The organism is Plasticicumulans acidivorans, assembly GCF_003182095.1.
Classification (GTDB): Bacteria; Pseudomonadota; Gammaproteobacteria; order Competibacterales; family Competibacteraceae; genus Plasticicumulans; species Plasticicumulans acidivorans.
Map to the genome: position 1 here is coordinate 1 of NZ_QGTJ01000014.1, position 91,042 is coordinate 91,042.

Here is a 91,042-nt window from a genome sequence, read left to right on the forward strand (position 1 = left end):
CATTATCCCGATTCCTTCGACAGTTGCAAGCCCTATCTTTCCAGACTCGCTATCGACCTCAACATCAAGACCTTTAACACCCCGCTCAATCAGCCTTTCAGCAGGACCAACCAAGCAAGAGCCGCGCATCATACCCACCGCAAAAGATTAGTCAAGACATTTTCTCGGCAAGACCGGGGTTACTCAAAGCAGCGAGACACGGGCAATCCGACGTTTGCCCACCTGGACGACAAGAGTCCGATCACCTACCAGCAACAACCCCTTATCATCCACACGCTCGCCATCAATCCGCACCGCCCCTTGTTGCATCAGCCGCAATGCCTCTGATGTCGTTGTGGTCAACCCCGCTTCTTTTAAGACATTGGCGATAGCCATCCCCGTCCCGACCGCAACAGTCACCGCAGGTAAATCATCGGGCAACTGCCGTTTCTGGAAACGATCGATAAATGAAGCGACAGCCCGCTCCCCTGCCCCTGCTCCATGAAAGCGATCTACCAACTCCGCCCCCAACCGAAACTTCACGTCGCGGGGATTCAGGCCATTCCGCTCCACATCCCGCCGCCACCCCTCAACCTCAACCTCTGATCGAAAAGACAGCAGTTCGAAATAACGCCACATCAATGTGTCCGAAATGGACATGATTTTGCCAAACATTTCATCCGCACCGTCGCGGATACTGATGTAATTCCCGAGAGACTTCGACATTTTTTGGACGCCGTCAGTACCCTCTAGAATTGGCATGGTCAACACAACCTGCGGCATTTGGCCATAGCTTTTTTGCAACTCACGACCAACCAGCAAATTAAACCGCTGATCCGTCCCGCCTAGCTCAACATCAGCTCGCATCGCAACTGAGTCATACCCCTGCACCAAAGGATAAAGAAACTCATGTATAGCTATTGGTTGCCCATTAGCATAGCGTTTAGAAAAATCATCTCTCTCCAGCATCCTTGCGACCGTATGCTTAGCGGCCAGCTGAATAAACTCAGCCGGCCTCATAGAATCAAACCATTCCGAATTAAACACAACGTTCGTTCGATCAGGATCAAGTATTTTAAACACCTGCTCACGATAGGTTTGAGCATTAGCGAGAACGTCATCACGAGACAATGGTTTTCGAGTAATGTTTTTTCCCGTGGGATCACCGATCATTCCAGTAAAATCCCCGATTAAAAACAGCACATCATGTCCCAACTCCTGAAACTGTCGGAGTTTGTTAATAAGCACTGTATGACCAAGGTGTAAATCAGGAGCAGTCGGGTCAAATCCAGCTTTGATTCTTAATGGCCGTCCAGTCTGCAGACGATCAACCAGCTCAGTCTCCAGCAGCAGGTCCTCGGCCCCTCGCTTGATGAGCGCCACCGCCTCCGCAATCGTAGCCATCACATTTTTACCCTATATGATCCAGCAAAGGGGCGGTAAGATAGCGGAACTACCTCTCACACTAAAGCACCATATCTGGCGCCCCACCGCCGCTACGACAGCACCGACATGCATGAACAGCTCTACATTGGTCTGATGTCTGGCACCAGCATGGACGGCGTCGATGCCGTTTTAGTGCATTTTGGCGACGACGGTCGCGCACCACAAACCATCGCTTCTCTCTGTCTCCCTATAGAGGCAGAAATGAGAAACTGTTTGCTAGCATTATCCACTGCGGGCGACAATGAAATCGAACGCGCAATGATCCTTGATAACAAAATCGCACAGATTTTTGCCACAGCCGTCAAAAAGCTTCTAGATAAGTCATGCATCAAAAAATCTAATGTACGCGCAATTGGCTCACATGGGCAAACTATCCGCCATGCTCCACAAGCCGCAACCCCCTATACGCTGCAAATAGGAAATCCCGCCCTTCTTGCCGAACTATGCGGCATTACCGTCGTAGCTGATTTTCGCCGCAGGGATATCGCAGCCGGCGGCCAAGGAGCCCCCCTTGCTCCTGCGTTTCACAATGCCTTTTTCCGCCGTGATGGCCTTGATGTTATCATCATCAACATCGGAGGCATTGCAAATTTAACGGCACTTCCTGCAGCCCCAGAAGCCAACATCATTGGTTTTGATAGCGGACCAGGAAATGCTTTGTTAGACACTTGGGCACAACGCCAAATTGAGCAGCCGTTCGATCGTGACGGAAAATGGGCTGCTAGCGGTTGCATCAACACAAAGCTTTTAACACATTTTTTATCAGAACCATATTTCCATATTCCCGCCCCAAAAAGCACAGGCCGTGAATTATTCAATAGCGCTTGGCTCGAAGCACATCTCGCCGCCGTATCAAACCAACGAATCCCCCCACAAGATGTTGCAGCAACCCTTGTTGAGTTAACTGCCTACAGCATTAAGGCCGCTTGCACAGAAACCTTACCAAAGGCACGATCATGGATCGTTTGCGGCGGCGGCATACATAACAAGATGCTAATGTCCCGTTTATGCGAGCTAGCCCAAGGAATTGAAATAAAATCATGCGCAGATTATGGGATTAATCCAGACGATCTAGAAGCAATAGGCTTCGCATGGCTTGCAAGACGCGCATTACTCGCAGAGCCGGGTAATATTCCATCAGTCACCGGCGCGTCTGCCGCTCGCATTTTAGGTGGAATATATCAAGCCTAAAATCACCATTACAAAAAAGTTACTTCTCTTGCATACTTCTCAATAGCCGAAAAATCCAAGCCCCATCAAACTAGTTGTCTGCCTGGCTTTGAGAGAGGGCTTCTCTTAGGAGAAGCTCCTCAGCACCGGAGAGGACATATCCACTAAACTTACACAGCATGAATTATCAATCTCCGCTGTTTATTACACACAAAAAAGCAGAACCAAAAAGCTAGACAGAGAAAGAGGAACCACAGCCACAAGTTGTCGTCGCATTTGGATTACGGATCACGAACTGCGCACCTTCAAGCCCCTCAGTGTAATCAATCTCGGCCCCAACCAAGTATTGATAACTCATTGGATCAATCAAAAGTTTTACGCCACCGTTCTCAATCATCGTATCTCCATCTTGCAACTCCTCATCAAACGTAAATCCATACTGAAAACCGGAACACCCCCCCCCACTGACAAAAACACGCAGCATCAATGCTGGATTGTTTTCTTCTTCAATTAATACTTTAACCTTAGCGGCCGCAGCATCAGAAAAAATCAGCGGACCCTGAGTCTCAATCGATACAGACATCGCTACCAACTCCTGCATCTACCAATGAATGTCAATGAACCGTTTGATTTACAAGTATGCTTTTCCTGAGCTTTTTTATCAACAATTCTCCCGCCCCCCCTCTACCAGGCAAGCGCAACCCACATCCGTTACTATTTTCTAGATGAATCAAACAGATAGAAAGCAAACGCCTTATACACAGGGACACGACAAACCAAAGCTGAGCATGCCCTAGCCAACAGACACGCAGCGATCACCGGTAAAACCAGCGCGTGTCCATCCGTCAGCTCAAGAGATATCACAATGGCAGTCAGAGGCGCCTGTGTAACCCCCGCTAAGTAGGCGCTCATTCCAAGCAAGGCAACACTCGCAAAAGAAGCGCCAGGAATCAACGGAGCAATCCACTGCCCAATCCCTGCACCGACAGCCAGCGAAGGAGAAAAAAACCCTCCCGGAATACCCGCGATGTAAGACAAAATATTCGCTAAAAGTTTCCACAAACCGAATAACCCATCACCATCCGGCACTCCCTGCAAGATGCTACGTGCCTGTTCGTAACCTGTACCGAAGACTTGATTACCAGACGCGGCACCTACAGCCGCGAGCAACACCCCACACGCAAAAGCAAACATTACCGGATGATTACGTCGCCAGTTGCCAAAAGGCTTTGGCATACCCGTCACAGTAAGCAGAATAACACGGCTATAAATCCCTCCAGCCAAACCGCCACCAAGCCCACAGGCCAAAACAGCCAACCATGCGGGACCAAAATCGAGTTGCGCATAAACGCTGCCGAAGTAGGTATAGTTTCCAATTATCCCTAAAGAGACTACGCCGCCGAACATTACCGCGCTTAGCACCAAACCACTAAACCGTTGTTCAAAAGTATGACTTAACTCTTCAATCGCAAACATAACTCCAGCCAATGGCGTATTGAATGCAGCTGCAATACCAGCAGCACCACCAGCAAGAATCAATCCATTGACCGTACGACGCCCGAAAAGCTCAAATCGACTGCCTATGTTATACATCAGCGCAGCACCAACATGCACTGTAGGCCCCTCGCGCCCGACAGAAGCACCTCCAAGCAGAGCAAACAAAGTCAAAGCCATTTTTCCGACAGCGACTGGCAGTGACAGCATGCGCTCACGGAACTCGCGCTCTGGACGACCAATTGCCCCAATTACTTGGGGAATGCCGCTCCCACGCGTTGCGCGTAAAACCCCTTCAGTTGACCAGATAAGCAACGCAAATGTTAACGGCGTCACCAACCATGGCCAGTAGGGATACCGATCCAGCATCTGATTGAACACTTCAAATGCAAAATCACTCCCTTGAGCAAACAGAACGGCGGCCAACCCAACACATCCAGCACCGATAAAAAATGCGAGCCGTTGGCGCCACATGAAAGCTGATCGCCTGGCACGTCGGCGCAATCGGTGCAAAGTGCGCCGAGCATCTATTGATGAGCTCAAAAGACTATCTGTACCGCCATCATCTGGCTTAGGCGTCCTCGAAGATTCGTTTATCATTTATCCAGTATCCCGCACACATTTCTTAGCCCCGACCCACCGACAAAGCCAAGATCATTGGCGCCACTTGATCATGCGGCTCACACCCAATTAATTAGAAACACAAAACGTGATACCAGTTTGATGGCAGTGGTATCCGCCACAATACGAGTTGCGCACTGTACGTTAACGAGCAGCCTACTGCGACCTGACAGTCAAAACACAGTTGCTCATGCTTGATGAATGATATTCTGGCAGCATCAGGTCATCCTCCCGTTTGAGGAACTTTGAACATACAATAAGGTCGATCTCCACATACGCTACAATGACAGCCCGCATCGCATACAACAATATGAAATCAAAAGATAAAATCATAATTGGTCTTGCCGCCATGCTGATTGGCGTGCTTGCTGCTTTTTGGCTCGCTCCAGCGGGACTCAGTGCTGCACCGGTTGTCAGTTTTCAGACGATCGACGGCCGCCATATCAGCTCTGACACTTTACGTGGGAAGCCAGTGCTGATTACGTTCTGGGCAACAAGCTGTCCAGGATGTATGCAAGAGATGCCCCATTTGATCGAGCTTTATCGTGATCTGCACCCGCATGGGCTGGAGATTGTAGGTGTCGCCATGAGCTATGACCCACCCAGCAACGTTGCCGAGCTCGTTCGTCAACGCCAAGTGCCGTATCCCATAGCGCTGGATACGAATGAAGCAATTGCTAAAGCTTTTGGCGACATTAGACTCACACCGACCAGCTTCTTAATTTCTCCAGACGGGCGTATTTTGCGCCAACAAGTAGGTGAGTTCGATATGGAACAGCTACGGACACAAATCAAAGAATTGCTAGGCGCATAGACCAAAACACTTCACTTATAGCGCTCACTGAACAACAAATTTCATATAAGACTCCAACTGAGACTTCATCATGTCGTATCTTGCCATCAAAGCTTGGCACCTGATCTGGATGGTTTGTTGGTTTGCCGGACTGTTTTACCTACCCCGTCTTTATGTATACCACGCGATGTGCGAACCAGCCGACGAACGTGGACGTCAGCGCTTTAAAATAATGGAAAGCAAACTATATTGGGGCATCACGACGCCAGCCGCTATTTTGACGTTATTTTTTGGATTTTGGCTACTTTATTCAGGTGCATGGAGCGCATATTCATCAATGGGCTGGCTGCACACAAAACTGGCATTAATAGCCTTATTAGTCGGCTACCATATCTGGTGTGGAAAAATACTATTCGATTTTAAATCAGAAAAAAATACAAAACATCACGTATGGTTCAGATGGTTCAACGAAGCACCTGTTATTGTTTTAGTTTCTGTAATACTTTTAGCCAGTCTAAAGCCGTTTTAAATTAAAAACCCAAGATATGCTGATCTTCTGCCTACCACCAAAAACCATCAAATAAAGTACGAATGCACGCTCCACCACCAAGGAAAGTGACTGAACTGCCCGCGCAAGTGACGTTCTCAGCTTCGTCCGCCATAGGCACGCCACGACTGCTCTCCCTGCCCCTCAACCGTTGCCAGTATAATTCAAGAGCTGCACATCCAAGCACACATCAAGCGTAAGACAAGCACCTGCAACCACCGCTTGCAGGCGGCGCTACATAGCAATCAGCATAGCGTCTGCCAGCGCAGTTTCAGCATAGCGCTTGCAACCCGATGCAATTCAGCTCTCAGTGCATACAGAAAAAGGGCATAGGTTCGCACCTATGCCCTTGATTTTTGGTGGCTACGCTCAGAATCGAACTGAGGACCCCAGCATTATGAGTGCTGTGCTCTAACCAGCTGAGCTACGTAGCCTTAATTCTATAAGGCGCGGCAACAATCTAAATTAGCCCGCCACCACAACAGAGCGAGCATCCTACAGAATCTTTCGACTCATGTCAATCAGACATTAAATCTAAAATGCATCACATCGCCATCCTTGACGACATATTCCTTGCCTTCAAGTCGCCACTTGCCCGCCTTCTTAGCGCCATCTTCTCCGCCAGCGGAAATGAAGTCGTCATAGGAAATCACTTCGGCTCGAATAAATCCGCGTTCGAAATCCGTGTGAATGACACCAGCAGCCTGAGGTGCCGTTGCCCCCAAAGGAATCGTCCAAGCACGAACCTCTTTAACCCCTGCCGTAAAATACGTCTGCAGGCCAAGCAGCTTATATCCCGCACGAATGACGCGATTCAGTCCAGGTTCGTCCAAACCAAGATCTGCGAGAAACTCTATCTTGTCCGCATCATCGAGCTGCGCAATCTCCGCTTCGATAGCCGCACAAACCGGCACGACCTCCGCAGCTTCGATCATTGCGTAGTCCCGAACTCGATCTAGCAGAGGATTATTATCAAAGCCATCGTCATGCACATTGGCAATATACATCGTCGGCTTTAAAGTGAGTAAATGCAGCTCATAGAGAGCAGACCGCTCATCAGCATCCAGCCCCATAGCACGCACGGGCTTTGCTTCATTAAGATGGACTTGCACGCGCGCAAGCAACGCCTTACGCATCAAGGCGTCTTTACCCCCGGCCTTGGCAGCTTTCTCCGCACGCTGATAAGCCTTTTCGACCGTAGCCAGATCCGCAAGTGCGAGTTCTGTATTGATCACCTCAATGTCCGATAAGGGATCCACCTTGCCAGAAACGTGAATCACATCATCATTTTCGAAACAACGCACGACATGGGCGATAGCATCAGTTTCACGAATGTTGGCGAGAAACTGATTCCCTAACCCCTCTCCCTTGGAGGCACCCGCCACCAAGCCGGCAATGTCAACGAACTCCATGGTCGTCGGGAGAATCCGTTCCGGCTTAACGATGGCGGCCAATGCGTCAAGGCGCGCATCCGGCATCGGCACGACACCGACATTAGGATCTATCGTGCAAAATGGATAATTCTCGGCCTGAATACCCGCCTTAGTCAGGGCATTAAACAGAGTGGACTTGCCAACATTAGGCAAACCAACGATGCCACACTTAAAGCCCATGAAATACCTCAGGACCGATAAAAATTTCTAAACAGGCCGTGTATGCAATGCCTGCATCACTTTATCGAATTCACCACGTACGATACGTGGGAACTCGCGTAAACCATTAGCAATCGCTTGGTCAACGAGCTGCTGCTCCGACAATGGAGGTTTGCGCAGCACGAAATCTACGACTTCGGATGCCGCACCCGGATGACCGATGCCCAGCCGTAAACGAGAAAAATCATTGCCACCCAGCTGAGCGATCAAGTCACGCAAGCCGTTATGACCTCCGTGCCCCCCGCCACGCTTGAGACGAACCACGCCCGGAGGCAGATCAAGATCATCATGAACGACCAGAATCTGTGGTCGCTCGATTTTATAGAAACCGGCCAAGCGTGCTGTCGGCGAACCTGAGCGATTCATGAAGCCCATGGGCTTGAGTAACCAGAGCGAGCATCCATCAACACTGATCTGGCAAACATCACCACCGAACTTCGAATCGGTGCGGAAACTGGCTTTGTAGATATGCGCAAGCTCGTCCACAAACCAGAAACCCGCATTGTGCCGAGTGCGCTCATACGCAGGACCAGGATTCCCCAATCCTACGATGAGTTTCGGACATTCGATGCTCACAACTCGCCGACCGCTTGCTGCGCGCTTTATTCAGCGCTCGCAGCGCCCTCACTGCTGCCTTCCACGTCACTTTCACCTTCAGCGGCGCCGCGCACAGCATGGATACTCACCACAGCCTGATCCTGATGAGTTCCATGGCTCAACGCATAGACCGAGCAACCAGCCGGCAGCACCAGCTCCGACAGGTGCAGAGCCTGCCCCAGTCCGAGAGCACCGATGTCGACTTCGATGAAATCAGGAATGGCATCCGGCAGACAGGAAATCTCGATCTCAACCATGTGGTGGTTAACCACACCGCCCTGATCCTTGACGCCCGGCGCATTTTCCTGATTGATGAAATGCAGCGGTACGTGAACATTGATGGTGCTGCCCGCTTCGACGCGCTGCAGATCAAGATGGACGATGGTCGGCTTGAACGGATGCCGCTGCAGGTCACGCAACACAGCGTTTTCGGCACGCTCGCCGATCTTGACGGTCAGCATATGCGAATAGAATGCGTCGTTCGTCAAAAGCTTCAGCAATTCACGCTGCTCGACGGACAACAGCTCGGGCTCGCGGCCGGCCCCATAAATCACAGCGGGGACACGACCCGTGCGGCGCAGGCGGCGGCTCGCACCCTTACCCTGCTCGCTACGGGGTTCTGCATTAATGATGAAGTCGACGGACATGTCGTTCTCCGGATAAGTGATGAAAAAATCCGGCTCCCCCGCGACCAGGAGACCGGAACGCTTGAAAACAACCTTACTCGACGAACAGCGAGCTCACCGATTCTTCGATGTGGATGCGGCGAATGGTTTCCGCCAGCAGCCCCGACACACTCAACTGACGAATACGACCGCAAGCCACAGCCTCGGGGCGTAGCGGGATCGTGTCGGTGACAACCAATTCATCGAGTGATGAAACACTCAGATTGTCGATGGCCTTACCCGAAAGCACAGCGTGCGTGCAGTAAGCACGAACCGATGCCGCACCATTGTCCTTGAGCGCTTTGGCTGCGTGGCACAAAGTGCCAGCGGTATCGACCATATCGTCAACCAGCACACAATCGCGCCCGCTGACATCACCGATGATGTGCATGACCTGCGACACATTGGCTTTCGGGCGACGCTTGTCGATGATCGCCAGCTCGGTATCGTTGAGGCGCTTGGCCAGTGCACGCGCACGCACGACGCCGCCAACGTCCGGGGAGACAACCATCAACTGCGGCAAATCCAGATTGAGGATGTCCTGCAGAATGATGGGAGTCGCATAAATATTGTCGACCGGCAGATCGAAGAAGCCCTGGATCTGGTCAGCGTGCAGATCGACGGTAAGTACGCGGTCAATACCGACCGAGGTCATCATGTTGGCGACGACCTTCGCCGAAATGGGCACACGCGCGGAGCGCGGACGGCGATCCTGACGGGAATAGCCAAAATACGGAACGACGGCGGTGATGCGGATAGCCGATGACCGGCGCAGCGCATCGACCATCACCAACAGCTCCATCAGGTTGTCATTGGTCGGAGCACAGGTCGGCTGCACGATGAACACATCGCGACCGCGGACATTCTCCATCAACTCGACCATGCATTCGCCGTCGCTGAAACTGCCCACGACCGCCTTACCCATCGGCAGACCGAGGTGATCAACGATCAGCTGAGCGAGCTGCGGATGAGCACGCCCGGAAAAGACCATCATTCTGGCGTCGGACACGATGGATCCCGTCGTCGAAACTGAAAAGAACTGGCTGGGCCGCCTGGATTCGAACCAGGGAATGCCGGAATCAAAATCCGGTGCCTTACCGCTTGGCTACGGCCCAATTTGATGCAACCGATTATAAAAGGTGGCCGCCACGACAGTCAGCCTCGGATCAAGCGCTCCAGCAACGGCGAACGATTCAGTCCGCGCGCTACAAAGGCTCTCCAGCCTGCAGGCAGGCTTGCCAAGGCCACATTGGCCGCTGCCGAACTGGGAAAGCCGCCGAACACGCAAGCCCCAGTACCACTGAGATGCGGCTGCGTGAACTGCGCCAGCCATTCGGCCGCAACAGCCACCTCGGGAAAGCGCCGATACACGACAGCAGCACAGTCGTTACGACCTCCTCCCGCGAGAAAGTCGCGCATTCTGATCGGGGCGGAATCCCTTGTCAATTCAGGGTCCTTGAACACGGCAACCGTTGGTACCGCACACGCGGGGGCAACAACGAGAAACCAAAGCTCATCAATATCGACCGGCGTCAGACGCTCACCGACCCCCTCAGCCCAGGCCGCACGCCCACGCACGAACACCGGCACATCAGCCCCCAACCGCAGACCAAGCATGGCCAGCGCATCCTCATCGAGCCCGCAGTGCCACAAGTGATTGAGCGCCACCAGCGTCGTCGCCGCATCGGATGAGCCGCCGCCAATGCCGCCCCCCATCGGCAGATGCTTGTCGACCCGGATCGTTACACCGGGCGAACTGCACGGCACCTGCGCCTGCAGAAACCGCGCGGCACGTACCACCAGATCATCATCCACAGCCACACCTGGCAGTTCGCTGGCACGCACAACCCGACCGTCATCGCGCAGCTCGAAATGCAGCCAATCGCCATATTCGACGAACTGGAACAAAGTCTGCAGCAGATGGTAGCCATCCTCCCGGCGCCCGACGATGTGTAGGAAGCGGTTGAGCTTGGCCGGGGCCGGCCAGGCCTCGGCGGCAAACGGAGCCGAGAAACGCGAGGCGTTCATGTATCCCAGCGCTCGATCGACAAACGCACCTGCACATCACCATGCTCGGCTCGCAGCTTGAGCGGCAACTCAGGCGCCTGCGCCTGCCAGGCGCCGTACTCAACGACCCAACCAGCCTGCTCGATACGCGTCAGGCGCCCCCGCACGTCCGCCTGCAGGCGAGCAGGCACGCCCGCCTGCGGACGTCCGAGCACCCAGTCGCGCAGCGCCGCGACGGGCACCGCGACGCCGGTCGCACGCTCAATGAGCTCATCCGCATCGGCTGCACTCAGTTGCTGGCCGTCGCCGGTGAACAACGTCACGCCATTCGCATCGCCTTCGACATGCACCCGTCCGGCACCGAACGGACCGAGCAGATCGATTGCATACTGCGTCCCATCCTGACGCCAAGCCAGCGAAGCCGACCACGCCTCACGCCCGCGCACGACACCGATGCGCCCCTGCACCTGCCAGCGATCGATCTTTGCCAGCTGGGCGCTGCGCACCCGCCATGCCGGGTTGTCATTCGCATCTCCGACTGGCGGGGCTACTGCGCAAGCCGCCAGGAGGGCACTCGCCAGCACGAGTGCCGTCGCACGCTTAGCCGTCATTACCACCCCAGCCGCCCCTTCAGCTGCAACAGATAGCGATCGTCCGGTGTTCGCGCACTGGCATCGGTCCACAGCTGTCGAGCCTCGTCGTGGCGATCGAGTGTCCACAGCACCTCGATCAGATGCGCCGTAATCTCCGGCTCGTCGCTCAGACCGTGAGCACGCTGCAGATACGGTAGTCCTTCGCCTGCCCGGCCCAGCCGAAACAACACCCACCCCATGCTGTCGAGCACCGCGGCGTCACCCGGCAGCTTTTCGAGCGCCCGGCGGATCAGCGGCTCCGCTTCGCTCAATCGATCCGTACGGTCAGCGAGGGTGTAACCCAACGCATTCAGCGCCTGGGCATGTTCGGGGTCGATTGCGAGCACGCGGCGCAAGTCGGATTCCGTCACATCCAGCTTGTCGAGTCGCTCGGCCACCAGGGCTCGCGCATAAAGCAGGTCTACGCTCTCGGGATTGGCCGCCAAACCGGAGGTAAGAACCGCGTAGGCGGGTTCATACAAATCCTTGTGGCGCAGCACCTCGGCCTCGCCGAGATAGAGCGTGACCGCATCGTCCGGATGCGCGATACGCTGCTGGGCAAACCAGGCATGCATACCTTCCCGGTCACCTGACGCAAGCCGCAGCGCTCCCAGGCGAACCAGCGCCGGCAGCAGTCGATCCCCTTCAGTGATTTTGCGATACCAGGACTCTGCGACAGCCCAGTTGCCACGCGCCTCTTCGACACGACCGAGCTCGAACCAGGCATCCGGCAGGGATTCACCGCTCTGCAGAACCTCCTGCAGGTAACCAAGTGCGCGATCGTACTGTTTGGCTTCACTGGCCAGGGCGGCCAATGCCAGGCGCGCGCTCATGTCCTTCGGGTTGTCATGAGCGATGCGATCGAACTGCTTATCCGCTTCATCCAGCCGATTGGCGGCAATCAGCGCCCGCGCATAAACGTTGCGCAACTGAGCGTCACCCGGCAACCGTTCGAGCGCTGCCTGCAAGCCACTGACTGCAGCTTCCAGCTCGCCACGCTCCAGCTGAATCCGCGCACGCAGCAGATAAGCAGGCGCCCAATCCGCAGCGAGCTCGATGACATGCTGCAGCGCATCCGCAGCGGCCTGGGGTTCGCCCGCCGCCAGGGCGCCTGCCGCGTCGTAATACCAGGCAAAGCGCGAATCCTGATGACGGTCGCGCAGACCGCGGAGCACCTGCCAGGCGACACCGCGGTCCTGCAACTGCGACAACATGCCGGCGATGGCAGCGAAACCATCTTGGCGATCCTGTGCCGCCAGCTGCCCCCGGATCAGATCGAGCGTGGGAATCGCCTGCTCGATGCGCCCGCCCCCGATCTGTGCGAGCGCCAACGCCTGACGCGCCTGCAGCGCGGCTGGCGCAAGCTCCAGCCAGCGCGAGGCAGCCTGCTCGGCCTCAGCAAAATGGTGCTCGTGCATGGCAAAGGCAAAAGCGCGCGCCGCTACCCGGGGATCATCCGTACGGGTCGCTGCCACCATGTACTGCTGTAACGCCACACCGAAGTTGCCACGCCGGGCGGCAATCTCTCCCAGCATGATGCGGTAGTAGAGATCAGCGGTAACGGCCGGATCGGTGGGGGCATCAGAGACGTCCGCCGAGTGCACCGGCATGGCAACGAGGGCTAGCGCGAGAAAAACGACGGGAACCTTCATGGAAGGTGGTCTCCAGAGGTTCGAGGGAAAACACTGGCGCGCGGAACGCGACTTGCAAGCTTGGCGAAGCATCCCGCAGAATCCCGCGGTTTTCGATTTGTGGTTCATTCAATCATGCCGCTGCTGGCCATAGGCATCAATCACAAGACGGCTCCGGTCAGCGTGCGCGAGCGTCTGGCTTTTGCGCCGGAGCGCCTGCAGCAAGCTCTGCGCGAGCTGGTGACGGCCGGTATTGCGCGTGCCGCCGCCATCCTCTCGACCTGTAACCGCACCGAAGTTTACTGTGGCGTGGACCAATCCGACGCCGCCCGCATCTGCGACTGGCTGTCGCACTATCACGCCATTCCGAGCACCGAACTCTCGCCATTCCTGTACGTCCACCCCGACCACGAAGCCGTGCGCCACATGCTGCGTGTCGCCTCCGGCCTTGATTCGCTGGTCCTGGGCGAACCGCAGATCCTGGGACAGGTCAAGGACGCCTACCAGGTCGCCGCCAGTGCCGGGACTCTGGACAGCGAACTCGAACGTCTGTTCCAACACACCTTCGCCGTCGCCAAACAGGTGCGCACCGACACCAGCATCGGTGCCAGCCCGGTATCCGTCGCCTTCGCCGCCGTCGTGCTGGCCCGGCAGATATTCGGCGAGCTTTCCGGCCAGACCGCGCTGTTGCTCGGCGCCGGGGAAACCATCGAACTGGTCGCCCGCCACCTGCGCGAACAGAAGGTCAAACGCCTGATCATTGCCAACCGCACGCTTGAGCGCGCCCACGCCCTGGCCGCTGAAATGGGCGGCTACGCAATCGGGCTCGATGAAGTCGATGCCCACGTGGCGGAAGCCGATGTCATCATCGCCTCGACGGCCAGCCCGACGCCACTGCTGCAGCGTCCTGTCGTCGAGCAGGCACTGAAGCGCCGCAAGCACCGCCCCATGCTGATGGTCGACATCGCCGTACCGCGCGACATCGATCCGGCGATCAGCGAGCTGGAAGACGTTTATCTCTACACGGTCGATGATCTGCAGGAAATCATTCAGGAAAACCTGCGCTCCCGACAGGCCGCCGCGGCGGAGGCCGAGGAGATCATCGACGCCGAGGTAGCTCACTTCTTCGCCTGGCAACGCGCGCAGCAGGGCAGCCACCTGATCCGGGAACTGCGCACCCAGGCAGCCAGCGCGCGAGACGACTGCATCAGCCGCGCACGTCAACAACTGGCGCAGGGGCGTGATCCGGAGCAGGTCATCAACCAGCTGGCCAATACCCTGACCAACAAACTGATCCACGCGCCCAGCGCCGCACTGCGCGAAGCCTGCGCGCGTGGCGACATCGACAGCGTCGAGCTGTTGCGCGACATCTATTCCCTGCCTCCCCTGCCGCCGACCGAATCCGCATGAAGCCCAGCATTCGCGCCAAACTTGAAAGCCTCGCCGAGCGCCACGAGGAAGTTTCCGCGCTGCTGTCGGCGCCGGAAGTGCTCGCGGATGCGGATCGCTTTCGTCAGCTGTCACAGGAATACGCCCAGCTCGAACCGGTCGCCATGGCCTGGCGCGACTGGCAGACGCTGCAGGAGGCGCTTGCCGAAGCGCAGGAAATGGCGCGTGACGCCGACCCGGAACTGCGCGAGCTGGCAGCCGCGGAAATCGCCCAGCTCGACGCGCAACTCGCCGACGGGGAGCGGGCACTGCAGCTGCTGCTGCTGCCGAATGATCCGCGCGACGCCGCCAACATCTTCCTCGAAGTGCGTGCCGGCACCGGCGGCGACGAGGCGGCCATCTTCGCCGGTGACCTGTTCCGCATGTACGCCCGCTACGCGGAAACCCGCGGCTGGCAGGTCGAACTGCTCACCGAATCGCCTGGCGAGCATGGCGGCTACAAGGAAATCGTCGCCCGCGTCAGCGGCCGTGGCGTCTATTCACGGCTGAAGTTCGAATCCGGTACCCATCGCGTGCAGCGCGTGCCGGAAACCGAGTCGCAGGGACGGATTCACACCTCGGCGGCCACCGTCGCGATCCTGCCGGAGCTCGATGAAGTCAATGTGCAGATCGACCCGAAAGATCTGCGCATCGATACCTTCCGCGCCTCCGGCGCCGGCGGGCAGCACATCAACAAGACCGATTCGGCGATCCGCATCACCCACCTGCCGAGCGGCCTGGTGGTCGAATGCCAGGACGAGCGCTCGCAGCACAAGAACCGCGCCCGGGCCCTGAGCCTGCTCGCTGCACGCCTGCAGGATGCCGCGGAGGCCCAGCAAACCGCCGCGCAGGCGCAGAGCCGGCGTCTGCAGGTTGGCTCCGGCGATCGCTCCGAACGCATCCGCACATACAACTTTCCGCAGGGCCGCGTGACCGACCACCGCATCAACCTCACGCTCTACAAACTCGGCGAGGTCATGAACGGTGCACTCGATGAGGTCCTCGAACCGCTCATCCAGGAAGAGCAGGCCGATCGCCTGGCCGCCCTCGCCGAATGAATCCGACGCTGACCGAGCTGCTGACAGCAGCGACCGCTGCCTTGCAGGCGGCCGGCAGCGATTCAGCGCGCGGCGACGCCGAAGTGCTGCTGGCCCACGCACTCGGACAGTCACGCACTTTCCTGCGCACCTGGCCTGAACATGCCCCTGCGCCAGCGGCACTGGCTGCTTTCCATGAACTGCTGCAGCGCCGTCTGACCGGCGAGCCTGTCGCCTATCTCACCGGCCACCGCGAATTCTGGTCGCTCGATCTCGCCGTGAGTCCGGCCACACTGATTCCACGCCCGGAAACCGAGCTTCTGGTCGAACTGGCACTGGAACGTCTTGCCAACACCCGCGGCGTGCAGGCGGCGGATCTGGGTACCGGCAGCGGCGCCATCGCGCTGGCCCTGGCCAGCGAACGACCACTGGCGCGCATCGTCGCCACCGACCGCAGCGCAGCCGCGCTCGATATCGCCCGTACCAATGCCGCGCACCTGCGACTCGGCAACGTAGAGTTTCGCCTCGGTGACTGGTGTGCAGCGCTTGGCGATAAACACTTCGACCTGATTGCCGCCAATCCGCCGTACATCGCCAGCAACGACCCGCACCTCGGATGCGGCGATCTGCGCTTCGAACCACACGCCGCTCTGGTCGCCGCAGAACAAGGCCTGGCCGACATCCAGTGCATCGCCGACAACGCACTGCAACACCTCAAGCCCGGTGGCTGGCTGCTGCTCGAACACGGTTGGGATCAGGGCGAATGCGTTCCGGCGCTACTGCGGGTCGCTGGATATACCGAGGTACACTGCGTCAGGGACATCGCCGAGCAACCACGCGTCAGTCTCGGGCGCAAAACGCCATGAACGATCTCACCGACGGCGAACTGCTGCGCTACGCCCGCCAGATCATGCTGCCGAGCATCGATTACGCCGGCCAACAGCGCCTGCGCGCGGCCCATGCACTGGTGATCGGCCTTGGCGGGCTCGGCTCGCCGGTTGCGCTCTATCTCGCGGCGGCCGGCGTCGGCCGACTGACACTGATCGACGATGACCGTGTCGATCTGAGCAATCTGCAGCGCCAGATCGCCCACGCCACACCGGACATCGGCTCGGCCAAAGCCCTCTCGGCGGCTCACCGTTGCACAAGTATCAATCCGCACACGACGGTCGAAACGCTCACGCACCGGCTGAGTCCGCAGGAGCTGCGCAGCCGTATCGCGAGCGTCGATGCAGTCCTCGACTGTTGCGACAACTTTGCCACCCGTTTTGCGATCAATGAGGCGTGCCTCGCTGCGCGCCGCCCGCTGATCAGCGGAGCGGCCATCCGCTGGGAGGGCCAGGTCGCCGTGTTCGATGCGCGCGTAGCCGGCAGCGCCTGCTACCGCTGCCTGTACCCGGACATCGACGACGTGGCCGAAACCTGCACGCAGTCCGGCGTCATCGCACCGCTCACCGGGGTCATCGGCAGCCTGCAGGCTACGGAAACGCTAAAGCTGCTCGCCGCCACCGGCACGACACTGGCGGGCCGCCTGCTGCGCTATGACGCGCTGCGCGGGCAACTGCGCGTCAGCCAGCTGCCCCGCGACCCTGATTGCCCGAGCTGCAACGCCCTCACCTGATGGCACTCAGCGGCTCGGCCGCACGCTCATCCAGCAACTCCCGCACCTCCCGCAAACCTGCGCGGCGCATCGGCTTGCCGTCGACCGGGCTGCGCGGCGCTTCACGCTCGGCCGTCGGCGGAAACACCGTGACATCGACGTTGACGTCCCCGGCGCCGAAGGCAAAGGTCGGAAAACTGACCGGTTCGCCGGCGCCGCTGCGCAAACGCCGCGCACCTGTCTCGAACGGCACGTGCCGCTCCATCAGAAACATCTGCACGTCCTCCACGGTATCGGCGAAAACGTGCAGCTGAATATCGGCATCGGGCCCAGCGGTACCGTTGAGCACCGATCCCACCAGGCGCGGGCGAAACCGCTCGAAAAAGCGCATCGCCTCAAAAGCGGCTGCGCGCAGATGCTGGACATGATCGTTGTGCGTCTCTGCCAGGAACAGGCGTTGATACTCACTGAGTGCCGCCTCGATCTCCTGATTCGACGGCATCAAGGCGCGCGCAGTGACCCCCAGCCGCTGTGCGGCCTTGCGCTTTGCCACGAGAAAGTCGCGCACGCCTTCCTCCGCCATGATGCGCGCACTGGCCTGCGCCAGCAGACTGCGGAGCCTCGCTTCCTCCCGCAACCGTCCAGCCATGTTCGCCTCCCCCTCTGATTGCTCGGACGCAGGCGTCATCTCGCCCCGCTCGACAACGCGCTATGCTCGCTCAGGTCTGTTGCGTCCACTGGCACGCAAAAATCGATGTACGTTATTCTCCCGGCGGCGTGCCGGTCGGAAGGGACTAGAACTTGGCCTTATTCAATAAGAAATCACGCTATCTGGGAATCGACATCAGTGCCACGGCAGTAAAAGTGGTCGAACTGAGCCGTTCTGGCGAACGCTTCCAAGTGGAAGGTTGCGCTGTCGAGCCTCTTCCCGATGGCGCCATGAACAACCGCAACCCCAGCGATATCAACGCTGTCGGTACAGCTATCCGTAAAGCGGTCAAGGACATGAAGTCCCCCTTGCGCGAAGCCGTCGTTGCGGTCCCCAGCACCAGCGTCATTACACGCACGGTGACCTTACCGATCGATCTGGATGAAGCAAGCATCCAGAGCACGCTGGAAATCGAAGCGTCGCAATACATTCCGTTTGCGATCGAAGAGGTTTATTTCGATTTCGACGTCGTCGGGCCCGCTCCCAACGATGCGGCCATGCAGGAGGTCCAGCTCGTTGCATCCCGCCGGGAGAACGTCGACCTGCGCGTGGATGCCCTGCGTGAAGCGGGCATTAAAGCCAGCGTCGTCGACGTCGAAACCTATGCGCTCGAAAACACGTTTCAGCTTCTGTCCGCCACGCTGCCCCAATATGGCAGCGAAGCCCGTTTTGCCATCGTCGACATCGGTGCCTGGCACACCACTTTGTACGTAGTGCGGGAAGGCCGCACGATCTATTCACGCGAACATACGTTCGGTGGCGACATGCTGACGACAGCAATTGCCGATGGGCTCGGCATCAGCCGCGCCGACGCCGAACTCGCCAAACGCAGCGGTTCTCAGGATGAGGAGTTCGCTTCCAGCATGCTGGCGCACTACCGCAATACCGTGGCTGAGCAGATTGGCCAGACCCTCCAGTTCTTCTTTTCCTCAAGCCACTACAGCTCGGTCGAGCACGTCATTCTCACCGGCGGCGGCTCGCTGGTGCAGGGATTGACCCGGGCTGTGGGTGCGACACTCCAGGTACCGACCGTGCTCGGCAATCCCTTCGAGTCGATGTCGATCGCCTCGAAGGTCCGCCAGCGCGAACTGCAGGCCCAAGCACCTCTTTTTGCAACCGCCTGCGGGCTTGCACTGCGGAGCTTCGACTGATGACCCGCATCAACCTGTTGCCCTGGCGCGAAGAGCGCCGACTGAGACTCCAGCGCGACTTCGTCATGCTGATGGCCGCATCGGCCCTGATCGGTGCAGCCGCCGTACTCGGAACGCATCTCTACGTCGGCGGAGAAATCGAAGATCAGCAAACCCGCAACCAATACTTGGTCAGTGAAATCAATCGCCTCAAAGCCGCCGCCGAGGAGATGAAGAAACTCGATCAGGCCAAGGCACGACTGCTGGCACGCCTGGAAATCATCCAGAACCTGCAGGCCAGTCGACCGCTGATGGTCCGTGTATTCGATTCCCTCGCCAGACTGACACCGGACACGGTTTATCTGTCCAGCCTCAAAGCGGGCGGCAATGAACTCGTTCTCAATGGCACGGCGCTATCGAATCAGGTGGTTTCGGACTTCATGCGCCGATTGAGTGCCAATACCCTGTTTGCCGAGCCGGCTCTCAAGCAAATCGAAAACCGGGACATCGCCGGCGTACGAGTCAGCACGTTCGAAATGTCGGTACCACGCCGGCAACAGCCCAAGGATGCCGCGCAATGACATTGGATGAACTGCGCAATCTCGATCTCGACATCAATCGCGGCGGCGAGTGGCCTGCTCCAGTAAAAGCATTAGTAATGCTGGCGATCTTCGCCGCTGCCTGCGGACTCGGCTGGTATCTGGACACCAGCGACCTGCTCGACGGGCTCGCGCAGGAACAACAGAAGGAACAGCAGTTACGCGACGAATTCCGTTCACGCCAGCGTGTCGTCGCCAATCTCGACGCCTATCGCGCGCAGATCGGAGAGCTGGAGACCATGCTCGGTGACATGCTGCGCCAGCTGCCGACACGAACTGAGATGCCGAATCTGCTCGAAGACATCTCCAATCAGGGACGCGCCAACGGACTGGTGTTTACGCTGTTCAAACCTCTCGACGAATTACCGCGTGAGTTCTACGCAGCCAAGCCGATTCAGATCAAAGCACAAGCCACTTATCACCAGTTCGGCGCCTTCGTCAGCAGCATTGCTGCGTTACCACGTATCGTGACGTTGGAAGCGGTTTCGCTGTCTGCCCAGCCGATGAAGGATTTCAATCGGGACTCTCCAGAGCCCCTGAACATCGAAGCCACGCTGCAGACCTATCGCTACCTCGATGAAGATACCGAGGCCGCACCAAAGCCGGCGGGGAAACGCAAATGAGGCGGCATATTCCCTTCCTGCTCATCGGCGCCACGCTGGCATATGGCTGTGACACGGCCGACAAGACCGCCGATTTACGCGACTTTGTCGCGATGACCAAGGCATCTTCTCCCGGCCGCCCGCTTGAGCCGATTCCCCGCCCAGCCCCGTATCGCCCGGCGGCTTATGAGGCTGCTGAGCTACGTTCACCATTCTCAATCGCGGCGATTCTGCGGGCGCAAGCAGCGCCGCCACGCGTCGACAACGGCATTCGCCCGAATCTCGACCGTCCACGCGAAGAACTCGAAAAATATGCACTCAGCAGTCTGCGCATGGTCGGCACCATTGAACGAGATACGCGACTGGCTCTGATCAAAGTTCCCGATGGCTCCGTGCAAACGATCCAGGCGGGGAACTACATCGGTACGGATTACGGCAAGGTGCTGAAAATCGACGAGGACCGTATCGAGCTGCTCGAAATCGTGCAGGATGGCAACGGTGGCTGGGTCGAGCGTCGCAACACGCTGGCGCTGTCCGAATGAACGAGCCTGGGGGAGTAGAGATGTCACAACAGAATTCCGCAAGCCGTGGGCCGCTCCCGCGCCTTCGCGGCTGGCGAGTATGGATACTCGCGCTGGCCACCGTCTGCGGTGCGATGGGGATCGGAGCGCCGGATGCACGCGCTGAAGCCGTCCTGTCGGCAGTGGATGTAGGCACTCTTCCGGGCAACAGTCTGCAGCTGCGATTCCATCTGTCGGAGGATGGCGTCAACCCGACGCACTTTTCGGTCAACGAGCCCGCCCGCATCGTGCTGGATCTCCCAGGAACCCGAAACGGCATGGGCATGCGCCGCCAGGATATTGGCGGGGGGATCGCCGAGCGCATCAGTGTCATCGAAGCCAGCGACCGCACCCGCATACTGGTCAACCTGTCGCACAGCGTTCCGTACACCGTTCGCACCGAGGGCAAGACCGTTCTGCTGACACTCAACCCATCGGGCACCGGCAGCCAGTCAGCAATTGCTCAAGCCAATGGCAATATCCCGCCTGAACCGACTCATCCGCGTGCACGTGCAGCCGCGGGCACACGCCGTGAACTGTCCAAGGTCGATTTCCGCCGCGGCCCGGAAGGCCAGGCCCGCATCGTCGTCTCACTGAGTGATCCAACGACCTCGGTCGACGTACACGAAGAAGGCAAACGCATCGTGGCCGATTTCGTCGGTGCCACCCTGCCACCGGCCCAGCAGCGCCGCCTGGATGTCACGGACTTCGGTACACCAGTATCGATGATCGAAGCCAGTAACAAAGGACGTAATGGTCATCTCGCCATCGATACCGAAGGCGATTACGAGCTCATCGCGTTTCAAAGTGACGGCGAATACACGATCGAGGTGCGTCCGGTCGCGAGCGGCGGTAATCGCGGCACCACCGCTGGCGGTCCACAAGAACGCGCCTATAAGGGCGAATTGCTTTCATTGAACTTCCAGGACATCGAAGTCCGTGCCGTCCTGCAGATTATCGCCGACTTCACCGGCCTCAACGTCGTCGTCAGCGACACCGTCACCGGCCGCATCACCTTGCGTCTGCGCAATGTTCCCTGGGATCAGGCGCTCGATATCATCCTGCAGACCAAAGGACTGACTCAGCGCCAGCAGGGCACGGTGATCTACATCGCGCCCACCGCCGAAGTGACTCAGCGTGAAAAGCTGGAAATCGAGTCACGAAAGCAGGCCGTTGAACTCGCGACGCTGCACACTGAAATCATTCAGATCAACTATGCGAAAGCGGGCGAAATAGCCAAGCTCATCAAAGGCAAAGGTACGGGTACCGACAACTCGGGCCGCTCATCAGTCACTGCGACGAGCGAAATCTCGATCCTTTCCGACCGCGGTCAACTCGCCGTCGACGAACGCACGAACTCGCTGGTCATCATGGATCTGCCGGAACGTATCGCCGATGCCCGCGCGCTGATCACCAAGATCGATATTCCGGTGCGCCAGGTGATGATCGACTCACGCATCGTTATTGCCAATGACGACTTCTCCAGAGAGATCGGTGCGCAGTTTGGTGGCATTGGCCTCGTTGGCGGCCCCAATACGGGCGTGGTCATCGGTGGCAATACCACGGGCATCAACAACGCGCTCGCCAATGGCGAAACGACCTTGTCCGATCGGTTGGGCTTTACCACATCGGGAGCCCAGGCCCTCAGCGGCAACAGTTCAATTGCATTGTCATTGCTGAGCTCGAAGTTCCAGCTCGATCTGGAGCTGTCCGCGTTGCAGGCGGAAGGTCGCGGTGAAATCCTCTCCAACCCGAGGGTACTGACTGCCGACCGCAAGGAAGCCTCAATCAAGCAAGGTCGCGAAATTCCCTATTCGACCTCGTCGAGCAACAACGGCACCAACGTCCAGTTCAAAGACGCCCTGCTTGAACTCACCGTGACACCGCAGATCACGCCGGACAAGAACATCATCATGGACCTCAAGGTCACGAAAAATGAGACCACCGGCGAGGTCGTGGAGAACCAACCTGTTCTGGCAAAGCGCGAACTCAGCACGCAGGTCCTGGTGCGCAACGGTGAAACCGTCGTACTCGGTGGCGTATTCGAGCAGATCACGTCGAACAATGTCAGCAAGATACCGCTCCTCGGAGACATTCCCTTCGTTGGCGCTTTCTTCCGCTACAAGTCGAACAGCAATAAGAAACTTGAGCTGCTCATCTTCGTCACCCCGCAGATCGTCGATGGCAATGTCGTAATCCGTTGATTGACGGCAGCCGCGCGATCCGCTCAACGGCGGACACCCTGTATCATTGATGGGTGTTCGCCGTTTCAGTTGATACCGACCCATGCAACGCAACATCTTTCTCGTTGGCCCGATGGGCGCAGGCAAGTCCACGATCGGCCGGCAGCTGGGCCAACTGCTGCAACGCCCATTCATCGACAGCGACCGGGAAATCGAGCAGCAAACGGGCGCCACGATTCCGCTGATCTTTGAAATGGAAGGAGAAGCGGGGTTTCGCACTCGCGAGAAACAGGTCATCGAAGAGCTGTGTCGACATGAAGGCATCGTGCTTGCGACAGGTGGTGGAGCCATCCTGGACCCCGATAATCGTCGCGCACTGGCCGATAATGGCTTTGTCGTCTACCTGCTGACATCCGTCGACGAACAGCTCAGGCGCACCGCGCGTGATGGCAATCGCCCGTTGCTACAGACACCAAATCCACGTGCGAAGCTGACCGAGCTTTTGCAAATCCGCGATCCGCTTTACCGTGAAGTGGCGGATCTGGTCATCCAGACCGATGCACGGCAATCGCGCAAAGTCGTCTCTCAAATCATCGAACATCTTGCGCGCGCTTAAAATGACGGATGAGGGTATGACCTTGCGTCGTTGCAGACATTTCGCCACGCTTCTGTGCTTTGTGCGAATACGATTCCGGAATGCGTGACATGCAGACTCTCACCGTCGAACTGGCTGACCGCAGTTATCCCATTTTGATCGGCGCAGGGCTGCTCGATCAGGGGGAATACTGGCGTCGATACATTCCCGGACGTCAGGTACTCGTCGTCAGCAACGACACGATTGCCCCCCTTTATCTGCAACGCACGCTCGCGGCCCTCGATGGCTTGCAGACGGCGCACGTCATCCTTCCGGACGGGGAGCAGTACAAAACGCTGGAAGTGCTCAACCGCATTTTCGATGCCCTGCTCGATGCGCGCTTTGACCGCGGCTGCACAGTGCTCGCGCTCGGTGGCGGCGTCATCGGTGACATGAGCGGCTTTGCAGCGGCCTGCTATCAACGCGGTGTCCACTTCCTGCAGGTACCGACGACTCTTCTCGCCCAGGTGGACTCGTCCGTAGGCGGCAAGACGGGCGTCAATCACGCAGCGGGCAAAAACATGATTGGTGCGTTCTATCAGCCACGCGCAGTCATCGCTGATACCGACACACTGAACACACTACCCGACCGCGAACTGGCTGCTGGTCTGGCGGAAGTCATCAAATACGGTTTGATTCGCGACCTGCCCTTCCTCGACTGGATCGAAGAGAACCTGCCTGCACTGCAGGCGCGCGACCCGGCGGCACTCACCCATGCCATTTATCGATCCTGCCTCAACAAAGCAGAAATCGTTGGCCGCGACGAGCGGGAAAGTGGCGAGCGGGCACTGCTGAATCTGGGCCACACCTTTGGCCATGCCATCGAAACCGGGACCGGCTACGGCCAGTGGCTGCATGGCGAAGCCGTAGCCGCAGGTACGGTCATGGCACTTGATCTTTCGCGACGCCGTAACTGGCTGGAGCCGCAGGATGTCGAGCGTGTAGTGAAACTGTTCCAACGCGCCGGGCTGCCGGTCACAGCGCCGCGAGAACTCGCCACGGATGATTTTCTGCGCTTGATGGCCATCGATAAGAAAGCCAAGGATGGACGTATCAACCTCGTCCTGCTGAAGGAGCTCGGCCACGCCGTGATCTGTGATGACACGCCGACTGAACTGCTGCGGGCAACACTCGACGCTTTTTGCTGCTGAACGGATGCTGCACCATGTCTGACAAGGATGTCTGCGCGGATACCCCAGGGTTCTACTACACGCCACGCTTACGGCAGATCGTGGATACGCTGGTGCGTGTCACCAATCTCAGCGCGTTTCTGGGCGTGGTCAAAGGCGCCCCCGGTTCCGGCAAAACGGCGCTGCTCGACCAGCTAAATGCCAGCCTGTCAGCACAAGGCTGGCTCAAAGTGGTGAGACTCAGCTCGGATGCGCCACTTCTGCCTACGCTGGCGGCAGGCTTTGGCCTCACCGACGGCGATCAGCGCGACCTGCGCCGGGCACTGATCCAGCACCTGATCAGCCTGCATGTCGCCGGCACTCATCCGGTCGTACTGGTCGACGATGCGCACCGATACGATGACCAGGATCTCGCGTTGTTGCTGCGCCTGGCACTGTCTGCAGATCGCGGCAAATCAGGCTTGCTCAGTGCAGTCATTGCGGGGATCCCCGACATCGAGCATCGACTGACAGCCGTCAGCGCCAACCTGTCGCCACAGCGGTTGTACGTCATTGATCTCCCCGCTTTCGATAGCGAACAGCGCATCGACTTTCTATTGCACTGCGGTTATATCCGTGAAGATATCGAGCATCCGGCCACACTGCGCCGCCTCATGCACTGTGATGGCACGCCCGGCGCATTGCTCGAATCGATGCACCTCCGTTCGACTGCCCACTCCGCCACACGGAGGATCACGGCGATCGCAGCAATCGTCCTGCTGGCCGCCGGCGGCAGCTATTTCCTGTTGAGCCGCGATCAGGAACAACCATCCACGGCCCGCCCATCCACGACCACCGCACCTGCCATCGCGCAGAGCAGCCCGCCTGCGCTCCCCCTTGAAAGCCAGCAGGCGCCGGCGATGACAGAGAAGACCCCGACGCTCAACGCGCCAACGACGCCTGAAGACGCCGAGCAGTCACCCGAAGAGCAATCACAGCCTGCGGCGCAAACGACACCGGAGGCAGCTGCCACGGCAGCGGGCGAACAGGGGCAAGAAGTAACGCAGCAGGAGGCGGACGGCTCCCATCAATCGACGGAACCGCAGCCTGCCCCTCAACAGCCCGACACCACTGCAGTAGTAACCGGTGATGTGACGGCGCCCACACTGCAGAAGCCCGACAGTACCCCCGTACAGGAAACGCAGGCCGCAGCGCCCAGCGTGCAAGACACATCAGCACAGCCACTGCTCCCCCAGTCCGCAGACACACCGGAAGCAGTGACTCAAGCTCCAGCGACTGAAGAGCCGACGCAGAACGCGAACACGTCAGATCACGACACGACGCCAATTCCTACGCCCCCTGCCGCAACCGCAGAGGCAACGCAGACTGGAACGACCTCCGCGGTGGCACCGCCGCAGCCTGCATCCATTTCGCCAACCCCCAACGACACAATGCCTGCGCCAGAAGCAGCCATGCTGCCTGATACATCACCGGCCAGCGCTGCTCCGAAGGCGGGTAGCACTCAGGACAACAGCGATACCCCCCCCAGCACCCCGCCGGCTGCCGGAAACACCTCAGCCACTGCAAGCACTGCATCCCCGGAAGTGAAACCGTCTGGTGAAGTTCCGCCGCCCGGCGCGCCCCTCCCGAATGCGTCCGCATCCGCAGCCTCGCCGGCGAAATCTGAAACCAGCAATGTGCAGGCGGGCGATGACGAAACCGAGCCATTCGAGCAGGTTTACCCTCTGCCCCTGGTCAAACTGTCACCTCCTCCCGAAGACAAGACTCCACCTGCCAAAAAACCAGCTCGCCCAGCCAAGCCGGTGGCTCAACCCGCCACGATGCAGCCTCCGTCACCGCCTCATAACGAACACCAGACTCGCAGTAGCACGACACCGACCGAAACTGCACCAGCCCATCCCACCCCTCCGCTGCCTGCAAAAACCACTGCGACCAACACGCCGACCAGTGCAAACACGCTGCCCGACTGGCTCAGTGAGGCTGCAGCCAATGCCTGGGTGGTCCAGATCGCTGCGACTGAAAATTCAACCCGATTGCTGACCTTTGCGCAGAGTCAGCAGTTGAGTGGCGCCCACCTCGCCCCGATCATCCGCAATGGCAAGTCTTGGTATGCCTTGGTGACCGGCCCATATTCCGACATGAAAAGCGCCCAGGCCGCGCTGGCCGCATTGCCGCCGGGGCTGCGCAGTGCAGGCCCGTGGGTCCGCAGCGTTAAATCCTTACGCGCAGCAGGCGAAAAGCGCAAAGCGCCCTGAAAGTCAAGTCCACGCGGCAGATTGCGTTTACTCATGCGGCAGTGCAGCGTTATAGTTAACGGCCCGCATGTCGGTTCTGTGTCGGGATATTCCCAGCGAATGTCCCCCAACGGTGCCTTTGCGCCTGTCAGTCCGTAAGCAGCGGCCCAGCCCCGTCATGGGCCGCATCACTGTGGCTCTCTCCGAGGGCGGAGCGACGATGCAAGCAATGATCCCCCAAGGCCTGTACCGGCCCGAATTCGAGCGCGACAACTGCGGTTTCGGCCTGATCGCCCAGATGGACGACAAAGCCAGCCACTGGCTGGTCAAGACTTCGATCAATGCACTCGCCCGACTCACTCATCGCGGAGCCGTAGCCGCCGACGGCAAGTCCGGTGATGGCTGTGGCCTGCTGATGAAGAAGCCCGATGGCTTCCTGCGCGCCGTCGCCGCCGAAGCCGGCCTCGAACTGGCGCCGCTGTATGCCGTCGGCCTGGTGTTCCTCAGCACCGACGAGACACTGGCCGCACAGGCCCGTACCCTGCTGGAAGCTGAACTGTCAAAGGAAGGCGTGAGCGTCGCCGGCTGGCGCGTGGTGCCGACTAACCCGGGCTGCTGCGGCGAAGAAGCCCTGAAGACACTGCCGCGGTTCGAGCAGATCTTCATCAATGCACCGGACGGCATGGATGAAGCGCAGTTCGAACGCCACCTGATCGTGGCCCGCCGCCGCACCGCCTATGGCCTGATGGAGCACGACCCGGCCTACTACGTGGTCACGTTATCCTCGCAGGTGCTCGGCTACAAAGGGCTGGTGATGCCGGCCGCACTGCCGACGTTCTACAAGGATCTCGAAGATCCGCGGCTGGAGTCGTCGATCTGCGTGTTCCACCAGCGCTTTTCGACCAACACGATGCCGCAGTGGAAGCTGGCTCAGCCATTCCGCTTCCTCGCCCACAACGGCGAGATCAATACCGTCCAGGGCAACCGCAACTGGGCGCTGGCGCGCGGCTACACCTTCTCCTCGCCCCTGCTGCCGATGCAGGATCTGCGGCCGATGGTCAACATGACCGGCTCGGACTCCAGCTCCCTCGACAATATGCTCGAAGTGCTGCTCGCCGGAGGCATGGACATCTTCCGCGCGATGCGTCTGCTGGTGCCGCCGGCCTGGCAGAACGTCGAGCACATGGACCCGGACCTGCGCGCCTTCTACGAATACAACTCCATGCACATGGAGCCGTGGGATGGCCCGGCCGGTATCGTTCTCACCGATGGCCGCTACGCCGCCTGCACGCTGGATCGCAACGGCCTGCGACCGGCACGCTGGGTGATCACCACCGACCGGCACATGACCATCGCGTCCGAAATCGGCGTCTACGACTACAAGCCGGAAGACGTCGTCGCCAAGGGCCGCGTGCGCCCGGGCGAAATGCTCGCCGTCGACACCAGCAACGGCGCCCTGATGCTGCCCGCCGACATCGACTCCCTGCTCAAGTCGCGCAAGCCCTACCGGCAATGGCTGGCGCAGAACACCCAGTACCTGCAGTCGATCTACGACAAGGATCAGGCGACCTCCGCCCCGCTCGACGACAAGGAACTCGCGGTCTACGAGAAGCTGTTCCAGGTCAGCTTCGAGGAGCGTGAGCAGGTCCTGCGCCCGCTCGCCGAGGGCGGTCAGGAAGCCATTGGTTCGATGGGCGACGACACGCCGTTCGCCGTGCTCTCCGAGCGTGCCCGTTCGATCTACGACTACTTCCGCCAGCAGTTCGCCCAGGTCACCAATCCGCCGATCGATCCGCTGCGCGAAGCCATCGTCATGTCGCTGGAAGGCTGCATGGGTGCCGAAGGCAATATGTTCGTCGAAGACGAACTGCTGTCGAAGCGGCTGGTGATTTCCTCGCCGGTGCTCTCGGAAGGCAAGTTCCGCACGATCCTGGCGCTCGGCGACAGCCGCTATGCACATCAGCACATCGAGCTGAACTTCCCCGAGTCCGAAGGTCTTCAGACCGCGGTGCGCCGCATTGCCGACGAAGCCGTCGCCGCGGTCAATGCCGGCAAGGTCATGCTGGTCCTGAGCGACCGGGCCATCGCCCCGGACAAGCTGCCGGTGCATGCCGCTCTCGCCGTCGGTGCCGTGCACCAGCGCCTGGTGCGCGACGGTCTGCGCTGCAAGTGCAATATCGTCGTCGAAACCGCCACGGCGCGCGATCCGCACCAGTTTGCCGTGCTGCTCGGCAACGGCGCGTCGATGATCTACCCGTATCTGGCCTACGAGTGCGTCCATGACCTGACGCGCACCGGTGAAATCACCTCGAAGGACACGGTCAAGCTCGCCGAGAACTATCGCAAGGGCATCAACAAGGGCCTGTTCAAGATCATCTCGAAGATGGGCATCAGCACCATCAACAGCTACCGCGGTGCGCAGCTGTTCGAGATCGTCGGCCTGCATGATGAAGTCGTCGACCTGTGCTTCACCGGCACCACCAGCCGGATCCGGGGTGCCGATTTTGCAGCGCTGGAAGTCGAGTTGAAGTCGCTGGCCAAACGCGCCTGGCGCGAGCGCGCTGCCCGTGATCAAGGCGGCCTGCTCAAGTACGTGCACGGCGGCGAATATCACGCCTACAACCCGGACGTGGTGCAGCAGCTGCAGGCGGCAGTCAGCTCCGGCGACTACACGCTCTGGCAAGCCTACGCAAAGACGGTCAACAGCCGCCCGGTCACCACCTTCCGTGACCTGCTGCAGCTGAAGACCAGCGGGGCGCAGGCCATTCCGGTTGAACAGGTCGAGCCGCTCGAACGCATCCTCAAGCGCTTCGACTCGGCCGGCATGTCGCTGGGCGCACTCTCGCCCGAAGCACACGAGACGCTGGCCGAAGCCATGAACCGACTCGGCGGCCGCTCGAATTCCGGCGAAGGCGGTGAAGACCCGGCGCGCTACAACACCGTCAAGGTCTCCAAGATCAAGCAGATCGCCTCCGGCCGCTTCGGCGTCACACCGGCCTACCTGACCAGCGCCGAGGTGCTGCAGATCAAGGTCGCGCAGGGTGCCAAGCCCGGCGAAGGCGGCCAGCTGCCCGGCGACAAGGTCGACGCGACCATCGCCCGCCTGCGCTTCTCGCGCCCGGGCGTGGCGCTGATCTCGCCGCCGCCGCACCATGACATCTACTCGATCGAAGACCTCGCCCAGCTGATTTTCGACCTCAAGCAGGTCAATCCGCAGGCGCTGGTGTCGGTCAAGCTGGTCGCGGAAGCCGGCGTCGGCACCATCGCCGCCGGCGTCGCCAAGGCCTACGCCGACCTGATCACCATCGCCGGCTATGACGGCGGTACCGGCGCCAGCCCGCTGACCTCGGTCAAGTACGCCGGCAGCCCGTGGGAGCTTGGCCTCACCGAAACCCACCAGACACTGCGCCGCAACAACCTGCGCGACAAGGTGCGGCTGCAGACCGACGGCGGCCTGAAGACGGGCCTCGACGTGATCAAGGCTGCAATCCTCGGTGCCGAAAGCTTCGGCTTCGGCACCGGGCCGATGATCGCAATGGGCTGCAAGTACCTGCGCATCTGCCACCTGAACAACTGCGCCACCGGTGTCGCCACGCAGAACAACGTGCTGCGTCTGCACCATTACAAGGGCTCGGTCGAAAAGGTGATGAACTACTTCCGCTTCATCGCGCAGGAAGTACGCGAGCTGATGGCCGGCCTCGGCGTCCAGCATTTCGAAGACCTGATCGGCCGCACCGACCTGCTCGAAATCCTGCCCGGCAGCACCGCCAAACATGCCGGCCTCGATCTCTCGCCGATCATCTCCGATGGGGGCGTGGCGGCCGACAAGCCGCGTTTCTGCATCGAGCCGCACAATGCGCCATATGACAAGGGTGAGCTCGCCGAGCAGATGGTGCGTGACACGCTGGCGGCCATCGAGGCCAAGAGCGGCGGCGAGTACCGCTACACCGTCAACAACACGGTGCGCTCGATCGGCGCCCGGCTGTCCGGCGAGATTGCCCGTCGCTACGGCGATCAGGGCATGAACGACGCGCCGATCACGCTGCACCTGACCGGCACTGCCGGCCAGAGCTTCGGCGTCTGGAACGCCGGCGGTCTGCACATGATTCTTGAGGGCGACGCCAACGATTACGTCGGCAAAGGCATGGCTGGCGGCAAGCTGGTCATCCACCCGCCGCAGGGCGCATCGTTCCGTGAGAACGAGACCACGATCATCGGCAATACCTGCCTGTACGGCGCGACCAGCGGCAAGCTGTTCGCAGCCGGCCTGGCCGGCGAGCGCTTCGCGGTGCGCAACTCCGGTGCGACGGCAGTCGTCGAGGGCGTCGGTGACCATGGCTGCGAGTACATGACCGGCGGCGTCGTTGCCGTGCTCGGCCAGACCGGCGTGAACTTCGGCGCCGGCATGACCGGTGGCTTCGCCTTCGTGCTCGATGAAGACAACTCCTTCGTCGATCGCTACAACCATGAGCTGATCGACATTCACCGCATCTCCACCGAAGCGATGGAACCGCACCGGCAGTACCTGCGCGAGTTGATCGAGGAATTCGTCGCCGAAACCAACAGCGCCTGGGGCCGGCAGATCCTCGCGGACTTCCGGCGCTACGCGGCGAAGTTCTGGCTGATCAAGCCCAAGGCCGCGGATCTCGCCACGCTGCTCGACACTTTGCTGCAGGCGGCCTGAGGCCGCGCGGCACGCCCACAGGGGCGTGCCGCGCACCGCTCCCCGCTGCTTCCTCCACGCTTCCAGATCGGTCCAGCCATGTCCAAAGCCAAGCCCATGCTGTTCCTCGACGTCGGCCGCCAGGATCCGGCGAAGACGCCGGCCGAAATCCGCCGCCGCGAGTTCAATGAGATCTACGGTCAGTTCGATGCCACGCTCGCGGCGACGCAGGCCGGCCGCTGTCTGCACTGCGGCAATCCGTACTGCTCGTGGAAGTGCCCGGTGCACAACCACATTCCGCACTGGTTGCAGCTGATCAACGAAGGCAACCTGTTCGAAGCGGCCGAGCTGTCACACAAGACCAATTCGCTGCCGGAAATCTGCGGCCGTGTCTGCCCGCAGGACCGCCTCTGTGAAGGCGCCTGCACGCTCAATGACGGCTTCGGCGCCGTCACCATCGGCTCGGTCGAGAAATACATCACCGACGAAGCAGTCAAGGCCGGCTGGCGGCCGAGCACCGCGGACGTCAAACCGACCGGCAAGCGCGTCGCCGTCATCGGCGCCGGTCCGGCCGGTCTCGGCTGCGCCGACATCCTGGTGCGCAACGGTGTCACGCCGGTGGTGTTCGACCGCTACCTGCAGATCGGCGGCCTGCTGACCTTCGGCATTCCGCCGTTCAAGCTGGAAAAATCCGTGCTGCAGACCCGTCGCGAGCTGATGGAAGGCATGGGCGTGGAGTTCCGTCTCGGCGTCGAGGTCGGCAAGGACATCCCGTTCCAGCAGCTGCTCGATGAGTTCGACGCCGTCTTCCTCGGCATGGGCACTTACACCTACATGAAGGGCGGCTTCCCCGGCGAGGACCTGCCCGGGGTCTATGACGCCCTGCCCTTCCTGATCTCCAACGTCAACCGCCTGCTCGGTTTCGAGCGTGCGCCGGCCGACTTCATCGACATGAAGGGCCTGCGTGTCGTCGTGCTCGGCGGCGGTGACACGGCGATGGACTGCAACCGCACCTCGATCCGCCAGGGCGCGGTCAGCGTCACCTGCGCCTATCGTCGCGACGAGGCCAACATGCCGGGCTCCAAGCGTGAAGTCGCCAACGCCAAGGAAGAAGGCGTGCAGTTCCTGTGGAACCGCCAGCCGGTCGAGATCGTCGGCAGTGACAAGGTCGAAGGCGTCAAGGTGGTGTCGACCCGCCTCGGTGCCCCCGATGCCCGCGGCCGCCGCAGCCCCGAGGTAATCCCCGGCTCCGAAGAAGTCATTCCGGCCGACCGGGTGCTGATCGCCTTCGGCTTCCGTCCCAATCCGCAGCCCTGGTTTGCCGAGTTCGGCATCGACACCGACGATCGCGGTCGCGTCGCTGTGCGCGCCGCAGGCGAGGACTGCCAGTTCCAGAGCAGCAATCCGAAAGTGTTCGCCGGCGGCGACATGGTGCGTGGCTCCGACCTGGTGGTCACCGCTGTGTTCGAAGGTCGCGAAGCGGCACGGGGCATCCTCGACTTCCTCGAAGTCTGAGGCGGATGCCGACGCCTTAGGCGGCTCGCCCGCGCGGCCGCCTTAGTTTGATCCGCATCGTGGCATCCTGCCGCGATGCGGGGCACACTTGCCGTCTTTTCATAGAACGGCTGTCGAGTTCCCGCATGTACGCACCGCTGAAAAACGATCGTTTGCTGCGCGCCCTGGCCCGCGAACCCGTCGACGTAACTCCGGTGTGGATGATGCGGCAGGCCGGGCGCTACCTGCCGGAGTACCGTGCCACCCGCGCACGTGCCGGCAGTTTCATGGCGCTGTGCACGGCGCCGGATCTGGCCTGTGAAGTCACGCTGCAACCGCTCGAACGTTACCCGCTCGACGCCGCGATCCTGTTCTCCGACATCCTGACGATTCCCGATGCCATGGGCCTCGGCCTGTCTTTCGCCGAAGGTGAAGGGCCTCGATTCGCCAAACCGCTGCGCAGCGCCGCGGACATCGCCGCGCTCGGCGTACCCGATCCCGAGCACGAACTGCGCTATGTCGTCGATGCCGTTCGCCTGATCCGCCGCGAGCTCGACGGCCGCGTACCGCTGATCGGCTTTTCCGGCAGCCCGTGGACCCTGGCGACGTACATGGTCGAAGGTGGATCGAGCAAGGAGTTCGCCCGCATCAAGGGCCTGATGTATGAGCAGCCGGCCCTCGCGCACCAGCTGCTCGACACCATCACACAGGCGGTCATCGCCTATCTCAACGCGCAGATCGCGGCCGGTGCACAGGCGGTCATGGTGTTCGACACCTGGGGCGGACTGCTGTCGCCCGAGTGCTACCGCGCGTTTTCGCTGGCCTACATGACCCGCATCGTCGCCGGACTGCAGCGCGAGGCGCAGGGGCGTCGGGTTCCGGTCGTGCTGTTCACCAAAGGCGGCGGCCAATGGCTGGAAGCGATGGCCGATACCGGCTGCGATGCGCTCGGCCTCGACTGGACCACCGGCATCGGCGAGGCGCGGCGGCGGGTGGGCGATCGGGTGGCGCTGCAGGGTAACCTCGACCCCTGCGTGCTCTACGCTTCCCCGGAGCGCATCCGCGCTGAAGTCGGTCGGCTGCTGTCTGATTTCGGAACCGGCGACGGCCATGTCTTCAACCTCGGCCATGGCATCCACCAGCACATCGACCCCGAACACGCCGGCGCGATGATCAATGCTGTCCATGAGCTGTCGCGGCCCTATCACGCCGCCTGAGCGGAGAACGCCGTGTCGCAGTACCGAGCCAAGCATCCGGCCCGTCCGGCCAGTGAACCCAGCATTCTCTCCTGCGGGGTGATCGTGCTGCGCCCGGCAGCGGATGGCAGCTGGCTCTATCTGCTGCTGCGCGCCTTCAATTACTGGGATTTTCCCAAGGGCATGCGCGAGTCCGGCGAGCTGCCACTGGCCACGGCGCTGCGTGAAGTCCGCGAGGAAACCACACTGACCGAGCTCGACTTCCGTTGGGGCGAGGTCTATCGCGAAACGCCGCCGTACAACCACGGCTGCAAGGTCGCGCGCTACTACATCGCCTCGGTGGCCGCAAACGCCGCCGTCGACCTGCCGATCAGTGAAGAACTCGGGCGCCCGGAACACAGCGAATACCGCTGGGTCACGCGCCAGGAAGCCTGGGGCATGCTGACGCCGCGCGTGCGTGCGGTACTGCGCTGGTCAGACGGCATCCTCAGCGTCGGCCATCACCCGCACTGACGCCCGTTTCGTCCGCTCCCGGCAACCGGGCACACGAGTACCTCGCCGCAGATTTACAGCCTGCGCTCCCCGGTCTATGCCTGTACGCACCGCCAAATGCGAGAACGTAGAGGAGATCCCCATGGACAAACTCCCGTATCGACCGTTGCGCTTCGCCCGGCCGAGTACCGGTGTAAGCTGCTTCCGCCCACGCCAGCACATGCCCGAACGTGTCAATCAGGACAACCCGGCCGTCGACGTGATGACCGACCTGCGCCAGGTTGCGGCACAGATGGTGTCGCTGCAGACACCACTCAGCGTCGCACTCGAACGCATGATCAAAATGGGTGTGCGCCTGCTGCTGGTCGCCGAAGCCGACGGCTCGATCCGTGGTGTCATCACCAGCCGTGACATCCAGGGCGAGAAGCCGCTGCGCATCATGGAGAAAACCGGTTCACGGCGCGAAGACCTGGTGGTCCGCGACCTGATGACGCTGCACCCGAACCTCGAAGTGCTGCTGATGGAAGACGTCATGCGCGCCCGCGTCGGTGACATCATCGCCACACTGCGGGAAACCGGGCGTCAGCATGCGCTGGTGCTGGACCGCGACTCCGACAGCGGTGTCGACGCGATCCGCGGCATCTTTTCACTCTCGCAGATCGGCCAGCAGCTCGGCCTCGACATTCATCCCAGCGAGCGGCCGACGACCTTCGCTGAAATCAGTTCGGCACTGAGTCAGCCCCAGGGCTGACACCGGCGATACGTTCGCCGGCGCCTTTATCGGTTTAGCGCGAAACAAAAAACAGGGCGCCTGCGGGGCGCCCTGTCTGCTGTGTGCGTCATGCACGGCAAAAAATCCAGTCAGCGGCTACGCGCTCTGCGTCGCGGCGGCAGTCTGCGCATCGACGACGGCGCTGGCGCTGACGTTGAAGATGCGGCGCACGGTGGCGGCATTGGTCATCACGTGCCCCGGATAGTTGAGCCCCATCAGCATCGGCCCGATGGCGACAGCGTCGGCCACCATCTTGATCAGGTTGTAAGTGATATTCGCCGCATCCAGGTTGGGCATGATCAGCAGATTGGCCGTGCCCGACAAACGCGAATTCGGGAACAGACGGCTGCGTAACGCCTCTGACAGCGCGGTATCGCCCTGCATCTCGCCTTCGACTTCGAGATCCGGCGCTTCCTCACGCAGAATCTGCAGCGCCTGCGCCATCTTGCGCGCCGAGGGGGTGTCGTCGTTGCCAAAGTTCGAGTGCGACAGCAGCGCGACCTTCGGCATGATGCCGAAGCGTTTGACCTCCTCGGCCGCCATCTGCGTCATTGCCGCCACCTGCTCGGCAGTCGGATCGACATTGACATGGGTATCGCAGATGAACAGCGGGCCATGCGAAGTCTGCAGCAGGCTCATCGCCGCTGGCGTCATGACGTCTTCCTTGACGCCGAACACGTCGATCAGATGATCGAGATGGCGGCGGTAGCGGCCGCTGACACCGGCGATCATCGTATCGGCAAAGCCCAGCCGTACCATCAGCGCCGCCAGCACGGTCGGCCGCGTGCGCACGCGCTGGCGGGCATTCTCGATGGTCATGCCGCGCCGTTCGCGCAGGCGGTGGTATTCCTTCCAGCAGTCGTCGTAGTACGGGTGGTCGCGGAAGTCGACCAGCTCGAAATCCCGATCCGGCCGGATATGCAACTGCAGGGAGTCGATGCGCTGTTCGATACGCTCGCGGCGGCCGAGCAGCAGCGGCTTGCCGATGCGCTCATCGACCACCGCCTGCACCGCGCGCAGCACGCGGTCATCCTCGCCCTCGGCATAGACGATGCGCTTGGGATCCCCTTTGGCGCGGTCGAACACCGGCTTCATGATCAGGCCGGTGCGGTAGACATACTGACCGAGCTTTTCGCGGTAGGCGGCGAAGTCCTCGATCGGACGGGTAGCGACGCCCGAGCTCATCGCCGCCATCGCCACCGCGATCGGCAGTTCGAGGATCAGCCGCGGATCGAAGGGCTTCGGGATCAGGTAATCCGGGCCGAAACGCAGCGCCTGATCGCCATAGGCGGCGATGACCTCCTCGGTCGGCTCCTGGCGCGCCAGAGCAGCGATCGAACGCACGCAGGCGAGCTTCATCTCCTCGTTGATCGTGCTCGCACCAACGTCCAGCGCCCCGCGGAAGATGTACGGGAAGCACAGCACGTTGTTGACCTGATTCGGATAGTCCGAACGGCCGGTGGCGATGATCGCATCCGGGCGCACCGCCTTGGCCAGCTCCGGCAGGATCTCCGGCGTCGGGTTGGCCAGGGCCAGGATCATCGGGCTCGGCCCCATGCTGCGCACCATCTCCTGCGTCAGCACACCGGGTCCGGACAGGCCGAGGAAGATATCGGCGCCGACCACGGCTTCGGCCAGCGTGCGCAGCTCGGTGTCGCGGGCGTAGCGCGCCTTGGACTCGTCCAGCTTGGCGTCACGGCCGAAGCGGATCACGCCCTTCGAGTCGCAGACCAGAATGTTCCCGCGCTGCATGCCGAGCAGCACCAGCAGGTCGAGGCAGGCGATCGCTGCCGCGCCGGCGCCGGAGACCACCAGGCGCACCGAGCCGATGTCCTTGCCGAGCACTTCCAGGCCGTTGAGCACCGCCGCCGCAGTGATGATCGCGGTGCCATGCTGGTCGTCGTGGAACACCGGGATCTTCATGCGCTCGCGCAGCTTCTTCTCGATGATGAAGCACTCGGGCGCCTTGATGTCTTCGAGGTTGATGCCGCCGAAGGTTGGCTCCAGCGAGGCGATGATGTCGATCAGCTTGTCCGGATCACGCTCTTCGATCTCGATGTCGAAGACGTCGATGCCGGCGAACTTCTTGAACAGCACGCCCTTGCCTTCCATCACCGGCTTGGACGCCAGCGGCCCAATCGGCCCGAGGCCGAGCACCGCGGTGCCGTTGCTGACCACCGCCACCAGATTGCCGCGTGCGGTGACGGCCGCCGCCTGCGTCGGGTCCTCGACGATCGCCTCGCAGGCGAAGGCCACACCCGGGGAATAGGCCAGCGCCAGATCGCGTTGCGTGGCCAGCGGCTTGGTCGGTGCAACCTCGATCTTCCCGGGCACCGGGTAATAGTGATAGCGCAGGGCCATCTGCTTGAGATCGTCGGTTCTGGCGTCGTCAGACATTCGATGCTTCCTCAAAAAACGGGGCGAGTCTTGTTCTTGGATCAATGGCATCACGCCCTGCGCAGCGGCAGGACGGTGCTGGAGGGGCAACGGTCAATACACCCCTCGCCGTTGGCACGGGCACGAGGGTGGCTCGGGCGGGGAGACTCTCAGTTCGTGTCAATAGTAATAATAAGTGGTTTCAAGCGCTGCAGTGCTGCCAGACGTTTTGCAGGACAAAACGCAGCCCCCGCACGGGACGAACTGGTGAAATGATCAGCTTCCGGCAAGCGCCAGTGATCGTCCATGAGGCAGCTCACGCCTCGCCACCGGCAGGCAGCGGCCCGGTCAATTTGCGCTCAGGCGTGCAGCCATCTCCCTGATAAACTTTCCGGCTTATCCCACTGAGGGATTTTCCCAGCCGGAGCCACCGTCCGATGAGCACGATTCGCCAGGAAGACTTCATCCAGAGCATCGCCGACGCATTCCAGTACATCAGCTATTACCATCCGGTCGACTACATCAAGGCGCTGAGTGCCGCCTACGAGCGCGAACAGAGCACGGCCGCGAAGGACGCCATCGCCCAGATTCTGATCAACTCGCGCATGTGCGCCGAAGGCCACCGCCCGCTCTGCCAGGACACCGGCATCGCGCTGGTCTTCCTCAAGGTCGGCATGCACGTGAAGTGGGACGCGCAGATGAGCGTCACCGACATGGTCAACGAGGGGGTGCGCCGCGCCTACCTCGACCCCGACAACAAGCTGCGTGCCTCGGTGCTGCTCGACCCGGCCGGCAAGCGCACCAACAGCAAGGACAACACCCCGGCGGTGATTCACTACGAGATCGTCGACGGTGACGGCGTCGAGGTGATCTGCGCCGCCAAGGGCGGCGGCTCGGAAGCGAAATCGAAGTTCGCGATGCTCAATCCCTCCGACAACCTGGTCGAGTGGGTGCTGAAGACCGTACCGACGATGGGCGCCGGCTGGTGCCCGCCGGGCATCCTCGGCATCGGCATCGGCGGCACGCCGGAAAAGGCGCTGCTGCTGGCCAAGGAATCGCTGATGGCGCCGGTCGACATCCAGGAGCTGATCGCCCGCGGCCCGAGCAATCGCGCCGAGGAACTGCGCCTCGAACTCTACGAGAAGGTCAACGCCCTCGGCATCGGCGCCCAGGGCCTCGGCGGCCTGACCACCGTGCTCGACGTCAAGGTGCTCGACTACCCGACGCACGCCGCCAACCTGCCGATCGCGATGGTGCCGAACTGCGCCGCGACCCGTCACGTGCACTTCCACCTGCACGGCGAAGGCCCGGCGGTGCTGACGCCGCCGTCGCTGGACGACTGGCCGAAGCTCACCTACGACGCTAGCAAGGGCAAGCGCGTCAATCTCGACACCGTCACCCGCGAAGAAGTGGCGAGCTGGCAGCCGGGCGACGTGCTGCTGCTCAGCGGCAAGCTGCTGACCGGCCGCGACGCCGCGCACAAGCGCATGACCGACATGCTCAACCGCGGCGAGAAACTGCCGGTCGACTTCAGCGGCCGCTTCATCTACTACGTCGGCCCGGTCGATCCGGTGCGTGACGAAGTCGTCGGCCCCGCTGGCCCGACCACAGCCACGCGCATGGACAAGTTCACCCGGCAGATGCTCGAACAGACCGGCCTGCTCGGCATGGTCGGCAAGGCCGAGCGCGGCCAGATCGCCATCGACGCGATCAAGGACAACAAGGCTGTCTACCTAATGGCCGTCGGCGGCGCGGCGTATCTGGTCTCCAAGGCGATCAAGGCGAGCAAGGTACTGGCTTTCGAAGATCTCGGCATGGAGGCGATCTACGAGTTCGAGGTCAAAGACATGCCGGTCGCCGTCGCCGTCGATTCCAAGGGCACCAGCGTCCACCAGACCGGCCCGAAGGAATGGCAGGCCAAGATCGGCAAGATTCCGGTCGTCGCCGCCTAACGCTCGAACCGACAGCGGCAAACTAGAAAGGCGGCCCCACAGGCCGCCTTTTTCATGCCCGTCAACGCCACACACGCGCCGTGAGCGATGGAAGCGGCAGCGATACGCCACACACTTGCGGCGCATCGTGACGGGTTCAGTTTCCGTTCAGCCCCCGTCCTTAACCTGTCGGCGTACATCAACGACGAGGGATACGCCGATGACTCGCCCACACGCCTTGCTCGCCGCTCTGCTGGGTTGCGCACTGATGACGAACGCCGCCATCGCCGGCGGCTACAGCGGACCGGGTACCGCAACCCGCGTGACCACGGTGGCGGCAGCACTGAGCGCCGCCGATGACACGCCCGCCGTGCTGCAGGGCCACATCCTGCGCCACCACGGCAATGAGCGTTACGCCTTCAGCGATGCCAGCGGCGAGATCCTGGCGGAGATCGATGACGACGAGTGGCCCGCACGCACGATCGACGCCCAGACCCGCGTGCGACTGATCGGTGAAGTCGAGCGCGGCCTGTTCAAGCGCACGCTCGACGTCGATCGAGTCGAGATCATCGACTGAGGCGCTCGCCGCGGCCGGTGGCGCCGAAGCATGCTAGCTTCGCCCCATCGCTTCACCGCACGGAATGCCCGCCGATGATCACCGCTCAAGCCCCTTCCACGGATTGCCGCATTCAGCCCGCCAGCGCAGACGACATACCGGCTATGTGTGCGCTGCTCGCCCTGCTGTTCACACAGGAGGCGGATTTCACTGCGGATACGGCAAAGCAGGCCCGCGGTCTGCAGCTGATCCTCGATGAACCGGCCCGCGGCTGCCTGCTGGTGGCGCGCGCCGGCGAGGAACACCTCGGCATGGTCAATCTGCTGTTCACCGTCAGCACCGCCTGCGGCGCACCGGTGGCCCTGCTCGAAGACCTGATCGTCCGTCCCGAGGCGCGCGGCCGCGGCATCGGTGACGCGCTGCTGCGGGCCGCCATCGACAGCGCCCGCAACGCCGGCTGCGCGCGCATCACCCTGCTCACCGATGACGACAACCTCGCCGCCCAGCGCTTCTACACGCGGCATGGATTTGTACACTCGGCGATGCGGCCGTTGCGACTGGATCTGCTGAACGGCCGGTGACTGAGCTACCACGTCTTACCGACCGCTGGCTCAGCGAATCCGGCGGGCTGATTTACCACTGGCGTGCCTGGCGCTATCGCGCGGCCTGGGCGGCATTCAACGCCCGGGTCTGTGACTGGCTGCGCCAATGGGTGCCGCCCACGACATCCCTGGTGCTGATCGGGCCTTCAGCCGGATACACCCTGGCGGCACGCTTTCTCGCACGCTTCGACGACATCACCGCCATCGAGCCCGATCCGCTGGCGCGCTGGCTGCTGCGCCGGCGCTTTGCGGCAGCGCCGCTGCATTTCGAACCCGTCGACTACCTGACTCACCCCGCAGGACTGGCTCACCTGGCAGCCCGCCATCCGCAGGCGGCGCTGCTGTTCTGCAACGTGCTCGGTCAGAACGTCGGCACCCACGCTGGGACGCCGTTGGCGCATCGCGTGCGACGGGCGCTGCACAACCACCACTGGGCGAGCTATCACGACGTGCTGTCAGCGCCGCAGGCACCGCTGCACCCACTGCCCGCCACGGCGCCCGACACCGCGGCGGCACTGGCCGAACAGCTCTGGGGCGGCAGCGGCATCGAAGTCTGCGATCACGACACCTTCGGGCTCGGCGGATCGGCGGGCACACTGGCGCTGTGGCCACTGGCACCCGGGCAGCACCATGTCATCGAGTGGATCGTCTCGACCTCGGGCTGATCGCCTCATTCAACGTTCGCGCGGCAGCACCGGGCCGATCAGTTGACTGCGCGGCAACTGCCAGCCCAGTTCCAGCCAGCGTCGCCAACGCGCCAGGCGGGCTTCTTCATGCAGGCGTCGCTGCAGGGACTCGGTCAGCTCGGCGGTACGGGCGGAAGCAGGCTCGCGGTTCATCGCAGCACTCTCCGTAAGGCGGGTTGCATCCGCAGCCTAACGTATGCAGCGAAGCTGTCTGTTCAGGCAAACGACACAGAAGCAATACGAAGTCGCATAGCTCGAACGGAGGGCAACACCGTGAGTGTGTGAGACTTCAGAACGGCAGCGGTTCAGCCTCGGCGCCGTCTACCGAGAGCTCATCGAACGAGGAGCGGATACAGTTGCGGCCCTCGCGCTTGGCCAGGTACAGCGCGCGGTCCGCGGCAATCGTCAGCTGCTCCAGGCTGAGGCCCGGCTCCCAGGAGGCGATGCCGCCCGAAAAGGTCAGGTGCAGGTTCTCGTCTGACGACACCGCCAGTGGCGTGCGCGCCACCCGCACCCGCAACCGTTCCGCGACCACCCAGCCTTCCGACAGCGCCGTGGCCGGCATCAGCACGATGAACTCCTCGCCACCGAAACGCGCGCACAGATCGGTCGGCCGCAGCCGCTCCGTGAACATCCGCGCCAGATGCACCAGCGCCTGGTCGCCGACGGCATGGCCGTAACCATCATTGACCCGCTTGAAGTAATCGATGTCGATCAGCAACAGCGCTGCCGGCTGACCGATGCGCCCGCAGACTTCGAGCTGCGCCGGGAAGATCTCCTGCATCCAGCGGCGGTTGTGCAGGCCGGTCAGCGCATCGCGCTCGGCGGCGCTGCGGTAGCGCTGCTGCGCTTCGAGGCTATTGGCGAGCGCCAGATTGTTGCTGCGGATGCGCTCGGAAAGCACCTGCATCAGGTTCACCGCAAATTGCGGCTGCGCCGAGATCAGGGATTCGAGCAGCTCGTGCGGCACCGCCAGCAAGCGACTGTCGACACCGGCATTGACGTAGGCCGAGGGCAGTGTCGCCTCGATGAACGACATCTCGCCGACGCATTCGCCGGCGCCCACCCAGGCCAGCGGGATGCGGCTGTCCGGCCGGCGCAGCACCTGCAGCTCACCCTTGAGCACGATGTAGAGGACGTGATTGGCGCGTTCGGGATCGAGCAGCAGCTCGCCCTGGCGCAAGACGCGCTCGCTGCACTGCGCGAGCAGGCCGGCGATCGCGTCAACATCCACTCGACGGAAAAGCCTCAGGCTGGCAAGAGGATGGGGAACATCGTCCATCGAGCGCTTCTCCGGACTGCGACCGACTCAGGCCGTGGGTAGCGATGCGGGCACATCGGCGCGGGTTTCCTCGAAGATCTCGGCGAGGAAATCGAGCACGACACGGATGCGCGCAACGTAGCGCAGGTCTTTGTGCACCACCAGCCAGGCTTCGCGCGGCGGCGGCCCCTCACCGGGCAGCACGCGTTGCAGACCGGGCCAGAGATCGCCGACGCAGCGCGGCAGCAGTGCGATACCGAGCCCCGCGGCCGCGGCGCCGGCCCGGGCGAAGGCGCTGGCCGAACGCATCGCCGAGCGGGCGCCGGGCGCATGTTCGGCCTGCCAGATGGCTTCCGGCGTGTGCGCGAGCTCATCACCCTGACTGATCTGCGGATGCGCCGCCAGCTCACTGAGCTCGGCGAGCGACGGCGCCTCGGTGAGGTAGCGTGGCGAGGCGTACAGCGCAAACGGAATCAGGCCGATGCGGCGGGCAACCAGGTCGGCCGCCGTCGGCCGGAACAGCCGCACGGCGATGTCGGCCTCGTTGCGCAGGAGATCGACCGTCGCCGAGGTCAGCTGCAGGACCACTTCGATCGCCGGATAACGGCGCGCCAGCCGCCCCAGGCGCGGGGCGAGGAACAGACCGCCGACGCTCTCCGGCGCCGAGATGCGCACGGTGCCGGCAAGGCTCGAATCCTCACCGGTAACCGCGCGACTGGCCGCCATGGCGGCTTCGTCCATCGTCTGCACCGACTGCAGCATGCGGGCGCCGGCCTCGGTCAGACTCATGCCGCGCGCATGGCGATGAAACAGGCGCACGCCGAGGACATCTTCGAGCGCGGCGATGCGGCGGCCGACGGTCGGCTGATTGGTGCGCAGCTCGCGCGCAGCACCGGACAGGCTGCCGGTCTGCGCCGTCGCCAGGAAGTAGCGGTAATCGTCCCAGTCGGGTTGCGTCATCGTTGGCGGACCTCTGGAGCGAACAACAGGAGCCACAGCGCACCGCGGAGGTGCTCTGCAGGATGGCAAATCCGGGGGCGATCAGCCCGTGGTGGCATGCCGGCGGCTGTGCCGCCCGAGGTGCTCACGCACGGTGTCACCCAGCACACGCAGACCACGGTCGACCTGTTCCGGCGTCGAATGCGAGAAATTCAGGCGCATGCGTCCCTGGCGCGCCGGCGGCGTCGCGTAAAACGCGCCCCCCGGCATGAAGGCCACCTTGCGCGCCAGCACCTCCTGCAGCAGCTCGCGCTCGTCGACGGCCTCGTTCAGCGTGATCCAGAAGAACAGGCCGCCATGCGGCCGCTGCCAGGTCGCCAGATCGGCGAGGTAACGCTGCAGGCCGGCCTGCATCGCGTCACGCTGCGCACGATAGTAATCGCGCAGGCGATCGAGATGATCGAGATAACCCGCCGACTGCATGAACTGGTTGGCCCACCACTGGCCGATGCGGTTGGTGTGCAGATCGGTGCACTGCTTGATGCGCACCAGATGCGGATGGATGTCGGAAGAGGCCGCGATGTAGCCGATGCGCAGCCCCGGAATGCCGGTCTTCGAGAACGAGCCCATCACCATCCACGGTGCCCCGTCGGCGAGGCGGGTACAGATCGGCGTGCGGTCGCAGGGCTCGTAAACCAGTTCGCGATACGGCTCGTCTTCGAGCAGCGGCACGCCGCTTTCGCTGAGCACCTCGGCGACCGCGGCACGCGTGGCCTCGTCGTAGCACAGGCCCGACGGATTCTGGAACGTCGGGATCAGATAGAGGAAAGCCGGCCGCCGCTGGCGGATCGCATCACGCAACTGCTGCGGATCGAGCCCTCCGGCGCCGAGCGGCAATTCGAGGAACTCGGCACCGAAGAAACGAAACGCCTGCAGCGCCGCGAGGTAGCTCGGCGCCTCGACCGCCACCGTCGTGCCCGGATCGATGAACAGCTTCGACACCAGATCCAGCCCCTGCTGCGAGCCGCTGGTGATCAGCACCTGCTCCGCGGTACAGCTGCGCCCCAGCCCAGTCAGATAACGGGCGATGGTCGCCCGCAGTTCCGGCTCACCGTCGGTGGTGCCGTACTGGCGCAGCGTCTCCGGTACCCCGGCCAGACCGAGCGGCGGCATGGCCCGAGCGGCGGGCAGGCCACCGGCGAACGAAATCATGTCCGGCTGCTGGGTCAGGGCAAGCAGCTCGCGGATCAGCGAACTGGTCAAGCGGTCGAGGCGTTCGGAAAAGTGCATGGCGGAGTCCGGCACAACGGAAATCCAGTTAGGAGACTGCGATTCAGCGCGGCATGCAAGTGCCAACAACCCGAGACGCGGCCCACACTCATCGCGATTTGGAGCAAGGCCCTGTTTCGATTTTTCACACCGATCCGCCGCACTGGACACGCCGCTTGGCTTGCTGGAGCTTTAAAGCTACGGGTAGAGTGGCTTCATCTCAGTATCCTCGCCGCACGCTTCAGGTCCATGGGACATTTGGCGCGGATACTCGCTCTAGACATGGAACGCCTCGACGATAAAGGACGATGCGGTTCCGCGACATCTCCCTATCATTGCGGTGCCATGACTTCCACTCCTCTCGTATCGGTCTGCATCCCAACCTACCGTGGTGAGGCCCATATCCGCGCGGCCATTATTTCGGTACTGGCCCAGACTCTTGATGATTTCGAGCTGATCGTCGTCGACGATAATTCCCCCGATAACACGGCAGCACTCGTATCAAGCTTTGTCGATCCACGTATTCGCTTCTTGCGCAATCCTGCCAACCTCGGACCGGAAGGCAACTGGAACCGTTGCCTGCACGAAGCACACGGTAAATATTTCAAGCTACTGCCGCACGACGACCTGCTACATCCAGACTGTCTGCGCCGCCAGGTCGAGATACTCGAAGCCGATTCCGAAAGCAGCCTCGCTCTGGTGTTTTGTGCCCGCCAAGTCATCAACGCAGCAGGCCGGCAGCAAACCACCCGAGGGTTTCCCCACCGTCGCAGCGGCCGGATCGCCGCAAACGAAGTCATTCGCGCCTGCCTGCGCCGCGGGACCAACCTGCTTGGCGAACCTGGCGGCGTGCTGATGCGCCGCGAATTAGCCTCTCGCGTCGGCCCGTTCAACGCGGCGTTTCCTTATGTCATCGATCTCGAATACTGGTTCCGCCTGCTGCTGCATGGCGACGCTTGGTATATCGACGAGACACTAGCCTCATTTCGCGTGTCGCGCAGCCAATGGAGTGTGGTTATCGGTCGCGGTCAGAGTAAAGACTTTTCCCGGTTCATCGATCACGTTGCGAGTGCTCCGGAATATAAAGTCGCCCCTACCGACACCGTCCTTGGACACGGCATGGCACGTTTCAATCAACTGCTACGGTTACTGTATTACCGCTTCGTACTGAAATAAACACACATTAGAATAGTAGCAAAAGATATCCGCACGACCAGTCAATCGCAATGATCAGATGCCTTTTCATTTTTCATACCCAGCGGTAGACATGTATGTATAAGCCCATAAAAAATTCACTAAAATGGCTGGCAAATCCGCGGCTGCGGCTAGTGCGATTCCTTTTGGTCGGAACACTCAACACCGGATTCAGCTATTCTCTTTACGCCTTTTTTTTAATGCTCGGCATTCACTACACCATTGCCAATTTCCTAGCATTAATCATTGGCATCCTGTTTAGCTTTAAAACCCAAAGCACATTGGTTTTCAGCAATTCCAACAACAAATTACTTGGTCGTTTTTGCGTTACGTGGCTAATTATTTATATTATAAACACTTTGCTTATCGGCATACTCATTCATTTTGGTCTAAGCGGTTATACGGCAGGAGCACTCGCCCTGCCCGTCACCGTCTGCCTGTCATATCTGATGCAAAAACATTTTGTATTCAAGGTAACAGACCGCGCCTTAGCCTCCGCCCCCGGCACACTGGGCAACAACGGATAGCACTCATCCCCGGAGGCTACTCCATCAATACTCTTCTGCGCCCCCGATTGGAGCTCTGAGACCATGCCGCTGCAACTTGGAATCGTCGTGCCTTGCTACAACGAAGAAGCAGTGCTGCCAGAGACCGTGCAACGCCTGCTGGCCCTGCTCGACAGATTGAATGCAGCACAACTAATCAGTGCCGATAGTCAGCTTTATTTTGTCGACGATGGCAGCCGGGATGCGACTTGGAAACTGATTGAGCAATTTGCAGCAACGGACGCTCGTGTACATGGAGTCAAGCTTTCCCGAAATCGCGGCCATCAGAATGCATTGCTAGCCGGCCTGTTTTCAGCCAGAGGCGATGCATTGGTATCCATTGATGCTGATCTACAGGATGACGTAGAAACCATTGAGCAAATGGTACGCAAACATCTAAACGGTGCTGACATCGTTTATGGCGTTCGCTCATCACGCGCATCCGACACAGCGTTCAAACGCAGCTCAGCCGAAGCTTATTATCGTTTACTCGAATTACTCGGCGTCGAAATCGTTTACAACCATGCGGATTATCGACTGCTCAGCCGGCGAGCCTTAGAAGCACTGGGCGGATTCAACGAAGTCAACCTGTTTCTGCGCGGCATCATTCCCCTACTCGGTTTTCAGACAGCAACTGTCGAATACATACGTGAAGAGCGCTTCGCGGGCGAATCCAAATACCCCTTGCGCCGCATGCTGGGTTTAGCCATTGAGGGCGTGACCTCATTTAGCGTCACACCGCTGCGTCTGATAACAGGCCTTGGCTTGATTATCTGCGGCTTCAGCCTGCTGATGATCATCTGGATCATTTTAGGAAAGCTACTGACCGATAGTGTCGTGCCAGGCTGGGCATCCTCGGTAATCCCAATTTATTTTCTCGGCGGTGTTCAACTGCTGAGCATCGGCGTGCTCGGCGAATATATTGCCAAAATATATCTGGAAACCAAGCGCCGGCCTCGTTATTTCATTGAAAAAACCATTTAAACCATCATTCATTCACGGTATCAACCGACTGTTTGATTCATGTTCGTTTAAAATTCAGAACCACATCTCAGAAAAAGCACTAAATAAAAACCGCACCAACTCACACATTACAATCAGCAGGCAACAGGATTGTTGAAAAAGCCTTAAAGAACCGATCAGCCATGCCCACGCTCACCGCGTACGCGCATTTGGCACAAAGCAAACCAAAATAATCAGGCACAAAATACATGAACGGCATTTTCGACATACAGGTAGAAAAGCAGAAAAAGACGCTTTTTATTTGTATAAGCATATGGATCGCACACATAGCTATACTTTCATTCAACCTGCCAATATCAGAATTATTAACAAATAACCCACTCCTATATGTAGACTCTCCTTTTCATCAGTACCAATCATTCATTGCAAAACAGCTCGCAGACCACCATCAGCTGATGGGGTACGATCCATGGTTCTCTGCTGGATATCTGGGTGGTATTACCTTCAACGCGAGCGGTAAATTCCCCGCCTTACTGACGATTTTGTTTTCACCCGCCATTTCGCCGGAAACGGCATATAAATTATTTGTTTTTTTATCTGGAGCCATTGCCCCTGCTTTCATCCTGTGGGCTACCCGGATTCTCAAACTGAACGTTACAAGCACTGTTGCCGCAATGATCCTCGGCGTGCTGATGTGGTGGATCTCGGCTTTGCGCTGGTATCACGTTGTTGGCATGGTCTCTTATGTCACCGCTGTCTACGGGGTGGTAGCATTTATTGCTCTCGGCTGGAAAGCCGTCACACGCCCACCCAATATTTATACAACAGCCGGGCTTAGTCTGTTCGCAGCCTTGGGCACTTTTTATCACCCCTTGTTTGCAATACCCATTGTGCTGGCAGTCCCGTTTTTAATACTGTCAGCACCATCCAGTATCAACAGCAAATCGCTACTGATACTTCTGATTTCAATACCGGTTATCAGCTTTTTAATTAATTCATTTTGGATAATATCTATTGCATTACATGCTGGCGTAGCGAACAGCCATGGCGGCCAGTTCCAACGCGCCGTTGACGCCAGCATTATCCTTTACGAGGCGCTGGGTCGTATCGAAGGGAATGCCAGAGGCGCCAGAATTAATATTCTGCTATGGGCGTGTACGGCTTGGGCGATATTCATGAACCAAGATGCCCGCTCTCGCAGGATAGCGATCGGCTTCACTGCCGCAGCACTTGCCATCATACTGTTCGCTGCATTGGGAGCATGGTGGCCAGTATTTGTCACGATACAGCCAAACCGCCATTCAGCAGCGGCTTATTTGCTTCTCACCATCCCAGCCGCAATCGGCATTTCCGCCAGTATTGAAGCAATAAAGCAGCAAGGGTTAAAGCGCACGATAGCTATTGGTTGGACAGTCGTTTTATGTATGGCAGGCCTTTTTCTAGGCAGAGAATTCGTTAACGAATTATCATCAACCCAGACATCTCATTATGGGAAACCCGCCCCCGAAGTAAAAGGAGTTGGTGATACCACAGCGTGGATGATCAACTGGATTCGCAATAACACCGATGACGACGCACGCGTACTATTCGAAACATCGCCGGACCGTATTCATGATGGAGCGCACATTGCCGGCTACCTCGCAATGCGCACGCAAAGAGAGTTCATTGGCGGCCCTTATATTTATCTGAACTACGCAGACTTTTGGCAAGGCTACGTATTTGGCCGTCCAATCGAGCAATGGTCAGCAAACGATCTCGCCGCCAAATTCCAGCTCTACAACGTCGGCTGGATACTGACATACACACCAGCATCGAACGCTTATCTACAAAAGCTCCCCATGCTTGAGCAGGTTGCGCAGCACGGTCCGGTGACCGCATACCGGGTACAGCAAGCTCACAGCTATTTCGCTGAAGGCAGCGGTCGCGTCGTCAGCCGCCAGATCGATCGAATCGACCTGGCGGAAGTCCGAGGCGAAGCCATCACGCTCAAGTACCACTATGTCGACGGGCTGATCACCACGCCGCCCGCCACCATTGAACCGGTCTTCCTGGACGAGGACCCTCAACCGTTCATCCGCATCCTGCATCCCGCAGACAAACTCTCGATCCTTTACCCGTAAGCGCGGTCCACTGCCCTCTGCCAGTCGCGTTACTGGTTCCGCACCGAGACGCCCCACGCCGGTGTCGTCGCCGGGCGCCACTCGGCGGCCCAGTCCTCCTGCTGAGCAAGCTGCAGGAACCAGCCTTTTTCTTCGAGCGCCTGCATCACCGCGAGGACATCCTCGCGTGCCAGCTTGCGCTGTGGCGTCAGCTCCAAGTCCATCGCATGCGTCAGCTCGCCGAGCGTCTCCAGCAGCGGCCTGGGCACCGCGGCGAAATCATCCTTGACTGCACAGTAAAGATAACAGCCGTCCTTGCGGCGGCTGCGATAGATCGAACATTGCATAGTGTTTACCTCGGCCTCCATCGGCAGGCCGCGTATGATGCCGCAGCGACTTCCGGAGGTGTGCATGTCCGACATCGAGAAACTCATTCGCGGCTTCCAGCGTTTTCGTGCCCGCTACTTCGAACGCGACCGCAAGCTGTTCTCCCAGCTCGCCACGCAGGGGCAAACGCCGCGCACTTTGGTCATCGCCTGCTCGGATTCCCGTGTCGACCCGGCGATCATCACCGATGCCGAGCCCGGCGATCTGTTCGTCATCCGCAACGTCGCCAGCCTGGTGCCTCCGGCCGAGGAAGGCGGCAAGCACCACGGCACCAGCGCAGCGCTGCAGTTCGCTGTCTGCGATCTGCAGGTCGCCAATATCGTGGTCATGGGCCATGGCCATTGCGGCGGCATCCGCGCGCTGATGGAAGGCAGCGGTGACGAAAGCGACGGCTACATCGGCCCGTGGGTACATATCGCCGAGCGTGCCCGGCAGAAAGTCCTGGCCCGCTGGCCGGACGCCTCTCCTGCGTTCCAGCATCGCGCCTGCGAACGCCTGGCAGTGCTGGTCTCGCTCGACAATCTGCTGACCTTCGACTTCGTGCGCGAACGCATCGAAGCCGGCACCTTGCGCATGTTCGGCTGGTATTTCGATATCGAAAACGGCGAGCTGATGCAGTACGACGCGGAAAAAAAGCGTTTCCATGACCTCTATTTAGGGTGGGATTAGCACACCCGCACCACCAGCGCTGGTCTGCCCGACGATAGCCCGGCGGCACGCCAGCGCCTGTCACGTCAGACGCAAGCGACACAAAAGAGCAGCATGAGCCGCTCTTCGGCCGACACCGTGCCGACGTCATGATCAGCCTGAGCTTGTACACGGCAGGCACGCGGCTACGCAGTGCCAGCGAAGTCGCCGTCCCCCTTGTTCACCACGGTTGATGCCTTGAGCGCGGGATCTGTAATGCTCGGCGCCCGTTGCCCCGCGGCTGTTGCATCCGCTGATCGCAGGCGATCGGGCAAGATAGCGTCCGTTGCTCACGCGCAGGAGACGCAAAGATGACAACTCAGGATGCGACCGCCACCCAGGCGGTCACGGTATGGGATCTACCGACCCGGCTGTTCCACTGGTCGCTGGTGGCACTGATCGGCTTTCAGTGGCTGTCAGCGGAGATGGCCTGGATGCAATGGCACGTCTGGGCCGGCTACGCGGTACTGACGCTGGTGCTGTTTCGCCTGCTGTGGGGCTTCATCGGCAGCCGCACGGCGCTGTTCGCCGACTTCGTCCGCGGCCCCGCCGCCGCGATCGCCTACCTCAAGGCCGCGCGCGCCGGCACGCCGCAGCACTATGTCGGCCACAATCCGGCTGGTGGCCTGATGGTGCTCGCCCTGCTCGCCTTCGTCACCTTCCAGGGCATCACCGGTCTGTTCAGCACCGACGACATCTTCACCGAAGGCCCGCTGTACTCGCTGGTCAGTGCTGACACCGGCAGCCTGCTGACCACAGTGCACAAGCTCGCCTTCAACCTGCTGCTGGCGCTGATCGCGCTGCACATCGCCGCCGCGCTGTTCTACCTGCTCATCAAAAAGGAAAACCTGATCCGGCCGATGGTGCTCGGCAAGAAAGCCCTCCCCGCCGAACAGGTCCCCGCCGCCCGCCCGCTGGCCCCGCTGTGGCGTGCCGCCGTCGCTTTCGCGGTTGCCGCCGGCGTGGTGGCATTCGTCGTCAACCGCTGAGGACGGCCATTACGGCCCGCCGGCCTGCGCGGGCCATGCAGACAGCCCGTGGGACACAAGGTCCCCCGGGCGCCCTGTTTCAGGCGTAGTCGCTGACCGGCACGCAGGCGCACATCAGGTGGCGGTCGCCGTAGACGTTGTCGACGCGACCGACCGGGCTCCAGTACTTCCACTGGCGCAGTGCCGCGACCGGGTAGGCCGCCTGCTCGCGCGGGTAGCGGTGATTCCAGTCGTCGGCAAGCACCACCGCGGCGGTGTGCGGGGCGTGCTTGAGCGGGTTGTCCTCGGCATCGAGGGCGCCGGTTTCGACACCACGGATTTCCTCGCGGATGGCGATCATCGCCTCGACGAAGCGGTCGAGCTCGGCCAGCGACTCGCTTTCGGTCGGCTCGACCATCAGCGTGCCGGGCACCGGGAAGCTCATCGTCGGCGCGTGGAAGCCGAAATCGATCAGGCGCTTGGCAACGTCATCGACGCTGATGCCGGTGGCGTCCTTGAGCGGGCGCAGGTCGAGGATGCACTCGTGCGCGACGCGGCCGTTCGGGCCGGTGTAGAGCACCGGATAGTGCGCGGCAAGACGTGCGGCGATGTAGTTGGCGGCGAGGATGGCGCTGGCGGTGGCCTCGCGCAGCCCCTCGGCGCCCATCAGGCGGATGTAGGTCCAGGAGATCGGCAGGATCGAGGCCGAGCCGTACGGCGCCGCCGACACCGGACCGATCGCGCGCGGACCGCGGCCCGGCAGGAACTCGGCGAGGTGTGCGGCAACCGCGACCGGGCCGACACCGGGGCCGCCGCCGCCGTGCGGGATGCAGAAGGTCTTGTGCAGATTGAGGTGCGAGACGTCGCCGCCGAACTGCCCCGGCGCTGCCAGCCCGACCAGCGCATTCATGTTGGCGCCGTCGATGTACACCTGGCCGCCGTGCTCGTGAACGATCGCGCAGACTTCCTGCACATTCTCCTCGAACACACCGTGCGTCGACGGGTAGGTGATCATGATCGCGGCGAGCTTCTCGGCGTGCTGCGCGGCCTTCTGGCGCAGATCGTCGAGGTCGATGTTGCCCTGCTTGTCGCAGGCGACGACGACGACGTCGAGCCCGGCCAGATGTGCCGAAGCCGGATTGGTGCCGTGTGCCGAGGACGGGATCAGGCAGATGTTGCGGCGCCCCTCGCCGCGGCTCTCGTGATAGCGGCGGATCACCAGCAGGCCGGCGTATTCACCCTGCGAGCCGGCATTGGGCTGTAGGCTGACGGCGGCATAGCCGGTGGCCTGGCACAGCATCGCCTCCAGCCCGTCGATCAGCGCGTGGTAGCCGCTGGCCTGCTCGGCCGGCACGAAGGGATGCAGGCTGGCGAATTCCGGCCAGGTGATCGCCGCCATCTCGGTGGCGGCGTTGAGCTTCATCGTGCACGAGCCGAGCGGGATCATCGCGCGGTCGAGCGCCAGGTCCTTGTCGGCCAGCTTGCGCAGGTAGCGCATCATCTCGGTTTCGCTGTGATAGCGGCTGAACACCGGGTGTGTCAGGAAGCTGCTGCTGCGCAGCTGCGCCGGCGGCAGCACGTCTTCGATGCTGGCATCGAGCGCGTCGATGTCGGGCAGCACCGCACCGGCCGGCGCGAACGCCCCCCACAGCGCGAGCAGATCCTCGCGGGTGACGGTTTCATCGAGCGACAGGCCGATGTGGCCGGCGTCGATCGCGCGCAGGTTGTAGCCGGCCTCGCGCGCATGCTCGTGGATCGCCTGCGTATAGACGCTGGTATCGATGCGGATGGTGTCGAAGAACGGCTCGGCCGCAACCGCGTAGCCGAGCTGGCGCAGACCGGCGGCGCAGATCGCGGTCAGCCGATGCACGCGCGCAGCGATGGTGCGCAGCCCCTGCGGGCCGTGCCAGCAGGCATAGAGGCTGGCCATGATCGCCAGCAGCGCCTGCGCCGTGCAGATGTTCGAGGTCGCCTTTTCACGACGGATGTGCTGCTCGCGGGTCTGCAGCGCCAGGCGGTAGGCCGGCTCGCCGTTGCTGTCGACGGAGACACCGACCAGGCGCCCGGGCATCACCCGCTTGTGCGCATCGCGGGTGGCGAGGTAACCGGCATGCGGGCCACCGAAGCCCATCGGCACGCCGAAGCGCTGCGCGCTGCCGACCACGACATCGGCCCCCCACTCGCCGGGCGGCGTCAGCAGGCACAGCGCGAGCAGATCGGCGGCCACCACCACCAACCCCTTGCGCGCCTGCACCGCCGCAGTCACGGCGCTGAAGTCGCGCACCGCGCCGCTGGCGCCGGGGTACTGCAGCAGCGTACCGAAGCATTCCAGTGTCGGCAGGTGCTCGAACGGGTCGCCGATCACCAGTTCGATGCCGAGCGCGGCGGCGCGCGTGCGCACCACGGCGATGGTCTGCGGCAGGCAGTCTGCGTCGACGAAGAACACCGTGCTCTTGGACCTGGAACCACGCTGGCACAGCGTCATCGCCTCGGCGGCGGCGGTGGCCTCATCGAGCATCGAGGCATTGGCGATGTCCATGCCGCTCAGCTCGGCGACCATGGTCTGGAAGTTCAGCAGCGCCTCCAGCCGTCCCTGGGAAATCTCCGGCTGATACGGCGTGTAGGCGGTGTACCAGGCGGGGTTTTCCAGCACGTTGCGCAACACCACGCTCGGCGTGTGCGTACCGTAATAGCCGAGGCCGATCAGCGACTTCATCACACTGTTGTGCGCAGCGAAGCCACGCAGCTCGGCCAGCGCCTGCGCCTCGCTGACGCCGGCCGGCAGCGCCATCGGTTCGCGGCGGCGGATCGCGGCCGGCACCACCTGTTCGACCAGGGCGTCCAGCGACTCGACGCCGAGCACGGCAAGCATACGGGCACGGTCGGCGGTGTCCGGGCCGATGTGGCGGCGGACGAAATCGGTGGACTGTTCGAGTTCGGCGAGCGGACGGCGCTGCGACATGAGCTGCTCCTCGGCGTGGCGGGCATTGGGGGGCGGTGCTGACGACCGTCCAAACCGCGCATTTATAAAGCCATGTCGGCATAAGGCAAATTGATTGTGAAAATGCCGGCATTTAGGCTGGCAATGCCGTGTGCCTGCCCCCTGCCTGCGATGAACCTGCCAACCGACCTGCTGCGCACCTTCGTGACCGTCGTCGATCGCGGCGGCTTTACTGCCGCCGGCGAGGCGCTCGGGCGCTCGCAGCCGGCGGTCAGCCTGCAGATCCGCCGGCTCGAAGAACTGGTCGGCGTCGACCTGCTGACGCGCGGCGGGCGCAGCCCGCAGCTGACCGATGCCGGCCGCACACTGTGCGATTACGCCCGGCAGATGCTCGGCCTCAACGACGAAGTCATCGCCCGCCTGCACCGGCGCAGCGTCGCCGGTTGCGTGCGCCTCGGTGTGCCCAACGAGTTCGCCGACTCCTTCCTGCCGGACATCCTCGGCCGCTTCGCCACCAGCTACCCCGACGTCACCCTCGAAGTCGGCTGCGACCTGTCGACGCACCTGGTGGCAGCGCTGGCGCGCGGACGCTTCGACGTGGTCTTCGGCCTGCACGCCAGCCCGCCGGCCGAGACCGGGCCGAGCTGGCGCGAGGAGCTGGTCTGGGTCGGCAGCCCGCAGCACCAGCCGCAGACACGCCAGCCGCTGCCACTGATCGTCGCCCCGGAAGGCTGCGTCTACCGCCGCCGCATCCTCGACACACTTGGCACGCTGCATCGCCCCTGGCGCATCGCTTACACCAGCCCGAGCTTTGGCGGCATCAAGGCCGGCGTGCTGGCCGGGCTCGGCGTCACGGTGCTGGCACGCAGTGCCGTACCCGACAATCTGCGCGTGCTCGGCAGTGCCGAGCACCTGCCGGAGCTGGCGCAAATCCACGTTGCGCTGCACTACACACGTCAACGGGCCGACGAGGCAGTACTGGCGCTGGTGGAATTCATGGCCGCGCGCCTCGGCCCGGCCGAAACCGGCAGCGTCCGCCGATAAAATCAACGATTGCAAAAAACCGGCCGCACTAATCCTTTCGGGTAATGGCAAGGGGGACAGCCGGCCGTACAGTCCACGCAACGCACAGGATGTGCCTTCCACCCTACGCCGGACCCGCCGATGCCGCTGAATCCCCCCCGCCAATGCCCCGCCCGCGGCCCGCTGCCGCCTCCACTGCTGCCGCTGCTGTGTTTTTGCCTGTCGCTGCTGCTGATGATCTGGGCGACGGTCGGCACGCTGATCCACGGCAACAGCATCGCCCGCGGCCAGCCGCAGATCGCGGCGCTGGATATTGCGCTGCTGTTCGTCGGTGCCCTGTGTTCGGTGTTGATCGCGCTTGCCGGCTGGGTGCTGCGCAAGCAGCAGACCGAAACCTGGTTGCGGGCCGAGCACGAAGCGCAACTCGCCCATCTGGCCGGCCACGACGCGCTGACCGGCCTGCCCAACCGCCTGCTGCTGCGCGATCGCCTGGGGCATGACATCAGCCACGCGCAGCGTGAGTCCCGCCAGCTGGCGGTGATGTTCATCGACCTCGACCGCTTCAAGACCATCAACGACAGCCTCGGCCACGCCGTCGGTGATGAGCTGCTGCGCGTCGCGGCGCGCCGGCTGCGGGCCACGCTGCGCTCATGCGATACGCTGGCACGCATCGGCGGCGACGAGTTTGTCGTCGTCGTCGAGGACGTCGACGGTCCGGAAGCGGCCGCCCTGGTCACCCGCAAGCTGCTCGACGCGCTGCTGCAGCCGATGCCGGTGCTCGGCCGCGAGTTCGTGCTGACGGCGAGCATCGGCATCAGCCTGTATCCGCATGACGGTCTCGACGTCGACCAGCTGCTGATGGCCGCCGATACCGCGATGTATACCGTCAAGGCCTCCGGACGCGACGGCTACCGCTTCTATGAGCCGTCGATGCACGCCCGCGCGCTGACCCAGCTCGAACGCGAGCGCGATCTGCGCCGCGCGCTGGAGCTCGGTGAGTTCGAACTGCACTACCAGCCGCAGGTGGATCTCGGCAGTGGCCGCCTGAGCGGCCTCGAAGCCCTGCTGCGCTGGCGCCATCCGCAGCGCGGCCTGGTACCGCCCGACAGCTTCATTCCGCTGGCCGAGGAAACCGGGCTGATCGTGCCGATCGGGGCCTGGGTGATCTGCCATGCCTGCACGCAGCTCGCCGCCTGGCGCGCCGCCGGACTGGCGCCACCGCGTGTCGCGGTGAATCTCTCAGCGCGTCAGTTCGTCCGCCCGCAGCTGGTCAGCGAGATTCTCGATGCCGTCGGCCGCGCCGGCCTCGACGTCAGCATGCTCGAACTCGAAATCACCGAAAGCGCGCTGATGCACGATGTCGAAAGTGCCATCCGGCAAATGAACGAGCTGCACGACGCCGGCCTGCGTCTGGCGATCGATGATTTCGGCACCGGCTATTCCTCGCTCGCCTACCTGCAGCGCTTCCCGGTCGGACTGCTGAAGATCGACCGCACCTTCATCGCCGACATGACGACGAACCACGCCAATGCGGCGATTGCCCGCACCGTCGTGCAGCTCGCGCAGAACCTCGGCCTGCAGGTACTCGCCGAAGGCGTCGAGGAGCGCGCGCAGGTGCAGATGCTGCGCGCGCTGGGCTGTCACTTCGCCCAGGGCTGGCTGTTCGCCCGCGCACTCGAACCGGCGGCGGTCGAACAACTGCTGCGCGCCGAGCGCAGCGGCAAGCGGCTGCTCACGCCAGCTACGGCAGCACTCGGCAGCAGCGCCGAGCACCCCATACTCATCAGCGGTTTATGCGCCTGAGCGCTCAGCCGCGGCAGTAGCGCTGGGCGACGAACGGCATCGGCGCGACGCTGACCGGCAGCGGCTTGCCGCGCACCAGCGCATCGAGACGGGTACCGACGGCGGCGTAGGCGAACTCGACGTAAGCCATCGCCACCGGCTTGCCGGCACTCGGACCGAAGCCGCCACTGGTGACACGGCCGACGACGTGGCCGTCGGCATTGAGCAGATCGGTGCCCTCGCGCACCGGCGCACGCCCTTCACCGAGCAGGCCGACGCGCTGGCGGCGGCAGCCGCTGGCCAGCTGTTCGAGGATCACCGCGGCGCCGGGGAAACCGCCGGCACGCGCACCGCCGCTGCGCCGCACCTTCTGGATCGCCCAGGACAGCGCGGCCTCGACCGGCGTGGTGCCGGTATCGATGTCGTGGCCGTACAGGCACAGCCCTGACTCCAGACGCAGCGAATCACGTGCACCGAGGCCGATCGGCATCACTTCGGGGGCGGCGAGCAGCGCGCGGGCGAGCTCCTCGGCCCGTTCGGCCGGCACCGAAATTTCGAAGCCGTCTTCGCCGGTATAGCCGGAGCGACTGGCGAAGCACGGGATGCCGGCCACCTCCAGTGGGCGGAAGTCCATGAATTTCATGCCGGCACAGCCCGGCGCCAGACGCTCGAACACCGCAGCAGCGGCCGGCCCCTGCAGCGCCAGCAGTGCGCGATCGGCGAGCTCGGTGACACGCACCTCCGGTTCCAGGTGCGCGCGCAGATGGGCGATGTCCTGTGCCTTGCAGGCGGCGTTGACGACCAGGAACAGGTGATCACCGGCGTTGACGATCATCAGGTCATCGAGGATGCCGCCCTGGGCATTGGTGAACAGCCCGTAGCGCTGGCGATTGACGCCGAGGCCAAGCACGTCGACCGGCACCATCGACTCCAGACGCTCGGCCGCACGCACGCCATCGAGCCGCACCTGGCCCATGTGTGAAACATCGAACAGGCCGGCCTGAGCGCGGGTATGCAGATGCTCCTTGAGCACCCCGGCGGGATACTGCACCGGCATGTCGTAGCCGGCGAACGGAACCATGCGTGCGCCGAGCTCAAGATGCAGGGCATGCAGCGGGGTACGGGCGAGTTCGCTCATCGCGGAAAGCTCCTGGGCCAAAGCGCGTACGGCGGGAAAACGTGACATGTTAGGCCCGCCGCGCCGCTTGCGGAAATCAATCCTGCAAATGCCGGCATTGCCACCGGCAATCGCAGCCTCGCTCCCGACCTCAGCGCGTTCCCATCCAGTTACGCACGGCCCCGACCAGGCCGAGTGCGCTGAACAGCGCCAGCGTCCACACCGGCATCGCAAAACCGAACAGCGTCCAGTCGATCTTCGCGCAGTCACCGGAGCCGCGCATGATCGTGCCGAGCGCCTCCAGCAGCGGGAAATTCTCGACCAGATAGTCGAAGCCAGGGCCGCAGGCCGGCACCTGATCGGCTGGCAGGCTCTGCAGCCAGACCTGCCGGCCGGCGACGCCGGCGCCGGCGCCGGCGGCAAGCAGGATCAGCAGTGCATAGATGCGGCTGCCCCAGCCGTGCGGATCGTGCAGTGCGGCGACGACGAAGACGATGCCGAGCGCAAAGATGGCGATGCGCTGCAGGATGCACAGCGGGCAGGGTTCGATGTGCTCGAACATCTGCAGGTAGACCGCGAACAGCAGCGACAGCAGGCAGGCCAGAAAGCCCAGCATGTTGAACAGGCGCGGCGATACCGGACGGCGGCCGCTGGGAACGACGGAAGCGACGGGCATGACGGAAGTTCTCGCAAGGGTGGAAGACAGGACCGGTCTGTGCCGGTGTGGTGCGCCCGCTTCGAGCGCACCACACCGCCGCCGGTTCGGATGGATTCAGCTGCGATCGGCGGGCTTGCGGTCAGCATGACCGAGGTCGCGCTCGGGGTCGATCAGGTCACGCACCCGCTGTTTGAGTTCCTTGGCCTCCGGAAAGCGGCCCTCGCCTTTGCGCGACCAGACGTTGACGCCGTCGACACGCACTTCGAAGACGCCGCCGGTGCCGGGGATCAGCGCGACTTCTCCGAGATCGGTATCAAAGGTGCTGAGCAGCTCCTGCGCCAGCCAGGCGGCACGCAGCAGCCAGCGGCACTGCGTGCAGTAGGTGATGTCGACGCGCGGACGGACGGGGACGACGGGCGTTGACTGCATCGGATGCCACCTCAGAGTCGTTCGAGAAAAGCCGGGCCGCCGAGATTGTTCATCTGTCCGAGGATCCACTGTACGCGCCGGCGCACGTGGGCATCCGGCGCATCGAGGCGATAGCGCAGCGGATTGGGCAGCACCGCGGCCATGCGTGCGGCCTCGGCGGCGGACAGATCCCAGGCGGCCTTGCCGAAATAGCGCCGTGCGGCGGCCTCGGCACCATAGACATGATCACCGAACTGCGCGAAGTTCAAATACATTTCCAGGATGCGGCGCTTGTCCCAGAGCGTCTCGATCAGCAGCGTGAACCATACCTCCAGCGCCTTGCGCAGGTAGCTGCGCCCGCTCCACAGGAACAGGTTCTTCGCCACCTGCTGGCTGATGGTGCTGGCACCACGCGGCGCCTCGCCGTCCTCGCGCGCCTGCTCGATCGCCTTGCGGATCTCGACCAGATCAAAGCCGTGATGCTCGGGAAAGCGCTGGTCCTCGGCGGCGATCACCGCCACGCCAAGCTGCCCGCTGATCGCCGCCAGCGGCACCCAGTGCTGCGCCGGCAGGCTGCGCGAGGGCTCTTCGAGCCAGTCAGCAAGCATGAAGGCACTGAACGGCGGTGCCCACTCGCCCAGCGCCCAGACCCACAGCACACTCGCCACGATGGCGGCAGCCAGCGTTCCCAGTGTCCAGCGCCACAGACGCCGCCACCCTGTGCGGATAAGCTCATTCATCGGTGCAGTATGCCCGCCACCTGCGGGCCGCGGCAGCCACCAGCCGCTCAGGAGACCGTACACTACGCCGACGCTCCGCCGGGGCGGGCGCGGCCGGCCGCCGCGACGCGAGCCGCAAGGGACACCATGCTCGACGCCTTTACCCGACTGTCGATCCGCCACAAGCTGATGGGCATCATGCTGCTGACTGCCGGCAGCGTGCTGTTCCTGGCGATGGTGGCAATGGCCGTCAACGAGGCGCTGACCCTGCAGCGCACCACCCGCTCGCAGCTCGCCGCACTGGCCGATGTCATCGCATCGAGCTCGCGCGCAGCGCTGTCACTGAATGATCCGCTGTCAGCGCTGGAAACCTTCGACGCGCTGCGCAGCAAGAGCAACATCGTCTATGCCGTGCTGACCACGCCGGACGGGCGCATCTTCGCCGCCTACCACCGTCCGGGCAGCGGCGAAATGCCGGACGATTCGCGCTTCGGCCCCGCCACCGAGGGCGGCCACCGCTTCCTTGAGGCCAGCGGTCAGGTGCACCTGATCAAGCCGGTACTGATCGAATGGCAGGTGGTCGGCACACTGCACCTGGCAGCGGATTTCGGCGAGCTGTACGCCAGCCTCGGCCGCTACATGCTGCTGCTGGCACTGCTGATGCTCGGTTCTTTTATCTTCGCAGTCCTGATCGCCTCGAAGCTGCAGCGCATCATCTCCGGGCCGATCCTGCGCCTGCAGCTGGCGATGAAGCGCGTCAGCGACACCCGTGACTACGCGGTGCGCGTCGAAGCCGATACCCAGGACGAGCTCGGCGCGCTGGTCGGCGGCTTCAACGACATGCTCGAACAGATCCAGAGCCGCGACGGCGAGCTGGCGCGCTACAGCGCCCGCCTGGCCGAGGACGTCGAGCGACGCACGCATGAGCTGATCGCCACCAATCGCGAACTGCAGTCGCTGGTGGTCGAACTGCGCGAGCAGAAAGAACGCGCCGAGGCTGCCAGTCGCGCCAAGTCGCAGTTCCTCGCCAACGTCAGCCACGAGATCCGCACGCCGATGAACGGCATGCTCGGCATGACCGAGCTGCTGCGCCACACCGCGCTCAACGAGCGCCAGCAGCAGCTCACCGGCCTGATTCAGCGCTCCGGGCAGACGCTGCTCGGCATCATCAACGACATCCTCGACCTCTCGCGCATCGAAGCCGGCCGCTTCGAACTGGAGGAAGCCGACTTCGAGCTGCGCCCGCAGCTCGAACAGACCCTCGAACTCTACCGCGAGGAAGCCCGCCGCCGTGGCCTGGAGCTGAGCACCCGCTTCGCCGCGCACCTGCCGAGCCACGTCCGCGGCGACCCCGGCCGCCTCGGCCAGATCCTCGGCAATCTGTTGTCGAACGCGCTCAAGTTCACGCCCAGCGGGCAGATTCGCGTGCGCGTCGACGCGCTCGCCGGACGCCATGGCCACGTCACCCTGGGCTTCGAAGTCAGCGACACCGGCATCGGCATCGCCGCAGAAGATCAGGCGCGCATCTTCGACGCCTTCACCCAGACCGACCCGTCGAGCACCCGCCGCCACGGCGGCACCGGGCTGGGCCTGACCATCGCCCGCCAGCTGGTCGAGCGCATGGGCGGCCAGATCGGCCTGAGCAGCGCTCCCGGTCAGGGCACCAGTTTCTGGTTCACCGTGCAGATCAAATGCGTCAGCACGGCGGCGGAGCCGCAGGCCGAACCCCTGCGCGGCATGCGTGTGGTGCTGGTCGGGTTTCCCGAGGCGCGCTGCAACGAGCTGCACGCCCGCCTGCAGCGCTGGGGGATCATCGACTGTGCTGCCGACGATGCCGCCAGCGCCTTCGACCGGCTCGCCCGCCAGGCCGGCGCCTCGACCCCCTGTGGCGCACTGCTGGCCCACGCCGGCCTGCCTGCCGCAACGCTGACCGAGCTCGGCGAACGGCTGCAGGCCTTCGAGCTGCCACTGCTGTTGCTTGGCGACACCGAAGCGGCGCCGGGCGGCCGCTGCGAAGTGCTCAACGGCTGGCCGCCGCCGGACGCGGCGCTGCTCGCCGCGCTCGGCCGCTGCCGCGAACGCAAGCCCACCGCCGCAACGCCGCCACCGCTGCCGGCCGGCACTCTGCGCTGCGCTGCCCGTGTACTGCTGGCCGAGGACAACGCCATCAACGAGGAAGTGGCGCGCACGATGCTGCGTGAACTCGGCTGCACCGTGACCTCGGTCGACAACGGTCGCGATGCGGTCGACGCGGTACGCGACGGCGACTACGACCTGGTGTTCATGGACGGGCAGATGCCGGTACTCGACGGCCTCGACGCCACCCGCGAGATCCGCGCAATGGAAGCCAAGAGCGACCGCGCCCGCACGCCAATCGTCGCGCTGACCGCACATGCCGTGCGCGGCGACCGCGAGCGCTATCTGGCCGCCGGCATGGATGACTACATCAGCAAGCCGTTCACCACCGCCGATCTGCAGCGCGCGCTGGCACGCTGGTGCCGGCGGGCCGCAAACAACCCCTGCAGCCAGCGGGTGATTCAGACCGTGCGCAAGTAGGACTCGTATTCGAGCGGCGTCACCTGGCGGCCGAACTTCTCCAGCTCCTGCCAGCGGCAGGCGCTGTAGAGCTGGTGATAGGACTCGCCGAACACCTGCGGCAGCCACACCGAACGATCGAAAATCTCCAGCGCGTGCTTGAGCGCCGTCGGCAGCATCGGCACGTGCTCGCACTCATGGGCGTTGCCGCTGGTCGGCTCACCGGGGTCGAGGCGATTGACGATGCCGTGCCAGGCTCCGCCGAGCATCGCCGCCAGTGCCAGGTAGGGATTGGCATCGGCGCCGGCGACACGGTGCTCGACGCGCATCGCGTTGGTGTCGCCGGAGGGAATGCGCAGCGCCGTCGAGCGGTTGTCATACCCCCAGGTGGCGGCGATCGGCGCATGGCTGCCGGGCTGGAAACGGCGGAAGGAATTGGTGTTCGGCGCGTAGAAGCACATCGTCTCGCGCATCGTCGTCACCATGCCGGCGATGGCATGACGCAGCAGCGGGCTGCCCTGATGGCTGCCGTCATCAAACACGTTGCGGCCCTGCTGATCGAGCAGGCTGAAATGGATATGCATGCCGTTGCCGGCCAGCTCGCCGTAGGGCTTGGCCATGAAGGTCGCCGCCATCTGGTACTGCTGCGCGGCACCTTTGATGACGCGCTTGAGCAGCACGGCGTTGTCGGCGGCGAGGATGGCGTCGGGCTGGTGCTTGAGGTTGATCTCGAACTGGCTCGGCGCCTGCTCGGCGACGGTGGTGTCGACCGGCAGGTTCTGCAGCGCGCAGGCGCGCGAGACGGCGTCGAAGAAGTCCTCGAATTCGTGCAGCTCGTCGATGCCGTAGACCTGCGAGGTCCACTGCCGGCGGCTGTTGCTTGGCGAGATCGGCGGCTGTGGCGAACCATCCGCCGCCGCCTCGCGGTCGAGCAGATAAAACTCCAGCTCAAGCGCGACCACCGGCGTCAGCCCCATCTCGGCGAAGCGCGCCAGCACGCTGGCGAGCACATACCGCGGATCACCGAAGAACGGCGCGCCGTCGGGCTCGCGCATGGTCATCAGCATCTGTGCGGTCGGCCGGCGCAGCCAGGGTACCAGCGTCAGCGAACCGGGCACCGGCATGCACACGCTGTCGCGATCGCCGGTTTCCAGCACGATGCCACTCTCAAGGACGTCATTGCCCCAGATGTCGAGGGCGAACACCGAAGCCGGCATGCGCATGCCGTGCTCGGCGAAGCGGGTCACGGCGCTGCGTGGAATCCACTTGCCGCGCAGCACGCCGTTGGTGTCCGGGATCAGCATCTCGAACACTTCAATGTCGGGGTGGAGCTGCAGGAACTGCTCGACTTCTTCGCGGGCCGTGGCGGGTGTCGCGTTGGCGTTCATCGAAATTCCCCTTGGGTCTTTACGGCCGCCCTCCCCGGTCGGGATGGACGGGCGCGCCGTGGCGCGGTGTGCGCTTGACGCGACGGTTGTGATCACAAAAAATCCGGCAGATTGTGATCACATTGTCACGAACCTGTCGAGTACACCGCCTGATGCCGACACACCCATGTCTGCCGCGCTGAACCCCGCCGAGCGCGGCTGCGGCGCCACCCTGCAGGAGCAGGCCTACCAGTCGCTGCGCACCGCGATCATGTGCGGGCGTTTCGTCCCCGGCCACGCGCTGACCATCCGCGGCATCGCCGAAATGCTCGGCACCAGCCTGATGCCGGCGCGCGAGGCGCTGCGCCGGCTGGTTGCCGAGCGCGCGCTCGAACTGCTGCCGAACCGCCGCGTCAGCGTGCCGAAGATGACCCCGGCCCGGCTTGAAGAGCTGGCCGCGGCACGGCTGGCGCTGGAGCCGCTGGCAGCGGTGCGCGCACTACCGGCGATCGATACCGAGTGCCTGACACAGCTGCAGCGCATCGATGCCGAGATCGACGCCGCGCTGGCGGCCGGCGAAGTCGAGCGCTACCTGCTGAAGAACCAGGCTTTTCACCTGACGCTGTACCGCGCCGGCCATTCGCAGGTGTTGATTCCGCTGATCGAAAGCCTGTGGCTGCAGTTCGGTCCGTTCATGCGCATGATGCTCGGGCGCATCGGCGCCAGTTACGTGCTCGACCGCCACGTCGAGGCGCTCGACGCCATCACCCGCCGCGACGCGCTGGCGCTGCGCCTGGCGATCGAAGGCGACATCCGCGACGGCATGGGCTCGATCGGTCAGGAAGAACTGCTGCGCCTGTACCGCGCCGGCAGCTGAGCCGCGCGAAGCGCGGCAGCAAAAAGCGGGAATAAGCCCGCACACCACGCCGTCTCCTCGATAACGGCCCGACTGGCGGGCCTTGCGGAGACGCCGCGATGCACGATGAATCCACCCCGGATGCCACCCTCCCCGGCCCGCGCCTGAACCGCCGCCGCGCGCTGCAATGCCTGCTGTGGTCCGGCAGCGGCGCGCTGTGGGCGCTGCGCGGTGGCGTGCCGACGCTGCTCGGCGCGATCGGCGAGGCGCAGGCCGCCAGCGAAACCTTCAGCTTCGTCCAGATCAGCGACACGCACGTCGGCTTCAACAAGGCCGCCAACCCGGACACGCAGGCAACGCTGCAGCTCGCCATCGACAAGGTGCGTGCGCTGCAGCCACGCCCAACACTGATGCTGCACACCGGCGACGTCAGCCACCTGTCGAAACCCGAGGAATTCGACACCGCCGCGCAGCTGATCGGCGCCGCCGGGCTCGACACCTTCTACGTACCCGGTGAGCACGATGTGCTCGATGCCGACGGCGGCGCACTGTGGCGACAGCGCTACGGCCGCGGCACGCAGGGCGGCGGCTGGTACAGCTTCGAGCAGCACGGCGTGCACTTCATCGGCCTGGTCAACGTGCTCGACTTCAAGCCCGGCGGCCTTGGCCGACTCGGTAGCGAGCAACTCGACTGGCTGGCGCGGGACGTCAAGGGACTGGCCGCGTCGACGCCGATCGTGGTCTTCGCGCACATCCCGCTGTGGACAATCTACGCCGACTGGGGCTGGGGCACCGATGACGCCGCGCAGGCGCTGGCGCTGCTGCGCCGTTTCGGCTCGGTGACGGTGCTCAACGGTCACATCCACCAGACGCTGCAGAAAGTCGAAGGCCAGGTCAGCTTCCACACCGCGTTTTCCACCGCCTATCCGCAGCCGGCACCGGGCAGCGCCACCAATCCCGGCCCGCTGACGGTGCCGGCCGAGCGCCTGCGCAGCGTGCTCGGCATCCGCGACATCCGCTTCGCCGGCGGCAGCGCGCCGCGTTTCGACGATCTGCCCCTGGCCCAGGCCTGAACCGCGAGGAGAGCCGCCATGTCCGCCCTGTCCCTCCGCTGCATCACCCGCCGCCTCGCCGCCCTGCCGCTGGCACTGTTGCTGTGCGCCCCGGCCAGCGCCGCGACGCAGGTCACCGTGCTGATCCACGACTACGCCTTCGAGCCGCGCAATCTGGTCATCGCCCCCGGCACCGAGGTCATCTGGAAGAACGCCGACGCCGTACCCCACAACATCGTCGGCGTCGGTGCCGACGCCCATTTGCGCTCGCCGGCGCTCGATCAGGACGACAGCTACCGCAGCCGCTTCCCGAGCAGTGGCGAGTTCGACTACGTCTGCGGCCTGCATCCGCACATGCAGGGCCACATCAGCGTCCGCCCCTGAGCGCGGGCACAGCGAGCGCGCGGAGGCAAGGTGAACAGTGACACTCAACGGGCGCGGCAGCGCTTCGCCGAGGTGGTGATGCCGCAACTCGACGGCGGCGTGGCGCTGGCGCGCTGGCTGAGCGGCAATCACGCCGATGCCGAAGACATCGTGCAGGAAGCCTGCGCCCGCGCCTTCGCCGCAATCGGCGGCTACGCCGGCGGCGATGCGCGCGCCTGGTTCCTCACCATCGTGCGCAACACCGCGTATTCCTGGCTGGCCCGCCACCGCCCGCACCTGCAGCTGCGCGACGACGACCCGGCCGCCGCCGAGGCGCTGCACGGCGCCGTCGAGATCCCCGGCTTCGCCCGCCAGCCGGCGCCCGACCCGCAGGCCGCACTGATCGCCGCCGCCGATGCGCAGGCGCTGCACCAGGCCGTCGCCGAGCTGCCGAGCGTGTTTCGTGAGACGCTGGTACTGCGCGAATTCAACGGCCTGGACTATCGCCAGATCGCCGAGCTGACCGCCGTGCCGATCGGCACGGTGATGTCCCGCCTCGCCCGCGCCCGCGCGCAACTGCTGCGCCGCCTCGGCCGGAGACGCCCATGAACGACGACACCCCGCGAGCGCCGCTCGACGAGCACGACCGCCTGCTGCTGCAGGCCGAACTCGACGGCGAACTCGACACCGCCGGCAGCCTCGAACTGGCCCGCCGTCTGGCCGCCCGGCCGGCGCTGCGAGCCGAAGCCGAGCGCCTGCGCGCCCTGCAGCAGGCGCTGCAGAGCCTGCCGCCGGCCACCGCCAGCCCGGCACTGCACGCGCGGCTGGGTGAATTCCTGCCGCCAGCCGCGCCACCTGCAGCCCGCCGCGCCCGCCGCCAGCCCTGGCCGGCGCTCGCCGCCAGCGCCGTGCTCGGCGCGCTGCTGGCCGGCACGGCGAGCTGGCTCAGCTTCGCGCCGCGCAGCGGGGACGACTGGATCGAGGCCGCCGCCGCCGGCCATCGCCGCGCGCTGCTGTCCCAGCACACGCTCGACGTCGCCTCCTCCGACCGCCACACCGTCAAGCCCTGGCTGAGCAGCCGCCTCGGCATCGCGCCGACGGTCATCGATCTCGCCGCCGCCGGCTACCCGCTGCTCGGCGCGCGCATCGAAGTCATCGGCGGTCAGGCGGTGCCGACGCTGGTCTACGGCCACCGTGAGCACATGATCAGCCTCAGCCTGCGGCCGCTGAGCTCAGGCGCGACCGACGACGCCACACCGCAGCTGACGCCGGTCGCCGGCTATGCGGTGCTGAGCTGGCGCGAGCACGGGCTGGCGCATCTGGCGGTATCCGACATCGACCGCACCGGGCTGGAGGACTTCGTCAGCCGCTACCGCGCCGCCGAGCGCAGCGGTGGCAGCGGCGAGGCTGCCGCTCACCAGTGATCGTGCCGCTCGCGGCGCTCGGCACGGTAATTGGTCACTTCCAGCTCGATGCCGTCGGGGTCGCGAAAAAACGTCGCCCAGTAATCCGGCGCGTATTCGGCATAGCAGGCCGCTGCCGACGCCTCGATGCCGGCGGCGCGCAGGCGCGCGGCAACCGCCTCGACATCGGCGGGCATGTCGACGCGCAGGCAGACGTGATGCAGCCCGGGCGCATACGCGTCGAAGCGGGCACTGCTGCGCGCCGGACGCAGCACGTAGCCGAAATGGCGGTTGTAGTACTGCACGTGCGCGTCGCCGGCGAGCGTGAAGCGGTTCTTGCGAAACCCGAGCACGTCGAGCAGCACGCGATCGTAGAATGCCTCGGCGCGCGGCAGATCGCTGACGCTGATGTAGATGTGATCGATACCGCAGACTTCGATCATCGGTGCGCCTCCTCGTCGCCCTAGCGCCCCTGCAAACGCTGCCGCGCCGCTTCACCGAAGGCCGCGAACAGCGCGCTCGACAAGGGGTTGTCGCGGAATTTCCACTCCGGGTGCCACTGCACGCCGAGCGCGAACGCCGACGCCGCGGCCACGCGGGCGGCCTCGACCTGACCGTCCGGCGCCAGCGCCTCGACGATCAGCCCCGGCGCCAGGGTCGCCACGCCCTGCCAGTGCAGCGAGTTGACCATCGCCTGCTCGCTGCCGGCGAGCCCGGCGAGCACGCCGCCGGCCAGCAGCCGCACCGGGTGCGCCGGCGCGTACTGCACCTCGCGCGGCTGATCGGCCGGCTCGCAGTGATCGAGGCGGCCGGGAATTTCATGGAGGCGCGGGTGCAGCGTGCCGCCGAGGGCGACGTTGAGCTCCTGAAAACCGCGGCAGACGGCGAACAGCGGCACGCCACGGGCGATCGCGGCGCGGATCAGCGCCAGCGAGGTGGCGTCGCGCTGGGCGTCGCCGAGCATCTGCGGATCGGCCGGCGCGCCATACAGCGGCGGCGCGACGTTCGACAGGCTGCCGGGCAGGAACAGGCCGTCGAGGCGTTCGAGCAGTTCCTCCGCGCCGTAGAGCGTATCCAGCGCCTGCAGGTCGCGGCCGGCACCGCCGGCCGGAATCAGCAGCGGCAGGGCGCGGGCGCCATGGGCGACGGCGTCGATGTATTTCTCGGTGACGGCGTGGAACGGATGCTGGCCGATGGTCTTGACGTCGGCCAGCAGACCGATGACGGGCAGACGGTGGCTCACGGTGGATCTCCGGTACGTGCGCAGGGCTGGCTCGCATTCTCGCATGCGCCCCGTATAATGTGATCACATTTTCGCAGACTCAGCGCTCACGGAGATTCCCATGGAGATGCCCCGCACCCAGGCCGAGTGGTCGGCGTTCGCCGCGACGCTCCAGCCGCGCACGCAGTTGCTGATCGGCGGTGAATGGCAGGAGGCTGCCAGCGGTCGCCGCTTCGACTGTGTCAATCCGGCCAGCGGCCAGGTCTTCGCCCAGGTCGCCGAAGGCGATGCCGCCGACGTCGACCGCGCCGTCGCCGCCGCGCGCGCCGCCTTCGAGGACCGCCGCTGGGCCGGGAAACCGCCGGCGCAGCGCAAGCGCATCCTGCGCCGCTGGGCCGAGCTGATCGAAGCCAATGCCGCCGAGCTGGCGCTGCTGGAGACGCTCAACGTCGGCAAACCGATCAACGACGCCACACGCATCGACGTGCCGGCGACGGCGCGCTGCATCACCTGGTACGCCGAGGCCATCGACAAGGTCTATGACGAGGTCGCGCCGACCGCCGACAACACGCTGGCGCTGATCCGCCGCGAGCCGGTCGGTGTCGTCGCCATCGTCGTGCCGTGGAACTTCCCGCTGATCATGGCGGCGTGGAAGCTCGGCCCGGCGCTGGCCGCCGGCAACAGCGTGGTGCTCAAGCCCGCCGAGCAATCACCGCTGTCGGCGCTCAAGCTCGCCGAGCTGGCGCTCGAAGCCGGCCTGCCGCCGGGCGTGCTCAACGTCGTCACCGGCTTCGGCCCGACCGCCGGCCAGGCGCTCGGCCTGCACATGGATGTCGACTGCCTCGGCTTCACCGGCTCGACCGAGGTCGGCAAGCTGTTCCTGCAGTTCGCCGGACGCTCGAACATGAAGCAGGTCTGGCTCGAATGCGGCGGCAAGACGCCGCACGTCATCCTCGCCGACTGCCCTGACCCCGACGCTGCCGCCACCGCCGCGGCCTGGGGCATCTTCTTCAATCAGGGCGAGATGTGCACCGCCGGCTCGCGGCTGATCGTCGACCGTTCGCTCAAGGAGCGCGTCGTCGCCAAGATCGTCGAGGTCGGCCGCACGCTGATGCCGGGCGATCCGCTCGATCCGGCCACCCGGCTCGGCGCGCTGGTCAGCGAGGAGCAGTGGCGGCGCGTGCTCGGCTACATCGACGCCGGTCGTGACGCCGGCGCGCAGGTGGTGCTCGGCGGCCAGGCGGCGCGGCGTGACAGCGGCGGCTTCTTCGTCGAACCGACGGTATTCGACGGCGTCGACAACCGCATGCGCATCGCCCAGGAGGAAATCTTCGGCCCGGTGCTGTCGGTAATCGAGGTCGACGGCGCCGAAGCCGCACTGCAGGTCGCCAACGACACCATCTACGGCCTCGCCGCCGCGGTGTGGACCAGCGACCTGAACACCGCACATCGCATGGCCGCGCGCCTGCGGGCCGGGCTGGTGTGGGTCAACTGCTTCGATGCCGACGACATCACCACGCCGTTCGGCGGCTACAAGCAGTCCGGCATCGGCCGCGACAAGTCCCTGCATGCCTTCGACAAGTACACCGAACTGAAAACCGTGTGGATGCGCCTCGGCGACTGAGCCGGCATCCCGCAGGAGAACCCTGATGACCACTTCCCGCAGCAAGGCCGAATGGCAGGCGCTCGACAGCGCCCATCATCTGCATCCGTTCACCGACTACGCCGACCTGACGGCCAAGGGCTCGCGCATCATCACCCGTGCCGAGGGTGTCTACCTGTATGACGTCGACGGTCAGCGCATCCTCGACGGCATGTCCGGCCTGTGGTGCGTCAACGTCGGCTATGGCCGCCGCGAGCTGGCCGAGGTCGCCGGCCGGCAGATGCTGGAGCTGCCGTACTACAACAACTTCTTCCAGACCGCGCACCCGCCGGCGATCGAGCTGGCGCGCCAGCTGGTGGAGCTGGCGCCGGCGCACGTCACGCGCGTGTTCTTCACCGGCTCCGGCTCGGAGTCGGTCGATACCGCGATCCGCATGATCTGGCGCTACTGGCAGCTGCGCGATCAGCCGCAGCGCAACATCATCATCGGCCGCAAGAACGGCTACCACGGCTCGACCATCGGCGGCGCCAGCCTCGGCGGCATGGGCGCGATGCACAAGCAGCTGGCCTACCCGGTCGGCGGCATCGTGCACATCGAGCAGCCGTTCTGGTTCGGTGAGGGCGGCGATCTGAGCCCGGAGGAATTCGGCCTCGCCCGCGCCCGCCAGCTGGCGGACAAGATCGAGGAGCTCGGCCCGGAGCGCGTCGCGGCTTTCTTCGCCGAGCCGATCCAGGGCGCCGGCGGCGTCATCATTCCGCCGGCCAGCTACTGGCCGGAAATCCAGAAGATCTGCGACCGCTACGGCATCCTGCTGGTCGCCGACGAAGTCATCTGCGGTTTCGGCCGCACCGGCCAGTGGTTCGGCTCCGAGTACTACGGCATCAAGCCCGACCTGATGACCATCGCCAAGGGCCTGACCTCGGGCTATGTGCCGATGGGCGGCGTGCTGGTCGGCGAGCGTGTCGGCGATCTGCTCGGCAGCGAGGGCGGCGAGTTCTACCACGGCTTCACCTACTCCGGGCATCCGGTCGCCGCCGCGGTGGCGCTGGAAAATCTGCGCCTGCTGCGCGAGGAGCAGATCATCCAGCGCGTGCGCGAAGAGGCCGGCCCCTATCTGCAGCAGCGCTGGGGCACGCTGGCCGAGCACCCGCTGGTCGGCGAGGCGCGCGGGCTGGGCTTCTTCGGCGCGATCGAACTCGTCGCCGACAAGGCCTCGCGCCAACGCTTCGATGAAGACCTCAACGTCGGCATGCGCTGTCGCGAGCACTGCTTCAACAACGGCCTGGTGATGCGTGCCGTCGGCGACACGATGATCATCGCACCGCCCCTGGTGATGACGCATGCCGAGATCGACGAACTGGTCGAAAAGGCCTGGAAGTGCCTTGATCTGACAGCCAAAAGTCTGCGCAATTAAAAAAGTTCCGCTGTCGGAACAGATGACACAATTGTTAACATTTATCCATCCGGCGCTCAGCTAGCTTCACTGCTGCAGCGCCGCATCCACCAGCACTGTCATCGTTTTGCGCAGGGAAATCCGATGGATCGCACGACCTCCCCCCGCGTGCGTGATGACCGTGCGGTGCGCAGACTCAGAACTCATCCCGGAAGACCGATGCACGTCGTGGCATAGCGCCTGTCACCGTCCGTTGGTCTTGTTCAGGGAGAAGTCCAACCATGTCGCGCCCGCACTTTGCTGCTTTACTGCTCGTCGTTTTCACGCTGCTGTCGCCACCGCAGGCCGCTGCGCAACCGTACTCTGCGCTCTATGTCTTCGGTGACAGCCTCTCCGATACCGGCAACATTTCAGCGATCCAGTTTGCAGCCGGCAGCCCGCTGACGCTGCCCGCCGATCCCTATTATCAGGGACGCTTCAGCGACGGCCCGGTGTATGCCGAGCTGGTGGCCGCCGGGCTCGGCCTCGCGCCATTGCTGCCATCCGTGCACATGTTTGGTGCGCCGGCGAGCGGGAGCAACTACGCCGTTGGCGGCGCGCGCAGCGCCTATAACCTGCCCTTGCTGCAGTCCGGCATCCCGCAGCCGATCGTCGATGCTTCATCGATCGCCGGCGAGGTCGGCGCCTACATCAGCGGACTCGGCGGCGCCGCCGCCGACAGCGATGCGCTCTACATCTTCTTCGGCGGCTCGGACGACATGCTCGACGCGGTCGCGACGCTCGCCAGCGGCGGCAGCCTGAGTGACGCCCTGAGCCAGCTCAACGCCGCAGCGGCCAGCCTGATCAGCTCGATCGATGCGCTGATCGCCAGTGGCGTACAGCATCTGCTGGTGATGAACGTTCCCGACATCGGCAAACTGCCTTCGGTACTCGCGGCGGATGCCGCGGTCGCCGGCTTCTCCGCGCTGGTCTCGCAGCTGACCCAAAGCCTCAACAGTGCGCTGTGGAATCATCTGAACGCCGTCAGCGGCATCGATCTGATGCGCTTCGACACGTTCGCATTACTCGATGAAATCGTCGCCACCCCAAGCGCTTACGGGCTCACCAACATCACCGACAGCTGCTATCTGGGCGATTTCCTCGGCATCTACAACCCGGCCAATCCGTCGGCATGCAGCACCCCGTCGCAATACCTGCTGTTCGACACCGAGCATCCGTCGTCAGGCGTACACGCGATACTCGCCGCACAGGTGTTGGCGACCGTGCTGCCCGTCGCGGAGCCTTCCGAATTCCCCCTGCTGGCGCTCGGCCTGCTGTGCCTGGCAATCTTCTGTCAGCAGAGGCGAATCACTGTATGTCCCGGCCACGGCAGCCCGCGTTTGCCGAGCGCGCTCCGCCGGCACGCCCAGACAGCCTGAGTGCTCTGGCGGATTCGGCTGGCGGCTGATGACAGGATCGAATCCGCCTCGGCACAAACGGCGCCCGCAACCGACAGGCAGTTGCGGGTAGACATAACGGCACGGCATGTGCTTGAAATTTGCGCCTTTCGGGAACCGATGGGCGATTTTGGCGTCAATACGCCAGCGGCAACGCATGCAAGGCAGGATTCGCCGGATCAGAACGCTGCCGCCGCCCCGCTCGGGGCATCCATGAACATGCACACTATAAGGAGAAAAAGCATGAAGACCCGTTACGGAGCGCCCTCGGCGCGACATCAGGACCGCGCCCGACGCATGGCGTTGCTCGAAAACTGGCGCCAGCCGGCACTCAGCGAGCCCGTCGAACAGGCCAGCCCACTGGGCAGCAGTCCCTCTTCATCCAGCGACGACACCGTCTCTTCTCGCTGATCGGCAGACCCGAAACTCGCCTTTCGCCGTTGGGCACGGATACGCCCGACCGCGAGGGGCCTCACCGGCCAACCAGCCCCCGCCCCACGCATCAGCCACGCACGGTACCGACACGGCGCACCAGATCGATGTAATCGAACAGGTCGCTCAGCATGAAATGACGGTTTTCGATGACGCGCATATGCGTCACGGTGTGCGGCTCGCCATCGAGCCAGCGCATCGCGGTACGGCGAAACTGCGGCGGCAGCGAGAGATTGAACGCTGACGGCTTCGCCAGCAGCTTGCAGATCTGATCGAACAGCAGGCGGTAACGCTCATCTTCCTCCGCGAGATAGACGGAGGAGAAATCACCGCCATAGAGGCGGAACAGTTCCATGTAATCGTCGGCGTCAGGAGTATCCATGGCGTGCCACCAGCCGGCACGCGAGGGGGACGCTGCGACGGCGAAAAAGCGGACTCGGCAATCGTGCTGCGGCGCAATACCACAGTGACTGCATGGATACCTTGATTTCGCCCTCCACTCAAGCGCTTGTCGACGGCGGACAACAAAAGGCCCCGCGTTGCGGGGCCTGTTCGCTCAGCCGCGACAGGACTCAGCCGTGGCTGGACTCACCACACACCGGCAGGACCGGACCGTCGTTGCCGACGCGCGGCTCCAGGGGGAACACCACCACGCAGCCCTGCTGGCTGACGTGCCCCTGGGTCTGCTGCACCGACGCCGGCGTGGCCTGAGCCGGCTCGGCGCCCTGCGCGTACTTGTCGATGCCCGCCGCCCAGTACGGAGACGGGAAGCTGTCGCGCTCCCCGGCATGGGCCACGGAAAGGGCGGAAACGGCCAGCAGGCCGGCGACGAGAAGTCTGGCATTCATGATGAAAAACCTCGGCGATTCAATGCGGGTCGCGTGGCCTGCCGTCTGAACGGCGAGCGTTGGATGGACGACCCGGTAAGCTGTCCTGAACTGCCCCGGGCACGCACAGGGTGTCGGCAGTTCGCTGTGTCACGCCGCAGTACAAGGTGCTTGCGGTGGATGAGGTGCATTCTTGTCCTCATCCCGCATACCGATAAGACAGCGGATCGGTATAGTTTCCATGCCGCTGCGGCATGAATCGCAGCCATGACGCAGCCGATGACAAGCGCCGCGCTGCAAGACCGATTGACTGACCTCAGAGCGCGCCGGCTGCAGCGATCGGCGTTACCGTGTTCGTGCGGCGCCGCGGCGACCGCGTCCCTTCCCCGTCACGAACCGAGGTTTCCCCAAGATGCCCGCCACGATCTTCATCACCGGTGCCAGCTCCGGCTTCGGTGCCGCCACCGCCCGTCGCTTTGGCCAGGCGGGCTGGAATCTGGTGCTTGCCGGCCGCCGCCAGCCGCGGCTCGAAGCGCTGGCCGCCGAACTCGCCGCGCACTGCGCGGTGCACACGCTGGTGCTCGACGTGCGTGACCGCGCCGCCGTCGAGGCCGCCGTCGCTGCACTGCCGGAACCGTTTGCCGCCGTCGAAGTGCTGGTCAACAACGCCGGCCTGGCGCTCGGCACCGATCCGGCGCCGAGCTGCTCGCTCGATGACTGGGACACGATGATCGACACCAACATCAAGGGGCTGGTGTACTGCACCCGGCTGCTGCTGCCGGGGCTGATCGCCCGCGGCCGCGGCACCATCGTCAATCTCGGTTCGGTGGCCGGGCGCTGGCCGTATCCCGGCAGCCATGTCTACGGCGCCAGCAAGGCCTTCGTGAAGCAGTTCTCACTGAACCTGCGCTGCGATCTACTCGGCACCGGCGTGCGCGTCACCGATCTGGAGCCGGGCCTGTGCGAAAGCGAGTTCTCACTGGTGCGCTTCAGCGGTGACCAGACGCGCTATGACGCGCTGTATCAGGGTGCACACCCGATCCAGCCCGAGGACATCGCCGAAACCATCTGGTACATCGCCAACCTGCCGCCGCACCTGAACATCAACACGCTGGAACTGATGCCGGTGACGCAGGCCTGGAACAACTTCGCGATCCATCGCGACGCCTGAGACGGCGGGCGCCGGTGACGCCCGCGCGCCAGGCCCTTTCAGCCGAACAGCTTCGCCGCCAGCGTGGCGACGTGTTCACCCTGGAAGCGGGCGATCGCCAGCTCGTTGGCCGAAGGCTGGCGACTGCCGTCACCACCGGCGAGCGTGGTGGCGCCGTAGGGCGTACCGCCGGTGATCTCGTCCATATTGACCAGCCCGGCGCAGCTGTAGGGCACGCCGACGATGACCATGCCGTGATGCAGCAGCGTGGTGTGGAAGGAAGTGATCGTCGTCTCCTGACCGCCGTGCTGCGTGCCGGTGGAGGCGAACACGCTGCCGATCTTGCCGACCAGCGCACCGCGCGCCCACAGCCCGCCGGTCTGATCGAGGAAGCTGCGCATCTGCGAGCACATGTTCCCGAAACGTGTCGGCGTGCCGAAGATGATGGCGTCGTAGTCCACCAGCTCGGCGGGCGTGGCCACCGGCGCGGTCTGATCGAGCTTGGCGCCGGCCTTGCGGGCGATGTCTTCCGGCATCGTCTCCGGTACGCGCTTGAGCAGCACGGCGGTACCGGCCACCGAGGCGGCACCTTCAACCACGGCGCTGGCGAGCGTTTCGATGTGGCCGTACATGCTGTAGTAGAGGACGAGAATCTTGCTCATGGCGTGACTCCTGCGGGACGGGTCGCCAGAGTAAAGACCACGGCAGACGTGTGCGCCTCAGCCGACCGCTGCACCGTCGATGGCCAGGCGTGCCAGCTCGCACATTTCCTCGATCGACAACACGCGCTGCTCATCGAGGATGACCACGAACTGCTCGCCGATGCGCCCCATGCCGCGGATGAAGTCGGTGCGCACCCGTGCGCCGAAGGCCGGCGCCGGCTCGATGCGCTCGGCCGGCAGTTCGAGCACCTCGCAGACCGCATCGACGACCAGACCGACGTCGAATCGCTCCTCTCCGGTCTCGACGATGACGATGCAGGTGCGCCGTGCCGCCTGCACCGGCGGCGCGCCGAAGCGCGCGGCAAGGTCGATGATCGGCACCACGCGACCGCGCAGATTGATCACACCGCGGATGAACGCCGGCATCATCGGGATCGTCGTCACCCGCCCGTACTCGATGATCTCGCGGATGCGCAGAATGCCGAGCGCATACATTTCGCCGGCAACGACGAAGGTCAGCAGTTGCAGGGATTCCGCCGGTGCGGCCGCGCAGTCCTGACGAATCAGCTCTCCCACGAGGCGCCCTCCGCTCAATAGCGCACGAACTCGGCATCCGCCGGCTCGCCGCCGGCAACCACACGCCGCGCCAGCGGCCGGGCCGGCGGCACCGCGGTGTGGCGTTCGGCCGCCGGACGTGCAGCCAGCGCCTCGGTGCCGAGCTTGAAGAAGGCCATCAGCTGCTGCAGCTGTTCGGCCTGGCTCGACATTTCCTCGGCCGTCGCCGCCAGCTCCTCGGAGGCCGAGGCGTTCTGCTGCGTGGCCTGATTGAGCTGGCCCATCGCGGCGTTGATCTGCGCCACCCCGCTCGACTGCTCGACCGAGGCGGCGGCGATCTCCTGCACCAGATCCGAGGTCTTCTTGATCGACGGCACGATCTCTTCGAGCAGACTCCCGGCGCGTTCGGCGGTTTCGACGCTGCTGCCGGCGAGCGCGCCGATCTCCTGTGCCGCCACCTGGCTGCGCTCGGCGAGTTTGCGCACTTCGGCCGCGACCACCGCGAAGCCGCGGCCGTGCTCACCGGCGCGGGCGGCTTCGATCGCGGCGTTGAGCGCCAGCAGATTGGTCTGGTAGGCGATGTCATCGATGATGCCGATCTTGCCGGCGATCTGCTTCATCGCACCGACGGTCTCGCGCACCGCCCCGCCGCCTTCATCCGCCTCGCCGGCGACCTTGCTCGCCATCGTGTCGGTGAGCCGGGCGTTGTCAGTGTTCTGTGCGATCGAAGCCGACATCTGCTCCATCGAGGCACTGGTCTGCTCGACGCTCGCCGCCTGCTCGGAGCTGGCCTGCGACAGCGACTGCGCCGTGGCACTGACCTGCTCGGAGGCCGCGCCGAGCGCGCCGGCGGCTTCACGCACTTCGGTGATCAGTGTCGCCAGACGCTCGACGGTACTCTTCAGCGCACACAGCAGACTGTGCTGGTCACCGGGGCGCAGTGCGATCGTCACGCCAAGATCGCCCTCGGCGACGCGGTGCAGCACGCCGGCGGCGTAGTCCGGCTCGCCGCCGAGCTGGCGCAACAGCGTGCGGGCGATCCACCAGGCGACCACGACGCCGAGCAGCAGCGCCAGCGCGCCGAGACCGAGCAGCAGCAGCTGGCTGCGTCCCACCGTCGCGTCGGCGTCGATGCCGGTCTGACGCATCATCTCGCTCTGATAGGCGTTGAGCTTGTGCAGCGCGTCGATGTAATGCGCCTGCGACTGGCGCAGACGCTCGCCAAGCAGCTGCCGCGCCGTGTCGAAGTTGCCGCTGCGCAGCAGATTCGCCATCTCGCTCTGGTCGTCGAGATAGAGGCCGCGCGCCTCGACGGCGGCCTTCAGCAAGGCTTTGCCACGTTCGCTGTGGATCGTCTCATCCAGCTTGCCGAGGCGCTCGCCGATGGTTTTACGCGCCTCCTCCATCGTCGCCAGGCCGGTGCGAACGTCCTCCGGGCGCGTCGACAGCAGGGCATCGCGCTGACTGACGGCGATCGTATCGACCGCGTAGATGATGTCACTGGTCCACAGCGTCTTCGGGAAGCGGTCGTTGACCAGGCGCTCGACCTGCTCGTTGATGCGCTCCAGGCCGATGAAAGCGACACCGAGCGTGACGCCGAGCAGCACCAGCACGACGCCGAAGCCGAGTGCCAGACGCGTACCGACCTTCAGCTTGTTCATGGTTTGCAGGTCCTAGGCGAAAGAAGCAGGAAAAGGTCCGGCCGCCGACTCAGGCCGGGCTACGGGAAGGCAGAACAGGCCGGCGCTGCGCAGCGAGCTGCACCAGCGCGGCGATGTCGATGATCAGCGCGACTTCACCGCTGCCGAGAATCGTCGAGCCGCTGATCGCACGCAGCGGCGCGAACAGCGGACCAAGCGGCTTGATCACGGTCTGGAACTCACCGAACAGCTCATCGACGACGATGCCGGCGCGGCGCCCGCCGCACTGCACGACGACGACGCTGGCCCGCCGCGCACCGCCGCCAGCCGGCAGGCCGAACAGCTCGCGCAGGCACACCAGCGGCAGCGCGTGCTGGCGCAGATTGAGATATGGCGGGCAGACACCGGCACCCGCGGTATCGAGCTCGACGCATTCGACGACGCTGTCGAGCGGCACGACGAAGCGGCTGCCGCTGCAGCCGAGCAAAAAGCCGTCGATGATCGCCAGTGTCAGCGGCAGGCGGATGCGGAACACCGTGCCGGCACCCGGCGTCGAATGCACTTCGACGCTGCCGCGCAGGCTTTCGACGTTGCGCCGCACCACGTCCATGCCGACACCGCGGCCGGACAGCTGGGTGACACTGTCGCTGGTCGACAGTCCGGGCGCGAAGATCAACTCGGCCAGCCCACGGGCGTCGAGCTCGTGATCGGCGGTGATCAGACCGTTGGCGATGGCCTTGGCGCGGATGCGTTCGCGATCGAGTCCGCCGCCGTCGTCACCGACCTCGATGACCAGGCTGCCGCTGTCGTGAAAGGCGTCGAGGCGCAGATGGCCGCTGGCCGGCTTGCCGCGCGCCAGCCGCGTTTCGACCGGCTCAATGCCGTGGTCGATGGCGTTGCGCACCAGATGCATCAGCGGATCGCCGATCTTCTCGACCACGCTCTTGTCGAGCTCGGTTTCCTCACCGCTGATCTGCAGCGTGATCTCCTTGCCGAGCTCGTGGGCGACATCGCGGACGATGCGCTGAAACCGCACGAAGGTCTCGCCGATCGGCACCATGCGCAGCTGCAGCGCGCTGTCACGGATGCCGGCAACCAGCCGGCTCAGCGTCGAAGCGGCCTCCTCCAGTGCGGTATCGGCATGCTTCTGCGCCAGCAGCGCGACGGCGGCACCAGCGATGACCAGCTCACCGACCTGGTCGATCAGCGCATCGAGGTGCTCGGCCTGCACGCGCAGGAAGCGTGCGCTGGCAGCCTTGCGCTCGCGCACCTGGCCCTGGCGGCGCAGGGCTTCGTCGACGACCGCCGGCTCGACGCCGTGCTGATCGACGAGGATATGACCGAGCGGCGGCGACGGCTGTACCTCGGCCTGCCTGCGCAGGCCCTGTTCGAGCTCGACCCGACTCAGGCAGCCGCTGTTGACGAGGAGCTCACCGATGCGCAGATCGTCTTCCGGCAGCGCCCGCAGCAGCTCCAGATACTGCGCGGCGAGGCTGCGCGGCGGCAGGATGTGCAGCGTGCAGTCGTCGGCGACGAACTCGAAGGCGCCGGCGATGGTGTCGCGATCGACCGGCGAATCGAGGTCGATCTCGAAGCCGAGATAACAGGCTTCGGCATCGAAGTCCGCCAGCGCCGGCAGGCCATCGGTGACCGTGGCCACGCGCAGCAGGCGACCGAGCGTGCCGAGATAGCGGATGAACGACAGCGGGTCCATGCCGTTGCGCAGCACTTCGCGGCCGAAGCGCACCGAGATGTGCCAGAACTCCGGGCCGAGCGCGGCGCCGCCGCTGCGTTCGACGCGCTCCGGCAGCGTGCCGGCTGCTGCGGGCACCGGCGGTGGCGCCTCACCGAGCGCGCGCGCCAGCTCATCGAGTAACGCCTGACCGGCCTGCAGCAGGGCGGCGTCGGGCTCCTGAGCGGCGACGGCGGCATCGAGCAGCAGACCGATGTGGTCGCCGGCACGCAGCAGCAGTGCACCGAGCGCCGGCGTGAACGCCTGCTCGCCGCTGCGCAGCCGGTCGAGCGCGGTCTCGACACGGTGGGTGAAGCCGACGATGACATCGAGCTCGAACAACCCGGCCGAGCCCTTGATGGTGTGCGCGGCGCGGAACACCGCGTTCAGCCACTCGCCGTCCTGCGGATCGTGTTCGAGTGCCAGCAGACCGGCTTCGAGCTCCTGCAGGCGCTCGCGCGCCTCCTCGATGAAGGTCTGCCGGGCGGCCTCCAGGTTCATGCCGCTCATGCCGGCGCTCCGCCAGCGGGCAGCAATTGCGGGTCACCGAACAGGCCGCCGAGTTCGAGCAGCGCGAACACGTCGAGCACCGCCTGACTGTGGCCGCTCAGGCGCAGCGCATGGCCGGCCTGCGCCATCTCGCGCTTGGCCAGCAGCAGCACCTGCACGCCGCTGGTATCGAATTCGCTGACGCCGCTCAGGTCGATGTCGAGTTCGGTCTCGGCGTACAGCGGCACCAGCGCCGCATGCACCTCGGCGGCGTGATAGATCGTCAGCTCGCCGGCGATCGCCAGACGCTGCCCGTTACGATGGAGTTCGATCATCGCGGCGCTCAGGGCAGGATCAGCTTGGCGACGGCCGCCAGCATCGTCGCCGGCTGGAAGGGCTTGACCACCCAGGCCTTGGCACCGGCGGCCTGACCGGCGAGCTTTTTCTGCTCACCGGCTTCAGTGGTCAGCATGATCACCGGCACGAAGCGGTATTCGGCCCGCTTCTTGAGCTCGGTGACGAAGGTGATGCCATCCATCACCGGCATGTTGACGTCGCTGATGACCAGGTGGACCTTGCGACCGTCGAGGCGATTCAGTGCATCCTGGCCGTCACAGGCCTCGATGACCTCATAGCCGGCCTGTGTCAGCGCGATGTTGACGACCTGGCGCAGGGACGCGGAGTCGTCGACGATCATGATGGTTTTCGGCACGTTGCACGCTCCTTGAAACACCCTGGCCGATCCCGTCACGGTTGCGGCGCCGCCGCCACACTAGGAGGAATGACCGATTTCCTGGCTTGATGCCGATCAAGCGCCAGCCGGCACGAAAGCAGACAATTGTTTCCGCGATGCGTAACAGAAACGGTAGCCCATCGACTGTGTGCTGCCTCACTCGCATCGGCCGGCGGCAACGCGAGAATGGCTGGGCCATCATTGCCGTCATTCCAGAATTACACGCCAGCGGAGCGCGAGCGCATGTCACCCAGCCCCGAATCATCCAGCGAACTGCAGGCCGCCCTGGCACGTTGCCAGGCCGAGCTCGAACGCGAGCGCGATGCCCGCCAGGCGCTGCAGCGCCAGCTCGACGCCTGCAGTGCCGAACGCGATGCCCTGCGGCGCAACCCGTCATCAGCGGCCCTCGACGAGTTCTTCCACTCGGCGCTGCCGATCTGGCAGCGCCAGCTCGAATCGGTACAGACGCAGGGCAATGGCGCCATCAACGCCCTGGTCGGCCGCTTCGGTGCGCTGGTGCAACGCATCGAGGGCTCGGTCGGCAAGGAGCGCGATGGTGCACGCCGCAGCAATGACATTGGCGCGACGCTGCGCGAGGCCGATCAGGAACTCGGCGCGGTGCTCGCCGCGCTCGACACCGCGCGCGCCGGCCGTGAGGCGATCATCAGTGAACTCAGCGGCCTCGCCGGCCATACCGGTGAGCTGCGACGCATGACCGGCGAGGTCGACCGCATCGCCGCGCAGACCAAGCTGCTGGCGCTGAACGCGACCATCGAAGCGGTCCACGCCGGCGAGGCCGGGCGCGGTTTTGCCGTGGTCGCCGGCGAGGTGCGGCGGCTGGCCAACCAGTCGAGTGACGTGGCGCGCTCGATGGGAGCAAAGGCGAAAGAAATCGGCGAGGCGCTGGACGGCGCCTCGCGGGTCGCCGACCGTGAAACCGCACACAGCGCCAGCAGCCAGCAGCAAGCGGTGACGACGATCCATCACGTGCTGGAACGCTTCGAGGCACTGCTCGCGCAGGTCTCGGACAAGGGCGCACAGGTCGAAGCCACCGCCCGCGCGATCCGTGACGACATCAGCGCGATGCTGGTCGAGCTGCAGTTCCAGGACCGTGTCAGCCAGATCCTCAGCCAGGTCGCCAGCGAGCTGCAGCGCGGCCAGCACCTGCTGGCGGCGCCGGAACAGGCTGGCGATGCCGCCACGCTGCTGCAGACGATGACGCTCGGCTACACCACCAACGAGCAGTGGAACGCTCACCGCGGCGATGCCGCCGACAGCGGCAACAGCGGCGGCGGCGACATCACCTTCTTCTGAAGCGCCACCGGCTCAACGCCGCCAGGGCTGCTCGACGATGCGCCCGGCGAGCGCGGCGAGCGGCAGCACGATGTCGACCGCACCGCGGCGCACCGCCTCCGCCGGCATGCCGTAGACCACGCAGCTCGCCTCGTCCTGCGCCAGGCACAATGCGCCGCTGTCGTGCAGCTCGACCATGCCGCGGGCACCGTCGTCGCCCATGCCGGTCATGATGATGCCGAGGGCATTGGCGCCGGCCGCCTGGGCCACCGAGCGGAACAGCACGTCGACCGAAGGCCGGTGGCGGCTGACCAGCGGCCCGTCGACGACCTCGACCAGATACTGCGCGCCGCTGCGGCGCAGGCGCAGATGGCGACCGCCCGGCGCAATCAGCGCCAGCCCGGGCAGCACGCGATCGCCGTCGGCGGCCTCGCGCACCTCGATGCGGCACAAACTGTCGAGACGACGGGCGAACGCCGCAGTGAACTGTGCCGGCATGTGCTGAACGACGACCAGTCCGGGGCACACCGCCGGCAGAGCGGTGAGCATCACCTCCAGCGCCTGCACGCCGCCGGTCGAGGTACCGATGGCAACCACGCGCTCGCTGGTTTCGGCGAGTGCCGTGCCCGCCAGCGGCGGCGGACGCTGCGACACCGCCGCGAGCTTCGACTGTGCCGCGGCGCGCACGGCCTGGATCAGCTCCGCGGCATTGCCGAGCAGGAAATCACGCAGGCCGATGACGGGCTTGGTGACGATCGCCACGGCGCCGGCGGCCAGCGCCTCGCAGCCGGTGCGTGCCGCGGGGCCGGTCAGCGAGGAACAGATCACCACCGGCGTCGGCCGTGTCTGCATCAGCCAGCGCAGGAAGCTCAGACCGTCCATGCGCGGCATTTCAACATCGAGCACGATGACGTCCGGCCACTGCCGCTGCAGGTGCTGCTGCGCGAACAGCGGATCGGCCGCAGTGGCGATGACACGGATGCCGGGATCGCCCTCCAGCACGCTGCGCAACACCTGGCGCACCACGGCGGAGTCATCGACGATCATCACTTCAATCGGTTTCATGGTGCCGCACCCAGACGCCGCCGCTCCACAGCTCGAACACGATCTGCCGGTGTCCGCCGCCGCCAAGATGCTCGGCGCTGATGTGCATGCCGTACATCGCGGCCAGTGCCCGCGCTGAGACGATGTTGCGCTCCGGTACCGACACGACATTGGGGGACGAGGCGAACATGCGCCCACCACCGAACAGCTTCATCTGATAGTCGTGCAGACGGGTGCCGGCCGTCTCGACCTGCGCCCGCAGGATCTCCAGCGCCTCATCGGCGTAGCGCCCGTCGAGCGCCTCGGCGGGGCGGCGCGGCCGGGTACGCGTGGGCAGCATGTAATGGCACATGCCGCCGAGCCGCAACCGCGGATGCCACAGCGTCACCGCGACGCAGGAGCCGAGCAGCGTGCGGATGCGCGTGTGCTCATCGCCGAACCAGCACTCGCCCGGCTGCAGGAAGATTTCGATGATCGACTCAGGACGCGGCATGCGCGGCTCCCCGCCGACGGTGGATCGACGGCCGCACGCTGTCGAGCAGATCCGGCGGCAGGCCGAGGCCGTGCAGCGACTCGGCGTGGCCGACCAGCAGCCAGCCGCCGGGGCGCAGCCGCGCAACCAGCCGCTCGACGACCTGGCGCTTGGTCTCGGCATCGAAGTAGATCATCACGTTGCGCAGCAGGATCACGTCCTGCGGTGGGAACGGCGGCAGGGCTTCGAGCAGGTTGAGCATGCGGTACTCGATGCGCTGGCGCAGCGCGGGCGCGACCCGCAGCATGCCGTCGCGCGCGCCGACGCCGCGCTGGCAGTACGCCTGCAGATAGGCCGGCGGGATGTGCTGCGTGCGCGTCAGCGGGTAAATCCCCCGACGGGCCATCTCCAGCATGCGCTGCGACACATCGGTCGCCAGCAGCTGCCAGTCACGCGCGCCGCGATGGTTGTCGAGCAGCATCGCCAGACTGCAGGGCTCTTCACCGGACGAGCAGGCCGCGCTCCAGACGCGCACGCAGTCCTGCGTCGCCAGGGCCGGCAGGATCTGCTGCGCGAGGAAGGTGAAATGTGCCGGCTCGCGAAAAAAGTAAGTCTCGTTGGTAGTCAGCAGATCGAGCGCCAGTTCGGCCTCGGCAGTATCGCCACCGTCGATGACGCGCGCGACGTAGGCTGCGAGATCGGCACAGCCGAGTACGGCGAAGCGCCGGCCGAGGCGGCCGAGCACCATCGGCTGCTTGGCCGGCGTCAGCACGATGCCAGCACGCTGATGCAGCCAGTGGCTGAGGCGTGCGAAGGCGGGGTCGGAGGCAGCCGTCGTGTTCATTACGCTGCCGAGTCTAAGCGCCGCACTTCGCCGCCGCTGAGAGCCAGCGCATAGTCCGCTGCCTGCACCAGCGGTCGCGCAACGCGGTCTTGCCGGCAGAGGTTCGACAGCCCGCGCCCCAGGTCCGCAGCGTCCCGGTCACCCGAGCCGCAGCACACAGCCCAAGAGACGGCCGACGGCCTCAATCTGCGGATCGACTGGCATTGCCGGTCGTCGTGGCGCTGTCAGGCCGGGCGAACGTCGCCGGCCGGTGCGGCGATGCCTCCGGCCGCCTGCGAGCCGCGCACCGCCCGGCCACGGCAGTCGCATCACGATACGCCAGGCAGAGGCACCCCGACTTTCGCGCGGAGTCGCACCCTACGCGCTGGCCACGCAGCCCGCCGTGCGTGCGCCACCGCGCACCAGCGCGCTGCGTTCGGCGACGATCTCGGCCATCACCGAGACGGCGATTTCCGCCGGCGTGCGGCTGCCGATCGGCAGGCCGACCGGGCCGTGCAGGCGGGCGATCTCGGCCGGCGTCAGCTCGAACAGTGCCAGCCGCTCGCGGCGCGCGTGCGTGCTGGCGCGCGAGCCGAGTGCGCCGACGTAAAACGCCGCCGACTGCAGGGCACTCAGCAGGGCCATGTCGTCGAGCTTGGGGTCATGCGTGAGCGCAACGATTGCGGTGTGCTCGTCGGCTTCGATGGCGAGCACGGCGTCATCGGGCATGCCCGGCACGCGCTGCACCGCCGGCGCACTCCATTCCTGGCCGTACTCCTCGCGCGGGTCGCAGACCAGCAGCTCGAAGTCGAGCAGCGCGGCGATCGTCGCCACGCACTGCGACAGCTGACCGGCGCCGATCAGCAGCAGCCGCCAGCGCGGGCCATGCACGCTGCACAGCGTCTGTCCGTCCCAGCGCAGCACGGCGTCGCGCGGCGCGGGGCGCAAATCGACGGCGCCGCTGCCAACGTCGAGGCAGCGCATGACGCGCTCGTGGGCACGGCAACGTGCAAGCAGCTCGTCGAGCCAGTCGGCCGTGGCCAGCGACTCGCCGAGCAGGCGCAGCGTGCCGCCGCAAGGTAGGCCGAAACGGGCGGCCTCGTCGCGGCTGACGCCGTAGACGAGGAGTTCAGGCAGGGCCGTCGGCGGTTCGCGGCGCTGGCGCCAGACCAGATCGTCCTCGACGCAGCCGCCGGACACCGAGCCGGCGAGCGCGCCGTCGTCACGCAGGGCGAGCATCGCCCCGGGCGGGCGCGGCGCGCTGCCCCAGGTTTCGACGACGGTGTACAGGCGCACGCCATGGCCGGCGCGACGCCAGTCACGGGCGGCCTGCAGCGCAGCGAGATCGGCGCTGTCCATCAGGCTAGGCGCAGCGCCGCCGGCAGAGGCAGGCTGCGCAGACGCTGGCCGGTCGCGGCGAACAGGGCATTGGCCAGCGCCGGCGCCAGCGGTGGCACGCCCGGTTCGCCAACGCCGCTCGGCTTCTCAGCGGAGGGCACGATGTGCACCTCGACCACTGGCATCTCGTTGATGCGCAACACCGGATAGCTGTCGAAGTTCGACTGCTCGACGACGCCATCCTTCAGTGTGATCGCACCGTGCAGCGCCATCGCCAGCGCGAAGCCGATGCCGCCCTCCATCTGCGCCTTGATGACGTCCGGGTTGATGGCCAGCCCGCAGTCAACGGCGCAGACGACACGGTCGATCCTGTAACGACCATCGGCGGCCACGGTGAGCTCGACCACTTGCGCGACATAGGTGTTGAACGACTCGTGCACGGCGACGCCGCGGCCGCGGCGCTCGCCCGCGGCCGCCGAGGCCAGCGGTGTATCCCAGCCGGCCCGCTGTGTGACCAGATCAAGCACACCGCGATGCCGCGGCCGCTCAGCGAGCAGGCCGCGACGGAAGGCAACCGGATCGGCACCGGCGACCGCGGCTGCCTCGTCGATCAGTGTTTCGGTGACGAAGGCGGTGTGCGAGTGGCCGACTGACCGCCACCACTGCACCGGCACGGTGATATCGACCGGCGTGTGCAGTTCGACGCGCAGCGCCGGTACGGCATAGGCGAGGTCGGCCGCGCCTTCGACCGAGGTTGCATCGATGCCGTCCTTGACCATCACCGACTCGAAGGCGGTGCCGTGCAGGATCGACTGGCCAACGATGCGCTGCTCCCAGGCCAGCAACTGGCCGGCGCCATCGAAACCGAGCCGGGCCCGATGCAGGTACAGCGGCCGGAAGTGGCCGGCGTGCATGTCGTCTTCACGGGTCCAGACCATTTTGACCGGTGCTTCGAAGCCATGCGCGCGTGCAGCCAGCGCGATCGCCACCGCCTCGGCGACGTAGTCGGAGGTCGGATTGGCGCGCCGGCCGAAGCCACCACCGGCGTAGAGCTGGGTGATCGTCACCTGATCCGGCGTCAGGCCGCACATTTTGGCCGCGGTCGCCTGGTCCATCGTGTGCCACTGCTCGCCATTCCAGATCTCGCAGTGCTGCGGTGACAGGCGCACGACGCAGTTCATCGGCTCCATCGCCGCATGGGCGAGGTAGGGAAACACGTACTCGGCTTCGAGCGTGCGCGCCGCCATCTCGATGGTCGTGACCGCATCGCCGTCCTGACGCGCCGGCACGCCCGGCTGCATGGCGAGTTCGCGGTAACGGGCAATGATCTCGTCGCTGCCGAGCCGGAAGGCCTGGGCTTCGTCCCAGCTGACGTCGAGCGCATCGCGCCCCTGCCACGCCGCCCAGGTGCTGTTTGCCAGCACCGCCACGGCGTTCGCTCCGCGCGCGGCGCTGGCGTCGAACGCGACCACACCGACCACCCCCGGCACCGCCAGCGCGCGCGAGGCATCGAAGCGCTGCACCTTGGCACCGAAGCGCGGCGGGCGCGCCGTCACCGCGACCAGCATGCCGGGCAGCTGCACATCCTGAGTGAACCGCGCGCTGCCGTCGGTTTTGCCGGCACTGTCCTTGCGACGCAGATTGAGCTTGCCGATCAGCCGGAAGTCCTTCGGTTCCTTGACGCGGACCTCGGCAGGTACCGGCTGGCGCGCAGCATCGGCAACCAGTTCACCAAAGCCTGCCGAACGCTGTGACGCTGGATGACGAATCACACCGGCTTCGACCTGCAGCTCCACTTCCGGAATCTGCCAGCGTTCGGCGGCGGCGGCGACCAGCATCGCCCGCGCGGCCGCGCCAGCCTCACGCATCTGCATCCAGGCATTGGCCATGGCACTGCTGCCGCCGGTCGCCTGAATGCCGAACAGCAGATTCGCGTAGCGCTTGGCATCGGCCGGCGCGCCTTCGACGACCACCTGTGACCAGTCGGCGTCGAGCTCCTCGGCAAGCAGGGTCGCCAGACCGGTGTAGCTGCCCTGGCCCATCTCGACGTGCTTGGAGAGCACGGTGACACGGCCGTCGGCAGCGATGCGCACGAAGGCGTTCGGTTCAAAATCCGCCCCGGTCGCTGCACTCGCGGCAACAGCATTCGACTGCGGTGAGGACAGCGGTGCGAAGTAAAGACCGAGCACGAGCCCACCGGCGCCCTGCAGAAAGCGCCGGCGGCTGAGATTGACGATGCGCCCGCCCGTCGCTGGCGTGAGTCGGGAGAGGCGTTCACGGATGCCCATGGTGCACCTCCTCAGGCCAGCGCACTGGCGGCAGCGTGGATCGCCGCGCGAATGCGCACGTAGGTTGCACAACGGCAGATGTTGCCGGCCATCGCAGCGTCGATATCGGCATCGCTCGGGGCCGGATTGATCGACAGCAGCGCTGACGCCGCCATGATCTGGCCGGACTGGCAATAGCCACACTGCACGACGTCGAGTTCACGCCAGGCCGTCTGCACGGCACGGCCGGCGCGCTCGCTGCCAACGCCTTCGATCGTCGTGACCGGTTTGTCACCGACGCTGCCGACAGGTGTGACGCAGGCGCGAACCGGCTGGCCGTCGATGTGCACGGTGCAGGCGCCACACAACGCTTTGCCGCAACCGTATTTGGTTCCGGTCAAGCCGATGACGTCGCGCAGAGCCCAAAGCAAGGGCATCTCGGCGGGCACGTCCAGCATATGCGGCTGGCCATTGATGTTCAGAGTGAGCACGGGGCACCTCCTCGTGCGGCGGTTCAGGCAGGAGGAAAATCCGTCACCGGCGATGATGACGGCAGGGAGAAACGGCCGGCGAATTCGGCTCGCCGGCAGGCGGCGGGATCATCCACGTCGAGTAATACCCCGGCGTCGGGCATCTCGACTTCATACAGGCTCGCTCCGAGTCCGGGAAACAGCAGCCGCCCTCCGCGATCACCGCGCAGTGCGCACAGTGCCGGGAAGCAGCTGACACTCCACAGGACCGGATTACCGCGCTGTCCCCGGTAGACCGGGACGCAGGCGGCAATATCGGCACTGCGCTCGAAGGCTTCAATCAGCAAGCCCAAATGGGCCGACGTCACCAGGGGCATATCCGCAAGCAGCACGAAGGCGCCTTCGATATCTTGCGGCAGACTCCGCAGACCGGCGCTCAGTGAAGAGGCCAAGCCCCCCGGGTGTTCGGCGTTGAAAACCAGCCGTACCGGCAATCCCTGCAGTGCAGCAGCCAGCGCATCGTGCTTATGACCGGTAACGACGTTCAGTGCGGCCAGTGGCAGCTCCGAAGCGGTGCGCACGACCCGCCGAATCAACGGCTCGCCATCGAACTCCAGCAACAGCTTGTGCCATGGCGCCATACGCGTCGAGCCACCGGCGGCGAGCACCAGCGCGGCAATACGACGGTTCACGCCCGCTCCCGCCATAAGTGCGGATGGCAAAGCGATCGTGATAAGAGAGAAATATCTCGCTGGCGCACCGACACACCTTTGCACGTAAGGTCCGAACCGGCTGAATAAAACTCAGCATAGGCAGAATTCTACGAACGAAAGATGTGCGATCAACACATCACGACATGGCTGCGATACAGGCAGACGTGATCGAACACCACATAGGCCCAAGACGGACACCGTGTGGGCAGGCGAATGGGCCAGAAAAACGAGGGAACGATGGTGAGGTTTTTCAAACCCCAAGAAACGCGAAGCCCCTGACCGTTGTAATGGGTCAGGGGCTTGTTGTGTAAGGTGCCTGGCGGTGCCCTACTTTCACATGGGGAGGCCCCACACTATCATCGGC

Annotated in this window: 85 protein-coding genes and 2 tRNA genes; 44 read left to right on the plus strand and 43 right to left on the minus strand. The window is 63.9% G+C overall.

The window, feature by feature from the left end; genetic code table 11:
• Positions 1-183: 183 nt before the first annotated feature.
• Entirely contained in the window at positions 184-1,383 is a 1,200-nt protein-coding gene (tyrS, locus tag C7443_RS18040) for a tyrosine--tRNA ligase (RefSeq protein ID WP_110020212.1), read from the minus strand.
• A 108-nt stretch (positions 1,384-1,491) separates the two neighbouring features.
• Between tyrS and C7443_RS18045 the strand changes: the two genes are divergently transcribed.
• Entirely contained in the window at positions 1,492-2,616 is a 1,125-nt protein-coding gene (locus tag C7443_RS18045; protein ID WP_110020214.1) for an anhydro-N-acetylmuramic acid kinase, read from the plus strand.
• Between the two features lie 211 nt (positions 2,617-2,827).
• Here C7443_RS18045 and erpA read toward each other — a convergent pair whose 3' ends face one another.
• Complete coding sequence (gene erpA, locus C7443_RS18050) at positions 2,828-3,178, minus strand: iron-sulfur cluster insertion protein ErpA (protein WP_246004710.1); 351 nt, start codon at positions 3,176-3,178, stop codon at positions 2,828-2,830.
• Between the two features lie 131 nt (positions 3,179-3,309).
• The gene (locus C7443_RS18055) at positions 3,310-4,515 is read right to left on the minus strand and encodes a chloride channel protein (RefSeq protein ID WP_246004711.1); all 1,206 of its coding nucleotides are present in this window, start codon (positions 4,513-4,515) and stop codon (positions 3,310-3,312) included.
• Between the two features lie 478 nt (positions 4,516-4,993).
• Between C7443_RS18055 and C7443_RS18060 the strand changes: the two genes are divergently transcribed.
• Positions 4,994-5,524, plus strand: a complete 531-nt coding sequence (locus C7443_RS18060) for a peroxiredoxin family protein (protein ID WP_246004712.1) — start codon at positions 4,994-4,996, stop codon at positions 5,522-5,524.
• A gap of 70 nt (positions 5,525-5,594) precedes the next feature.
• Positions 5,595-6,032: a CopD family protein gene (locus C7443_RS18065; protein WP_110020221.1), complete on the plus strand. Its 438-nt coding sequence runs from the start codon at positions 5,595-5,597 to the stop codon at positions 6,030-6,032.
• Positions 6,033-6,407: 375 nt separating this feature from the next.
• On the opposite strand, the gene C7443_RS18070 is transcribed toward C7443_RS18065, so the two are convergent.
• The 9 genes from C7443_RS18070 to C7443_RS18110 all read right to left on the minus strand — a co-directional run bounded on the left by C7443_RS18070 (position 6,408) and on the right by C7443_RS18110 (position 13,255).
• A tRNA-Met gene (locus C7443_RS18070) sits at positions 6,408-6,484 on the minus strand.
• Positions 6,485-6,571: 87 nt separating this feature from the next.
• A complete protein-coding gene (ychF, locus tag C7443_RS18075; RefSeq protein ID WP_110020223.1) occupies positions 6,572-7,663 on the minus strand; it encodes a redox-regulated ATPase YchF in 1,092 nt (363 codons plus the stop codon).
• A 27-nt stretch (positions 7,664-7,690) separates the two neighbouring features.
• Positions 7,691-8,272 carry an aminoacyl-tRNA hydrolase gene (gene pth / locus C7443_RS18080; protein WP_110020342.1) on the minus strand — a complete coding sequence of 194 codons (582 nt, stop codon included), beginning with the start codon at positions 8,270-8,272 and terminating at the stop codon, positions 7,691-7,693.
• A gap of 32 nt (positions 8,273-8,304) precedes the next feature.
• On the minus strand, positions 8,305-8,946 hold the full coding sequence (locus tag C7443_RS18085; RefSeq protein WP_110020225.1) for a 50S ribosomal protein L25/general stress protein Ctc: 642 nt from the start codon (positions 8,944-8,946) through the stop codon (positions 8,305-8,307).
• A gap of 73 nt (positions 8,947-9,019) precedes the next feature.
• Complete coding sequence (locus C7443_RS18090; RefSeq protein WP_146213341.1) at positions 9,020-9,973, minus strand: ribose-phosphate pyrophosphokinase; 954 nt, start codon at positions 9,971-9,973, stop codon at positions 9,020-9,022.
• Between the two features lie 31 nt (positions 9,974-10,004).
• A tRNA-Gln gene (locus tag C7443_RS18095) sits at positions 10,005-10,079 on the minus strand.
• A 40-nt stretch (positions 10,080-10,119) separates the two neighbouring features.
• On the minus strand, positions 10,120-10,992 hold the full coding sequence (gene ispE, locus C7443_RS18100) for a 4-(cytidine 5'-diphospho)-2-C-methyl-D-erythritol kinase (RefSeq protein WP_110020228.1): 873 nt from the start codon (positions 10,990-10,992) through the stop codon (positions 10,120-10,122).
• A complete protein-coding gene (gene lolB / locus C7443_RS18105) occupies positions 10,989-11,582 on the minus strand; it encodes a lipoprotein insertase outer membrane protein LolB (RefSeq protein WP_110020230.1) in 594 nt (197 codons plus the stop codon). The genes ispE and lolB overlap by 4 nt, the downstream gene beginning before the upstream one ends.
• The gene (locus C7443_RS18110; protein ID WP_170123684.1) at positions 11,582-13,255 is read right to left on the minus strand and encodes a tetratricopeptide repeat protein; all 1,674 of its coding nucleotides are present in this window, start codon (positions 13,253-13,255) and stop codon (positions 11,582-11,584) included. The genes lolB and C7443_RS18110 overlap by 1 nt, the downstream gene beginning before the upstream one ends.
• Positions 13,256-13,369: 114 nt before the next feature.
• Here C7443_RS18110 and hemA point away from each other — a divergent pair, with 114 nt between their 5' ends.
• From hemA to C7443_RS18130, 4 genes are read left to right on the plus strand one after another with little or no spacing between them, the layout of a single operon-like run.
• Positions 13,370-14,644, plus strand: a complete 1,275-nt coding sequence (hemA, locus tag C7443_RS18115; protein WP_110020234.1) for a glutamyl-tRNA reductase — start codon at positions 13,370-13,372, stop codon at positions 14,642-14,644.
• The gene (gene prfA / locus C7443_RS18120) at positions 14,641-15,720 is read left to right on the plus strand and encodes a peptide chain release factor 1 (protein ID WP_110020236.1); all 1,080 of its coding nucleotides are present in this window, start codon (positions 14,641-14,643) and stop codon (positions 15,718-15,720) included. Before hemA ends, prfA begins: the two co-directional genes overlap by 4 nt.
• The gene (prmC, locus tag C7443_RS18125; protein ID WP_110020238.1) at positions 15,717-16,565 is read left to right on the plus strand and encodes a peptide chain release factor N(5)-glutamine methyltransferase; all 849 of its coding nucleotides are present in this window, start codon (positions 15,717-15,719) and stop codon (positions 16,563-16,565) included. The genes prfA and prmC overlap by 4 nt, the downstream gene beginning before the upstream one ends.
• Positions 16,562-17,320: a HesA/MoeB/ThiF family protein gene (locus tag C7443_RS18130; RefSeq protein ID WP_110020240.1), complete on the plus strand. Its 759-nt coding sequence runs from the start codon at positions 16,562-16,564 to the stop codon at positions 17,318-17,320. The genes prmC and C7443_RS18130 overlap by 4 nt, the downstream gene beginning before the upstream one ends.
• On the opposite strand, the gene C7443_RS18135 is transcribed toward C7443_RS18130, so the two are convergent.
• Complete coding sequence (locus C7443_RS18135) at positions 17,313-17,948, minus strand: hypothetical protein (protein ID WP_110020242.1); 636 nt, start codon at positions 17,946-17,948, stop codon at positions 17,313-17,315. The two genes, C7443_RS18130 and C7443_RS18135, sit on opposite strands and share 8 nt — an antisense overlap.
• Before the next feature lie 152 nt (positions 17,949-18,100).
• Here C7443_RS18135 and pilM point away from each other — a divergent pair, with 152 nt between their 5' ends.
• The 13 genes from pilM to C7443_RS18200 all read left to right on the plus strand — a co-directional run bounded on the left by pilM (position 18,101) and on the right by C7443_RS18200 (position 35,676).
• Positions 18,101-19,159: a type IV pilus assembly protein PilM gene (gene pilM / locus C7443_RS18140; RefSeq protein WP_110020244.1), complete on the plus strand. Its 1,059-nt coding sequence runs from the start codon at positions 18,101-18,103 to the stop codon at positions 19,157-19,159.
• A complete protein-coding gene (locus C7443_RS18145) occupies positions 19,159-19,719 on the plus strand; it encodes a PilN domain-containing protein (protein WP_110020246.1) in 561 nt (186 codons plus the stop codon). Before pilM ends, C7443_RS18145 begins: the two co-directional genes overlap by 1 nt.
• Positions 19,716-20,360: a type IV pilus inner membrane component PilO gene (locus C7443_RS18150; RefSeq protein WP_110020248.1), complete on the plus strand. Its 645-nt coding sequence runs from the start codon at positions 19,716-19,718 to the stop codon at positions 20,358-20,360. Before C7443_RS18145 ends, C7443_RS18150 begins: the two co-directional genes overlap by 4 nt.
• The gene (locus C7443_RS18155) at positions 20,357-20,881 is read left to right on the plus strand and encodes a pilus assembly protein PilP (protein WP_110020249.1); all 525 of its coding nucleotides are present in this window, start codon (positions 20,357-20,359) and stop codon (positions 20,879-20,881) included. The genes C7443_RS18150 and C7443_RS18155 overlap by 4 nt, the downstream gene beginning before the upstream one ends.
• A 20-nt stretch (positions 20,882-20,901) precedes the next feature.
• Complete coding sequence (locus C7443_RS18160; protein WP_170123685.1) at positions 20,902-23,103, plus strand: type IV pilus secretin PilQ; 2,202 nt, start codon at positions 20,902-20,904, stop codon at positions 23,101-23,103.
• An 82-nt stretch (positions 23,104-23,185) separates the two neighbouring features.
• On the plus strand, positions 23,186-23,698 hold the full coding sequence (gene aroK, locus C7443_RS18165) for a shikimate kinase AroK (RefSeq protein ID WP_110020252.1): 513 nt from the start codon (positions 23,186-23,188) through the stop codon (positions 23,696-23,698).
• Between the two features lie 89 nt (positions 23,699-23,787).
• Complete coding sequence (aroB, locus tag C7443_RS18170; protein WP_110020254.1) at positions 23,788-24,867, plus strand: 3-dehydroquinate synthase; 1,080 nt, start codon at positions 23,788-23,790, stop codon at positions 24,865-24,867.
• A 14-nt stretch (positions 24,868-24,881) separates the two neighbouring features.
• Positions 24,882-27,101, plus strand: a complete 2,220-nt coding sequence (locus tag C7443_RS18175; RefSeq protein ID WP_110020256.1) for an AAA family ATPase — start codon at positions 24,882-24,884, stop codon at positions 27,099-27,101.
• Between the two features lie 199 nt (positions 27,102-27,300).
• Entirely contained in the window at positions 27,301-31,764 is a 4,464-nt protein-coding gene (gene gltB / locus C7443_RS18180) for a glutamate synthase large subunit (RefSeq protein ID WP_110020258.1), read from the plus strand.
• A 78-nt stretch (positions 31,765-31,842) separates the two neighbouring features.
• Entirely contained in the window at positions 31,843-33,258 is a 1,416-nt protein-coding gene (locus C7443_RS18185; RefSeq protein WP_110020259.1) for a glutamate synthase subunit beta, read from the plus strand.
• 125 nt (positions 33,259-33,383) lie between these two features.
• Entirely contained in the window at positions 33,384-34,454 is a 1,071-nt protein-coding gene (hemE, locus tag C7443_RS18190; RefSeq protein ID WP_110020260.1) for a uroporphyrinogen decarboxylase, read from the plus strand.
• 12 nt (positions 34,455-34,466) lie between these two features.
• A complete protein-coding gene (locus C7443_RS18195; RefSeq protein ID WP_246004713.1) occupies positions 34,467-34,946 on the plus strand; it encodes an NUDIX domain-containing protein in 480 nt (159 codons plus the stop codon).
• A 121-nt stretch (positions 34,947-35,067) separates the two neighbouring features.
• Positions 35,068-35,676 carry a CBS domain-containing protein gene (locus C7443_RS18200; RefSeq protein ID WP_170123686.1) on the plus strand — a complete coding sequence of 203 codons (609 nt, stop codon included), beginning with the start codon at positions 35,068-35,070 and terminating at the stop codon, positions 35,674-35,676.
• Between the two features lie 117 nt (positions 35,677-35,793).
• Here C7443_RS18200 and C7443_RS18205 read toward each other — a convergent pair whose 3' ends face one another.
• Complete coding sequence (locus C7443_RS18205; protein ID WP_110020263.1) at positions 35,794-38,094, minus strand: NADP-dependent malic enzyme; 2,301 nt, start codon at positions 38,092-38,094, stop codon at positions 35,794-35,796.
• Positions 38,095-38,243: 149 nt separating this feature from the next.
• Complete coding sequence (locus C7443_RS20205) at positions 38,244-38,381, minus strand: hypothetical protein (RefSeq protein WP_170123687.1); 138 nt, start codon at positions 38,379-38,381, stop codon at positions 38,244-38,246.
• Between the two features lie 129 nt (positions 38,382-38,510).
• Between C7443_RS20205 and C7443_RS18210 the strand changes: the two genes are divergently transcribed.
• From C7443_RS18210 to C7443_RS18225, 4 genes are all read left to right on the plus strand, one after another.
• Positions 38,511-40,025: a fumarate hydratase gene (locus tag C7443_RS18210; RefSeq protein WP_110020265.1), complete on the plus strand. Its 1,515-nt coding sequence runs from the start codon at positions 38,511-38,513 to the stop codon at positions 40,023-40,025.
• A gap of 199 nt (positions 40,026-40,224) precedes the next feature.
• Positions 40,225-40,581, plus strand: a complete 357-nt coding sequence (locus C7443_RS18215; RefSeq protein ID WP_110020267.1) for a YgiW/YdeI family stress tolerance OB fold protein — start codon at positions 40,225-40,227, stop codon at positions 40,579-40,581.
• 74 nt (positions 40,582-40,655) lie between these two features.
• Positions 40,656-41,141: a GNAT family N-acetyltransferase gene (locus C7443_RS18220; RefSeq protein WP_110020269.1), complete on the plus strand. Its 486-nt coding sequence runs from the start codon at positions 40,656-40,658 to the stop codon at positions 41,139-41,141.
• Positions 41,138-41,827 (plus strand): hypothetical protein, encoded by a 690-nt coding sequence (locus C7443_RS18225; protein ID WP_110020271.1) that lies wholly within the window; start codon positions 41,138-41,140, stop codon positions 41,825-41,827. Before C7443_RS18220 ends, C7443_RS18225 begins: the two co-directional genes overlap by 4 nt.
• 9 nt (positions 41,828-41,836) lie before the next feature.
• On the opposite strand, the gene C7443_RS20210 is transcribed toward C7443_RS18225, so the two are convergent.
• From C7443_RS20210 to C7443_RS18240, 4 genes are all read right to left on the minus strand, one after another.
• Positions 41,837-42,001, minus strand: coding sequence for a hypothetical protein (locus C7443_RS20210; protein ID WP_170123688.1), 165 nt, complete (start codon positions 41,999-42,001; stop codon positions 41,837-41,839).
• Positions 42,002-42,137: 136 nt separating this feature from the next.
• On the minus strand, positions 42,138-43,130 hold the full coding sequence (locus C7443_RS18230; protein ID WP_110020272.1) for a GGDEF domain-containing protein: 993 nt from the start codon (positions 43,128-43,130) through the stop codon (positions 42,138-42,140).
• A gap of 27 nt (positions 43,131-43,157) precedes the next feature.
• Positions 43,158-44,069 carry a LysR family transcriptional regulator gene (locus C7443_RS18235; RefSeq protein ID WP_110020274.1) on the minus strand — a complete coding sequence of 304 codons (912 nt, stop codon included), beginning with the start codon at positions 44,067-44,069 and terminating at the stop codon, positions 43,158-43,160.
• 81 nt (positions 44,070-44,150) lie between these two features.
• Positions 44,151-45,338, minus strand: a complete 1,188-nt coding sequence (locus C7443_RS18240) for an aminotransferase-like domain-containing protein (protein ID WP_110020276.1) — start codon at positions 45,336-45,338, stop codon at positions 44,151-44,153.
• A 261-nt stretch (positions 45,339-45,599) separates the two neighbouring features.
• Between C7443_RS18240 and C7443_RS18245 the strand changes: the two genes are divergently transcribed.
• From C7443_RS18245 to C7443_RS19990, 4 genes are all read left to right on the plus strand, one after another.
• Positions 45,600-46,493 carry a glycosyltransferase family 2 protein gene (locus tag C7443_RS18245; RefSeq protein ID WP_170123689.1) on the plus strand — a complete coding sequence of 298 codons (894 nt, stop codon included), beginning with the start codon at positions 45,600-45,602 and terminating at the stop codon, positions 46,491-46,493.
• Between the two features lie 95 nt (positions 46,494-46,588).
• Positions 46,589-47,038 (plus strand): GtrA family protein, encoded by a 450-nt coding sequence (locus C7443_RS18250; RefSeq protein ID WP_110020280.1) that lies wholly within the window; start codon positions 46,589-46,591, stop codon positions 47,036-47,038.
• A gap of 63 nt (positions 47,039-47,101) precedes the next feature.
• On the plus strand, positions 47,102-48,040 hold the full coding sequence (locus C7443_RS18255; RefSeq protein ID WP_110020281.1) for a glycosyltransferase family 2 protein: 939 nt from the start codon (positions 47,102-47,104) through the stop codon (positions 48,038-48,040).
• Between the two features lie 227 nt (positions 48,041-48,267).
• Positions 48,268-50,139: a hypothetical protein gene (locus C7443_RS19990; protein ID WP_146213342.1), complete on the plus strand. Its 1,872-nt coding sequence runs from the start codon at positions 48,268-48,270 to the stop codon at positions 50,137-50,139.
• 29 nt (positions 50,140-50,168) lie between these two features.
• On the opposite strand, the gene C7443_RS18265 is transcribed toward C7443_RS19990, so the two are convergent.
• Complete coding sequence (locus C7443_RS18265) at positions 50,169-50,465, minus strand: YcgL domain-containing protein (protein WP_110020285.1); 297 nt, start codon at positions 50,463-50,465, stop codon at positions 50,169-50,171.
• Between the two features lie 64 nt (positions 50,466-50,529).
• Here C7443_RS18265 and C7443_RS18270 point away from each other — a divergent pair, with 64 nt between their 5' ends.
• Together C7443_RS18270 and C7443_RS18275 are read left to right on the plus strand one after the other, a co-directional pair.
• Positions 50,530-51,174 carry a carbonic anhydrase gene (locus tag C7443_RS18270; RefSeq protein ID WP_110020287.1) on the plus strand — a complete coding sequence of 215 codons (645 nt, stop codon included), beginning with the start codon at positions 50,530-50,532 and terminating at the stop codon, positions 51,172-51,174.
• 329 nt (positions 51,175-51,503) lie between these two features.
• Positions 51,504-52,181: a cytochrome b/b6 domain-containing protein gene (locus tag C7443_RS18275; protein ID WP_110020288.1), complete on the plus strand. Its 678-nt coding sequence runs from the start codon at positions 51,504-51,506 to the stop codon at positions 52,179-52,181.
• Between the two features lie 79 nt (positions 52,182-52,260).
• On the opposite strand, the gene gcvP is transcribed toward C7443_RS18275, so the two are convergent.
• On the minus strand, positions 52,261-55,122 hold the full coding sequence (gene gcvP, locus C7443_RS18280; RefSeq protein ID WP_110020290.1) for an aminomethyl-transferring glycine dehydrogenase: 2,862 nt from the start codon (positions 55,120-55,122) through the stop codon (positions 52,261-52,263).
• A gap of 150 nt (positions 55,123-55,272) precedes the next feature.
• Between gcvP and C7443_RS18285 the strand changes: the two genes are divergently transcribed.
• Both C7443_RS18285 and C7443_RS18290 read left to right on the plus strand, forming a co-directional pair.
• Positions 55,273-56,145 carry a LysR substrate-binding domain-containing protein gene (locus C7443_RS18285; protein ID WP_110020291.1) on the plus strand — a complete coding sequence of 291 codons (873 nt, stop codon included), beginning with the start codon at positions 55,273-55,275 and terminating at the stop codon, positions 56,143-56,145.
• 120 nt (positions 56,146-56,265) lie between these two features.
• The gene (locus tag C7443_RS18290) at positions 56,266-57,927 is read left to right on the plus strand and encodes a putative bifunctional diguanylate cyclase/phosphodiesterase (protein WP_110020293.1); all 1,662 of its coding nucleotides are present in this window, start codon (positions 56,266-56,268) and stop codon (positions 57,925-57,927) included.
• Between the two features lie 4 nt (positions 57,928-57,931).
• Here C7443_RS18290 and gcvT read toward each other — a convergent pair whose 3' ends face one another.
• From gcvT to mtgA, 4 genes are all read right to left on the minus strand, one after another.
• On the minus strand, positions 57,932-59,044 hold the full coding sequence (gene gcvT, locus C7443_RS18295; RefSeq protein WP_110020295.1) for a glycine cleavage system aminomethyltransferase GcvT: 1,113 nt from the start codon (positions 59,042-59,044) through the stop codon (positions 57,932-57,934).
• Between the two features lie 130 nt (positions 59,045-59,174).
• Entirely contained in the window at positions 59,175-59,699 is a 525-nt protein-coding gene (locus C7443_RS18300; protein ID WP_110020296.1) for a disulfide bond formation protein B, read from the minus strand.
• A 96-nt stretch (positions 59,700-59,795) separates the two neighbouring features.
• Complete coding sequence (locus C7443_RS18305; protein ID WP_110020298.1) at positions 59,796-60,110, minus strand: Rdx family protein; 315 nt, start codon at positions 60,108-60,110, stop codon at positions 59,796-59,798.
• Between the two features lie 11 nt (positions 60,111-60,121).
• On the minus strand, positions 60,122-60,829 hold the full coding sequence (gene mtgA / locus C7443_RS18310) for a monofunctional biosynthetic peptidoglycan transglycosylase (protein ID WP_110020299.1): 708 nt from the start codon (positions 60,827-60,829) through the stop codon (positions 60,122-60,124).
• A 126-nt stretch (positions 60,830-60,955) separates the two neighbouring features.
• On the opposite strand from mtgA, the gene C7443_RS18315 reads away from it, so the two are divergent.
• Positions 60,956-63,364 carry an ATP-binding protein gene (locus tag C7443_RS18315; protein ID WP_170123690.1) on the plus strand — a complete coding sequence of 803 codons (2,409 nt, stop codon included), beginning with the start codon at positions 60,956-60,958 and terminating at the stop codon, positions 63,362-63,364.
• Here C7443_RS18315 and C7443_RS18320 read toward each other — a convergent pair.
• Positions 63,346-64,731 carry a glutamine synthetase family protein gene (locus tag C7443_RS18320; RefSeq protein ID WP_110020302.1) on the minus strand — a complete coding sequence of 462 codons (1,386 nt, stop codon included), beginning with the start codon at positions 64,729-64,731 and terminating at the stop codon, positions 63,346-63,348. The genes C7443_RS18315 and C7443_RS18320 overlap by 19 nt on opposite strands.
• A 166-nt stretch (positions 64,732-64,897) precedes the next feature.
• Between C7443_RS18320 and C7443_RS18325 the strand changes: the two genes are divergently transcribed.
• The 5 genes from C7443_RS18325 (at position 64,898) to C7443_RS18345 (ending at position 68,405) form a co-directional block, all read left to right on the plus strand.
• Positions 64,898-65,587, plus strand: coding sequence for a GntR family transcriptional regulator (locus tag C7443_RS18325; protein WP_110020304.1), 690 nt, complete (start codon positions 64,898-64,900; stop codon positions 65,585-65,587).
• A gap of 98 nt (positions 65,588-65,685) precedes the next feature.
• Positions 65,686-66,639: a metallophosphoesterase family protein gene (locus C7443_RS18330; RefSeq protein ID WP_110020305.1), complete on the plus strand. Its 954-nt coding sequence runs from the start codon at positions 65,686-65,688 to the stop codon at positions 66,637-66,639.
• An 18-nt stretch (positions 66,640-66,657) separates the two neighbouring features.
• Entirely contained in the window at positions 66,658-67,002 is a 345-nt protein-coding gene (locus tag C7443_RS18335) for a cupredoxin domain-containing protein (protein ID WP_110020307.1), read from the plus strand.
• Positions 67,003-67,080: 78 nt separating this feature from the next.
• Positions 67,081-67,590 carry a sigma-70 family RNA polymerase sigma factor gene (locus C7443_RS18340; RefSeq protein ID WP_110020346.1) on the plus strand — a complete coding sequence of 170 codons (510 nt, stop codon included), beginning with the start codon at positions 67,081-67,083 and terminating at the stop codon, positions 67,588-67,590.
• Positions 67,587-68,405 (plus strand): anti-sigma factor family protein, encoded by an 819-nt coding sequence (locus tag C7443_RS18345; protein ID WP_110020308.1) that lies wholly within the window; start codon positions 67,587-67,589, stop codon positions 68,403-68,405. The genes C7443_RS18340 and C7443_RS18345 overlap by 4 nt, the downstream gene beginning before the upstream one ends.
• Here C7443_RS18345 and C7443_RS18350 read toward each other — a convergent pair.
• Entirely contained in the window at positions 68,396-68,827 is a 432-nt protein-coding gene (locus tag C7443_RS18350) for a VOC family protein (RefSeq protein WP_110020310.1), read from the minus strand. The two genes, C7443_RS18345 and C7443_RS18350, sit on opposite strands and share 10 nt — an antisense overlap.
• Positions 68,828-68,847: 20 nt before the next feature.
• Positions 68,848-69,627 (minus strand): gamma-glutamyl-gamma-aminobutyrate hydrolase family protein, encoded by a 780-nt coding sequence (locus C7443_RS18355; protein WP_246004715.1) that lies wholly within the window; start codon positions 69,625-69,627, stop codon positions 68,848-68,850.
• A 100-nt stretch (positions 69,628-69,727) separates the two neighbouring features.
• Here C7443_RS18355 and C7443_RS18360 point away from each other — a divergent pair, with 100 nt between their 5' ends.
• From C7443_RS18360 to C7443_RS20215, 4 genes are all read left to right on the plus strand, one after another.
• Positions 69,728-71,230 (plus strand): aldehyde dehydrogenase, encoded by a 1,503-nt coding sequence (locus C7443_RS18360; RefSeq protein WP_425467112.1) that lies wholly within the window; start codon positions 69,728-69,730, stop codon positions 71,228-71,230.
• Positions 71,231-71,255: 25 nt separating this feature from the next.
• Complete coding sequence (locus tag C7443_RS18365) at positions 71,256-72,623, plus strand: aspartate aminotransferase family protein (protein ID WP_110020313.1); 1,368 nt, start codon at positions 71,256-71,258, stop codon at positions 72,621-72,623.
• A 260-nt stretch (positions 72,624-72,883) separates the two neighbouring features.
• Positions 72,884-74,020 carry an SGNH/GDSL hydrolase family protein gene (locus tag C7443_RS18370; RefSeq protein ID WP_110020315.1) on the plus strand — a complete coding sequence of 379 codons (1,137 nt, stop codon included), beginning with the start codon at positions 72,884-72,886 and terminating at the stop codon, positions 74,018-74,020.
• Between the two features lie 261 nt (positions 74,021-74,281).
• Complete coding sequence (locus C7443_RS20215) at positions 74,282-74,449, plus strand: hypothetical protein (RefSeq protein ID WP_170123691.1); 168 nt, start codon at positions 74,282-74,284, stop codon at positions 74,447-74,449.
• A 91-nt stretch (positions 74,450-74,540) separates the two neighbouring features.
• Here the strand turns inward: C7443_RS20215 and C7443_RS18375 are convergent, their stop codons facing one another.
• Positions 74,541-74,852 carry a serine/threonine protein kinase gene (locus tag C7443_RS18375; protein WP_110020317.1) on the minus strand — a complete coding sequence of 104 codons (312 nt, stop codon included), beginning with the start codon at positions 74,850-74,852 and terminating at the stop codon, positions 74,541-74,543.
• Positions 74,853-75,042: 190 nt separating this feature from the next.
• Positions 75,043-75,318 (minus strand): hypothetical protein, encoded by a 276-nt coding sequence (locus tag C7443_RS18380; protein WP_110020318.1) that lies wholly within the window; start codon positions 75,316-75,318, stop codon positions 75,043-75,045.
• Positions 75,319-75,709: 391 nt separating this feature from the next.
• Between C7443_RS18380 and C7443_RS18385 the strand changes: the two genes are divergently transcribed.
• Positions 75,710-76,468: an SDR family oxidoreductase gene (locus C7443_RS18385; protein WP_110020320.1), complete on the plus strand. Its 759-nt coding sequence runs from the start codon at positions 75,710-75,712 to the stop codon at positions 76,466-76,468.
• Between the two features lie 38 nt (positions 76,469-76,506).
• Here C7443_RS18385 and wrbA read toward each other — a convergent pair whose 3' ends face one another.
• Genes wrbA through C7443_RS18415 form a run of 6 tightly spaced genes read right to left on the minus strand, consistent with a single transcriptional unit; the run spans position 76,507 to position 82,237 of the window.
• On the minus strand, positions 76,507-77,109 hold the full coding sequence (gene wrbA / locus C7443_RS18390; protein WP_110020322.1) for an NAD(P)H:quinone oxidoreductase: 603 nt from the start codon (positions 77,107-77,109) through the stop codon (positions 76,507-76,509).
• 57 nt (positions 77,110-77,166) lie between these two features.
• On the minus strand, positions 77,167-77,685 hold the full coding sequence (locus C7443_RS18395) for a chemotaxis protein CheW (RefSeq protein WP_246004716.1): 519 nt from the start codon (positions 77,683-77,685) through the stop codon (positions 77,167-77,169).
• 14 nt (positions 77,686-77,699) lie between these two features.
• A complete protein-coding gene (locus tag C7443_RS18400) occupies positions 77,700-79,325 on the minus strand; it encodes a methyl-accepting chemotaxis protein (protein WP_110020324.1) in 1,626 nt (541 codons plus the stop codon).
• Between the two features lie 49 nt (positions 79,326-79,374).
• On the minus strand, positions 79,375-81,546 hold the full coding sequence (locus tag C7443_RS18405; RefSeq protein ID WP_246004717.1) for a chemotaxis protein CheA: 2,172 nt from the start codon (positions 81,544-81,546) through the stop codon (positions 79,375-79,377).
• Positions 81,543-81,860, minus strand: coding sequence for an STAS domain-containing protein (locus C7443_RS18410; RefSeq protein ID WP_110020325.1), 318 nt, complete (start codon positions 81,858-81,860; stop codon positions 81,543-81,545). The genes C7443_RS18405 and C7443_RS18410 overlap by 4 nt, the downstream gene beginning before the upstream one ends.
• An 8-nt stretch (positions 81,861-81,868) precedes the next feature.
• On the minus strand, positions 81,869-82,237 hold the full coding sequence (locus tag C7443_RS18415) for a response regulator (RefSeq protein ID WP_110020327.1): 369 nt from the start codon (positions 82,235-82,237) through the stop codon (positions 81,869-81,871).
• 264 nt (positions 82,238-82,501) lie between these two features.
• Between C7443_RS18415 and C7443_RS18420 the strand changes: the two genes are divergently transcribed.
• Positions 82,502-83,572, plus strand: a complete 1,071-nt coding sequence (locus C7443_RS18420) for a methyl-accepting chemotaxis protein (RefSeq protein WP_246004718.1) — start codon at positions 82,502-82,504, stop codon at positions 83,570-83,572.
• 12 nt (positions 83,573-83,584) lie between these two features.
• On the opposite strand, the gene C7443_RS18425 is transcribed toward C7443_RS18420, so the two are convergent.
• The 7 genes from C7443_RS18425 to C7443_RS18455 form a co-directional block, all read right to left on the minus strand.
• Positions 83,585-84,616 carry a protein-glutamate methylesterase/protein-glutamine glutaminase gene (locus C7443_RS18425; protein WP_110020331.1) on the minus strand — a complete coding sequence of 344 codons (1,032 nt, stop codon included), beginning with the start codon at positions 84,614-84,616 and terminating at the stop codon, positions 83,585-83,587.
• Complete coding sequence (locus C7443_RS18430) at positions 84,603-85,088, minus strand: chemotaxis protein CheD (protein ID WP_110020332.1); 486 nt, start codon at positions 85,086-85,088, stop codon at positions 84,603-84,605. Before C7443_RS18430 ends, C7443_RS18425 begins: the two co-directional genes overlap by 14 nt.
• Positions 85,075-85,911 (minus strand): CheR family methyltransferase, encoded by an 837-nt coding sequence (locus C7443_RS18435; protein ID WP_110020334.1) that lies wholly within the window; start codon positions 85,909-85,911, stop codon positions 85,075-85,077. Before C7443_RS18435 ends, C7443_RS18430 begins: the two co-directional genes overlap by 14 nt.
• Positions 85,912-86,268: 357 nt before the next feature.
• Positions 86,269-87,249, minus strand: coding sequence for an XdhC family protein (locus tag C7443_RS18440; protein WP_110020336.1), 981 nt, complete (start codon positions 87,247-87,249; stop codon positions 86,269-86,271).
• Positions 87,249-89,516 carry a xanthine dehydrogenase family protein molybdopterin-binding subunit gene (locus C7443_RS18445; protein WP_110020337.1) on the minus strand — a complete coding sequence of 756 codons (2,268 nt, stop codon included), beginning with the start codon at positions 89,514-89,516 and terminating at the stop codon, positions 87,249-87,251. The genes C7443_RS18440 and C7443_RS18445 overlap by 1 nt, the downstream gene beginning before the upstream one ends.
• Positions 89,517-89,527: 11 nt before the next feature.
• Positions 89,528-89,986 (minus strand): (2Fe-2S)-binding protein, encoded by a 459-nt coding sequence (locus C7443_RS18450; RefSeq protein WP_110020339.1) that lies wholly within the window; start codon positions 89,984-89,986, stop codon positions 89,528-89,530.
• A 23-nt stretch (positions 89,987-90,009) separates the two neighbouring features.
• Positions 90,010-90,657 carry a nucleotidyltransferase family protein gene (locus tag C7443_RS18455; RefSeq protein WP_170123692.1) on the minus strand — a complete coding sequence of 216 codons (648 nt, stop codon included), beginning with the start codon at positions 90,655-90,657 and terminating at the stop codon, positions 90,010-90,012.
• Positions 90,658-91,042: the final 385 nt, after the last annotated feature.

What these genes read in the sequence shown, in the direction of transcription:
- C7443_RS18365 (WP_110020313.1), top strand. Translation starts at nt 71,256, where the DNA reads ATGACCACTTCCCGCAGCAAGGCCGAATGGCAGGCGCTCGACAGCGCC.
- C7443_RS18370 (WP_110020315.1), top strand. Translation starts at nt 72,884, where the DNA reads ATGTCGCGCCCGCACTTTGCTGCTTTACTGCTCGTCGTTTTCACGCTG.
- C7443_RS18380 (WP_110020318.1), bottom strand. Translation starts at nt 75,318, where the DNA reads ATGAATGCCAGACTTCTCGTCGCCGGCCTGCTGGCCGTTTCCGCCCTT.
- C7443_RS18145 (WP_110020246.1), top strand. Translation starts at nt 19,159, where the DNA reads ATGACCCGCATCAACCTGTTGCCCTGGCGCGAAGAGCGCCGACTGAGA.
- C7443_RS18315 (WP_170123690.1), top strand. Translation starts at nt 60,956, where the DNA reads ATGCTCGACGCCTTTACCCGACTGTCGATCCGCCACAAGCTGATGGGC.
- mtgA (WP_110020299.1), bottom strand. Translation starts at nt 60,829, where the DNA reads ATGAATGAGCTTATCCGCACAGGGTGGCGGCGTCTGTGGCGCTGGACA.
- C7443_RS18375 (WP_110020317.1), bottom strand. Translation starts at nt 74,852, where the DNA reads ATGGATACTCCTGACGCCGACGATTACATGGAACTGTTCCGCCTCTAT.
- C7443_RS18135 (WP_110020242.1), bottom strand. Translation starts at nt 17,948, where the DNA reads ATGGCTGGACGGTTGCGGGAGGAAGCGAGGCTCCGCAGTCTGCTGGCG.
- C7443_RS20210 (WP_170123688.1), bottom strand. Translation starts at nt 42,001, where the DNA reads ATGAACCGCGAGCCTGCTTCCGCCCGTACCGCCGAGCTGACCGAGTCC.
- C7443_RS18290 (WP_110020293.1), top strand. Translation starts at nt 56,266, where the DNA reads ATGCCGCTGAATCCCCCCCGCCAATGCCCCGCCCGCGGCCCGCTGCCG.
- C7443_RS18300 (WP_110020296.1), bottom strand. Translation starts at nt 59,699, where the DNA reads ATGCCCGTCGCTTCCGTCGTTCCCAGCGGCCGCCGTCCGGTATCGCCG.
- tyrS (WP_110020212.1), bottom strand. Translation starts at nt 1,383, where the DNA reads ATGGCTACGATTGCGGAGGCGGTGGCGCTCATCAAGCGAGGGGCCGAG.
- aroB (WP_110020254.1), top strand. Translation starts at nt 23,788, where the DNA reads ATGCAGACTCTCACCGTCGAACTGGCTGACCGCAGTTATCCCATTTTG.
- C7443_RS18200 (WP_170123686.1), top strand. Translation starts at nt 35,068, where the DNA reads ATGGACAAACTCCCGTATCGACCGTTGCGCTTCGCCCGGCCGAGTACC.
- C7443_RS18270 (WP_110020287.1), top strand. Translation starts at nt 50,530, where the DNA reads ATGTCCGACATCGAGAAACTCATTCGCGGCTTCCAGCGTTTTCGTGCC.
- C7443_RS18340 (WP_110020346.1), top strand. Translation starts at nt 67,081, where the DNA reads ATGCCGCAACTCGACGGCGGCGTGGCGCTGGCGCGCTGGCTGAGCGGC.
- C7443_RS18350 (WP_110020310.1), bottom strand. Translation starts at nt 68,827, where the DNA reads ATGATCGAAGTCTGCGGTATCGATCACATCTACATCAGCGTCAGCGAT.
- C7443_RS18330 (WP_110020305.1), top strand. Translation starts at nt 65,686, where the DNA reads ATGCACGATGAATCCACCCCGGATGCCACCCTCCCCGGCCCGCGCCTG.
- C7443_RS18335 (WP_110020307.1), top strand. Translation starts at nt 66,658, where the DNA reads ATGTCCGCCCTGTCCCTCCGCTGCATCACCCGCCGCCTCGCCGCCCTG.
- C7443_RS18205 (WP_110020263.1), bottom strand. Translation starts at nt 38,094, where the DNA reads ATGTCTGACGACGCCAGAACCGACGATCTCAAGCAGATGGCCCTGCGC.
- C7443_RS18285 (WP_110020291.1), top strand. Translation starts at nt 55,273, where the DNA reads ATGAACCTGCCAACCGACCTGCTGCGCACCTTCGTGACCGTCGTCGAT.
- gcvT (WP_110020295.1), bottom strand. Translation starts at nt 59,044, where the DNA reads ATGAGCGAACTCGCCCGTACCCCGCTGCATGCCCTGCATCTTGAGCTC.
- hemA (WP_110020234.1), top strand. Translation starts at nt 13,370, where the DNA reads ATGCCGCTGCTGGCCATAGGCATCAATCACAAGACGGCTCCGGTCAGC.
- C7443_RS18235 (WP_110020274.1), bottom strand. Translation starts at nt 44,069, where the DNA reads ATGACGCAACCCGACTGGGACGATTACCGCTACTTCCTGGCGACGGCG.
- C7443_RS18425 (WP_110020331.1), bottom strand. Translation starts at nt 84,616, where the DNA reads ATGAAACCGATTGAAGTGATGATCGTCGATGACTCCGCCGTGGTGCGC.
- C7443_RS18220 (WP_110020269.1), top strand. Translation starts at nt 40,656, where the DNA reads ATGATCACCGCTCAAGCCCCTTCCACGGATTGCCGCATTCAGCCCGCC.
- C7443_RS18410 (WP_110020325.1), bottom strand. Translation starts at nt 81,860, where the DNA reads ATGATCGAACTCCATCGTAACGGGCAGCGTCTGGCGATCGCCGGCGAG.
- C7443_RS18240 (WP_110020276.1), bottom strand. Translation starts at nt 45,338, where the DNA reads ATGCACTTTTCCGAACGCCTCGACCGCTTGACCAGTTCGCTGATCCGC.
- C7443_RS18435 (WP_110020334.1), bottom strand. Translation starts at nt 85,911, where the DNA reads ATGAACACGACGGCTGCCTCCGACCCCGCCTTCGCACGCCTCAGCCAC.
- C7443_RS18060 (WP_246004712.1), top strand. Translation starts at nt 4,994, where the DNA reads ATGACAGCCCGCATCGCATACAACAATATGAAATCAAAAGATAAAATC.
- C7443_RS18440 (WP_110020336.1), bottom strand. Translation starts at nt 87,249, where the DNA reads ATGGACAGCGCCGATCTCGCTGCGCTGCAGGCCGCCCGTGACTGGCGT.
- C7443_RS18230 (WP_110020272.1), bottom strand. Translation starts at nt 43,130, where the DNA reads ATGGACGATGTTCCCCATCCTCTTGCCAGCCTGAGGCTTTTCCGTCGA.
- lolB (WP_110020230.1), bottom strand. Translation starts at nt 11,582, where the DNA reads ATGACGGCTAAGCGTGCGACGGCACTCGTGCTGGCGAGTGCCCTCCTG.
- gltB (WP_110020258.1), top strand. Translation starts at nt 27,301, where the DNA reads ATGCAAGCAATGATCCCCCAAGGCCTGTACCGGCCCGAATTCGAGCGC.
- C7443_RS18175 (WP_110020256.1), top strand. Translation starts at nt 24,882, where the DNA reads ATGTCTGACAAGGATGTCTGCGCGGATACCCCAGGGTTCTACTACACG.
- C7443_RS18320 (WP_110020302.1), bottom strand. Translation starts at nt 64,731, where the DNA reads ATGAACGCCAACGCGACACCCGCCACGGCCCGCGAAGAAGTCGAGCAG.
- C7443_RS18265 (WP_110020285.1), bottom strand. Translation starts at nt 50,465, where the DNA reads ATGCAATGTTCGATCTATCGCAGCCGCCGCAAGGACGGCTGTTATCTT.
- hemE (WP_110020260.1), top strand. Translation starts at nt 33,384, where the DNA reads ATGTACGCACCGCTGAAAAACGATCGTTTGCTGCGCGCCCTGGCCCGC.
- C7443_RS18065 (WP_110020221.1), top strand. Translation starts at nt 5,595, where the DNA reads ATGTCGTATCTTGCCATCAAAGCTTGGCACCTGATCTGGATGGTTTGT.
- C7443_RS18110 (WP_170123684.1), bottom strand. Translation starts at nt 13,255, where the DNA reads ATGAAGGTTCCCGTCGTTTTTCTCGCGCTAGCCCTCGTTGCCATGCCG.
- C7443_RS18155 (WP_110020249.1), top strand. Translation starts at nt 20,357, where the DNA reads ATGAGGCGGCATATTCCCTTCCTGCTCATCGGCGCCACGCTGGCATAT.
- C7443_RS18275 (WP_110020288.1), top strand. Translation starts at nt 51,504, where the DNA reads ATGACAACTCAGGATGCGACCGCCACCCAGGCGGTCACGGTATGGGAT.
- C7443_RS18250 (WP_110020280.1), top strand. Translation starts at nt 46,589, where the DNA reads ATGTATAAGCCCATAAAAAATTCACTAAAATGGCTGGCAAATCCGCGG.
- C7443_RS18215 (WP_110020267.1), top strand. Translation starts at nt 40,225, where the DNA reads ATGACTCGCCCACACGCCTTGCTCGCCGCTCTGCTGGGTTGCGCACTG.
- aroK (WP_110020252.1), top strand. Translation starts at nt 23,186, where the DNA reads ATGCAACGCAACATCTTTCTCGTTGGCCCGATGGGCGCAGGCAAGTCC.
- C7443_RS18150 (WP_110020248.1), top strand. Translation starts at nt 19,716, where the DNA reads ATGACATTGGATGAACTGCGCAATCTCGATCTCGACATCAATCGCGGC.
- C7443_RS20205 (WP_170123687.1), bottom strand. Translation starts at nt 38,381, where the DNA reads ATGGACGATCACTGGCGCTTGCCGGAAGCTGATCATTTCACCAGTTCG.
- C7443_RS18185 (WP_110020259.1), top strand. Translation starts at nt 31,843, where the DNA reads ATGTCCAAAGCCAAGCCCATGCTGTTCCTCGACGTCGGCCGCCAGGAT.
- C7443_RS18305 (WP_110020298.1), bottom strand. Translation starts at nt 60,110, where the DNA reads ATGCAGTCAACGCCCGTCGTCCCCGTCCGTCCGCGCGTCGACATCACC.
- C7443_RS18130 (WP_110020240.1), top strand. Translation starts at nt 16,562, where the DNA reads ATGAACGATCTCACCGACGGCGAACTGCTGCGCTACGCCCGCCAGATC.
- C7443_RS18445 (WP_110020337.1), bottom strand. Translation starts at nt 89,516, where the DNA reads ATGGGCATCCGTGAACGCCTCTCCCGACTCACGCCAGCGACGGGCGGG.
- ychF (WP_110020223.1), bottom strand. Translation starts at nt 7,663, where the DNA reads ATGGGCTTTAAGTGTGGCATCGTTGGTTTGCCTAATGTTGGCAAGTCC.
- wrbA (WP_110020322.1), bottom strand. Translation starts at nt 77,109, where the DNA reads ATGAGCAAGATTCTCGTCCTCTACTACAGCATGTACGGCCACATCGAA.
- C7443_RS18255 (WP_110020281.1), top strand. Translation starts at nt 47,102, where the DNA reads ATGCCGCTGCAACTTGGAATCGTCGTGCCTTGCTACAACGAAGAAGCA.
- C7443_RS18400 (WP_110020324.1), bottom strand. Translation starts at nt 79,325, where the DNA reads ATGAACAAGCTGAAGGTCGGTACGCGTCTGGCACTCGGCTTCGGCGTC.
- C7443_RS18405 (WP_246004717.1), bottom strand. Translation starts at nt 81,546, where the DNA reads ATGAGCGGCATGAACCTGGAGGCCGCCCGGCAGACCTTCATCGAGGAG.
- C7443_RS18045 (WP_110020214.1), top strand. Translation starts at nt 1,492, where the DNA reads ATGCATGAACAGCTCTACATTGGTCTGATGTCTGGCACCAGCATGGAC.
- C7443_RS18345 (WP_110020308.1), top strand. Translation starts at nt 67,587, where the DNA reads ATGAACGACGACACCCCGCGAGCGCCGCTCGACGAGCACGACCGCCTG.
- gcvP (WP_110020290.1), bottom strand. Translation starts at nt 55,122, where the DNA reads ATGTCGCAGCGCCGTCCGCTCGCCGAACTCGAACAGTCCACCGATTTC.
- prmC (WP_110020238.1), top strand. Translation starts at nt 15,717, where the DNA reads ATGAATCCGACGCTGACCGAGCTGCTGACAGCAGCGACCGCTGCCTTG.
- erpA (WP_246004710.1), bottom strand. Translation starts at nt 3,178, where the DNA reads ATGTCTGTATCGATTGAGACTCAGGGTCCGCTGATTTTTTCTGATGCT.
- C7443_RS19990 (WP_146213342.1), top strand. Translation starts at nt 48,268, where the DNA reads ATGAACGGCATTTTCGACATACAGGTAGAAAAGCAGAAAAAGACGCTT.
- C7443_RS18325 (WP_110020304.1), top strand. Translation starts at nt 64,898, where the DNA reads ATGTCTGCCGCGCTGAACCCCGCCGAGCGCGGCTGCGGCGCCACCCTG.
- prfA (WP_110020236.1), top strand. Translation starts at nt 14,641, where the DNA reads ATGAAGCCCAGCATTCGCGCCAAACTTGAAAGCCTCGCCGAGCGCCAC.
- ispE (WP_110020228.1), bottom strand. Translation starts at nt 10,992, where the DNA reads ATGAACGCCTCGCGTTTCTCGGCTCCGTTTGCCGCCGAGGCCTGGCCG.
- C7443_RS18245 (WP_170123689.1), top strand. Translation starts at nt 45,600, where the DNA reads ATGGAACGCCTCGACGATAAAGGACGATGCGGTTCCGCGACATCTCCC.
- C7443_RS18360 (WP_425467112.1), top strand. Translation starts at nt 69,728, where the DNA reads ATGGAGATGCCCCGCACCCAGGCCGAGTGGTCGGCGTTCGCCGCGACG.
- C7443_RS18385 (WP_110020320.1), top strand. Translation starts at nt 75,710, where the DNA reads ATGCCCGCCACGATCTTCATCACCGGTGCCAGCTCCGGCTTCGGTGCC.
- C7443_RS18430 (WP_110020332.1), bottom strand. Translation starts at nt 85,088, where the DNA reads ATGCCGCGTCCTGAGTCGATCATCGAAATCTTCCTGCAGCCGGGCGAG.
- C7443_RS18085 (WP_110020225.1), bottom strand. Translation starts at nt 8,946, where the DNA reads ATGTCCGTCGACTTCATCATTAATGCAGAACCCCGTAGCGAGCAGGGT.
- C7443_RS18210 (WP_110020265.1), top strand. Translation starts at nt 38,511, where the DNA reads ATGAGCACGATTCGCCAGGAAGACTTCATCCAGAGCATCGCCGACGCA.
- C7443_RS20215 (WP_170123691.1), top strand. Translation starts at nt 74,282, where the DNA reads ATGAAGACCCGTTACGGAGCGCCCTCGGCGCGACATCAGGACCGCGCC.
- C7443_RS18160 (WP_170123685.1), top strand. Translation starts at nt 20,902, where the DNA reads ATGTCACAACAGAATTCCGCAAGCCGTGGGCCGCTCCCGCGCCTTCGC.
- C7443_RS18420 (WP_246004718.1), top strand. Translation starts at nt 82,502, where the DNA reads ATGTCACCCAGCCCCGAATCATCCAGCGAACTGCAGGCCGCCCTGGCA.